Source organism: Pseudomonas sp. FeN3W (assembly GCA_030263805.2).
Lineage (GTDB): Bacteria > Pseudomonadota > Gammaproteobacteria > Pseudomonadales > Pseudomonadaceae > Stutzerimonas > Stutzerimonas stutzeri_G.
The window spans coordinates 4,072,415-4,187,757 of record CP136010.1 but is presented as its reverse complement, the minus strand read 5'-3'; the positions used below and the strand labels follow the sequence as shown (position 1 = coordinate 4,187,757).

The 115,343-nt window shown below is 63.0% G+C and carries 103 protein-coding genes, 2 tRNA genes and 2 pseudogenes (2 of these 107 running past the window's edge); 58 read left to right on the top strand and 49 right to left on the bottom strand.

Features of this window, described 5'->3' with window-relative positions; all coding sequences use genetic code 11:
- The 6 genes from P5704_019720 to P5704_019695 form a co-directional block, all read left to right on the top strand.
- A protein-coding gene (locus P5704_019720) for an ureidoglycolate lyase (GenBank protein ID WOF78225.1) crosses the window boundary here: on the top strand, window positions 1–382 show its 3' portion. The gene continues 131 nt to the left of window position 1, outside the view; only the last 382 of its 513 coding nucleotides appear in the window; its start codon lies beyond the left edge, outside the window; it ends in the stop codon at window positions 380–382.
- Window positions 383–465: 83 nt separating this feature from the next.
- Window positions 466–1,695 carry a urate hydroxylase PuuD gene (locus tag P5704_019715; GenBank protein ID WOF78224.1) on the top strand — a complete coding sequence of 410 codons (1,230 nt, stop codon included), beginning with the start codon at window positions 466–468 and terminating at the stop codon, window positions 1,693–1,695.
- A gap of 229 nt (window positions 1,696–1,924) precedes the next feature.
- On the top strand, window positions 1,925–3,178 hold the full coding sequence (locus tag P5704_019710) for a nucleobase:cation symporter-2 family protein (GenBank protein ID WOF81284.1): 1,254 nt from the start codon (window positions 1,925–1,927) through the stop codon (window positions 3,176–3,178).
- Between the two features lie 125 nt (window positions 3,179–3,303).
- Window positions 3,304–4,854, top strand: a complete 1,551-nt coding sequence (locus tag P5704_019705) for a cation:proton antiporter family protein (GenBank protein ID WOF78223.1) — start codon at window positions 3,304–3,306, stop codon at window positions 4,852–4,854.
- Window positions 4,855–5,032: 178 nt separating this feature from the next.
- Window positions 5,033–6,538 carry a nucleobase:cation symporter-2 family protein gene (locus P5704_019700; protein ID WOF78222.1) on the top strand — a complete coding sequence of 502 codons (1,506 nt, stop codon included), beginning with the start codon at window positions 5,033–5,035 and terminating at the stop codon, window positions 6,536–6,538.
- Window positions 6,539–6,639: 101 nt separating this feature from the next.
- A complete protein-coding gene (locus P5704_019695) occupies window positions 6,640–7,464 on the top strand; it encodes an outer membrane protein OmpK (GenBank protein WOF78221.1) in 825 nt (274 codons plus the stop codon).
- A 64-nt stretch (window positions 7,465–7,528) separates the two neighbouring features.
- On the opposite strand, the gene P5704_019690 is transcribed toward P5704_019695, so the two are convergent.
- The gene (locus tag P5704_019690) at window positions 7,529–9,460 is read right to left on the bottom strand and encodes a methyl-accepting chemotaxis protein (protein WOF78220.1); all 1,932 of its coding nucleotides are present in this window, start codon (window positions 9,458–9,460) and stop codon (window positions 7,529–7,531) included.
- 224 nt (window positions 9,461–9,684) lie between these two features.
- On the opposite strand from P5704_019690, the gene P5704_019685 reads away from it, so the two are divergent.
- Window positions 9,685–10,308 carry a TetR/AcrR family transcriptional regulator gene (locus P5704_019685; GenBank protein WOF78219.1) on the top strand — a complete coding sequence of 208 codons (624 nt, stop codon included), beginning with the start codon at window positions 9,685–9,687 and terminating at the stop codon, window positions 10,306–10,308.
- A gap of 65 nt (window positions 10,309–10,373) precedes the next feature.
- On the opposite strand, the gene P5704_019680 is transcribed toward P5704_019685, so the two are convergent.
- The 6 genes and pseudogenes from P5704_019680 to P5704_019655 form a co-directional block, all read right to left on the bottom strand.
- Complete coding sequence (locus P5704_019680; GenBank protein WOF78218.1) at window positions 10,374–10,826, bottom strand: PA2169 family four-helix-bundle protein; 453 nt, start codon at window positions 10,824–10,826, stop codon at window positions 10,374–10,376.
- A 140-nt stretch (window positions 10,827–10,966) separates the two neighbouring features.
- Complete coding sequence (locus P5704_019675) at window positions 10,967–12,235, bottom strand: EAL domain-containing protein (GenBank protein ID WOF78217.1); 1,269 nt, start codon at window positions 12,233–12,235, stop codon at window positions 10,967–10,969.
- Between the two features lie 219 nt (window positions 12,236–12,454).
- The gene (gene xth / locus P5704_019670; GenBank protein WOF78216.1) at window positions 12,455–13,300 is read right to left on the bottom strand and encodes an exodeoxyribonuclease III; all 846 of its coding nucleotides are present in this window, start codon (window positions 13,298–13,300) and stop codon (window positions 12,455–12,457) included.
- 258 nt (window positions 13,301–13,558) lie between these two features.
- Window positions 13,559–13,702, bottom strand: a pseudogene (locus P5704_019665) (LysR family transcriptional regulator).
- An 84-nt stretch (window positions 13,703–13,786) separates the two neighbouring features.
- A complete protein-coding gene (locus P5704_019660; GenBank protein ID WOF78215.1) occupies window positions 13,787–13,927 on the bottom strand; it encodes a hypothetical protein in 141 nt (46 codons plus the stop codon).
- 125 nt (window positions 13,928–14,052) lie between these two features.
- Complete coding sequence (locus tag P5704_019655) at window positions 14,053–14,961, bottom strand: LysR family transcriptional regulator (GenBank protein ID WOF78214.1); 909 nt, start codon at window positions 14,959–14,961, stop codon at window positions 14,053–14,055.
- Between the two features lie 198 nt (window positions 14,962–15,159).
- On the opposite strand from P5704_019655, the gene gcl reads away from it, so the two are divergent.
- The 6 genes from gcl (at window position 15,160) to P5704_019625 (ending at window position 22,850) form a co-directional block, all read left to right on the top strand.
- The gene (gcl, locus tag P5704_019650) at window positions 15,160–16,941 is read left to right on the top strand and encodes a glyoxylate carboligase (protein WOF78213.1); all 1,782 of its coding nucleotides are present in this window, start codon (window positions 15,160–15,162) and stop codon (window positions 16,939–16,941) included.
- 176 nt (window positions 16,942–17,117) lie between these two features.
- Window positions 17,118–17,900, top strand: coding sequence for a hydroxypyruvate isomerase (gene hyi, locus P5704_019645; protein WOF78212.1), 783 nt, complete (start codon window positions 17,118–17,120; stop codon window positions 17,898–17,900).
- 36 nt (window positions 17,901–17,936) lie between these two features.
- Window positions 17,937–18,827: a 2-hydroxy-3-oxopropionate reductase gene (locus P5704_019640; GenBank protein WOF78211.1), complete on the top strand. Its 891-nt coding sequence runs from the start codon at window positions 17,937–17,939 to the stop codon at window positions 18,825–18,827.
- Window positions 18,828–19,162: 335 nt separating this feature from the next.
- Complete coding sequence (locus tag P5704_019635) at window positions 19,163–20,434, top strand: glycerate kinase (GenBank protein WOF78210.1); 1,272 nt, start codon at window positions 19,163–19,165, stop codon at window positions 20,432–20,434.
- Between the two features lie 59 nt (window positions 20,435–20,493).
- Window positions 20,494–21,909 (top strand): pyruvate kinase, encoded by a 1,416-nt coding sequence (gene pyk / locus P5704_019630; GenBank protein ID WOF78209.1) that lies wholly within the window; start codon window positions 20,494–20,496, stop codon window positions 21,907–21,909.
- A 92-nt stretch (window positions 21,910–22,001) separates the two neighbouring features.
- Window positions 22,002–22,850 (top strand): urea transporter, encoded by an 849-nt coding sequence (locus P5704_019625; protein WOF78208.1) that lies wholly within the window; start codon window positions 22,002–22,004, stop codon window positions 22,848–22,850.
- Between the two features lie 11 nt (window positions 22,851–22,861).
- On the opposite strand, the gene P5704_019620 is transcribed toward P5704_019625, so the two are convergent.
- Window positions 22,862–23,086 carry a DUF2188 domain-containing protein gene (locus P5704_019620; GenBank protein WOF78207.1) on the bottom strand — a complete coding sequence of 75 codons (225 nt, stop codon included), beginning with the start codon at window positions 23,084–23,086 and terminating at the stop codon, window positions 22,862–22,864.
- Window positions 23,087–23,352: 266 nt separating this feature from the next.
- Here P5704_019620 and hmpA point away from each other — a divergent pair, with 266 nt between their 5' ends.
- The 4 genes and pseudogenes from hmpA (at window position 23,353) to pncB (ending at window position 26,711) form a co-directional block, all read left to right on the top strand.
- Complete coding sequence (hmpA, locus tag P5704_019615) at window positions 23,353–24,531, top strand: NO-inducible flavohemoprotein (GenBank protein ID WOF78206.1); 1,179 nt, start codon at window positions 23,353–23,355, stop codon at window positions 24,529–24,531.
- A gap of 51 nt (window positions 24,532–24,582) precedes the next feature.
- Complete coding sequence (locus tag P5704_019610; GenBank protein ID WOF78205.1) at window positions 24,583–24,816, top strand: hypothetical protein; 234 nt, start codon at window positions 24,583–24,585, stop codon at window positions 24,814–24,816.
- 250 nt (window positions 24,817–25,066) lie between these two features.
- A pseudogene (locus P5704_019605) lies at window positions 25,067–25,219 on the top strand (general stress protein).
- Window positions 25,220–25,508: 289 nt separating this feature from the next.
- On the top strand, window positions 25,509–26,711 hold the full coding sequence (gene pncB / locus P5704_019600; GenBank protein WOF78204.1) for a nicotinate phosphoribosyltransferase: 1,203 nt from the start codon (window positions 25,509–25,511) through the stop codon (window positions 26,709–26,711).
- 15 nt (window positions 26,712–26,726) lie between these two features.
- Here the strand turns inward: pncB and P5704_019595 are convergent, their stop codons facing one another.
- Window positions 26,727–27,923 (bottom strand): GGDEF domain-containing protein, encoded by a 1,197-nt coding sequence (locus tag P5704_019595; GenBank protein WOF78203.1) that lies wholly within the window; start codon window positions 27,921–27,923, stop codon window positions 26,727–26,729.
- A 340-nt stretch (window positions 27,924–28,263) separates the two neighbouring features.
- On the opposite strand from P5704_019595, the gene P5704_019590 reads away from it, so the two are divergent.
- Window positions 28,264–30,180 (top strand): autotransporter domain-containing esterase, encoded by a 1,917-nt coding sequence (locus tag P5704_019590; protein ID WOF78202.1) that lies wholly within the window; start codon window positions 28,264–28,266, stop codon window positions 30,178–30,180.
- Window positions 30,181–30,237: 57 nt separating this feature from the next.
- On the opposite strand, the gene P5704_019585 is transcribed toward P5704_019590, so the two are convergent.
- Window positions 30,238–31,143 (bottom strand): ATPase, encoded by a 906-nt coding sequence (locus tag P5704_019585; GenBank protein ID WOF78201.1) that lies wholly within the window; start codon window positions 31,141–31,143, stop codon window positions 30,238–30,240.
- 360 nt (window positions 31,144–31,503) lie between these two features.
- Between P5704_019585 and P5704_019580 the strand changes: the two genes are divergently transcribed.
- Window positions 31,504–31,773, top strand: coding sequence for a hypothetical protein (locus P5704_019580; GenBank protein WOF78200.1), 270 nt, complete (start codon window positions 31,504–31,506; stop codon window positions 31,771–31,773).
- A 4-nt stretch (window positions 31,774–31,777) separates the two neighbouring features.
- Here P5704_019580 and P5704_019575 read toward each other — a convergent pair whose 3' ends face one another.
- A complete protein-coding gene (locus tag P5704_019575) occupies window positions 31,778–32,674 on the bottom strand; it encodes a LysR family transcriptional regulator ArgP (protein ID WOF81283.1) in 897 nt (298 codons plus the stop codon).
- An 84-nt stretch (window positions 32,675–32,758) separates the two neighbouring features.
- Between P5704_019575 and P5704_019570 the strand changes: the two genes are divergently transcribed.
- The 4 genes from P5704_019570 to P5704_019555 all read left to right on the top strand — a co-directional run bounded on the left by P5704_019570 (window position 32,759) and on the right by P5704_019555 (window position 37,510).
- Window positions 32,759–33,367 carry a LysE/ArgO family amino acid transporter gene (locus tag P5704_019570; GenBank protein WOF78199.1) on the top strand — a complete coding sequence of 203 codons (609 nt, stop codon included), beginning with the start codon at window positions 32,759–32,761 and terminating at the stop codon, window positions 33,365–33,367.
- Between the two features lie 398 nt (window positions 33,368–33,765).
- A complete protein-coding gene (locus P5704_019565) occupies window positions 33,766–34,347 on the top strand; it encodes a Fe-Mn family superoxide dismutase (protein ID WOF78198.1) in 582 nt (193 codons plus the stop codon).
- 286 nt (window positions 34,348–34,633) lie between these two features.
- The gene (locus P5704_019560; protein ID WOF78197.1) at window positions 34,634–36,694 is read left to right on the top strand and encodes an EAL domain-containing protein; all 2,061 of its coding nucleotides are present in this window, start codon (window positions 34,634–34,636) and stop codon (window positions 36,692–36,694) included.
- A 132-nt stretch (window positions 36,695–36,826) separates the two neighbouring features.
- On the top strand, window positions 36,827–37,510 hold the full coding sequence (locus P5704_019555) for an MnmC family methyltransferase (protein ID WOF78196.1): 684 nt from the start codon (window positions 36,827–36,829) through the stop codon (window positions 37,508–37,510).
- Window positions 37,511–37,520: 10 nt separating this feature from the next.
- Here the strand turns inward: P5704_019555 and P5704_019550 are convergent, their stop codons facing one another.
- On the bottom strand, window positions 37,521–38,414 hold the full coding sequence (locus P5704_019550; protein WOF78195.1) for a GIDE domain-containing protein: 894 nt from the start codon (window positions 38,412–38,414) through the stop codon (window positions 37,521–37,523).
- A 1-nt stretch (window position 38,415) separates the two neighbouring features.
- Window positions 38,416–38,988 carry a LemA family protein gene (locus tag P5704_019545; GenBank protein WOF78194.1) on the bottom strand — a complete coding sequence of 191 codons (573 nt, stop codon included), beginning with the start codon at window positions 38,986–38,988 and terminating at the stop codon, window positions 38,416–38,418.
- Between the two features lie 171 nt (window positions 38,989–39,159).
- Between P5704_019545 and P5704_019540 the strand changes: the two genes are divergently transcribed.
- The 7 genes from P5704_019540 (at window position 39,160) to P5704_019510 (ending at window position 50,517) form a co-directional block, all read left to right on the top strand.
- On the top strand, window positions 39,160–40,494 hold the full coding sequence (locus P5704_019540) for an imelysin family protein (GenBank protein WOF78193.1): 1,335 nt from the start codon (window positions 39,160–39,162) through the stop codon (window positions 40,492–40,494).
- Between the two features lie 168 nt (window positions 40,495–40,662).
- A complete protein-coding gene (locus P5704_019535; protein WOF78192.1) occupies window positions 40,663–42,081 on the top strand; it encodes a di-heme oxidoredictase family protein in 1,419 nt (472 codons plus the stop codon).
- Window positions 42,082–42,152: 71 nt separating this feature from the next.
- Window positions 42,153–43,229, top strand: a complete 1,077-nt coding sequence (locus P5704_019530; protein WOF78191.1) for an imelysin family protein — start codon at window positions 42,153–42,155, stop codon at window positions 43,227–43,229.
- A gap of 2 nt (window positions 43,230–43,231) precedes the next feature.
- Window positions 43,232–44,326: a DUF1513 domain-containing protein gene (locus tag P5704_019525; protein WOF78190.1), complete on the top strand. Its 1,095-nt coding sequence runs from the start codon at window positions 43,232–43,234 to the stop codon at window positions 44,324–44,326.
- Window positions 44,327–44,410: 84 nt separating this feature from the next.
- Window positions 44,411–46,033 carry a methyl-accepting chemotaxis protein gene (locus P5704_019520; GenBank protein WOF78189.1) on the top strand — a complete coding sequence of 541 codons (1,623 nt, stop codon included), beginning with the start codon at window positions 44,411–44,413 and terminating at the stop codon, window positions 46,031–46,033.
- A gap of 222 nt (window positions 46,034–46,255) precedes the next feature.
- Window positions 46,256–47,392 carry an efflux RND transporter periplasmic adaptor subunit gene (locus P5704_019515; GenBank protein WOF78188.1) on the top strand — a complete coding sequence of 379 codons (1,137 nt, stop codon included), beginning with the start codon at window positions 46,256–46,258 and terminating at the stop codon, window positions 47,390–47,392.
- 68 nt (window positions 47,393–47,460) lie between these two features.
- Window positions 47,461–50,517: a multidrug efflux RND transporter permease subunit gene (locus P5704_019510; GenBank protein ID WOF78187.1), complete on the top strand. Its 3,057-nt coding sequence runs from the start codon at window positions 47,461–47,463 to the stop codon at window positions 50,515–50,517.
- A gap of 32 nt (window positions 50,518–50,549) precedes the next feature.
- Here the strand turns inward: P5704_019510 and P5704_019505 are convergent, their stop codons facing one another.
- From P5704_019505 to P5704_019480, 6 genes are all read right to left on the bottom strand, one after another.
- Window positions 50,550–50,771: a hypothetical protein gene (locus P5704_019505; protein ID WOF78186.1), complete on the bottom strand. Its 222-nt coding sequence runs from the start codon at window positions 50,769–50,771 to the stop codon at window positions 50,550–50,552.
- Between the two features lie 241 nt (window positions 50,772–51,012).
- Entirely contained in the window at window positions 51,013–52,704 is a 1,692-nt protein-coding gene (gene ltrA, locus P5704_019500; protein ID WOF78185.1) for a group II intron reverse transcriptase/maturase, read from the bottom strand.
- Window positions 52,705–53,738: 1,034 nt separating this feature from the next.
- A complete protein-coding gene (gene groL / locus P5704_019495) occupies window positions 53,739–55,388 on the bottom strand; it encodes a chaperonin GroEL (GenBank protein WOF78184.1) in 1,650 nt (549 codons plus the stop codon).
- Window positions 55,389–55,436: 48 nt separating this feature from the next.
- A complete protein-coding gene (locus tag P5704_019490; protein ID WOF78183.1) occupies window positions 55,437–55,730 on the bottom strand; it encodes a co-chaperone GroES in 294 nt (97 codons plus the stop codon).
- A 247-nt stretch (window positions 55,731–55,977) separates the two neighbouring features.
- The gene (locus P5704_019485) at window positions 55,978–56,436 is read right to left on the bottom strand and encodes an FxsA family protein (protein WOF78182.1); all 459 of its coding nucleotides are present in this window, start codon (window positions 56,434–56,436) and stop codon (window positions 55,978–55,980) included.
- Window positions 56,437–56,567: 131 nt separating this feature from the next.
- The gene (locus tag P5704_019480; protein ID WOF78181.1) at window positions 56,568–57,275 is read right to left on the bottom strand and encodes a DUF2470 domain-containing protein; all 708 of its coding nucleotides are present in this window, start codon (window positions 57,273–57,275) and stop codon (window positions 56,568–56,570) included.
- A gap of 100 nt (window positions 57,276–57,375) precedes the next feature.
- Here P5704_019480 and P5704_019475 point away from each other — a divergent pair, with 100 nt between their 5' ends.
- Window positions 57,376–58,134, top strand: coding sequence for an SDR family oxidoreductase (locus P5704_019475; protein ID WOF78180.1), 759 nt, complete (start codon window positions 57,376–57,378; stop codon window positions 58,132–58,134).
- Window positions 58,135–58,210: 76 nt separating this feature from the next.
- On the opposite strand, the gene P5704_019470 is transcribed toward P5704_019475, so the two are convergent.
- Window positions 58,211–59,215, bottom strand: coding sequence for a DUF481 domain-containing protein (locus P5704_019470; GenBank protein ID WOF78179.1), 1,005 nt, complete (start codon window positions 59,213–59,215; stop codon window positions 58,211–58,213).
- A gap of 136 nt (window positions 59,216–59,351) precedes the next feature.
- On the opposite strand from P5704_019470, the gene P5704_019465 reads away from it, so the two are divergent.
- Window positions 59,352–59,711 (top strand): MGMT family protein, encoded by a 360-nt coding sequence (locus P5704_019465; GenBank protein WOF78178.1) that lies wholly within the window; start codon window positions 59,352–59,354, stop codon window positions 59,709–59,711.
- Between the two features lie 39 nt (window positions 59,712–59,750).
- Window positions 59,751–61,451 (top strand): AmpG family muropeptide MFS transporter, encoded by a 1,701-nt coding sequence (locus P5704_019460; protein ID WOF78177.1) that lies wholly within the window; start codon window positions 59,751–59,753, stop codon window positions 61,449–61,451.
- Window positions 61,452–61,511: 60 nt separating this feature from the next.
- Here P5704_019460 and P5704_019455 read toward each other — a convergent pair whose 3' ends face one another.
- Together P5704_019455 and P5704_019450 are read right to left on the bottom strand one after the other, a co-directional pair.
- Window positions 61,512–62,336 carry a mechanosensitive ion channel gene (locus tag P5704_019455; GenBank protein WOF78176.1) on the bottom strand — a complete coding sequence of 275 codons (825 nt, stop codon included), beginning with the start codon at window positions 62,334–62,336 and terminating at the stop codon, window positions 61,512–61,514.
- An 89-nt stretch (window positions 62,337–62,425) separates the two neighbouring features.
- Window positions 62,426–62,905, bottom strand: a complete 480-nt coding sequence (locus P5704_019450; protein ID WOF78175.1) for a YajQ family cyclic di-GMP-binding protein — start codon at window positions 62,903–62,905, stop codon at window positions 62,426–62,428.
- Window positions 62,906–63,062: 157 nt separating this feature from the next.
- Between P5704_019450 and P5704_019445 the strand changes: the two genes are divergently transcribed.
- Genes P5704_019445 through P5704_019425 form a run of 5 tightly spaced genes read left to right on the top strand, consistent with a single transcriptional unit; the run spans window position 63,063 to window position 68,632 of the window.
- Window positions 63,063–64,028, top strand: coding sequence for a response regulator (locus tag P5704_019445; protein WOF78174.1), 966 nt, complete (start codon window positions 63,063–63,065; stop codon window positions 64,026–64,028).
- 2 nt (window positions 64,029–64,030) lie between these two features.
- A complete protein-coding gene (locus tag P5704_019440) occupies window positions 64,031–64,942 on the top strand; it encodes a putative 2-dehydropantoate 2-reductase (GenBank protein ID WOF78173.1) in 912 nt (303 codons plus the stop codon).
- Between the two features lie 46 nt (window positions 64,943–64,988).
- Window positions 64,989–67,004 carry an ATP-binding protein gene (locus P5704_019435; protein WOF78172.1) on the top strand — a complete coding sequence of 672 codons (2,016 nt, stop codon included), beginning with the start codon at window positions 64,989–64,991 and terminating at the stop codon, window positions 67,002–67,004.
- 16 nt (window positions 67,005–67,020) lie between these two features.
- Window positions 67,021–67,611 carry a cob(I)yrinic acid a,c-diamide adenosyltransferase gene (locus tag P5704_019430; protein WOF78171.1) on the top strand — a complete coding sequence of 197 codons (591 nt, stop codon included), beginning with the start codon at window positions 67,021–67,023 and terminating at the stop codon, window positions 67,609–67,611.
- A complete protein-coding gene (locus P5704_019425) occupies window positions 67,604–68,632 on the top strand; it encodes an ion transporter (protein ID WOF78170.1) in 1,029 nt (342 codons plus the stop codon). The genes P5704_019430 and P5704_019425 overlap by 8 nt, the downstream gene beginning before the upstream one ends.
- A 57-nt stretch (window positions 68,633–68,689) precedes the next feature.
- Here P5704_019425 and P5704_019420 read toward each other — a convergent pair whose 3' ends face one another.
- The 8 genes from P5704_019420 to secA all read right to left on the bottom strand — a co-directional run bounded on the left by P5704_019420 (window position 68,690) and on the right by secA (window position 78,914).
- Complete coding sequence (locus tag P5704_019420) at window positions 68,690–69,466, bottom strand: alpha/beta fold hydrolase (protein WOF78169.1); 777 nt, start codon at window positions 69,464–69,466, stop codon at window positions 68,690–68,692.
- Entirely contained in the window at window positions 69,453–70,580 is a 1,128-nt protein-coding gene (locus P5704_019415; GenBank protein ID WOF81282.1) for a DUF3182 family protein, read from the bottom strand. Before P5704_019415 ends, P5704_019420 begins: the two co-directional genes overlap by 14 nt.
- 152 nt (window positions 70,581–70,732) lie before the next feature.
- Complete coding sequence (gene ahpF / locus P5704_019410; GenBank protein WOF78168.1) at window positions 70,733–72,295, bottom strand: alkyl hydroperoxide reductase subunit F; 1,563 nt, start codon at window positions 72,293–72,295, stop codon at window positions 70,733–70,735.
- Window positions 72,296–72,415: 120 nt separating this feature from the next.
- The gene (ahpC, locus tag P5704_019405) at window positions 72,416–72,979 is read right to left on the bottom strand and encodes an alkyl hydroperoxide reductase subunit C (GenBank protein ID WOF78167.1); all 564 of its coding nucleotides are present in this window, start codon (window positions 72,977–72,979) and stop codon (window positions 72,416–72,418) included.
- Window positions 72,980–73,148: 169 nt separating this feature from the next.
- Entirely contained in the window at window positions 73,149–74,090 is a 942-nt protein-coding gene (locus P5704_019400; protein ID WOF78166.1) for a Nudix family hydrolase, read from the bottom strand.
- Window positions 74,087–74,719 (bottom strand): glutathione S-transferase family protein, encoded by a 633-nt coding sequence (locus tag P5704_019395; protein ID WOF78165.1) that lies wholly within the window; start codon window positions 74,717–74,719, stop codon window positions 74,087–74,089. The genes P5704_019400 and P5704_019395 overlap by 4 nt, the downstream gene beginning before the upstream one ends.
- Window positions 74,720–74,843: 124 nt before the next feature.
- Window positions 74,844–76,061 carry a bifunctional glutamate N-acetyltransferase/amino-acid acetyltransferase ArgJ gene (gene argJ, locus P5704_019390; GenBank protein ID WOF78164.1) on the bottom strand — a complete coding sequence of 406 codons (1,218 nt, stop codon included), beginning with the start codon at window positions 76,059–76,061 and terminating at the stop codon, window positions 74,844–74,846.
- Window positions 76,062–76,175: 114 nt separating this feature from the next.
- A complete protein-coding gene (secA, locus tag P5704_019385; GenBank protein ID WOF78163.1) occupies window positions 76,176–78,914 on the bottom strand; it encodes a preprotein translocase subunit SecA in 2,739 nt (912 codons plus the stop codon).
- 282 nt (window positions 78,915–79,196) lie between these two features.
- On the opposite strand from secA, the gene P5704_019380 reads away from it, so the two are divergent.
- The 4 genes from P5704_019380 (at window position 79,197) to P5704_019365 (ending at window position 80,976) form a co-directional block, all read left to right on the top strand.
- Entirely contained in the window at window positions 79,197–79,652 is a 456-nt protein-coding gene (locus P5704_019380; GenBank protein ID WOF78162.1) for a DciA family protein, read from the top strand.
- A 122-nt stretch (window positions 79,653–79,774) separates the two neighbouring features.
- A complete protein-coding gene (locus P5704_019375) occupies window positions 79,775–80,239 on the top strand; it encodes a multidrug transporter (protein WOF78161.1) in 465 nt (154 codons plus the stop codon).
- A gap of 96 nt (window positions 80,240–80,335) precedes the next feature.
- Entirely contained in the window at window positions 80,336–80,590 is a 255-nt protein-coding gene (locus P5704_019370) for a YebG family protein (GenBank protein WOF78160.1), read from the top strand.
- 116 nt (window positions 80,591–80,706) lie between these two features.
- Window positions 80,707–80,976 (top strand): DUF3509 domain-containing protein, encoded by a 270-nt coding sequence (locus P5704_019365; protein WOF78159.1) that lies wholly within the window; start codon window positions 80,707–80,709, stop codon window positions 80,974–80,976.
- Window positions 80,977–81,147: 171 nt separating this feature from the next.
- Here the strand turns inward: P5704_019365 and P5704_019360 are convergent, their stop codons facing one another.
- From P5704_019360 to P5704_019345, 4 genes are all read right to left on the bottom strand, one after another.
- Complete coding sequence (locus P5704_019360; protein WOF78158.1) at window positions 81,148–83,769, bottom strand: LuxR C-terminal-related transcriptional regulator; 2,622 nt, start codon at window positions 83,767–83,769, stop codon at window positions 81,148–81,150.
- Window positions 83,770–84,018: 249 nt separating this feature from the next.
- Entirely contained in the window at window positions 84,019–85,380 is a 1,362-nt protein-coding gene (locus P5704_019355) for a DUF1329 domain-containing protein (GenBank protein WOF78157.1), read from the bottom strand.
- 102 nt (window positions 85,381–85,482) lie between these two features.
- On the bottom strand, window positions 85,483–87,279 hold the full coding sequence (locus P5704_019350) for a DUF1302 domain-containing protein (GenBank protein ID WOF78156.1): 1,797 nt from the start codon (window positions 87,277–87,279) through the stop codon (window positions 85,483–85,485).
- 587 nt (window positions 87,280–87,866) lie between these two features.
- Window positions 87,867–88,424: a hypoxanthine-guanine phosphoribosyltransferase gene (locus P5704_019345; GenBank protein WOF78155.1), complete on the bottom strand. Its 558-nt coding sequence runs from the start codon at window positions 88,422–88,424 to the stop codon at window positions 87,867–87,869.
- Between the two features lie 250 nt (window positions 88,425–88,674).
- On the opposite strand from P5704_019345, the gene upp reads away from it, so the two are divergent.
- The 3 genes from upp to P5704_019330 all read left to right on the top strand — a co-directional run bounded on the left by upp (window position 88,675) and on the right by P5704_019330 (window position 90,969).
- A complete protein-coding gene (upp, locus tag P5704_019340) occupies window positions 88,675–89,313 on the top strand; it encodes a uracil phosphoribosyltransferase (GenBank protein ID WOF78154.1) in 639 nt (212 codons plus the stop codon).
- A gap of 2 nt (window positions 89,314–89,315) precedes the next feature.
- Entirely contained in the window at window positions 89,316–90,575 is a 1,260-nt protein-coding gene (locus P5704_019335) for a uracil-xanthine permease family protein (GenBank protein ID WOF78153.1), read from the top strand.
- A gap of 82 nt (window positions 90,576–90,657) precedes the next feature.
- Complete coding sequence (locus P5704_019330) at window positions 90,658–90,969, top strand: YkgJ family cysteine cluster protein (protein ID WOF78152.1); 312 nt, start codon at window positions 90,658–90,660, stop codon at window positions 90,967–90,969.
- Between the two features lie 57 nt (window positions 90,970–91,026).
- Here the strand turns inward: P5704_019330 and P5704_019325 are convergent, their stop codons facing one another.
- The 6 genes from P5704_019325 to hemA form a co-directional block, all read right to left on the bottom strand.
- Entirely contained in the window at window positions 91,027–91,545 is a 519-nt protein-coding gene (locus P5704_019325) for an acyloxyacyl hydrolase (protein WOF78151.1), read from the bottom strand.
- An 81-nt stretch (window positions 91,546–91,626) separates the two neighbouring features.
- The gene (murI, locus tag P5704_019320; GenBank protein ID WOF81281.1) at window positions 91,627–92,421 is read right to left on the bottom strand and encodes a glutamate racemase; all 795 of its coding nucleotides are present in this window, start codon (window positions 92,419–92,421) and stop codon (window positions 91,627–91,629) included.
- Complete coding sequence (locus tag P5704_019315; GenBank protein ID WOF78150.1) at window positions 92,414–93,169, bottom strand: molybdopterin-synthase adenylyltransferase MoeB; 756 nt, start codon at window positions 93,167–93,169, stop codon at window positions 92,414–92,416. Before P5704_019315 ends, murI begins: the two co-directional genes overlap by 8 nt.
- A 21-nt stretch (window positions 93,170–93,190) precedes the next feature.
- Window positions 93,191–94,018 (bottom strand): peptide chain release factor N(5)-glutamine methyltransferase, encoded by an 828-nt coding sequence (prmC, locus tag P5704_019310; GenBank protein ID WOF78149.1) that lies wholly within the window; start codon window positions 94,016–94,018, stop codon window positions 93,191–93,193.
- Window positions 94,019–94,052: 34 nt separating this feature from the next.
- Window positions 94,053–95,135, bottom strand: coding sequence for a peptide chain release factor 1 (gene prfA, locus P5704_019305; GenBank protein ID WOF78148.1), 1,083 nt, complete (start codon window positions 95,133–95,135; stop codon window positions 94,053–94,055).
- A complete protein-coding gene (gene hemA / locus P5704_019300) occupies window positions 95,132–96,400 on the bottom strand; it encodes a glutamyl-tRNA reductase (protein ID WOF78147.1) in 1,269 nt (422 codons plus the stop codon). Before hemA ends, prfA begins: the two co-directional genes overlap by 4 nt.
- Window positions 96,401–96,599: 199 nt before the next feature.
- Here hemA and P5704_019295 point away from each other — a divergent pair, with 199 nt between their 5' ends.
- The 9 genes from P5704_019295 to ychF all read left to right on the top strand — a co-directional run bounded on the left by P5704_019295 (window position 96,600) and on the right by ychF (window position 103,542).
- Window positions 96,600–98,327, top strand: a complete 1,728-nt coding sequence (locus P5704_019295) for a tetratricopeptide repeat protein (protein ID WOF78146.1) — start codon at window positions 96,600–96,602, stop codon at window positions 98,325–98,327.
- A 3-nt stretch (window positions 98,328–98,330) separates the two neighbouring features.
- Window positions 98,331–98,951: a lipoprotein insertase outer membrane protein LolB gene (gene lolB / locus P5704_019290; GenBank protein WOF78145.1), complete on the top strand. Its 621-nt coding sequence runs from the start codon at window positions 98,331–98,333 to the stop codon at window positions 98,949–98,951.
- 6 nt (window positions 98,952–98,957) lie between these two features.
- Complete coding sequence (gene ispE / locus P5704_019285; GenBank protein WOF81280.1) at window positions 98,958–99,812, top strand: 4-(cytidine 5'-diphospho)-2-C-methyl-D-erythritol kinase; 855 nt, start codon at window positions 98,958–98,960, stop codon at window positions 99,810–99,812.
- A 19-nt stretch (window positions 99,813–99,831) separates the two neighbouring features.
- A tRNA-Gln gene (locus tag P5704_019280) sits at window positions 99,832–99,906 on the top strand.
- Window positions 99,907–99,967: 61 nt separating this feature from the next.
- A tRNA-Gln gene (locus tag P5704_019275) sits at window positions 99,968–100,042 on the top strand.
- Window positions 100,043–100,120: 78 nt separating this feature from the next.
- Window positions 100,121–101,062, top strand: coding sequence for a ribose-phosphate pyrophosphokinase (locus tag P5704_019270; GenBank protein WOF78144.1), 942 nt, complete (start codon window positions 100,121–100,123; stop codon window positions 101,060–101,062).
- Window positions 101,063–101,181: 119 nt separating this feature from the next.
- Complete coding sequence (locus P5704_019265; GenBank protein ID WOF78143.1) at window positions 101,182–101,799, top strand: 50S ribosomal protein L25/general stress protein Ctc; 618 nt, start codon at window positions 101,182–101,184, stop codon at window positions 101,797–101,799.
- 33 nt (window positions 101,800–101,832) lie between these two features.
- On the top strand, window positions 101,833–102,417 hold the full coding sequence (gene pth, locus P5704_019260) for an aminoacyl-tRNA hydrolase (protein ID WOF78142.1): 585 nt from the start codon (window positions 101,833–101,835) through the stop codon (window positions 102,415–102,417).
- Between the two features lie 24 nt (window positions 102,418–102,441).
- Window positions 102,442–103,542, top strand: coding sequence for a redox-regulated ATPase YchF (gene ychF, locus P5704_019255; protein ID WOF78141.1), 1,101 nt, complete (start codon window positions 102,442–102,444; stop codon window positions 103,540–103,542).
- 479 nt (window positions 103,543–104,021) lie between these two features.
- Here the strand turns inward: ychF and P5704_019250 are convergent, their stop codons facing one another.
- The 9 genes from P5704_019250 to P5704_019210 all read right to left on the bottom strand — a co-directional run bounded on the left by P5704_019250 (window position 104,022) and on the right by P5704_019210 (window position 112,641).
- Window positions 104,022–105,287: an NADH:flavin oxidoreductase/NADH oxidase family protein gene (locus P5704_019250; GenBank protein WOF78140.1), complete on the bottom strand. Its 1,266-nt coding sequence runs from the start codon at window positions 105,285–105,287 to the stop codon at window positions 104,022–104,024.
- A 136-nt stretch (window positions 105,288–105,423) separates the two neighbouring features.
- Window positions 105,424–105,885, bottom strand: coding sequence for a pyridoxal-phosphate dependent enzyme (locus tag P5704_019245; protein WOF78139.1), 462 nt, complete (start codon window positions 105,883–105,885; stop codon window positions 105,424–105,426).
- A gap of 172 nt (window positions 105,886–106,057) precedes the next feature.
- Complete coding sequence (locus P5704_019240) at window positions 106,058–107,062, bottom strand: ABC transporter substrate-binding protein (GenBank protein ID WOF78138.1); 1,005 nt, start codon at window positions 107,060–107,062, stop codon at window positions 106,058–106,060.
- A gap of 108 nt (window positions 107,063–107,170) precedes the next feature.
- Window positions 107,171–108,037 (bottom strand): ABC transporter permease, encoded by an 867-nt coding sequence (locus P5704_019235; GenBank protein ID WOF78137.1) that lies wholly within the window; start codon window positions 108,035–108,037, stop codon window positions 107,171–107,173.
- Between the two features lie 12 nt (window positions 108,038–108,049).
- Window positions 108,050–108,925 (bottom strand): ABC transporter ATP-binding protein, encoded by an 876-nt coding sequence (locus P5704_019230; protein ID WOF78136.1) that lies wholly within the window; start codon window positions 108,923–108,925, stop codon window positions 108,050–108,052.
- Between the two features lie 3 nt (window positions 108,926–108,928).
- Window positions 108,929–109,972, bottom strand: a complete 1,044-nt coding sequence (locus tag P5704_019225) for an ABC transporter substrate-binding protein (GenBank protein WOF78135.1) — start codon at window positions 109,970–109,972, stop codon at window positions 108,929–108,931.
- A 55-nt stretch (window positions 109,973–110,027) separates the two neighbouring features.
- Window positions 110,028–110,915 carry a TauD/TfdA family dioxygenase gene (locus P5704_019220; GenBank protein WOF78134.1) on the bottom strand — a complete coding sequence of 296 codons (888 nt, stop codon included), beginning with the start codon at window positions 110,913–110,915 and terminating at the stop codon, window positions 110,028–110,030.
- Between the two features lie 154 nt (window positions 110,916–111,069).
- Complete coding sequence (locus P5704_019215) at window positions 111,070–112,011, bottom strand: sigma 54-interacting transcriptional regulator (protein WOF78133.1); 942 nt, start codon at window positions 112,009–112,011, stop codon at window positions 111,070–111,072.
- A 54-nt stretch (window positions 112,012–112,065) separates the two neighbouring features.
- Complete coding sequence (locus P5704_019210) at window positions 112,066–112,641, bottom strand: alpha/beta hydrolase (GenBank protein ID WOF78132.1); 576 nt, start codon at window positions 112,639–112,641, stop codon at window positions 112,066–112,068.
- A 257-nt stretch (window positions 112,642–112,898) separates the two neighbouring features.
- Between P5704_019210 and oscA the strand changes: the two genes are divergently transcribed.
- The 4 genes from oscA to cysW all read left to right on the top strand — a co-directional run.
- On the top strand, window positions 112,899–113,078 hold the full coding sequence (oscA, locus tag P5704_019205) for a sulfur starvation response protein OscA (protein ID WOF78131.1): 180 nt from the start codon (window positions 112,899–112,901) through the stop codon (window positions 113,076–113,078).
- A gap of 182 nt (window positions 113,079–113,260) precedes the next feature.
- Entirely contained in the window at window positions 113,261–114,259 is a 999-nt protein-coding gene (locus P5704_019200; protein ID WOF78130.1) for a sulfate ABC transporter substrate-binding protein, read from the top strand.
- A gap of 179 nt (window positions 114,260–114,438) precedes the next feature.
- Window positions 114,439–115,254, top strand: coding sequence for a sulfate ABC transporter permease subunit CysT (gene cysT, locus P5704_019195; GenBank protein ID WOF78129.1), 816 nt, complete (start codon window positions 114,439–114,441; stop codon window positions 115,252–115,254).
- Window positions 115,255–115,267: 13 nt separating this feature from the next.
- On the top strand, window positions 115,268–115,343 hold the start of the coding sequence (gene cysW, locus P5704_019190) for a sulfate ABC transporter permease subunit CysW (protein ID WOF78128.1). The gene runs 800 nt beyond the window's last position; 76 of the gene's 876 nt are visible here — the first part of the coding sequence; its start codon is at window positions 115,268–115,270; its stop codon lies off the right edge, out of view.

Sequence of the window (115,343 nt, the reverse complement as noted above, 5' to 3'; positions counted from 1 at the left end):
GGTCGAGACGGCCGAACCCGAGGACAGGGCGATCATCAGCATCTTCGCCGCCGAGGCGCTGGAGATGCCGCTGGCCATCCGCATGCTGGAGCGCCATCCGCTGGGCAGCCAGGCCTTCGTGCCGCTGCTCGGCCACCCCTTTCTGGTCGTGGTCGCGCCACTTGGCGATGCACCTGTACCGGGCCACGTCCGCGCCTTCCGCAGCAACGGCAGGCAGGGCGTCAATTACCACCGCGGCGTCTGGCACCACCCGGTGCTGACGATCGAAAAGCGGGATGAATTCCTGGTGGTCGATCGCAGCGGTTCTGGCAACAACTGCGACGAGTACTTCTTCACGGAGGATCAGCAACTCCTCCTCGACCCCCAACAGGTTTCGCGCTGAGCCCAACCGCGCGCGGTGACTCGGATCGATACCCATAAGAAGAAAGGACGGCAGCTGCAGCCGCCGTACAAGAGGTAATCAACGTGGACGCACATCTGACCGAATGGCTGAACCTGGGAATTCGCTGGATACACATGATCGTCGGCATCGCCTGGATCGGTGCCTCCTTCTATTTCGTCTGGCTGGAGAACAACCTCAACCGCAGCAACCCGCGCGAAGGGCTGTCGGGTGACCTCTGGGCCATCCACGGTGGCGGTATCTACCACCTGGAGAAATACAAGCTCGCCCCACCGCAGATGCCGGAGAACCTGCACTGGTTCAAGTGGGAGGCCTACACCACCTGGCTGTCGGGCGTGGCCCTGCTGCTGGTGGTCTACTACCTCAACCCCGGCCTGTACCTGATCGCACCGGGCAGCGACCTGGCGCCCGCCACCGCAGTGGCGATCGGCTTCGGCTCGCTGATCGTCGGCTGGTTCGTCTACGACCTGCTGTGCGATTCGCCACTGGGCAAGACCCCCGCGCTGCTCGGCCTGGTGCTGTTCGTGCTGGTGATCGCCGCCTGCTGGGGCTATTCGCAGGTCTTCAGCGGTCGCGCGGCCTACATCCACACCGGCGCGCTGATCGGCACCATCATGGTCGGCAACGTGTTCCGCATCATCATGCCGGCCCAGCGCGCACTGGTCACCGCCATCGAGCAGAACCGCACGCCCGATCCGGTACTGCCGGCCAAGGGCCTGCTGCGCTCGCGGCACAACAACTACTTCACCCTGCCGGTGCTGTTCATCATGATCAGCAACCACTTCCCGAGCACCTATGGCAGCCAGTACAACTGGCTGATCCTCGCCGCCCTCGGTGCGTTGTCGGTACTGGCCCGTCACTACTTCAACACCCGCCACGACAGTAACCGCTTCGCCTGGGCCCTGCCGGCCGCGGCGGTGGGCATGATCTGCCTGGCTTTCGTCACCTCGCCGAACCGCCCGAGCAGTGCACCGAACCTCGCCGCGACCACGCCCGAGCAGGCCAGCGCCGCTGCCCAGGCACATGCCGACGCGCCGCGCTTCAGCCAGATCAATGAAGTGATCGAGCAGCGCTGCACCGTCTGTCACTCGGCCAACCCGAGCAGCCCGATGTTCTCCAGCGCACCGGCAGGGGTGATGTTCGACACCCCCGAGCAGATCCGCCAGCAGGCCGCGAAGATCCATGCGCAGACCGTCGCCAGCCAGATCATGCCGCTGGGCAACATCACCCAGATGACCCAGGACGAGCGTGACCTGCTCGGCGACTGGATCGCCAAGGGCGCACCGACCAACTGAGCCCACCCCAGCCGCACGCTTGGCGTGCGGCTTTTTTGTGCAATGACGTTTCACGGCCGGGCGAGTCCCGGTGCAGGCCATACCGGCCCCCGTGCAGGGGCTGTCGCGACAATCAATAACAAACGCGCCCGAGGTATCTTGCATGAACGACCTGAACGCCCGCCCCGCCGGGGCGGATCGGCTGCCCTGGCTGCAGCAATTGCTGGTGAGCCTGCAGCACGTGCTGCTGATGTATGGCGGCGCCGTCGCCGTCCCGCTGATCGTCGGTCAGGCGGCCGGGCTGTCGCGCGATGAGATCGCCTTTCTGATCAATGCCGACCTGCTGGTCGCCGGCATCGCCACGCTGGTGCAGTCACTGGGCATCGGGCCGATGGGCATTCGCATGCCGGTGATGATGGGCGCCAGTTTCGCCGCGGTGAGCAGCATGGTGGTGATGGCCGGCATGCCGGGAGTCGGCATGACCGGCATCTTCGGCGCGACCATCGCCGCCGGTGCCTTCGGCCTGCTGATCGCGCCCTTCGTCTGCCGCATCGTGCGCTTCTTCCCGCCACTGGTGACCGGCACCGTGATCACCGCCATCGGCCTGTCGCTGTTTCCGGTGGCAGTGAACTGGGCCGGCGGCGGCAGCGCCACCAGTCAGTTCGGCTCGCTGCACTATCTCGGCATCGCCGCTGCGGTGCTGGCCACCATCCTGCTGGTCAACCGTTTCCTGCGCGGCTTCTGGGTCAACGTTTCGGTGCTGATCGGCATGGGCCTGGGCTACGCCCTGGCCGGCGCGCTGGGCATGGTCGATCTTTCCGGCATGGCGGCAGCACCCGCGGTGCAGGTGGTGACGCCCAACCACTTCGGCGCGCCGACCTTCTCGCTGGCGCCGATCCTCTCGATGTGCCTGGTGGTGGTGATCATCTTCGTCGAGTCGGCGGGCATGTTCCTCGCCCTCGGACGGATCACCGGCGAAACGGTGGACCCCAAGCGCCTGCGCCGCGGGCTGCTGTGCGATGCGGGTGCGACCTTCCTGGCCGGCTTCATGAACACCTTCACCCATTCCTCCTTCGCGCAGAACATCGGCCTGGTGCAGATGACCGGCGTGCGCAGCCGCCACGTCACAGCCATCGCCGGGCTGATCCTGATCGCCCTGAGCCTGCTGCCCAAGGCGGCCTTCCTGGTCGCCTCGATCCCGGCCGCGGTGCTCGGCGGCGCGGGCCTGGCGATGTTCGGCATGGTTGCGGCGACCGGCATCAAGATCCTGCAGGAGGCGGACATCGCCGATCGCCGCAACCAGCTCCTGGTGGCGGTGAGCATCGGCCTGGGCATGATTCCGGTGGTGCGTCCCGAATTCTTCGCCCAACTGCCGCACTGGCTGGAGCCGATCACCCACAGCGGCATCGCCCTGGCGACGCTGAGCGCAGTGACCTTGAACCTGCTGTTCAACGTGCTCGGCGGCCCCGAGCGCGAAGCACTGACCGGCGCCGCCCACGCCTGAGCCCATAGCTGGCGACCCGGCGCGGGTCGCCGCCTGCTATTCGCCATCCCGGTCAGCTGCCTGCCTCGACAAGCGTCTGCATCCCGTTACAATGCCGCGCCCCTCCCCCGCGCCGGATGCCGACCGTGATAGAAGCCAGCTGGATCGCCTTCGCCTTCGCCCTCGGGCTGCTTGCCCGCTTCATCGGCTTGCCGCCGTTGATCGGCTATCTGGGCGCCGGCTTCGCCCTCGCGGCCGCGGGCGATTACGTGGGTGTGAGCCACGACGACAGCATCATCCTCGACCACCTGGCGCATCTGGGCGTGCTGCTGTTGCTGTTCACCGTCGGGCTCAAGCTCAAGCTGGGCAACCTGGTGCGCCGCGAAGTGATTGGCGGCAGTCTGCTGCACTTCTTCATCTCCAGCGTGCTGGTGCTGCCGGCCATCATGCTGATCCTCGACAGCGACTGGCGCGAAGCGATGCTGCTGGCCATCGCCCTGTCGTTCTCCAGCACCGTGCTGGCCGCCAAGGTGCTGGAAAGCAAGCGCGAGCTGCGCGCCTTCCATGGTCGCGTTGCGATCGGCGTGCTGATCATCCAGGACCTCATCGCCCTGGTGGTGATGAGCCTCGCCGCCGGCAAGGTGCCATCCGCCTGGGCCCTGCTGGTGTTCCTGCTGCCGCTGCTACGACCGCTGCTGTTCCGCCTGCTCGATCACAGCGGCCACGAGGAGCTGATGGTGCTGCTCGGGCTGATGCTGGCATTGGTCGCCGGTGGTCTCGGCTTCGAATACGTGGGCCTGAGTTCCGAACTCGGCGCGCTGGCCTTCGGTGCCATGCTGGCCAAGCACAAGCGCGCCAGCGAACTGTCCAACTCGCTGTGGGCAATCAAGGAAGTGTTCCTCGTGGGTTTCTTCCTCAAGATCGGCATCGGCGGGCTGCCGGATGCCGACGCCCTCTGGTTCGCTTTCGCCATGGCCTTGCTGCTGCCGCTCAAGGCCGTGCTGTTCTTCGGTCTGTTCATCGCCTTTCGCCTGCGTGCGCGCAGCGCCTTCCTCAGCGCTGCCAGCCTGACCAACTACAGCGAGTTCGGGCTGATCGTGGCCAGCGTGGTCCTGCCGCAATGGCTGATGCCACTGGCGATCACCGTGGCGCTGTCGTTCATCATCTCGGCGCAGATCAACCGCGTTGCCCACCCACTGTACGAGCGCCTGGCACCGCGACTGATCCGCTGCGAGCGCAACATTCGCCACCCGGACGAGCAACCGGTGTCGTTGGGTGATGCGCAGATCCTGATCATGGGCATGGGCCGCACCGGCCGCGCCGCCTACGACCATCTGAACGCCAAGGGCTATCGGCTGGTCAGCCTCGACTCCGACCCGGTCATGGTGGAAAAGAACACCGCCGAGGGCCGGCACATCCTCTTCGCCGATGCCGAGGACCAGATGTTCTGGCAGAGCCTGGAGATGAACCAGGTCGAGGCCGTGGTCCTGGCGATGAACGACCCCGAGGCCAAGATCATCTCCACCCGCAAGCTGCGCGAAAGCGGCTTTGGCGGGCTGATCGTCTCCCATGCCATGTACGAAGACATCGCCCAGCGCATCCAGGATGCCGGTGCCGACCGCACCTACCTGACCATGAGCGAGGCCGGCGCCGGCCTCGCCGAAAACGTGGCGCGGGAGCTGCAACCAGGCCGATGAGACGGGTGCGACCATCCGTCATTTTGTACACAATGCATAAATTTATTGTTCCAACGCTTGTCCACAGATTGCTATAGTCAGGTCATCCCGACGCCGGCCCTACAGCCGTCGCCGCGGAGAGAGGTGCCGTGACCCTCGAAAGCCCATGACCGTACAACAACAAATGGCAGGCTTGACCATGACCGCAACCGATACGAGCAGCGGCAGCGCTGCACCCCAGCAGGATCTCATCTACGGGCTGGACGATCGCCCGGCTCCCCTCCCGGCACTCTTCGCGGCGCTGCAGCACGTTCTGGCGAGCTTCGTCGGCGTCATCACCCCCACCCTCATCGTCGGCAGTGCCCTGGGCCTGGGTGCCTACGTGCCCTATCTGGTCAGCATGGCGCTGTTCGTTTCCGGCCTCGGCACCTTCGTCCAGGCCAAACGCATCGGCCCGATCGGCTCCGGCCTGCTCTGCCTGCAGGGCACCAGCTTCGGTTTTCTCAGCGCGATTCTCAGCGCCGGCTTCATCGTCAAGGCGCGCGGCGGCTCGCCGGAGGAAATCCTCGCCACGCTGTTCGGCGTGAGCTTCTGCGCGGCCTTCGTCGAAATCGCCTTCAGCCAGTGCATCAACAAGCTGCGCCGGGTGATCACGCCGGTGGTGACGGGCACCATCATCTGTCTGATGGGCCTGTCGCTGATCAAGGTGGCGATGACCGACATCGCCGGCGGCTACGGCGCGCCCGACCTCGGCGCCCTGCCGAACCTGGCGCTGGCGGGTCTGGTGATCGGCATCATCGTGCTGCTCAACCGCTTCCCCTGGCCGGTGCTGCGGCTGTCCGCGGTGATCGTCGCGCTCTCCGTCGGTTACGCCGTGGCGCTGGCGATGGGCAAGGTCGATCTGTCGGGCCTCGCGGAGCTGCCGCTGGTCAGCGTGCCGCAGCCATTCCGCTTCGGCTTCGCCTTCGACTGGATGGCGTTCATCCCGATTGCCGTGATCTTTCTCATCACGCCGCTGGAGACCGCCGGCGATCTCACCGCCAACTCGATGATCTCGCGCCAGCCGGTGCGCGGCCCGCTATACATGCGCCGCATCAAGTCCGGCATTCTCGCCGACGGCTGCGCCTCGGCCACCGCCGCGGTGTTCAACAGCCTGCCGATGACCACCTTCAGCCAGAACAACGGCGTGATCCAGCTGACCGGCGTGGCCAGCCGTCACGTGGGCTTCTACATCGCCGGGCTGCTGATCCTGCTGGGCCTGTTCCCGGTGGTTGGCGGCGTGCTGCAGGCAATGCCCAAACCGGTGCTCGGCGGCGCCACGCTGATCATGTTCGGCACCGTGGCCATCGCCGGCATCAAGATCCTCGCCGAAGCCGGCCTGCACCGGCGCAACATGCTCATCGTGTCCATCTCCCTCGGCCTGGGCCTCGGCGTGGCCGGCGTGCCGGAAGTGCTGAGCGCGATGCCCGACGTGCTGAAGAACATCTTCGGCTCGCCGATCACCATCGGTGCCTTCAGCGCCATCCTGCTCAACCTGTTCCTGCCCCGCGAGCCAAGCGAGGAGGACGTCTTCGATCCCGAAGAGCTGATCGAGGATGCCGTGGGCACCAACACGCTGTCAGTGAACATTCCCGATTACCGGGAGCACGACGGCCACCGCCGCGACGCCATGCCGCAGGCAGTCAGGGCGGATTCCACTGGCTGAACGGCGCACACCTCGCTTCCCGCCGCCGCGACCTTCGCCCAGAATACGCGCCCGGTCGCGCTCGGCCTCGCCCCTATAAAAAACACACAGGAACCATCCGCATGCAACTGAAGACTGCCCCTCTCTGCCTCGCCCTCAGCGGCGCCCTGCTCGCGACCCCGGCGCTGGCCGGTGACCTGATGCACTGGCAAAACAACAGCCTGACCTACCTGTACGGCCAGGACTACAAGATCGACCCGGACACCCAGCAGACCGTCACCTTCGAACATGCCAGCGGCTGGGCCTGGGGCGACATGTTCTTCTTCGTCGACAACATCTGGTTCAACGGCGTGAGCGGCAGCGACGGCCACACTTACTACGGCGAGTTCAGCCCGCGCCTGTCGCTGGGCAAGATCAGCGGCCGTGACCTGTCGCTCGGCCCGGTCAAGGATGTCCTGATCGCCGCCACCTACGAGCGCGGCGAGAGTTCGGCCGAGGGCGTACCGAACCAGAACTACCTGCTTGGCCCGGCGGTGGACCTCGAGCTGCCCGGTTTCGACCGCTTCGCCCTGAACCTGTATTACCGCAAACCCGACGGCTCCAGCGGCCGCGCCTCCGGTCAGTGGCAGCTGACGCCGACCTGGGGCATGACCATTCCGGTAGGCAAATCGGACATCCTCTTCGACGGCTTTATCGACTGGGTCATCAACGACGCCGGCTCCGAGTCGCGTGGCGACTTCCTGAAGAAGAACCTGCACATCGTCCCGCAGATCAAGTACGACCTGGGCAAAGCCCTGGACCATGAACCAGGCCGTCTGTACGTCGGTATCGAGTACGACTACTGGTCCAACAAGTACGGCATCGAAGATGGCGGTTACGTCAGCGACAATTTCGTCGGCAAGACCGACCAAAGCACCTTCAGCGCCATCGTCAAGGCGCATTTCTAAAAGGTCGGGCAGCAAAAGAAGGGGCGCCGAGAGGCGCCCCTTTTCGTTTCCGCGACTCCGTCGTCTACAGGCGGAAACTGCCCATCTGCCGGCCGAGGTCCTCGGCCAGTTTCGACAGCGTCTGGCAGTCGGCCCGACAACCCTGCACGTCCTGCGCGGTGGCCTGGGCCAGATCGGCGATGCCCTGCACGTTGTGGGTGATCTCCTCGGTAACGCTGCTCTGTTCCTCGGTCGCGGCAGCCACCTGGGTGTTCATGTCGCTGATGGCTTCCACCTGGGCAGTGATCGCCTGCAGGGACTCGCCGGTGCGCTGGCTGGCCTGCACCCCCGTCCCGGTTGCAGCCTGCCCGGCGTGCATCGCGCTGACGGCGGTTTCGGCGCCATTCTTCAGCCGCCCGATCATCTGCTGGATCTCGTCCGTCGAGGCCTGAGTGCGGCTGGCCAGGGTGCGTACCTCGTCGGCGACCACGGCGAACCCACGGCCCATGTCGCCGGCACGGGCAGCCTCGATGGCAGCGTTTAGGGCCAGCAGATTGGTCTGCTCGGAGATGCTGCGGATCACCGCCAGTACCTGATCGATGGAAGCCACCTGCTGAGCCAGATCGGTCACCGAGCCGGCGGCCTGGCCGATCTCGCCGGACATCCGCTCGATATGCCCAATCGACTCGCCGACCACCTGACGCGCCTCGAGCGCCTCACTGCGTGCGCCCTGGGAAGCCTGCGCCGCATTGCTGGCGTTGCGCGCGATTTCCTGCACGGTGAGTCCCATTTCGTGCACGGCGGTCGCCACCATGTCGGTCATCTCATGCTGGCGCCCGGCACGCACCGCGGTGTCGTCCACCACCCGCGCCACCTGGCCGACCGCATTGCGCAACTGTTCGCTGGTCTTGAGCACATCGCCAATCAGGCTGCGCAGGCTGCCGATGAAGCGATTGAAGCCACGCGCCAGGTCACCGAGCTCGTCGGCGCGACTTTCGTCCAGACGACGGGTGAGATCGCCACCGCCACCACCGATTTCCACCAGCGCCGCCGTGACCTGGCGGATCGGACGTACCAGGCCGCGCGCCAGCAGCACGATGACACCAAGGAAGAACAGGCCGACAGCCAAACCGATCAGGCTGGTCATCCAGAGCGTGCGACGCGCCTCGGCGAAGATTTCCGCTTCGGGCACCTCGGCGATCAGCGTCCAGCCGAGCCCTGCCAGCGGCTGCGCCATGGCCAGAAACGTTTCGCCGTCACGCTCGAAACGCACCACCTGCCCAGCCTGGGTTTCCAGCTGCCGGGCGGCTTGTACGCCGGCCAACTCCGCCAGCGCGGCGCGCCCGTTGTGCTCGCTGCGCGGATGGATTTTCACCTGGCCATCGCTGCCGACCAGATAGACCTCGCCACGCTCACCGAAGCGGAAGTCGGCGATCAGTGCGGACATGGCGCTCAGGCTGTAACCCAGTCCGGCCACGCCGAGCACTCGCCCACCGGCGCTGATGCGCTGGTTGATGAACAAGGTCGGCTGGCCGGTGGCCTTGTCGACGTCCAGTTCGACCCGACGCTCGAGGCTGCCGTCCACCAGGCTGTAGAACCAGCTGTCGGCCGGTGTTGCACGCGACAGCGTCCTGCTCAGCCCGGCGTCGGAGTGATAGTGGCCGCTGCCGAGCACGGCGATCGAGGTGGTCAGCGCGTTCTGCTGGGTCTTCACCCCGTGCAGGTAGCGACCGATGGCTTCGGCCCGCTGCGGATCTTCGCCCTGGATCAGCCAGTCGTGCACCAGCGCGTTGCTGGCGATACCGGCGGTGGCGGTGATGGGCGCCGCCAGGGTGCGCTCGATATCGTTGCGGATGGCGTTGATGTTGGCCGGCAGTGCTTCACCGAGCAGATAGCGCTCGGCGAGGCGTTCGACTGCCGAGGCATACACCAGGATGACGATCAGCAGGCTCGCCAGCAGTGCCGCGCCCATGCTGAGGATCAGTTGCCACTGAATGCTGCGCTTGAAGAACTGCATGGAAAAAGCCTCGCATTATTATTGGACACATCAAAGTGCCATCACTGTACACAATTTATAACGCACGCAAGGTCTTTTAGCGGCATGGCCCTTGGGAACTTGATGGCCTTTGGCCTGGACGACAGGTGAACCGACGGACGGCGGCTCGGTTGAGGCCGCAAACAAGCGAGTGCTAGCATGCCGAACCGCCGCCAGGCCGGGCGGCGCCAGCCAAACAGGTCCGCATGTCCAGCATTCGAGAGCGCAACCGAGACGTGATCCTGCGAGCCGCCAGCGAGGAATTCGCGGAAAAGGGCTTCGCCGCCACCAAGACCAGCGACATCGCCGCCCGCGCCGGGTTGCCGAAGCCCAACGTCTATTACTACTTCAAATCCAAGGAAAACCTCTACCGCGAGGTGCTGGAGAGCATCGTCGAACCCTTGCTCGAAGCCTCGACGCCGTTCAACCAGCCAGGCCATCCCGCCGAGGTGCTGCGCGCTTATATCCGCACCAAGATCAGGATTTCACGCGACCACGCCTGCGCCTCGAAGGTGTTCGCCAACGAGATCATGCATGGCGCTCCGCACCTGTCCCCGGAACGTACCGCGCAGCTCAACGCCCAGGCCGCACACAATATCGCCTGCATCCAGCACTGGATCGACGATGGACTGATGGCGAAGGTCGATGCCAATCACCTGCTGTTCAGCATCTGGGCGGCCACCCAGACCTACGCCGATTTCGACTGGCAGATCAGCACTGTCACCGGCAAGAACCGCCTCGACGACGCCGACTACGATGCGGCAGCCGACACCATCATTCGCCTGGTACTCAAGGGTTGCGAAATCGCCGAGCCCGTTCAGGCCGACTGATCGGCGGAAACGAAAAACGCCAGCATGCGCTGGCGTTTTTCAAACCCTGACCGGCTAGCGAAACATCAGCTCCGGGCGCGGGCCGCGTCGCGTAAAGCCTTTACCTGATCATGGTTGCGTTGCACGCCCTGGTATTGGCGCTCGACCACGACCCGCACTTCGGCTGGCAGGTCTTTTTCCAGCGCCTTGCGGTAGCTCTTCACCGCGACATCCTCACCACGCTCACACTCGTTGAGGATGGCCTCGTCGTCCTTGCCGGTGATCATCGACTTGAGGTCGACCCAGCGGCGGTGCATGTCGGCCGCGACACTGGTGCTGGTTTCCGGATCGCCGCCCATGGAGCGGACCAATTGCTGCAGCTCGGCGGCAGCCGTGGCGCAGTCGCGAGAACGCTGATTCATGGTGCTCTTGAGCTGAGGATCGCGCAGGTCTTCAGCGCATTCGAGGAAGCCCTTTTCGCCATCCTTGCTGGTTTCAATCAGGTCGTTGAGCACTGAAATCGTGTCTTTCGTATCCATCTTGTACCTCCTGACGAGTCGACTCGAAAAGGGCCGCATCGCTGCAGCCCGCGTTATTTAAAGTCGACTGCCCACGCACCACAAAGGTTCAGCGAAACCGCCCGAAGGCACTCTCTTGGTTCATCGCTCGGCGGCGCCGGCTATGCCTGACGGCTCATGGCGAGCCGGGGATGCAACGGCAGCGGCCGTCCGAGCAGGTAACCCTGGGCCTTGCTCACTTCCAGCCGTCGCAGCATGGTCAGCTCCTCCTGAGTTTCCACCCCTTCGGCGACGACCTTGCAGCCGGTTTCCTCGGCGAAGCGGATCAAGGCGGCAGCCAGCGCGCGGCAACCGGTGTCGCTGTCGACATTGCGGATCAGGCTGCTGTCGAGCTTGATCACGTCCGGCTTGAGTTTGAGGATGTGGCGGAAACTCGCGTAGCCGGCGCCGGCATCGTCCACCGCCAACTGCAGCCCGTTACTGCGCAGCGGTTCGAGCGCATCGGCCAGCTGCGAGTAGTCCTGTACCGATGCATGTTCGGTCACCTCGAGCGTCAGCCGCGCCAACGGTTGATCGGCGAGCACCGTGTTCAGTGCGCCGGAGAGGATGGTCCCTGGCGAAACATTGAGCGACAGGTAGCTGTCTGCCGGCAACTGCTCGAAGTCGTGCAGGGCCGCCTCGATCAGGGCCACCTCCAGCTCCTGCTGCAAACCGACCAGCCCGGCCTCGGCGAACCACTTGTCCGGCGTTCGCTGTGGCTGCGCGCTGAATCGAGCCAGCGCCTCGTGGCCAACGATGCGGTTTTCCACCAGGTGCACGATGGGTTGATACACCACGGAATAGGCCTTTTGCTCGAGCACCGAGCGAATGCGCGTGAGCGTCTCGGCATAGCGCATCTCGTTGAGCGCATGACGTTCCAACAGTCTGCCGGCAAAGTCGGCAAACAGCCGCAGCGTCTTCAGATCTCGCTCGTCGAGGCTCTTGTCCGGCGTGGTGCTGAAGCAACAGAAGGTGCCGTAGAGCCGGCCATCGCTGAAGCGCAGCGGAACGCTGAGGTGCGCGCCGACCGGCCAGGCCTTGGTCGCCGGCATGGCCTGCGCCTCCGGCAAAGACGCCGCGTCCTGAATCAGCTCAGGCAGGCGCCCGTCGAGCACACGCTGACAGTAGCTTTCATCCAGAGGGTCACCGGCTCCGACTTCAAGCTGCAGGGGCACGAAGTTGCCGTCCAGGTAGCGAAATATCCGGCTTTCACCGCGAAACTCACTGATGAAGGCCACATCCATTCCCAAATGCGTGCGCACCGCATGCAGGGTTTCCACCAGCATCTCACTCAATGAAAGATTGGCGTTCTCCAGGCGACGCAGAATAGAGAGCGGATCATCAGCCACCCCGAATCGATCAATCTGATCCTGCTGTATGTCATCAGACATGGAGTCCCTCCCCGGTACTGGTTGCCATTGCCGCCGTATGAGTGCCGTCGACAGCGAGCCTCCGGAGCCCGCGATGTCGATTGCGGAGCAGTTGTCCGGATACTAGTCGTGCCCGTCGATCCGCCGATGTCTCAGCGACGATTGGCACAAGGCTTTGATAAAACCGGCCACGCCACCCACTGCTGCCTCGTTCGAACCCCGCCTGCGCAACGCCTGCATCTAGCGGCTCGCCTCGGTCTTGCCGTGCTTGCCCGACTTTGCCGGCTTGGCTGCCCCGCTCGCGTCACCTTTGAGGGTTATCCAGGTAGGCGCATGGTCACTGGCATGTTCCTGATCGCGCACCCAGCGGTCGACGCCGGCATCCTGCAGCCGTGGCGCGAGGTCCGGGCTGAGCAGCAGATGGTCGATGCGCAGGCCGGAGTTCTTCTGCCAGTGCTGTCGAAAGTAGTCCCAGAAGGTGTAGATGCGTTCGTCCGGGTACTTGGCGCGCAGTGCATCGGTCCAGCCCTGCGCCAGCAGACGCTCGAAGCATTCGCGGCTTTCCGGCTGCAGCAGCGCGTCCTTGCGCCAGGAGCGCGGGTTGTAGATGTCCTCATCGGTCGGTACCACGTTGTAATCACCAGCCAGCACCACCGGGTGGCCGCTGGCGAGCAGGCCGGCGGCATGCTCGATGAAGCGCTCGAACCAGCTCAGCTTGTAATCGAATTTCGGCCCAGGCTGCGGGTTACCGTTGGGCAGGTAGAGGCAGGCGACGATCACACCCTGCACGGCCGCTTCCAGATAGCGGCTGTGGCTGTCATCCGGATCGCCCGGCAGACCGCGGCGAACTTCCAGCGGCTCGCAATCGCGGGCCAGAATCGCCACCCCGTTCCAGGATTTCTGCCCATGCCAGATCGCGCCGTAGCCGGCCGCGCGGATGTCATCGATGGGAAAATCGGTGTCCTGCGCCTTGAGCTCCTGCAGGCAGGCCACATCGGGCTGCTCGCGCGCCAGCCATTCGAGCAGATTGGCCCGGCGTGCACGGATGCCATTGATGTTGAAGGTGGCGATTTTCAGCGTGTCCACAAGCGCGTCTCTCACAGGCGGTTATATCCACCTTAGCTGTGACAGCGCAGTGAGGCTTCCCGATCCGGAGCCAATGATCGGTATCAGGCCGGCGTCGCGATGCACAAGTACCTCGCGGCAACTACGTGGATCAGCGCGCCACCCAATAGTGATGTAGGTTGGGTTGAGCGCAGCGAAGCCCAACGGGCACAACATCAGGCAGCGCTTGCGTGCGATGTTGGACTTCGCCGCTACGCGGCTCAACCCAACCTACATATCTCAACGCGCCTCCCAGTACCCCGGCGCGTTGTAGATGGCCTTCAGGTAGTCGATGAAGAAGCGCACCTTCGCCGGCAGGTAGCGCTGCTGCGGGTAGACGGCCTGGATGTCGTAGGCCGGCAATGCGTACTCGTCGAGTGACGTAGGTTGGGTTGAGCGCAGCGAAGCCCAACGGGCACAACATCAGGCAGCGCTTGCGTGCGATGCTGGGCTTCGCCGCTACGCGGCTCAACCCAACCTACATATCTCAACGCGCCCCCAGTACCCCGGCGCGTTGTAGATGGCCTTCAGGTAGTCGATGAAGAACCGCACCTTGGCCGGCAGGTAGCGCTGCTGCGGGTAGACGGCCTGGATGTCGTAGGCCGGCAATGCGTACTCGTCGAGTGACGTAGGTTGGGTTGAGCGCAGCGAAGCCCAACGGGCACAACATCAGGCAGCGCTTGCCGTGCGATGTTGGGCTTCGCCGCTACGCGGCTCAACCCAACCTACATATCTCAACGCGCCTCCCAGTACCCCGGCGCGTTGTAGATGGCCTTCAGGTAGTCGATGAAGAAGCGCACCTTCGCCGGCAGGTAGCGCTGCTGCGGGTAGACCGCCTGGATGTCGTAGGCCGGCAGGGCGTACTCGTCGAGCACCGTCACCAGTTCGCCGCGCTTGAGTTCGGCCTGGATCTCCCAGGTCGAGCGCCAGCCGATGCCCAGGCCCTGTTTGACCCAGTCGAACAGCAGTTCGCCATCGTTGCAGTCGAGGTTGCCCGAGACCCGCACCGCCACCTGGCGGCCGTCACGCAGGAAGGTCCAGCCGCGCTGCTGGCCGCCCTGCAGGTTGAACGCCAGGCAGTTGTGCCGCGCCAGTTCCTCCAGCGTGACCGGCGTGCCGTGGCGGGCGAAGTATTCCGGCGCGCCGCAGACCACCCGGCGGTTGGGGAACAGCTTGAGCGCCACGTAGTTGGGGTCGGTCACCTCGCCGATGCGAATGCCCATGTCGTAACCGTGACGCACCAGGTCGACCACGCTGTCGGTGAAGTTGAACGACAGCTGCAGGTCCGGGTAGCGCGCCTGGAACGCCGGTGCGTGCGGGCCGATATGCCGCCGCCCGAATGCCGCCGGCGCCGACACCACCAGATGGCCGCGTACCGAGGTGCGGTCGTGGCTGATGCTGGCGTCCACCTCATCGAAGTCCTTGAGCAGCCCGCGGGCGCGCTCCAGATACTGCTCGCCCAGATCGGTCAGCGACAGACCGCGGGTGGAGCGGTGCATCAGCTTGACGCCCAGGTGGCGCTCCAGCGCATCCAGCCGCCGGCCCATCACCACCGGGGTGACGTTCTCCTTGTGCGCAGCCGCGGCGAAGCTGCCGCAGTCAGCCACCAGCACGAAGCTGCGCAGGGTCGTATAACGATCCATTCGATACTCCTGATATCGACAGAACTGAAGTCTCGACCAATTCCGCCATGGAATCCAGGCCGGCATGCTTGAGCCACGTAGAAAAACTATCGAATAAAAAGACAGCCACGATCCAGCGAGCTAGCGATCTGCTTCTAACTCAGCAGGACCGACGCGCAGCAGATCGTGAACAGATTCCAAGAGTCAGGAGGAACGACCATGGCCCGCATGAGAGCAATCGACGCCGCCGTCGCGGTAATGCGCAAGGAAGGCATCGACACCGCCTTCGGTATTCCCGGCGCGGCGATCAACCCGCTGTATTCAGCCTTGCGGGCCGATGGCGGCATCCGTCATATCCTCGCCCGCCATGTCGAGGGCGCCTCGCACATGGCCGAGGGCTATACCCGTGCCAAGCCGGGCAACATCGGCGTGTGCATCGGTACCTCGGGCCCGGCCGGCACCGACATGATCACCGGCCTGTACTCGGCTTCCGCCGATTCCATTCCGATCCTCTGCATCACCGGCCAGGCGCCGCGTGCCCGCCTGCACAAGGAAGACTTCCAGGCCGTGGACATCGAGTCCATCGCCAAGCCGGTCACCAAGTGGGCGGTCACCGTACTCGAGCCGGCGTTGGTGCCGCGCGTGTTCCAGCAGGCCTTCCACGTGATGCGCTCCGGCCGCCCCGGCCCGGTGCTGATCGACCTGCCGTTCGACGTGCAGATGGCCGAGATCGAGTTCGACGTCGAGACTTATGAGCCGCTGCCGGTGTACAAGCCGGCGGCCACCCGCGCCCAGGTCGAGAAGGCCATCGACATGCTCTGCGCCGCCGAGCGCCCGCTGATCGTCGCCGGTGGCGGCATCTACAACGCCGCGGCCGAGGCCTTGCTGGTGGAGTTCGCCGAGACCATCGGCGTGCCGGTGATCCCGACGCTGATGGGCTGGGGCTCGATCCCTGATGACCACCCGCTGATGGCCGGCATGTGCGGGCTGCAGACCAGCCACCGCTACGGCAACGCAACCATGCTGGAGTCCGACTTCGTGCTCGGCATCGGCAACCGCTGGGCCAACCGGCATACCGGCTCGCTGGAGACCTACACCAAGGGCCGCACCTTCGTTCACGTGGACATCGAGCCGACCCAGATCGGCCGGGTCTTCGCGCCGGACTACGGCATCGTCTCCGACGCCCGCGCCGCCCTCGAGCTGTTCGTCGACGTGGCCAAGGCACGCCAGGCCGAAGGTCGTCTGCCGGATCGCCGCGTCTGGGCCGCCGACTGCCTGGAGCGCAAGCGCACGATGCTGCGCAAGACCAACTTCGACAGCGTGCCGATGAAGCCGCAGCGCGTGTACCAATGCATGAACAACGCCTTCGGCAAGGACACCTGCTACGTCAGCACCATCGGCCTGTCGCAGATCGCCGCCGCGCAGTTCCTGCACGTCTACCAGGCGCGCCACTGGATCAACTGCGGCCAGGCCGGCCCGCTCGGCTGGACCATTCCGGCAGCGCTCGGTGTGGTCGCCGCCGATCCGCAGCGCAAGGTGGTGGCGCTGTCGGGCGACTACGATTTCCAGTTCATGATCGAGGAGCTGGCCGTCGGTGCGCAGTTCAAGCTGCCCTACCTGCACATCCTGGTGAACAACGCCTACCTCGGACTGATCCGCCAGGCACAGCGCGGCTTCGACATGGATTACTGCGTGCAGCTCGGCTTCGAGAACATCAATGCCGACCAGAGCGGCATGGAAGGCTACGGCGTCGATCACGTCGCGGTGGTCGAGGGCCTCGGCTGCAAGGCGCTGCGCGTGTTCAAGCAGGAAGACCTGCGCCCGGCAATCGAGCAGGCCCAGGCCTGGATGGCCGAGCACCAGGTGCCGGTGGTGATCGAGGTGATCCTCGAGCGGGTAACCAACATCGCCATGGGCACCGAGATCGACGCCATCAACGAGTTCGAGGCGCTGGCCACAGGCCGCGAGGACGCGCCGACCGCGGTCGGGTTGCTGGATTGATTGGCAACCGCGTGGAAGACGCTTCGCGGTCTTCCACGGGGCGGCCATCCGTCCTACGAACGGTTACGTAGGGTGGATATCGCGAAACATATCCACCGCAAACGCAACACCCAGGGTGGCCACCACACCACCGCAATGCGAAACCGAATGTGATCCCTACAGATCAGGAGAAAACCATGCCCCGCTTTGCCGCCAACCTGTCGATGCTGTTCACCGAGCAGGACTTCATGGACCGCTTCGCCGCTGCCGCCCAGGCCGGCTTTTCCGGTGTCGAGTACCTGTTCCCCTATGACTTTCCCGCCGAGCAGATCAAGGCTCAGCTGGACGCCAACAAGCTGACCCAGGTGCTGTTCAACCTGCCGGCGGGTGACTGGGCCGGTGGCGAGCGTGGCATCGCCATCCTGCCGGAACGGGTCGAGGAGTTCCGCGCCGGCGTGGACAAGGCCATCGCCTACGCCAAGGTGCTGGGCAACACCCAGGTCAACTGCCTGGCCGGCATCGCCCCGCGCGGCGCCGATCTCGGCCAGCTGGAAATCACCTTTATCGAAAACCTGCGCTACGCCGCGCAGAAGCTCGAGGAGGCCGGCATCCGCCTGGTGATGGAGATGATCAACACCCGCGACATCCCGCGCTTCTTCCTCAACAACACCTCCCAGGCGCAGGAGATCCGCGGCAAGGTCGGTCACCCCAACCTGTTCCTGCAGTACGACATCTACCACATGCAGATCATGGAGGGAGACCTGGCACGCACCATCGAGACCAACCTGGCGGCGATCAACCATATCCAGCTGGCGGACAATCCCGGACGCAACGAGCCAGGCACCGGCGAAATCAATTACCGCTTCCTGTTCGAGCACCTGGACCGCATCGGCTACCAGGGCTGGGTCGGCTGCGAATACAAGCCGGCCACCACCACCGAAGCGGGCCTTGGTTGGCTGAAGAGCCACAACGCCATCTGAACTGACGCGAACCAACCAGATTTGAGGAGAACACTCATGGCTAAGATCGGATTCATCGGCACCGGCATCATGGGCAAGCCCATGGCAATCAACCTGCAGAAAGCCGGTCACCAGATCTTTCTGTCCCAGCACCACGATCAGGCCCCGGCCGAACTGACCGAGGCCGGCGCCATCGGCCTGGCCAATCCGCAGGAAGTCGCCCAGGAAGCCGAGTTCATCATCGTCATGGTGCCGGACACCCCGCAGGTCGAGGACGTACTGTTCCGCGCCGACGGCGTTGCCGACGGCGTCGGTGCCGGCAAGGTGGTGATCGATATGAGTTCGATCTCGCCCACCGCCACCAAGCAGTTCGCCGAGAAAATCAAGGCCACCGGTGCTGAATACCTCGACGCCCCGGTATCCGGTGGCGAGGTGGGTGCCAAGGCCGCCACCTTGTCGATCATGGTCGGTGGTAGCGAAGCGGCCTTCGAACGCGCATTGCCGCTGTTCCAGGCGATGGGCAAGAACATCACCCGCGTCGGCGAGAGTGGCGACGGCCAGACGGCCAAGGTGGCCAACCAGATCATCGTCGCGTTGAACATCCAGGCGGTCGCCGAGGCGCTGCTGTTCGCCGCGAAGAACGGGGCCGATCCGGCCAAGGTGCGCGAGGCGCTGATGGGCGGTTTCGCCGGCTCGAAGATCCTCGAAGTGCACGGCGAGCGCATGATCAAGGGCACTTTCGACCCGGGCTTTCGCATCAGCCTGCACCAGAAGGATCTCAACCTCGCCCTGGCCGGTGCCCGCGAGTTGGGCCTGAACCTGCCCAACACCGCCAATGCCCAGCAGGTGTTCAGCACCTGCGCGGCGATCGGCGGCAGCGGCTGGGACCACTCGGCGCTGATCAAGGGCCTCGAGCACATGGCCAACTTCTCGATTCGCAAGGAGTAAAAGCTGCGAGCGCGTTGGGTCGAGCCAAGCGCCCCACCTTCAGGGACAGACAGACCGGGTGGTGGCCAGCGCGACGCAAGACCGCAACGCAGCTCAAAGGGTCGGATTGCGGCAAACGGGGGCGGAATCATCGCGTCTCCCCACGACCAGCATCCTTCGTTCGCCCCGATCCGATCGCCGCCTTCGGGTGGCAACCCTTTCGATTCGCCCGGCACAAGGAGTCACGGCCCGACTGCCGGGCGGGTCGATTCCAATCCTTAGAACTCGCCTTGGCGCTTGCAATACCGAGTTTTAAGGTCTGGAATCGGCTGCAGACCTCATACAAGGAGCTTCAGATGACCCTCGACCCACAAGCCCTGCTGCGCCAGCTGTTCGACAGCGCCATCGAGGCCGCCCATCCGCGCCATGTACTCGCCGACCATCTGCCGGAAGAGCGCAGCGGCCGCGCCATCGTCATTGGCGCCGGCAAGGCGGCCGCAGCCATGGCCGAAGCCATCGAGAAGGTCTGGGAAGGCGAACTGTCCGGGCTGGTGGTGACCCGCTACGAGCACAATGCCGACTGCCGGCGCATCGAGGTGGTGGAGGCCGCACACCCGGTGCCCGACGATGCCGGCGAACGCGTCGCCCGCCGCGTGCTGGAACTGGTCAGCAACCTCGAGGAAAGCGACCGGGTGATCTTCCTGCTCTCCGGCGGCGGCTCGTCGCTGCTGGCGTTGCCGGCCGAAGGCATTTCGCTGGCCGACAAGCAGGCGATCAACAAGGCGCTGCTGCGCTCCGGCGCGCACATCGGCGAGATGAACTGCGTGCGCAAGCATCTCTCGGCGATCAAGGGCGGCCGCCTGGCCAAGGCCTGCTGGCCGGCCAGCGTGTACACCTACGCGATTTCCGACGTGCCCGGCGACGAAGCGACGGTGATCGCCTCCGGCCCCACCGTGGCTGATCCGACCACCTCGGCCGAGGCCCTGGCGATTCTCGAGCGCTATCACATCGAGGTGCCGGCCAACGTGCGCGCCTGGCTCGAAGACCCGCGCTCGGAGACGCTCAAGCCGGGCGATCCGATGCTTTCGCGCAGCCATTTCCAGCTGATCGCCACGCCGCAGCAGTCGCTCGACGCCGCCGCCGAAATGGCCCGCGCCGCCGGTATCACCCCGCTGATCCTCGGCGATCTGGAAGGCGAAGCACGCGAGGTGGCCAAGGTGCATGGCGGCATCGCCCGCCAGGTGGTGCTGCACGGCCAGCCGATCGCCGCGCCCTGCGTGATCCTCTCCGGCGGCGAGACCACCGTCACCGTGCGCGGTAACGGCCGTGGCGGACGCAACGCCGAGTTCCTGCTTGCCCTCACCGAAAGCCTGCAAGGCCTGCCTGACGTCTACGCCCTGGCCGGCGATACCGACGGCATCGACGGTTCGGAGGACAACGCCGGCGCCCTGATGACACCGGACAGCTTCGCCCGCGCCGAGGCGCTGGGCCTGCGCGCCGCCGAGGCGCTGGCCAACAACGACGGCTATGGCTACTTCGCCGCGCTGGACAGCCTGATCGTCACCGGCCCGACGCGCACCAACGTCAACGACTTCCGCGCCATCCTGATCCTGCCGTCGTCGGATTGACGGCGGCCCCACTTCGTTCAGGCGCGCATCAGAACAACAACTGCCGATAGAGCTCCGCCATGACACATGACAAGAAGGTCAAGATCCTCGCCACCCTTGGCCCAGCCACCCGCAGCGTCGACGACGTGCGCGCACTGGTCGAGGCCGGCGTGAACCTGTTCCGCCTGAACTTCAGCCATGGCGAGCACGCCGATCACGCCGAGCGCTTCGCCTGGATCCGCCAGGTCGAGCAGGAGTTGAACCAGCCGATCGGCATCCTCATGGACCTGCAGGGGCCCAAGCTCAGGGTCGGCCGCTTCGCCGCGGGCAAGGTGCGGCTGGAGCGCGAGCAGGCCTTCCGGCTGGATCTGGACCCGACACCGGGCGACAGCCGCCGCGTGAACCTGCCACACCCGGAGATCATCGCCGCGCTGGAACCGGGCATGCAGCTGTTGATCGACGATGGCCGGCTGCGCCTGACGGTCACCGAGCGCCATGCCGACGCCATCGATACCCGCGTGGTGGCCGGCGGCGAGCTGTCCGACCGCAAGGGGGTCAACGTGCCGGAGGCGGTGCTGGAACTGTCGCCACTGACGGCGAAGGATCGGCAGGACCTGACCTTCGGCCTGCAGTTGGGCGTGGACTGGGTGGCACTGTCGTTCGTACAGCGCCCGCAGGACATTCAGGAGGCGCGCAAGCTGATCGGCGAGCGGGCCTTCCTCATGGCCAAGATTGAGAAGCCCTCGGCGGTACAGCACCTGCGCGAGATCGCCCGGCTGTCCGACGCCATCATGGTGGCGCGTGGCGACCTGGGCGTGGAGGTGCCGCCGGAGAACGTACCGCGCATCCAGAAGGACATCGTACGCATCTGCCGCCAGCTCGGCCGTCCGGTGGTGGTGGCGACGCAGATGCTCGAATCCATGCGCTTCGCGCCGGCACCGACCCGCGCCGAGGTCACCGACGTGGCCAACGCGGTGGCCGAAGGCGCCGATGCGGTGATGCTATCGGCGGAAACCGCGTCCGGTGATTACCCCCTGGAAGCGGTGAGCATGATGAGCAAGATCATCCGCCAGGTGGAAAGCGGCCCGGATTTCCAGGCGCAGCTCGACGTGCACCGGCCCAACGCCGAGGCGACGCTGCCGGATGCCATCAGCTGCGCGATCCGCCGGATCAGCGGCATCCTGCCGGTGGCGGTGTTGGTCAACTACACCGAGTCCGGCCGCTCCAGCCTGCGCGCCGCGCGCGAACGCCCGGCCACGCCGATCCTCAGCCTGACGCCCAGCACCGCCACCGCGCGCAAGCTGACGGTGGCCTGGGGCGTGTATTCGGTGGTGGATGCGCCGATGCGCGATATGGAGCAGGTCAGCAGCCACGCCGTCGAACTGGCGCAGGCGCAGGGCATGGCCGAAAGCGGCGACACGGTGCTGATCACCGCCGGCGTGCCGCTGGGCCAGCCGGGCACCACCAACTCGCTGCGCATCGAAGTCCTGCCCTGACAGGAGCCGGGCGCTGGCCCGGCCGATTCTCTTCGACTTCGCCGCCGGCTCCGTGCGAGCCGGTGCCTTCGCGCTCGCCTCGGATTTCGTCGATGCCCGCCCCTTTGCAGCTGCGCGCCGTGCTGCATGCCTTCGCCCAGATCTTTCTGCAGCGCCATGCCGGCTGCGGTGCACTGGTCATGCTGGCTCTCGCCGGCAGTGCGCCCATGTTGCTCGCCGGTGCGTTGTGCGGCGTGCTGGTCGCCCACCTCGCCGCCGCCTGGCTGGGCTATTCGACGGCGGACCGCGCTGACGGCCTCTACGGTTACAACGCCGCGCTGCTCGGCGCGCTGCTGGTTCATCTGCTGGGATTGACCGGCACCAGCCTGGCGCTGATCGGGGTGGCGGCGCTGGCCAGCTGTCCGCTGCAGGCCTGGCTACTCGCTCGGCTGCGCCGCGACGGCAGCTTGCCGGGCTTCACCCTGCCCTTCGTGCTTATCGGCCTGCTCGCCTTGCTGGTCATCGCGCCGGCGCCGGTCACGCCGTCCGGTATGCCATCGGCGGACGCAATGACACTGCTGGCCGCCTGGCTGCTGGGTATCGGTCAGGTGGTATTTCTCGACGCGCCGCTCGCTGCGGCCTGCCTGCTGACGGGCGTCGCCTTGGCATCGCTGCGCGAGGCGTTGTGGCTGCTGGCCGGCTCGGCGTTGGGGCTGCTGGTGGCGGGCCTGCTCGGTGCGCCCTGGTCCGATGGCCTGGCCGGTTTCAACCCGGCGCTCGCCGCACTGGCCCTGGCGCAATGGCGTGGTGGCTGGCGCCTTCCACTACTCGGGATGGTCGCCGCCGTGGCGATCTGGCTGGCGTGCAACGCGCTGGGCCTGCCGCCCCTGACCCTGCCGTTCCTGCTCGCGACCTGGCTGGGGCTGACGCTGCGCGCGCCCCGCACCAGCCGGGTCGATTAGCCAGCAAAGCACTACCCTCCGGTTGCCAGCGGGTCCTGCTCCTGAGGGTAGCGATGCTCTTCCGCGACCTCGCCATTTTCCGCATGCACTTTGACGAGCGAGGTACGCAGCTTCATGTAGTCCCGCGTCTCGTCGAGGATGTCTTCGCGCCTTGCGGCCTCGATCAACGCACGCTGATCGCCCTCTTCGCGCAGCACCCAACGCTCGTCTTCGTGAGTGATGTGGTAGATCTCCATGTGCCTGTCTCCCTGGTTATGACTGATGAGTTCTCCTATATGAAAGCGGGCGAGCCGCGAGGTTCGCCCCGCTAGCGCAAGGGTTCAAATAACCATTAACGGGTGATAAAAACCTTGCAAGTCGCTGGTTCAATTCACCATGACAGCCCTGAAAACCTTGATTCCAGTCAATTCCAACCTGGAACGATTGTTGAAATACCTCTGGCACAACGGCACGTGGCCGCTCCGGCGAACACCGTCCGGTTTTCCCACCAGAGGAGTATTCAATGCTTTGCGCTGAACAGATCGCCCTAATCAAAGCCACCGTGCCATTGCTGGAAAACGGCGGCGAAGCCCTGACCACCCACTTCTACAAGCTCCTGCTGAGCGAACACCCCGAGGTGAACCCGTTGTTCAACCAGGCGCACCAGGCCAGCGGTGAACAACCACGTGCACTGGCCAACGGTGTGCTGATGTACGCCCGGCATATCGACCGCCTCGAAGCCCTCGGCCCACTGGTGGCGCAGGTCATCAACAAGCACGTCGCCCTGCAGGTGCTGCCCGAGCACTACCCACTGGTCGGTAGCTGCCTGTTGCGGGCCATCCGCGAGGTCCTTGGTGAGACCATCGCCACCGATGCGGTGATCGACGCCTGGGCCGCGGCCTATCAGCAGCTGGCAGACCTGCTCATCGGGCAGGAGGAACGGCTCTACCAGGCCAAGGCCGAAGCCCCGGGTGGCTGGCGTGGTGCGCGCCCGTTCCGCATCGCGCGCAAGGTCAAGGAGAGCGAGGAGATCACCTCGTTCCACCTGGAGCCGGAGGATGGCGGGCCGCTAATGGATTTCCTGCCCGGCCAGTACATCGGCCTCAGGCTCCGGGTCGAGGGCAACGAGGTACGTCGCAACTACTCGCTGTCCGCCGCCGGCAATGGCAGCGAGTACCGCATCAGCGTCAAGCGCGAGCCCGGTGGGGTCGTCTCCAATGCGTTGCATGCCATGCCCGAAGGTGCCGTGCTGGAGCTGTTCGCGCCGGCTGGCGAGTTCATCCTCGAACCGAGCGAAAAGCCCCTGGTGCTGATCAGCGGTGGCGTCGGCATCACGCCAACCCTGGCGATGCTGGAACAGGCGCTGGCCAGCGCTCGGCCGGTGCACTTCATCCACTGCGCGCGCAATGCCGGCGTGCACGCGTTCCGCCGCAGCGTGGACGCGTTGGCCGAGCGTCATGTACAGCTCAAGCGTTTCTACTGCTATGAGCAGCACAACGGCGCCGATGCCGCGCCGGATGCCGTCGGCCGCCTGACCGAGCAACAGCTTGGCGAATGGCTACCGGAAGACCGCAACGTGGATGCCTATTTCCTTGGGCCCAAACCCTTCATGGCCGCAGTTCGCCGTCAGCTGAAATCGCTTGGCGTACCGGAGCAGCAAACCCGCTACGAGTTCTTCGGCCCCGCTTCAGCACTCGATTGATCCATCCGGAGGCTCGCCCGGCGCGAGCCTCTCCTTGAAGGAGATTCGGTCATGCTTTATCACCCCGCTTCCCCGCAACGTCTGATGAGCGCCGCTAATGCACTGATGGTCGCAGGCGTACTGCTTCTGCTGCTGGGCATCAGCGGCGCCTATCTGTTCGAACGACATCTGGCGATGGGCAGCATCATCGCTGCCCATGCGCTGGTCATCCTCGGCCCCACGGCGCTGAAGATCGGCTACGTGATGCGCCTTCTGGCCGAGCGCAAGACAAAACTCGCGGCTTGAAGCGCGGCTGGATAAGCCCGTTCTCGGATACTCGCATCATTTCTGCAGTTTTACCGCTTCGCCTGTAATTTCAGTCCGCCATAGTCATACGCAACATGGGGAAAACCATTCGTCTACACTTTCGAACTCACCGAAACTCTAGCCTTGTACTTCCCTCTGACACAGTGAGGCTGATTGATCTCTCTCTTTCAGCCGTTTGTGAAAGTGTCTATCCAATTGAGGAGAAAAACACATGGCAAATAGTAATCCTGGCAACTTCGCCAATGATCGAGAGAAAGCTTCCGAGGCCGGCCGCAAGGGTGGTCACAACAGCGGCGGAAACTTCGCCAACGACCGCGAGAAGGCTTCCGAGGCCGGCCGCAAGGGTGGCCAGAACAGCCACGGCGGTGGCCGCAGCAGCTAAAAGCTGACGAAATGAAGAAGGGCAGGCGCCATAACGGCCCTGCCCTTCTTCATTTATTTAATTCAATCATTTTAAGCGAATGCCCTAAAGAACAATCGCAAAAATAATGCTATATCGCTATCTGATCGATATATAACGGACAGCACCGTTTTTATAAGCGGTTTGCGCAAAGCGACAGCTGGCAGAAGCTGATATCTGTCGTTATTTGATTTCCCTCACTTATAACGATGACCAGCATCCCTCGCCGTTTGTCGATATCATCGACAGGCATTTCAAGCTGGAGCGGTCGATGAACAGCAGCGCCTTTTCCGAACGAATCGTCCAGAGCCTGCTGGATACCGATTTCTACAAGCTCACCATGATGCAGGCGGTGCTGCATCACTATCCGAATGCGGAGGTGGAGTGGGCATTCCGCAGCCGCTCCGGTGAAGACCTGACTCCCTACCTCGACGAGATCCGCCAGCAGATCGAGGCGCTTGCCGAGCTGCAAATGACGACCGAGGAGCTGGCCTACCTCGAGCGCATCCCCTACATGCAGCCCGACTTCATCCGTTTCCTCGGCTTGTTCCGTTTCGACCTGCGTTATCTGCAGGTGAACATCGAGGACGGCGAGCTGGTGATGCACCTGCGCGGCCCCTGGCTCCACGTGATCCTGTTCGAAGTGCCGCTGCTGGCCATCGTCAGCGAGGTGCGCAACCGCGCGCGCTATCCCGCGGTGACGCTGGCCCAGGCGCGCGACCGGCTGGATGAGAAGCTGAACTGGCTACGCAGCCAGGCCAGCCGTGACGAACTGGCCAGCTTTACCCTGGCTGATTTCGGCACACGCCGTCGCTTCTCCTTTGCCGTACAGGCGATGGTGGTGGACCGACTGCAATGCGATTTTCCCGGTTGTTTCGCCGGCACCAGCAACGTGCATCTGGCTCGCACACGGAATGTGAGGCCGATGGGCACCATGGCCCACGAGTGGATCATGGCGCACCAGCAGCTCGGCCCGCGACTCATCGACAGCCAGGTCGCGGCGCTGGACTGCTGGGTTCGCGAATATCGTGGGGCGCTGGGCATCGCGCTGACCGACTGCATCACCATGGATGCCTTCCTGCGCGACTTCGATCTCTACTTCGCCAAGCTGTTCGACGGCCTGCGCCATGACTCGGGCGACCCTCTACTGTGGGCGGAGAAGGCCATCGCGCATTACCAGCGCCTGGGTATCGATCCGAAAACCCGCCAGCTGATCTTTTCCGATGGCCTCGACCTGGCCAGAGCGCTGGAAATCCACCGCGCGCTCATCGGGCGCAGCAACCCCAGCTTTGGCATCGGCACCGGACTCACCTGCGACATTCCAGGCGTGGAGCCGACCAACATGGTCATCAAGATGACCGCCTGCAATGGTCAGCCGGTGGCGAAGATCTCCGACTCGCCGGGCAAGACCATGTGCCGCGACGAGGCGTTCGTCAGCTATATGCGGTACGTCTTCGGCCTGGACAATGGCTGACGGAGCGACGCGCGACTAGTCGCGCATGACGAATGCCTGCGGCGGTTGCACAGCCTCCGGATCCGTGGCGCAGAGGCGATTACGCCCGCGCATCTTGGCGTAATACATGCGCTTATCCGCCAGCTCCAGCAGGTCCCGACAGTCTGCGATCCGATCGCAACGGCGTTCGGCCAGCCCGATGCTCGCCGTCAGCGGTGCACCGTCCGGCCGCACGCCGAGACCCTGGCCAACGATGCGCTCAAGCGCCATGTGCGCCTGCTGCATGTCGGTCTCCGGCATGATCAGCAGGAACTCTTCGCCGCCCCAGCGCAACAGGCTGTCCGAGCCTCGCAGCGTCGCCACCAGACGCCTGGCCGCCTCGCGCAGGACCTGATCGCCGGACTCATGGCCATGGTTGTCGTTGATCGACTTGAAGTGGTCGAGGTCGATGAATGCCAGCGCCAGCGGACCATCCTTGCGCTGCGCGCTGTCCCACTGCAGCCGAAGAATCTCCTCGCCGCTGCCGCGGGAGAAAACCCCGGTGAGCGGGTCGCGGATGGCCTGGCGCACCAACGCGAACATGAACGCCAGCTGGCTCATGCTGGCCAGGCTGGCGACGCCGGCGATCAGGATCAACAGCCAGAAGGCACCGGCGAACGACGGCCAGTTCAGCGTCGCCCAGCTGAGATAGCCAGCCAGTGCCTGGGCCAGCAGCAGCAGGCTGGAGAGCACGAGATTCTCCACCAGGGTCAGCGGAAAAATGGTCAGCCCGGCCATCAGTACGAACGGCAGAAAGGCGTAGCCGGCGCCGACCACCGCGGAAAACTGCGCCAGCTGATAGCTGCCGAGCAAGGTATGCGAGGCGATGTAGAAGATGGTCGGGATGGCGAACAGGATCGCGATCGCTCGATAGGCGTCCAGCAGATTGCCGCTCGGACGGTAGAACAGCAGCAGGCAGGTGAACGCCAGGCACGCCATCATCCGAAAACCGGCCAGCGCCGCCCACAGCCTGGGCTCGAACACCATCAGATCGATCAGGCTCCACAGCGGGGTCAGCACTGCGAACAGAAAGGCGAACAGGCGAACGCGGTTGACGATCAGGGTCGCGCGGCGCTGGCAGAGCAGCAGCGGATGGCGTCGCGGGCTCAGCAGATGACGAAGCTCGTTGGGCTTGAGTTCGCTGGGTAGCAACGAGCTCAGGCGACTGCGCAGCAGGTCGAGAATCGATGGCATTTATTATTGTGCTCCCAGGCAGGGAAGGTTCTTTACAGCCGGCGGTTCCGGACGCCGTCGGCTGCTTTCATATCCGTCTCAAAGCACATTTCATCGTTCGGCGGTGCATCGGACGTCCACAGAAGCGCAAGCGCGGCGAATGGTATCAGTTAGCCATTAAAAACCCTTGAGCCAGGACAATGAATTCGCGGCTTTGAGTACCTCCTAAGAACGATCTGCCATTTGGAAAAATCGCCCTTTCGGGCGCTTATAGCCGCTGCCCACTCCCACTAGCGTGACCGGATCGCCCGCGTACACGCGGGCGATGCATCCAAACAAAAAGAACAATAAGGAGTTACCCGTGCAGAGCGCTCTCAAACCGCTTGCGGCAGCCATTCTACTCACCTGCGCGACAGGCGCGGCTATCGCCGATGACGGCCCGTTCAGTCAGTTAGTCGTGTTCGGCGACTCGCTGAGCGATGCCGGCAACTTTCCCGACCTGCAAAGCCCGACACTGGGCGGCAATCCTACTGGAGGTTTGCGCTTCACCAACCGCACCGGCCCCACCTACGGTGCCGGCGAATATATTGGCGAGGTCGGCACGCAGCGCCTGGCAAGCATGCTGGGCCTGCAATCGTTACCTTCCACACCGCTGTTACCGACAGTACTCACAGGCAATCCGGACGGTACCAACTATGCCGTCGGCGGTTACCGTACCGACCAGATTCTCGACTCGATCACCCTCGATTCGACCGTTTCCGCAGGCGGCTCTGCCCGGACCCGGCCTGGCTACCTGGTCGAGAACCCGCGCGTCGACAGCAATGCGCTCTACTACCTGAACGGCGGCGGTAACGACATTTTCCAGCTCGGCACCAACCCGGTCACGATGGCTGACGCTGCCGGTAATCTGGTGGCGGGTGTCGCTGCACTGCAGGCCGCGGGCGCGCGCTACATCATCGTCTCCGATCTGCCGGATGTCGGCACCACGCCGCTGGGCTTCATCACTGGCCAGGCCGCCACATTCAACTTCCTGAGCGACCAGTTCAACACCGAGTTGGCGAGCCAGCTGCAAGCCCGGGGTGGCAACTACGTGCTGGTGAACAATCGCCTGTTGCTGGCCGAGGTACGTGCTGACCTGGCCGCCTTTGGCTTCGACCCCAATGTGGCGCAGACTGCAGTGTGCTTCGACCCGTCATCCTCGACGTCGCCGTGCCTGCCGGACCCGACCTACAGCCTCGGCGGCACAGCGCCTGATCCTAGCCGCCTGCTGTTCAATGACGCCGTCCATCCAACCACCGCTGTTCATCAGATCAGCGCCGACTATCTGTACTCGATCATTTCCGCGCCTTGGGAAGTGTCCCTGCTGCCGGAGATGGGCCGCTCGGCCTTGCGCGCCCATCTGCAACAACTGGACAACGAACTGTCCGCCCGGCGCGGCGACTGGCAGGCGGTCGGCGCCTGGCGCACCTTCGTCCAGGGTGGTTACAACCGGCCTGAGTACGACGGTTACGGTGGCGGTGACGGTAGCGGCCTGAGCCTGTCGCTTGGCGTTACCCAGCGTCTGAGCGAGACATGGCTTGCCGGCGTCAGCCTGGGCCTGGCGGAAAACTCGCTGGAACTGGGCAGAAACGACTCCGAATACGACATGCGCAGCTACCTGGCAACGGCCTTCGCCCGTTACGAATACCAGCGCCTGTTCGCCGACTTCAGCCTCAGCGCCGGTTATCTGGATTACCACGACCTGAAGCGTACCTTCGCCCTCGGCATCAGCGAGCGAGCGGAAAAGGGTGACACCGAAGGCACGCTATGGGGCGCAGCGGCGAAGGTTGGCTTCAACCTGATGCAGCCAGGCGACCAGATGCAGTTCGGCCCATTCGTCGGCGCCAGCTATCAGAAGGTCGAAGTCGACGGTTACCGCGAACAGGGCGAACGCTCAACCGCGCTGAGCTATGAAGATCAGGAACTGGATTCACTGCGCCTGTCGCTCGGTCTGTTCGGTGACTATGCGCTGAGCGAACGCACGCGGCTGTTCGGCGAAGTGGCACGGGAGGTGGAGCGCGAGGACGAAGACCGGCGTGACTTGCGCATGTCGCTGAACAGCGTGTCGGGCAACAGCTTCGAGCTACCGGGCGCGGTACCGACCGGCGACCAGACGCGCTTCAGCGTGGGCCTGGCGCACCGTCTGACACCAGGTCTGGCATTGCGCGCCAACTACCATTACCGGGGCAACGATAACCGCGACCACGGAGTGGGGCTGTCGCTGGCCTGGGACCTGTAAGGCCTGAAGAGCGCGAAAGGCCGCCGTCGCGCAATACGCGCGGCGGCTGGCGCACGGTCAACGTCCGTCGAGCTGACCTTGCAGATTGGCGATCTGCCCCTGCATGGCATTGATGGTGCGGGTGACCTGAGCGCGGAAGGAGTCGAACTCGGCGGTATTGATCGCGTTCGGTGCAGGGGCCGGCCGATTGTCCAGCTCACTGCGCAGCACCAGGATGTCCTGCTCCAGCCTGCTGATCGCCTGACTCTGGTTACCGCTCTGCTTAAGCGCCGCGATGTCCTTGCTCAGGCTGTCGACCCGTCCGGCCAGCTTGGCCTGCTCGTCCAGGGTCGATTTGAGTGAAGCCTGCTCGCTGCCCAGCGTCTTGACGCTCTCTGCCAGCGTCGCAGTACTCCCCTGCTGAGCTTGCAGGTCGGCACCCAGCTGCTCGAGGCGCTTGCCCTGTTCGTCCATGCGCCGATCCTGATTGCCCTGCTTGCCAGCCAGACTCTGCTGTTCGGTCGCAAAGGCCTGCTGCTTGCGGTCAAGATCGATGGCCTGTTGCTCCAACTGCTTGATGCGCAGCTTCACCGCCTCGCTTTCCGTGGTCACATTGGACTCGGTCGCAACGACTTTGCCGGTGATGTCCTGCAGGCGTCCCGCGGCATCCTCGCTGATACGCGCGAAGCTTTCCTGGGTGGCGACCAGCTGCATTTCCAGCATGGCGATCTTCTGATAACTCCACCAGCCGAGCGCACCCAGGCTGAGGAGCAAGGCCAGCACCATGACCCATAGAGGCGCCGTGCTCACCTTGCCAGCGGGGCTTGCGGGGCGACGTTTCTGGCGGGAACGACCGTCATCCACGGGCTCGTCCGCGGTTCTGCGGATCGGCTCGAGATCCGGCGCCGGATAGGGCTCCACGCGATCACGGCCTGCGGTCAGGCTGGGAATGTTGTCCAGTTCGTCGTGAGCATCGTTGCGCATGGGGTACCTTCAATGGCGCGGTGCGAAATACAGCGCGCAGTATAACGATTCAGAGCGTGCCCATCAGTGACGGCGCGCCGGTGGAGCAGATGCACCGTGGTAGAGCAGTGCGCCGCGTGTGATACGCATCACGGTGCATCGAACGACGCACTCGGCAGACCCGTAAGCACCGCACCATAGCAATCACCATCGACTACGGGCAGTCTGCAGGCCTCGCCAGCCGGGCGCTTCGCCTGTCAGATGCAAGATCCGCGCAGCAACGCCGGAGATTGGTACGCCACTTGCTCTGTCTCTCTTGCCAGCGGATAGACACTTCCGACAGGGATGTTGGGCCTTAGGGCAATTCACGAGGAACACAGCATGGAGCTGAACAAGGCGGTTATCGACTGCATGCGCAGCCTGCGACGCAGACTTCGCGATGAGCAGCAACTCGACATCCATCTCGACCAACCGGATGCGGTTACGGCAATGCTTGCCGGGTGCATGAACTCCAACGACGAGTTGACCCGCGAACTCGGACGCCAGCTCGCCGCATTCAGTGACCGGTTGCCGGCACCACCACCTCCACCTCGCACGGCCAGTAGCGGCGCCACGGTACGCATTTACCGAGGCCAGCGCGTACTCGCCTGAGCACTCAATCGACGAGCAGCCAGTCGCTGGCGCAACGCACCAGATGCAGGGTCAACTCGTCGAGCAATTGCCCGCCATTACGCCAGTGATGCCAATACAAAGGCACGTCGATCGGCGGTCCGGACAGCACATCGACCAATTCCCCGCGCGCAAGTTCGCCGCGCACTTGCAACTCCGGCACCAATCCCCAGCCAAGCCCGCTCTGCAGTAGGCGCACGAAACCCTCGGACGATGGGCAGAGGTGATGGACGAACGCCTCTCCCCCGCCGACTGCCGCCATGTAGCGGTGTTGCAGCTGGTCATCCGGGCCGAAGACCACGGCAGGCACCCGAGCCAGATCCGCAGCGACCGCTGGTCGTTGGAAATGCCGGCGGACAAAGGCCGGACTGGCCAGTGCGCGATAGCGCATCGCCCCAAGAAACTGACTGCGTGCGCCTGCCAGCGGCCGTTCCGCCGCGCACACGCAAGCTGCGACCTCGCCAGCGCGCATGCGTTTGAGCCCGACCGCCTGGTCCTCCACCACATGATCGAGCAGCACCCGATGCTCGGCGCAGAAAGCCGCTACCGCGCCGGCCCACCAGGTCGCCAGGCTGTCGGCGTTCAGGGCAATTCGCAGCCGTTCGGGCAGACGATTCTCGTCCAGCGCCGGAACCTGTCCTTGCAGATCCCGCTCGAGCAACCGCACCTGCTGCACATGGTTGAGTAAGCGTTGACCGAGCTCGGTCGGCCGCGGCGGCGTATCGCGCAGCAGCACTGGCTGACCGACGCGCGCCTCGAGTAGTTTGATCCGCTGGGATATGGCCGATTGCGAAAGACCCAACGTCTGCGCGGCTCGCTCGAAACCCGCCTGCTCGACAACCGCCGCAAGCGCTGCAAGTAATTTGTAATCGAACATCAGTATTCCTAATGCACCCTGAGGAAAATTTGTTTTTCTTATAACGCTCAACTGTCCAGACTCGCCAGCAAATCGGACGAGGCGGGCGACATGAATGCAATCTGGCAAAGCTATATCAACGGCCTTCTGGTCGCGGCAGGACTGATCATGGCGATCGGTGCGCAGAATGCCTTCGTGCTCGCACAAAGCCTGCGTCGGGAGCACCATCTGCCAGTGGCGGCGCTGTGCATCCTCTGTGACGTACTGCTGGTCAGCGTCGGCGTGTTCGGGCTGGCAGCGGTGCTGGCGGACAACCCGCTACTGCTGGAGATCACCCGCTGGGGCGGCGTGGCCTTCCTGCTCTGGTATGGCGCGCTGGCGCTGCGCCGCGCAGTCAAGCCACAGAGCTTGCGCAGCGCTGATGCGCAGCCGCGCCCGCTGCGTGCGGTGCTACTGGCCGCGCTGGCGGTGACATTGCTCAATCCGCACGTCTATCTCGATACCGTGGTACTGATCGGCTCGCTCGGCGCCCAGCAGCCCGAGCCAGGCGCCTACACACTGGGCGCTGCCAGCGCATCGACCCTGTGGTTCATGACCCTGGCCCTCGGTGGCGCCTGGCTCGCGCCCTGGCTGGCCCGCCCGTTGACCTGGCGCCTGATCGACCTCGGCGTCGCCGCCATGATGTTCGCGATTGCCACACAGCTCGCATTCGCCGGCTGACACCCGCGCGCGACATCCAGCCGCGCGCCATTTTTGCAGGTTGCAAGGAACGTCCAGCCCGGCGGCGCGGTCCACGCAAGGCGCAGCCAGTTGTTTGCATCCGCTGCTTCACCTCGCCAACCCCTCTGGAACCTATATTCCATACAGTTGCCGCGTGGTTTTGCCGCAGGTCGGGTGCTATGATCGCTGGCTCGCAGACATGGAGCGGAAGGCTTCAGTCTGTCTGTTCGGCCGACCGTGAACGGCCAGAGATTGCGCAAGCATGTAGCGAGCGAAGGGAACGACAGAGGTCAGGGCGGGACGAACATTCGCTCCTGCTCACCGGCATCGCCGGCACGCCTCGCACGCTCCTTCCAGCTGGCCGCATCAATCCTCGACACCTGAGTAGGAGATACATCATGGCTTTCGAATTGCCGCCGCTGCCTTACGAAAAGAACGCTCTCGAACCGCACATGTCCGCCGAGACGCTGGACTACCACCACGACAAGCACCACGCTGCTTACGTGACCAACCTGAACAACCTGATCCCGGGCACCGAGTTCGAAGGCAAGGATCTGGAAAGCATCATCAAGACTTCTTCCGGTGGCATTTTCAACAACGCCGCCCAGGTCTGGAACCACACCTTCTTCTGGAACTGCCTGGCGCCGAACGCCGGTGGTCAGCCGACTGGCGCCCTGGCCGATGCCATCAACGCCTCCTTCGGCTCCTTCGACAAGTTCAAGGAAGAGTTCACCAAGACCGCCATCGGCACCTTCGGCTCCGGCTGGGCGTGGCTGGTGAAGAAGTCCGACGGCAGCCTCGGCCTGGCGAGCACCATCGGTGCCGGCAACCCGATGACTGCAGGCGACAAGCCGCTGCTGACCTGTGACGTCTGGGAACACGCCTACTACATCGACTACCGCAACGCTCGTCCGAAGTTCGTCGAAGCGTTCTGGAACCTGGTCAACTGGGACTTCGTCGCGAAGAACTTCGCGGGCTGAGTCACCCAGCGCTAACGAAAATGCCCGCACTTGATGCGGGCATTTTCATTTAAGGGTTCGGCGTCGCCTGCCGCTATACATTTGCAGTCCGAAAAAACCTTCGCCTTACGGAATCGGAAATCGACACGCAATGTTTCCTTAGGATTACGCCTTTGGGCTTGCATCCTAAGTCGTACTGCCGGCACAGTCGGCGCTTGCTGACTTATTGGTTTAATTGCCTTTGACGATTGCCGAATGACTAACAATACTTCCGCAACCGAGCGTCGGCACGGAAAAGGACCTTCATTTGAAGCTGGAAATGCGCAATAGCCTGTCGCGTAAGCTCCTGCGTGTAGTCCTGCTATCGGCGCTTGCGGTAGGACTGGTGCTCAGTTGCGCGCAGATCATTTTTGGCGCCTACAAGACACGCCAGCTGATCGAAGCCGATGCCCAGCGCATTCTGCGCATGACCCGTGACCCATCCACTCAGGCGATCTACAGCCTCGACCGCGAGATGGGCGCCCAGGTGATGGAAGGGCTGTTCCAGCACGAATCGATTCGCATGGCATCCATCGGCCATCCGGACGAAGGCATGCTGGCGCTGAAGATCAGACCACCTATCGACCTGACGACACGCTGGCTGACCGATCCGATTCTCCACCGCGACCGGCAGTTCTCGACTCCGCTGATCGGCAAACCGCCTTACAACGAGTATTACGGCGAGCTGCGCATCACTCTGGACACGGCCCGATATGGCCAGGAATTCGTCAACGACTCCATCGTCATCTTCATCGTCGGTATCCTGCGTGCGCTGACGCTGGGCTTCGTGCTTTTCCTGATCTACCAGTGGTTGCTGACCCGCCCGCTGACCAAGCTCATCGAGCATCTGGCGCGGATCAACCCCGACCGTCCCGGCGAGCACAAGCTGCCGATGATCCGAGGCCATGAGCGCAACGAGCTGGGTCTGTGGGTGGAAACGGCCAACGGTCTGCTCGCCTCCATCGAACACAACATGCACCTGCGTCAGGAGGCTGAAAGCAGCCTGCATCGCATGACGCAGTACGACTCCCTGACCGGCCTGCCGAATCGGCAGCAGCTGCAAAGCCAGCTCGACCACATTCTCGACGAGGCACGACGCATGCAGCGTCGCGTCGCCGTGCTCTGTCTGGGGCTCGACGACTTCAAGGGCGTGAACGAGCAGTACAGCTATCAGGCCGGCGATTGCCTGCTCAAGGCACTGGCCGACCGCCTGCGCGGCTCCGCAGGCCGTCTCGGCGCGCTGGCACGATTGGGCGGCGATCAGTTCGTCCTGGTGCTCAGCGGCATCGAACAGCCCTACGAGGCCGCAGAGCTGGCCCAGGCGCTGCTGGACGATCTGGAAAATCCCATCGACTTCGACGGCGACCCGATTCGGCTGCGCGCCACCATCGGCATCACCCTGTACCCGGAAGATGGCGACAACACCGAGAAGCTGCTGCAGAAGGCCGAGCAGACCATGACGCTGGCCAAGAGCCGCTCACGCAACCGCTACCAGTTCTATGTCGCCAGCATCGACAGCGAGATGCGCGCCCGTCGGGAGCTGGAAAAGGATCTCAGCGAAGCGCTCAAGCGCAACGAGTTCCATCTGGTCTACCAGCCCCAGGTCGACTACCGCCAGAACCGCATCACCGGTGTCGAAGCACTGATTCGCTGGAAACATCCTCAGGGCAAACTGGTGCCGCCGGATCTGTTCATCCCGCTGGCGGAGCAGAACGGCAGCATCATCGAGATCGGCCAATGGGTGCTCGATCAGGCCTGCAGCCAGCTGCGCCAGTGGCATGCCGAGGGCTACAGCGGTCTGCGCGTCGCGGTGAACCTCTCCACCGTACAACTGCGCCACCCGCAACTGCCGCAGATGATCGGCGAGCTGCTGCAGAAACACCAGTTGCCGGCCGAAACCCTCGAACTGGAGGTGACCGAGACGGGGCTGATGGAAGACATCGACGCGGCAGCGCACAACCTGCACAGTTTGCGGCGCTCCGGCGCACTGATCGCGATCGACGATTTCGGTACCGGTTACTCCTCGCTGAGTTATCTCAAGAGCTTGCCGCTGGACAAGATCAAGATCGACAAGAGCTTTGTCCAGGACATCGGCCAGGACGAGGGCGCGACCATCGTGCGCGCGGTTATCCAGCTGGGTAAGAGCCTCGGTATGACGGTGATCGCCGAGGGCGTCGAAACCCCGGAGCAGGAAGCCTATCTGATCGCCGAAGGCTGCCAGGAAGGCCAGGGCTACTACTACAGCAAGCCGCTGCCCGCCCGCGATCTCGATCTGCTGCTGCGCCAGTCGACGCCATTCGATCGGGCAGTCAATTCCGAGCTGCGTTAGCCCGACAGCGCGCAGCTGACGCACATCGCCGCCTCGATCCGCCACCCGCACTAACAACTCCTGACGCTGGCCAGTCATGGCCACATAGGCCACACTTTCCGCCTTTTCGGCCCCGGCCTACGACGAGCCCCAATGAAACGCTTCGTACTTCTGGATACCGCTGCCATTCCCACTGGCGGCGCCTTGTGCCTGTTCGAATATGGCGATGACTTCGTCATCAAGATCCAGGGCGGAAACGGCAATCAGCTGATGAACACGCGTACCCATGGCTCGGAAGATGCACTGGCGGAGATTCCCTGCAAACGGATCGCCGCTCGGGCGCAGGCACGTGTGCTGATTGGCGGCCTGGGAATGGGCTTTACCCTCGCTTCGGCGTTGCGCCATCTCGGGGCGGACGCCGAAGTGCTGGTCGCCGAACTGGTGCCCGGCGTGATCGAGTGGAACCGCGGCGCGCTCGGCGAGAAGAGCGGTCATCCGCTACGCGATGCCCGCGCTCAGGTACTGAACCAGGACGTCGCCGAGCTGCTGCGGGATCAAGCCCAGGGCTTCGATGCGATCATGCTGGACGTCGACAACGGTCCCGAGGGCCTGACGCAGAAGAGCAACAGTTGGCTCTACTCGGCTGACGGCCTCAACGCCTGCGCCCGCGCGTTGCGCCCGTCCGGCATCCTCGCGGTCTGGTCGGCCAGTGCCGACCGTGCCTTTTCCGACAAGCTCGTCAAGGCCGGCTTCAAGGCCGAAGAGGTGCAGGTCTTCGCCCACGGCAACCGCGGCACGCGGCATACCATCTGGATCGCCGAGAAACGCAAGCGCTGAGCCCCCGCCGTTACCAGGCCGTCACACCCAGCTGCAGCGCCAGCCAGACGGAGCCCGCCAGGCACATTAATGCACCACCGGCGGCCTGCCAGTAGAAGCGTCGGATAAGCACTTCCTCACCGTGGCTGGATAGCACGAAAGGCAGCGCTTCGCTCGGTTGGCCCAGCTGATGCAAAGCCGGCGCGGCGCTGCTCTCACGATGCCGATCTTCCGCTTCGAGGCGGGCCGCCAGACGTACGCGGTTCCACTCCTGCTCGTCGAGCTGACCGTCGGCGTTGCTGTCGAAGCGCTGCAGCAGGCCGGCGAAATCCCCCTTCCACTGCCGGATCACGTCGCGCTTGGCGGACTGCAGGTCAAGGCCCTGTCGCCCGCCGCCGCTGGTGCGGAAATCACCGAGCGCGTAAAGCGGCTCGCCCTCGTGCAGACGTTCCTCGGTGTAGCGATAGCGCTTGCCGCTGCTGAACAGGCCGAGCCAGCCACTCGGAGCGACACCGCGCGGGTGACGCAGATCGCCGGTCCAGACCTTGCGAAAGGCGGGATGTACCTCCGCGCCGCGCGGATCGACCAGGCATTCACCGGTGGCATCGGCCAGACGTAGCCAGGCCTCACTGACGCCTCGCTCGACCACGCTCCAGCTGCTGCGCTTGCCGTTGGAGCGGTATTCCTCGATACGGTAGCGCCACCACAGACAGTGCTCGCCGGTCAGCGGCGCCACCGGCTGCGGCACCATCAGCTCGCGTAGCACACCAACCAGCTCGACATAGCCCTGGGCTGCCGAGCGAATGCGGGAAGTCGGGGTATCGAGCACGTGACGGGCACGCGACCAGCGGCCGATGCAGATCCACGCCCCGCCGATGCAGAGCGCGGCGGCGAGAGCGAGGGTGAAAATCTGCCCCGGATGCATTTCAGCCGAACAGCGCCTTGAGATCGACGTCGACCTTCTCCGCCTCGCTGAACTGCAGCAGGGCGGCCTCCTTGAAGTCGAACGCCCGTGCCAGCAGTACATCGGGGAATTGCTCGATGCGCACGTTGTTCAGGTTGACCGCCTCGTTGTACAGCTCGCGACGATCGGCGATTCCGCTCTCCAGCCCGCTGATGCGTTGCTGCAAATGGCGGAAACTCTCGTTGGCCTTGAGCTCGGGGTAGTTTTCGGCCAGCGCGAACAACCGCCCGAGGCCGGCACGCAGACCCGTTTCGGCTTGCCCCAGCGCCCCCACATCACCTTGCTCCCGCGCGCTGGACACCGCATTGCGCGCGCTGATCACCTGTTCCAGCGTACTGCGTTCATGCTGCATGTACTGCCGGCAGGTCTCCACCAGCTTGGGCAACTCCTCATGGCGCTGGCGCAGTAGCACGTCGATATTGGCCCAGGCCTTGCTGACGCCATGCTTCAGACGCACCAGCCCGTTGTAGAGGATCACCGCGTAAGCAGCGACGAGAAACAGCACCACCAGCACAACCACCGCGCTCAGGCTCATAGCATCTCCAGGGACAAGGGCGTCAGAACGCCAGCATTCTACCGGCAGCATTGAAACGCAAGAGAGAGCCTGTGCACGCATTGGCTTTGCACAAAATGAAAATCTTTCGCATTATTGACCGCTTCCGAGCAGCCCTCGGCTTCGTTCACTCGCACGCAAAGGAACCCGCACATGCTACGCACCCCCATCTGGGCAACCGCCAGCCTCCTCGCTGTGGCCATCTCACTCGCCGGTTGCGGCGAGGACAAGACTCCCGCGAACCAGACTGCTGCCCCGCAGAGCACTACCGAAAGCGTGCCAGCCGAAAAGGCGCAGGCGCCCGATGATCAAGCGGCCAAGGCGGTCGTCAGCCACTACGCCGACCTGGCGCTGGCGGTATTCAGCGACGCCCACGCCACCGGCGTGAAACTGCAGGAGGCTGTAGACGCCCTCCTCGCCAACCCCAGCGAAGAAACGCTGCAGGCCGCACGCCAGGCGTGGCTGGCAGCCCGCGTCCCCTACATGCAGACCGAGGTGTTCCGCTTCGGCAACGCCGTGGTGGATGACTGGGAAGGTCAGCTCAATGCCTGGCCGCTGGATGAGGGCCTGATCGATTACATCGAGGGCGACTACCAGCACGCCCTCGGCAACCCGGGCGCCACGGCCAATATCATCGCCAACAGCGAACTGCAGATCGGCGAAGACAAGGTCGACACCAGCGAGATCACCGCCGAGCTGCTGGCCAGCCTCAACGAACTGGCCGGCTCCGAAGCCAACGTCGCGACCGGCTACCACGCGATCGAATTCCTGCTCTGGGGCCAGGACCTCAATGGCACAGGCCCGGGTGCCGGCGAACGGCCGTACACCGACTACGTCGAAGGCGAAGGCTGCACCGGCGACAACTGCGACCGCCGCCGTACCTACCTGAAAGTCGCGACCGAACTGCTGGTCAGCGACCTGCAGGAAATGGTCGAGCAATGGCAGCCGAATGCGGAGAACTACCGCGCCAGCCTCGAAGCCGATACCGCGGAAAACGGCCTGCGCAAGATGTTCTTCGGCATGGGCAGCCTGTCCCTCGGCGAACTGGCTGGCGAGCGCATGAAAGTCGCACTGGAGGCCAACTCCACCGAAGACGAGCACGACTGCTTCAGCGACAACACCCACAATTCGCACTTCTTCAATGCCCGCGGCATTCGCAACGTCTATCTGGGCGAGTACAAGCGCGTCGACGGCACCACGCTGACCGGTCCGAGCCTAGCCTCGCTGGTTCAGGGCGTCAGCCCGGAGGTGGACAGCACCTTGAAGACCGACCTGGAAACCACCGAAGCCAAGCTGCAGGTCCTGGTGGAAAGTGCTGAAAACGGCGAAGCGTTCGACCAACTGATCGCCTCGGACAACACCGAAGGCCAGCAGAAAGTGCGCGATGCCATCGCCGCACTGGTGAAGCAGACCGCCGCGATCGAGCAGGCCGCCGGCGCCCTCGGCATCAGCGACCTCAACCCCGACACCGCCGATCACGAGTTCTGATCGCACCGGCACGGGCGCAGCTGTTGCGCCCGTGCCGGACTTGTCGTTACGTCCGCTCCCTCTCGCAGCGCGCAATCCCCCTGCACGCAAATGCAAATCCCTCTTATTCCATTACGATTAGCCTGCTAAGATTGCGCGGCTTAATTCACCGTTCCGCAGGTACTCCCGATGCACCCGTTGTTTCGCCGCCTCCTCCCATTGCTGGCTCTGGCCCTGGTCGGCTGCGATAACGACGAAACACCGACGTTCTCCCAGCCCGAACCTGGTGAAGCGCTCTCCGGCGGCGGCAGCACGGTGATGAAGTTCGACCAGAACGCCTACTCCATGCCTTCGGCCAACCTGGCACCGATGCGCCGACTCGACTTCAGCGTCGGCAACAGCTTCTTCCGCAATCCCTGGGTCATCGCCCCGGCATCCACCACCGCTCGCGATGGCCTTGGCCCGCTGCTGAATACCAATGCCTGCCAGAACTGCCATATCAAGGACGGTCGCGGCCATCCGCCGGCACCCGATGCGGCCAGCGCCGTGTCGATGCTGGTCCGGCTGTCCATTCCGGCCGCTCCCGAGCACGCCGAAGTCGTCCGTGAACGTGGCATCGCACCGGAACCGAGCTACGGCGGCCAGCTGCAGGACATGGCGATCCCCGGCGTCGCCCCGGAAGGCAAGGTACGGCTGCGCTATTCGACCGAGCAGGTGCGCTTCGCCGATGGCACCGTAGTCGAGCTGCGCAGGCCGGAAATCGAGCTGAACGACCTGGCCTATGGCGACATGCATCCGGATACCCGGATGTCACTGCGCATCGCGCCACCGATGATCGGCCTGGGCCTGCTCGAAGCCATTCCCGAAGAAGCACTGCTGGCCAATGCCGATCCCGATGACCGCAACGGCGACGGCATCTCCGGCCGCCCGAACCGGGTCTTCGACCAGACCAGCCGACAGACGGTGATTGGCCGCTTCGGCTGGAAGGCCGGTCAGCCGAGCCTCAACCAGCAGAATGCCGACGCCTTCTTCAACGACATGGGTCTGTCCACCAGCCTGTTCAGCGGTAGCAGCTGCACCGACCGGCAGACCGAGTGCCGCGCGATGCCGAATGGTGGCGAGCCGGAAGTGAGCGACGACATCCTCGCCCAAGTGCTGTTCTACACCCGCAATCTTGGCGTACCTGCGCGCCGGAACGTCGACGACCCCCAGGTGCTCGCCGGCAAGACGCTGTTTCACCGCGCCGGCTGCCAGAGCTGCCACGTGCCAAAGTTCACCACCGCTGCCGACGCCGCGGAACCGGAGCAGGCCAATCAGGTCATTCGCCCGTACACCGACCTGCTGCTGCACGACATGGGCGAAGGCCTCGCGGATGACCGCCCGGAATTCGAGGCCAACGGCCGGGAGTGGCGCACGCCACCGCTGTGGGGCATTGGCCTGACCCAGGCAGTCAGCGGGCATACCCAGTTCCTGCACGACGGCCGCGCCCGCAACCTGCTCGAAGCCATACTCTGGCACGGCGGCGAAGCCGAAAAGGCGCGCCAGATCGTGCTTGGCTACGACCAGAACGAACGCACCGCACTGCTGAGCTTCCTCGAGTCGCTCTGAATGCCCATGCTATCCAACCATGCTTTCCCGGCGCGAAAGCGCTGCAAACCGGCCCTGCCGATGAGGACACCATGATCCGTTCGAACAACTTGCGCGTCGCCAGTGGCGCTCTGCTCACCGCCTTATTGCTGAGCGCCTGCACGCCAGCCGACCCGCAGGCCGAAACCAGCAAAGCCTTGGCCGATGGCGTGTTACTGCCGGCCTATACCCAGTGGTCGGAAGCCGACCGCCGCCTGGCGGCCAGCTCCATCGCCTTCTGTGCCGACAACCAGACCCTGGACGAGGCGCATGCAGCCTTCGTGCATGCGCAAACCGCATGGGCCGGTCTGCAGCCGCTGCTGATCGGTCCCATGGGCGAAGGCAATCTGGCCTGGCAAGTCCAGTTCTGGCCGGACAAGAAGAACCTCGTTGCGCGCCAGGTGACGGCACTGCTCAAGGCCAAACCCGAGCTGACCCAGGCCGACCTGGACGACGCCAGCGTCGTGGTGCAGGGGCTCAGCGCCTACGAGTACGTCCTTTTCGACAACAGCATCGACCTCGCCGACCCGGCCACCAAGGCGCGCTACTGCCCGTTGCTGAGCGCAATCGGCGAGCACCAGCAGCAGCTCGCGGCCAACGTCCTGCAGCAATGGCAGGACAAGGACGGCATGGCCGATCAGCTGCGCGGCTTTCCCAACGAGCGTTATGCCGAACCGAGCGAAGCCATCGCCGAATTACTGCGCGTCCAGGTCACGGCCCTCGACGGCCTGAAGAAGAAGCTCGGCGCGCCGCTCGGCCGCCAGACCAAGGGCCATCCGCAGCCGTATCAGGCCGAAGGCTGGCGCAGCGACACGACCCTGAGCAATATCGCCGCCGCCGTCAAAGGCGCCGAAAGCCTGTGGCTGGGTGCCGATCAGGACGGTCTGCGCGCGCTGCTCGGCGCAGAGCAGGCTGATCTGGCCAAGCGCATCGACGCCGGTTACGCCGATCTGCTGCAGCAACTGAAAGCCATGTCCGAGCCGTTCGGCGAAATGCTCGCCAACGAGGAGAGTCGTGCGCAGCTCGACGCGCTGTACCAGCGGATCGACCAACTGCATCGCCTGCACCAGCTCGAGCTGGCGCGCGCCCTCGGCGTACAGATCGGCTTCAACGCGCACGACGGAGACTGATCATGAAACGCCGCACCCTGCTTGGCCTGACCGGTGCCATGCTTGCCGCCAGCGGCATCGCTGGCTGGACACTGACGCGTCACGGCGGGCAGCAGGTGTTGCTCTCCGCGCGTGATGGCGCCGACGGGCAACACTACGCCGTCGGCTACCGCCTCGATGGCAGCCAGGTGTTCGCCACACCGGTCGCCGAACGCTGCCATGACGTCTACCCGCACCCGTACCTGCCCTTGGCGGTGTTCGTCGGCCGTCGCCCGAGCCGCGAGAGCTACCTGATCGACTCGCGTGACGGTCGTCTGCTGCAGGTCATGGCCTCGCCGGCCGAGCGTCACTTTTATGGGCACGGGGTGTTTCACAAGGACGGCGAGTGGTTCTACACCACCGAAAACGACACCGCCGATGCCGGCCGTGGCGTGCTTGGCGTCTATCGCCTGGAAGACCGCCAGCTGGTGCGCGTAGGCGAGCACGCCACCCATGGTATCGGCCCGCACCAGTTGCTGTGGATGCCGGACAACGAAACCCTGGTCATCGCCAATGGCGGTATCCGCACCGAGGCCGACAGCCGCGAGATGATGAATCTCGATGCAATGGAGCCGAGCCTGGTGCTGCTGCGCCGCGACGGTACGCTGGTCAGCAAGGAACAGCTGCCGGAGCAGATGAACAGCGTGCGTCACCTCGCCGTCGCCGCCGACGGTACCGTGGTCAGCGGCCAGCAGTACGAAGGCGACGCCATGGACCGCATCCCGCTGCTGGCGATCAAGCGGCCCGGGCAGCCCTTCCAGCACTTTCCGCTGGGCGAGGCACAGCGGCAGATCATGAACCAGTACACCGCCAGCCTCGCCATCCACGACGAGCTGCGCCTGCTGGCCGTCACCGCGCCGCGTGGCAACAAGCTGTTCATCTGGGACCTGGACAGCGCCGAGCTGCGCCAGGCGGCCCATGTGCCCGATTGTGCGGGCGTCGCGGCAGTCGCCGAGGGCTTCGTGGTCAGCTCCGGGCAAGGCCGCTGCCGCCTGTTCGACTGCCGTGGCGAACGCATCGCCAGCACGCCGCTGGACCTGCCGGCGGGGCTCTGGGACAACCATCTGCGCATTGTCTAGCTCAAGAAAAACATCACCCGGCCGATGATGCTGGGCAACGGCAGGGATGCTCATTGACGTTTCCCAAATGACGAGACCTTGCCCATGCTCCAGAAATCCCTGCGCGCGCAGATACTCGCGCTGATTGGTGGCAGCCTGCTGCTGACGCTGCTCATCGCCCTCGCCTGCATTCGCCTGCTCAGCAACAACATCGACCACTTCCAGACGCTGCTCGACGGCCCGCTGGCCGAAGTGCAACTGATCGACGAGGCCAACCTCGAGTTCAAGGTCCAGGTTCAGGAATGGAAGAACGTGCTGCTGCGCGGCAAACAGCCTGAGTCACGCAACCGCTACTGGAGCCAGTTCGAGGCCCAGGAAGCCAAGGTGCAGAAGATTCTCGGCGACCTGCTCGTATCGAGCGCCGACGAGCCGGAGCTGGCCAGGCAGATCGAGAGCCTGCGCAGCGAGCACCGCACGCTCGGCGTTGCCTATCGCAAGGGCCTGGATGCCTACATCGCCGCCGACAGCGACCCGCTCGCCGGCGATGCCGCAGTGGCCGGTATCGACCGGGCGACCAGCGCTCAGTTGAGCGAGCTGGTCAAACGGCTGGGCGATGCTGCCGCGCAGCGCTCGGAAACCATCCGTGCCGATGCACAGAGCACCGCATCCCTCGGCCCGATCATCATGATCCTCGCCAGCGTGGTGGTGGCGCTGTTCAGCCTGTGGCTGGTCAATCGCCGGATCATCGAACCGATTCGCAACCTGATCGAGCACATCGCACGCCTCAGCCAGGGCAAGTTCGCCGACCGCGTGGATGCCAGCCGCAGCGACGAACTGGGCCGCCTCGCCGCCGCCGCCAACGTGTTGCGCGATTTCCTCGCCGACACCTTCACCCGCCTGCAGCAGAGCACCTCGAATCTGGACAGTGCCAGCGGCGAGCTGAACGCCATCGCCAGGCTGATGGCCGACGGCGCCCGCGAGCAGTTCTCGCGTACCGACCAGGTCGCCACGGCGATGCACGAGATGTCCGCGACCGCCCAGGAAGTCTCGCGGCATGCCGCCGAAGCCGCGCAGGCCGCCGACGCCGCCGACCATTCCGCCCAGCTGGGCGAAGCGGTGATGCGCGGCACCATCGCCACCATCACCGACATGAGCAACGAGATCGCCAGCACGGCAGACGTCATCCGCCGCCTGGAGGGTGATAGCGGGCGCATCGGCAAGGTCTTGGAGGTGATCCGCGGGATCGCCGACCAGACCAACCTGCTCGCGCTCAATGCCGCCATCGAGGCGGCCCGAGCGGGTGACGCCGGCCGTGGCTTTGCCGTGGTCGCCGACGAGGTGCGCACCCTGGCCCAGCGCACCGCCGAATCCACCGCCGAGATTCACCAGATCATCGATACCGTGCAGACCGGCGCGAGCAATGCCGTACGCGCCATCGAGAGCGGTCAGGCGCGCAGCGAACAGGGCGTCGGCCAGGTGACCGAGGCCGGTCAGATGCTGCAGCGCATCACCGAAGCGGTCGAGGCGATCCGCGACATGAACCGCCAGATCGCCACGGCCGCCGAGGAGCAGACCGCGGTGGCCGAAGACATTTCGCGCAACATCACCGAGATCACCTCCATCGCCACCATCAACCAGCAGAACGTCGAGCGCACCGAAACCGCCAGCCAGAACCTGCACGGGCTGTCGGCGCAACTTACCGAAGTCACCCAACGCCTTGCCGGCTGATGATCTGCGGGCGGGCCGACAGTCTGTCGCCCGCCCCACACCTGCGCTGCTTTCCGCCCCGCTCCTCCTTTACTTGGCCTCGTTTCGGGGCTAAGTTCCTCGCTCTCCGGTCCTGCTGAGTCAGGTGCCAGCAGGTCGCCGAAGCTGGCGACCGGACCGTTCGAACGGCTGCCTCGATCACGGCAGTAGACAGCCGGCTCACATCTCCAAGGAAATCGGAAAATGTTGCGCCGCATGCTGTTCATGCTGGGCGCGGTTGTCGTCGTCGTTGCGATTCTTGCCGCGCTCAAATTCAACTCGATCTATCAGCAGATTCAACAGTTCCAGGCGCCCAAGCCTGCGATCGACGTCGAAACCGAGCTCGCCCGCCGCATGGACTGGCAAAGCCGCCTGCCAGCCATCGGCACGCTCAAGGCGTCGCAGGGCATCGACCTCAGCGTCGAGATCGCCGGAACGATTACCGACGTGCAGTTCCAGTCCGGCGAGAAGGTCAGCAAGGGCCAGGCCATCGTGCTGCTCGACAGCGAGATGGAGCAGGCCAGCCTGACCAGCGCCGAAGCCGACCTCAACCTGTCGCGCCTGGAATTCCAGCGCGCGCGTAGCCTGCTGGATCGCCAGGCCATTTCGCGCAGTGAGTACGACCGGCTCAATGCCGAATCGCAGAAGGCCGCGGCCAGCGTCGCGCAGCTGCGCGCCAGTCTGTCGAAGAAGCGCATCCTGGCGCCCTTCTCCGGCACCATCGGCATCCGTCAGGTGGATGTCGGCGACTATATTGCCGCCGGCACGCCAATCGCGACGCTTCAGGACCTGTCCACGCTGTATGTCGACTTCTTCCTCGCCGAACAGCATGTGCCGCTGCTGAAGCTCGGCCAGCGAGTGCAGCTGCAGGTCGCCGCCTATCCCGGCGAACGCTTCGAAGGCGTGATCAGCGCGCTGAACCCAAAGGTGGAGACCACCACCCGCAACGTCCAGGTGCGCGCCGAACTCGGCAATCCGGACGGGCGTCTGCTGCCCGGCATGTTCGCCGACCTGCAGGTGCTGCTGCCGACCGAGACAGCCCAGGTGGTGGTCCCGGAAACCGCCATCACCTACACCCTGTATGGCAACTCGGTGCTGCTGGTGACCGAGGGCACGCCGCCGGAAGGCGTCAGCAGCGACGAGCCCTACCTGGTGGTCGAGCGCCGCTTCGTCACCACCGGCGAGCGGCGCGACGGACTGACGGTCGTCCTCGACGGCCTGGAGGGCGGCGAACAGGTGATCACCGCCGGCCAGCTCAAGCTGGACAGCGGCACCCATGTCGCCATCGCCGAAAGCCGCACGCTCAAGCTGGAAGGCTCTCAGCAGCCGGCGACCGAATAGAAAAAGCCTGTTCCTCACGCGGCAGGCCCGACGCACAGCAGACTCAGACAAGGTTCCAGGGACTTCCCATGGCGTTCACCGACCCCTTCATCCGCCGCCCCGTGCTGGCGAGCGTCATCAGCCTGCTGATCGTGCTGCTCGGCATCCAGGCCTTCAACAGCCTGACCATCCGTCAGTACCCGCAGATGGAAAGTGCGCTGATCACGGTGACCACCGCCTACCCCGGCGCCAACGCCGAGACCATCCAGGGCTACATCACCCAGCCGTTGCAGCAGAGTCTGGCCAGCGCCGAAGGCGTCGACTACATGACCTCGGTCAGCCAGCAGAACGCCTCGGTGATCTCGGTCTATGCGCGCATCGGTGCCGACACCGATCGCCTCTACACCGAGCTGCTGAGCCAGGCCAACTCGGTGAAGAACCAGCTGCCGCAGGATGCCGAGGACCCGGTGCTGAACAAGCAGGCGGCCGACTCCACCGCGCTGATGTACATCAGCTTCTACAGCGACCAGCTGAGCAATCCGCAGATCACCGACTACTTGTCGCGGGTCATCCAGCCCAAGCTGGCAACGCTGCCGGGCATGGCCGAAGCGGAAATTCTCGGCAACCAGGTGTTCGCCATGCGCCTCTGGCTGGACCCGGTGAAGCTCGCGGCCTATGGGGTTTCCGCCAGCGACGTGAACGAGGCGGTGCGCAAGTACAACTTCCTCTCGGCGGCCGGCGAAGTGAAGGGCCAGTACGTGGTCACCAGCATCAACGCCGACACCGAGCTGAAGACGCCGGAAGCGTTCGCCGCCATCCCGCTGCGCACGCAGGGCGACAGTCGCGTGCTGCTGGGTGATGTGGCGCGGGTGGAGATGGGCGCCGAAAGCTACAACTCGATCAGCTCGTTCGACGGTATCCCCTCCGTCTATATCGGCATCAAGGGCACACCCAGCGCCAACCCGCTGGACGTGATCAAGGAAGTGCGCGCGATCATGCCGCAGATCGAGGCACAGTTGCCGCCGGGCCTGAAGGCGACCATCGCCTACGACGCCACCGAGTTCATCCAGGCCTCCATCGACGAGGTGGTGAAGACCCTGGCCGAAGCCGCAGTGATCGTCATCGTCGTGGTGTTCCTCTTCCTCGGCTCGTTGCGTACCGTGCTGATCCCGGTGGTGACCATTCCGCTGTCGATGATTGGCGTGCTGTTCTTCATGCAGGCGATGGGCTACTCGATCAATCTGCTGACGCTACTGGCCATGGTGCTGGCGATCGGCCTGGTGGTGGACGACGCCATCGTCGTGGTGGAGAACATCCACCGGCATATCGAGCAAGGCAAGTCACCGTTTCAGGCGGCCATCGACGGCGCACGGGAAATCGCCATGCCGGTGGTAACGATGACCATCACGCTCGCAGCTGTCTATGCGCCCATCGGATTCCTGCAAGGGCTGACCGGGGCACTGTTTCAGGAGTTCGCCCTGACCCTGGCCGGGGCGGTACTGATCTCAGGCGTGGTGGCGCTGACGCTATCGCCGATGATGTGTTCGAAACTCTTGCGTCACGAAGAAAATCCGAGTGGCTTCGCCCATCGCCTGGACGAGCTGTTCGAGCGGCTCAAGCAGCGCTATCAACGGTCATTGCACGGCACGCTGAATACCCGGCCGGTGGTGCTGGTGTTCGCCGTGCTCGTGCTGGCGCTGATTCCCGCCCTGCTGATGTTCACCGAGAGCGAGCTGGCACCGGAGGAGGACCAGGGCATCGTCTTCATGATGGCCAGCGCACCAAAAACCGCCAACCTGGACTACCTGAACGCCTACACCGATCAGTTTCTGGAAATCTTCCAGAGTTTCCCGGAGTACTACTCCTGGTTCCAGATCAACGGCTTCGATGGCGTACAGAGTGGCATCGGCGGCTTCCTGCTCAAACCCTGGGACGAACGCGACCGCTCGCAGATGGAGATCCTTCCGGAGGTCCAGGCCAAGCTCGATCGCCTGCCTGGCCTGCAGATCTTCGGCTTCAACCTGCCCTCCCTGCCGGGCACCGGTGAAGGTCTGCCGTTCCAGTTCGTCATCAACACCGCCAACGACTACGAGACGCTGCTGCAGGTGACCGAGCGCATCCGCAAGCGCGCCGAGGAATCAGGCAAGTTCGCCTTCCTCGACGTGGACCTGGCCTTCGACAAGCCGGAAATCGTGGTCGAGATCGACCGCGAAAAGGCCGCGCAGATGGGTGTGTCCATGGAAGATCTCGGCCTTACCCTGAGCACCCTGCTCGGCGAAGGCGAGATCAACCGCTTCACCATCGAAGGCCGCAGCTACAAGGTCATCGCCCAGGTCGAGCGCGCCTACCGCGACAACCCTGACTGGCTGAGCAACTATTACGTACGCAACGGACAAGGCGAGATGCTGCCGCTGTCGACACTGATCAAGGTACGCGACCGCGCGCGCCCCACCCAGCTCAAACAGTTTCAGCAGCTCAACGCCGCGACGATTCAGGGCTTCCCGATCGTCAGCATGGGCGAAGCCATCGAGACCATGCAGACCATAGCCCGCGAAGAGGCACCCGACGGTTTCAGCTTCGACTACGCCGGCGCTTCGCGGCAGTTCATCCAGGAAGGTAACGCGCTGTATCTGACCTTCGCCTTGGCACTGGCGGTGATCTTCCTGGTCCTGGCGGCGCAGTTCGAGAGCTTCCGCGATCCGCTGGTGATCCTGGTCACTGTGCCTCTTTCGGTGTGCGGTGCACTGGTGCCGCTATTCCTCGGCCTGTCGAGCATGAACATCTATACGCAGGTGGGATTGGTGACACTGATCGGGTTGATCAGCAAGCACGGCATCATGATCGTCGAGTTCGCCAATCAGCTGCGCCGCGAACAGGGCCTGAGTCGACGCGAAGCGGTGGAAGAAGCGGCGGCGATTCGCCTGCGGCCGGTGCTGATGACCACAGCGGCGACGGTGTTCGGCATGGTGCCGCTGATCATCGCCAGTGGGGCCGGCGCGGTCAGCCGGTTCGACATTGGCCTGGTGATTGCCACCGGCATGTCGGTGGGCACGCTGTTCACCCTGTTCGTGCTACCGGCGGTCTATGACCTGCTGGCCAAGCCCGACCAAAGCCCGTCCGCGGCGGCCGTACCGAGCGCCGGCTGAGTGCGGTGTGGCCTGCGAGGATAGCCTCCAGCTCACCGCATGCCCTGGGACAGGCCATACAGCAACAACAGCAAATCCTGATCAGGCCGCATCGCCTCGAACTGCGGGCGCCCACCAGGCGGCACCGGGCAATAGCTGCGGCTTTCGCTGCTCTGCACCAGCGTCGCTCCGGGCTCATTCCAGGCCGCCACGCACAGCGTGGTCACTCCCAGAGCGCCAACCAGGAACAATCCTCGAGCTATTTCCAGCTTCATGGCGTAAGCCCTTGATTAAGCGAGTAGTTAACTGACCGTAGTTCAGTTGTTTAATTCCTGTGCAATTTTGGACGAACGGTATGTACGGCCTGTGACGTCACTGTTCAGCAGGCATAAAAAAACCCCGCACGAGGCGGGGTTCTTTTTGTAGCTAAGGGCCGGTCGGCTGTCGGGTAAGAAACGGCCATTACTGACCGTCCCTCCCCTAAGAACTGTACGTGCGAGTTTCCCCGCATACAGCTCAAGCCTTTGTAAGCCCTTTCTCAGTTGAAAGAGCCGGTGCCGCACTGTGTAACTGTCGATGACAGTTGGGATGCAACAACACCAGATTGCCCAGCTCGTCGCATCCGCCCTTGTGCCGCTCGATAACATGGTGAATGTTCCACCCGCTTTCGAACGTAATCAACTGCTTGCACATCGGGCAGCGCTTGCTCTGGCCAAGCCACAGCGTCAGCGTCTTCCGCTTCCCCTCGTCCGAGCTTCGCCACGCATATTCCAGCCGTTGCTCGAAGTACATCTCGTCCTCTGGGGCGTATGGGTTAGCCTCCGCCTTGATCTTGGTGTGCCGCTTGATCGGCGTATCGCTGGCGTACAACAAGTGGAGCAGTTTGCCGCTGGGGTGTAGCCCGGAGAATACCCAACTACGTGTTCCCACGCGCTTGAAGTATTTTTCCTTGATCCAACGTTTGCAGCGATTCAGATGTCGCCGCCTGCACCATCGCCATAGCAATTTCCAGATCCTGTAATCCACGTAGTTGAAGGTCTGCTTGGCGACAATCGGCCGATGATAATTGGCCCAACCCCGAATAACTGGATTGAGCTGCTTGATCAACAGGCTGGCCGGTGCCGCTTTGTTCGCTTCAACCAACGCCTTAACCTTGGCCAGAAATGCTTTCACGTTCTTGTGGGCTGGCTTTATCAGCAGCTTGTCACCGTACTTGCGAATATTCTGACCGAGGAAATCGAACCCATCCGATACATGCGTGAACAACGTTTTCTCCACCGCAAGGCTCAACCCCCGCTCGGCCATGAAGGCTTCGACGAGTGGCTTCACCTCGTTTTCCAGCAGCTCTTTCGAGATGCCGGTGATGACGAAATCATCTGCGTATCGCACATAGTTGACCTTGGTCTTGTAGCTGGCTTTGGTATTACGCTGCCCGAACCGAGATTCGAGCTCCTTTTCCAGTCCATCAAGGGCCAGGTTGGCCAATACGGGCGAGATGATCCCTCCTTGCGGAGTTCCCGCCCCTGTCGGATTCAATCGACCGGATTCCAAATATCCCGCTTTCAGCCATTTCCTTAGAACCACTTTGTCCATCGGGACGTTAGTGATCAGCCAGTCGTGACTGATGTTGTCGAAACATCCCTTTATATCGCCCTCCATGACCCACTGCGCAGAATGCTTGCGACCGAGATTGACGAACAATTGCTCGATTGCATCTGCCGTGGAACGGTGAGGGCGAAAGCCATAGGAATTTCGGTCGGCTGTGGTCTCAGACACCGGTTCAAGTGCCAGCAGGTATAACGCCTGCATCGCTCGATCCAGCATCGTCGGAATCCCCAGCGGTCTACGCTGGCCATTTGCTTTGGGAATGTAAATCCGCCGCAGTGGCCGGGGCTTGTAGCCCCTGCGCTCTAACCGAAAAACTGCCTTCCATTTGCTTTCAGGCGTGCTCCAGGTTTCCCCATCGACGCCGGGAGTCCTGCGACCCCGGTTTTCAGTGACCCGTTTAACCGCCAATACCTTGGCGGCAAACGAGCGAACCAGCATACGCTGCAAGGTTTTCACCTGCCGCCATTGCTGATTCTTGGCTGCCTTCGCGATCCGTACCTGTAGCCCTCGCACCTGTCGATGACCTGTTTCCCAGTCTATCGAATGCCAACTGATGGCCAGATGGGAGGACGCAGGTACTTCTATTTCAGACGCACTCATCTTGCTTTTCCTCCAGAGAAGATTTCCCCAGAGGGCAGTAGACGCACGTCGCCCTTGTGGGGGAGTGAGTACACTGCCCCGCAAGGGATTTCTATGAGTTAGACGCAGCCGGTCAAACCGACAAACGTCTGTTCTTGATGGCTTTACAGGCCTTCTCGCGATCAAAGACCAGTCGGAAGTCAGCACCGTTTCCAGTCAGGGCAGAGCCCTTATCCAACCCCATTACAGGGAGGCATTCGCTTTATCCGACATCCTCTACCCGCATTTTCAACAGTCTTCCTCACGGTCGACCTGCCTTGCCATACAGGCCAATGGCGAAAATACGGGCTTACCGAGTTCCATAACCGTCACAAGGATGGGTTAGGCCCTGCCTATTCACCGATGACTCAATGTCAGCGTGCCCCCAGATGTAAAAGGGACAACCAGTCATGCACCATTTTGGTCAAAGCCTATCAGCAACTTTGGCTCCATGCGGTTGACGGTGTTTATCAGCAGTTCACTTACGTTGGCCATACCAACCAGCCTAGCGTCTCACCCGCGTGTTGCTCGCAGGGTCTGCATGGTGCCTCGCGGCGACCACACACCACAGAATCATGGGACTACATTGTCAGGAAGCTTCGCACCCCGCCGTTACCAGCGACGCACTATCCCTAGGCTACTTTTGGCTGAACAAAAGGTCTCGCGCCCCTCTACCTTGCGGTTTCCGGGTGAGACAATGACAGCTATGGCTTGCGCCCTATAGATAGGAGCAGGCCAGCTCTTTGGACACGATTTCCCATACCTCCCTCGCAGTGATTCAAAATCTGCAAGCTCAGTACGCATATCGTTCTGATGATTTCCAGAGAGAAAATCACGATATATAGGCGACATTACGCCGAATTCTAAGCACCTTGTGAGTGCCGGAAATCCGGGTTTTGACGCCCGGACTTCGGGTTTTTTAAGCTGTTTCTGCGGGAAAGTGATCACCGGTTCAACCGGTGATCACCTAAGATGTAGCCCGCTAGGTGCTTCTACCTATAGCGACTCTCGTCGCACTACATCATGCCGCCCATGCCGCCCATACCGCCCATGCCACCCATGTCCGGCATGCCGCCGGCGGCCTTGTCTTCAGCCACTTCAGCGATCATCGCTTCGGTGGTGATCATCAGGCTGCCGATGGACGCTGCAGCTTGCAGAGCCGAACGGGTCACCTTGGCCGGGTCGAGAATACCCATCTCGATCATGTCGCCGTAGGTGTCGGAAGCGGCGTTGAAGCCGTAGTTGCCTTCGCCCTGCTTGACCTTGTCGACCACTACGCTTGGCTCGCCGCCGGCGTTGGAGACGATCTGGCGCAGCGGCGCTTCGACAGCGCGACGCAGCAGTGCGATACCAACGTTCTGGTCTTCGTTCTCGCCCTTCAGCTCGGAGATGGCCTGCAGAGCGCGCACCAGGGCAACGCCACCGCCAGGAACCACGCCTTCTTCGACGGCAGCACGGGTCGCGTGCAGGGCGTCTTCAACGCGGGCCTTCTTCTCTTTCATCTCGACTTCGGTACCGGCACCGACCTTGATCACGGCAACACCGCCGGCCAGCTTGGCCAGACGCTCTTGCAGCTTCTCTTTGTCGTAGTCGGAGGTGGTGTCTTCGACCTGCTTGCGGATCTGCGCAACGCGGGCTTCGATATCGGCCTGCTGACCAGCACCGTCGATGATGGTGGTGTTTTCCTTGTTCAGCACGACGCGCTTGGCGTTACCCAGGTGCTCCAGGGTAGCGGTTTCCAGGCTCAGGCCGACTTCTTCGGAAATCACGGTACCGCCAGTCAGGATGGCGATGTCCTGCAGCATGGCCTTGCGGCGATCGCCAAAGCCCGGGGCCTTGACTGCAGCAACCTTGACGATGCCGCGCATGTTGTTGACCACCAGAGTCGCCAGGGCTTCGCCTTCGACGTCTTCGGCAACGATCAGCAGCGGACGACCGGCCTTGGCAACGGCTTCCAGCACCGGAAGCAGTTCGCGGATGTTGGAAATCTTCTTGTCGACCAGCAGCAGCAGCGGGCTGTCCAGCTCGGCGACCATGGTGTCCGGCTTGTTGATGAAGTACGGCGACAGGTAGCCGCGATCGAACTGCATGCCTTCTACGACGGACAGCTCGTTCTCCAGACCCGAACCTTCCTCGACGGTGATGACGCCTTCCTTGCCTACACGCTCCATGGCTTCGGCGATGATGTCACCGATGGAGGAGTCGGAGTTGGCGGAGATGGTGCCAACCTGAGCGATGGCCTTGGAGTCGGTGCACGGCTTGGCCAGGTTCTTCAGCTCGGCGACGATGGCGATGGTGGCCTTGTCGATGCCGCGCTTCAGGTCCATCGGGTTCATGCCGGCAGCGACAGCCTTCAGGCCTTCGTTGACGATAGCCTGGGCCAGAACGGTAGCGGTGGTGGTGCCGTCACCGGCCTCGTCGTTGGCCTTGGACGCAACGTCCTTGACCAGCTGGGCGCCCATGTTCTCGAAGCGGTCCTTCAGCTCGATTTCCTTGGCGACGGAAACGCCGTCCTTGGTGATGGTCGGAGCACCGAAGCTCTTCTCCAGCACGACGTTGCGGCCTTTCGGGCCGAGGGTCGCCTTAACGGCATCAGCCAGGACGTTTACACCGACCAGCATCTTCTTGCGTGCGGAGTCGCCGAATTTGACTTCTTTAGCAGCCATGTTGATTGATCCTCAATTCGTGAATTATTTACGGAGATTCGCGGGTGATCAGGCTTCGACGACGGCGAGAATTTCGTTCTCGCTCATCACCAGCAGATCTTCGCCGTCGACCTTGACGGTGTTGCTGCCCGAGTAAGGGCCGAACACCACCTTGTCACCGACCTTCACGGCCAGGGCGCGTACTTCGCCGTTGTCCAGCACGCGGCCGGTACCCACAGCAACGACTTCGCCACGGTTCGGCTTCTCGGCAGCGGAGCCCGGCAGGACGATGCCGCCTGCGGTCTTGGTTTCTTCTTCGCTGCGACGAATCACGACGCGGTCATGCAGAGGACGAAGCTTCATTGTCGATCTCTCCTAGTAGAGTTGTTCCATGCCGATGACCTTCATCGGCGGGTTGGGCAAATCCGGCGGTGCCGGTTGCGGCCCGCAATGCGAGCCGCAGAAGACGGACTGTCGAACACGACAGCGACCTTGCGGTGTCCGCTACATGCGGGCGTTCAAGTGCATTTCAAGGGGCGCAGATGAAATTTTCATGGCCACAAACGAAACCGGCATGCCTGATGGCATGCCGGATTGTCGGCTGAGCAGCTTAGCGGTCGCGGTCATTGCGCTCCCACTCGCCTTCGATCACGTTCGGCCGTTGCGGGTTGGAGCGTGCCTGCAGATCGTCGGCAAAGGCGCGCTGGCGGCGCACCTGCGCTTCGATCCGCCGGTTGATCTGACGGAACAGGAAGTTGCGAGTCGGCGGGAAAAGCACGATCAACGCCAGCACGTCGCTGATGAAGCCGGGCAGAAACAGCAAGCCGCCGCCGATCGCCATCATCAGCCCCTGCAGCATCTCGCGCTCAGGCAGTTCACCGCGTGCCAGACGCTCACGCGCGCGCCAGGCGGTGGCGAAACCCGCCAGGCGCAGCAGCAGAATGCCGGCGATGCCACTGAGCACCAGCAGCAGGATGGTCGCCAGCGCGCCAATGGAGCCGCCGACCTTGATCAGCACATACAGCTCGGCCAGCGGAAACAACAGAAACAGTACAAAGAAGATTCGCATCGATGGTCCTTGACGGAAGATCAGCTTCCAGTCCTCTGTAGATGGCGGCAGAAGGGGTCTAATTCAACCCGGGTGACAATCGGCCTGTAACCGGATTATGCGCGACACGGCTGAAGCGAAACTGAATCCCCTCAACCTCGCGCCATGGCAACCAGCGCCTGGCGCACCGCCATTGGCGTTTCGCATGGCTCCGGAAGCGCCAGCCAATGCAGTGCCTGGCCGATACGCAGATGGAAGCCCTCGCTATCGATCCCAACCATTTGCGCTGGCGCGCTCTGCGGCAGCCCGGCCTGTTCGACATAGCGGGCGATGGCAGCGGCGTGGTCATCATTCATGTGCTCGACCATGCTCTGCTCCACCTCGCCGCTCTCGACCGCGAAGGGATTGGCCAGCGCCACGCGGTCCAGCCAGTGGATCGCGCCAAAGCCGCCGATGTAGCGCCAGCGCACCGGCTCCAGCACCCAGAAATCGAAGTCATGCACACGATGGTAGTCGCGCGACTCGGGAAAGTAGCGGTAGTAGCGCTGTGCCGCCGACTCGATTGCAGCGGGCTCGGCGAGCTGACGGGCTTCGGCAAGCAGCGTGAGTCGGCCGGCCGCCTGCACATCCTCGGCGGCGCGTTCGCCGACCAGCAGCGAGCACCGCCCATCGGCCTTCAGATTGCGCGTGTGCTGGGCGATGCGGCTGATCAGGATCAACGGCCAGCCATTGGCGTCCAGGCAGTAAGGCACTACCGAGCCGAACGGAAAGCCGGGCATGGCCTGGGAATGGGTGGCGAGCACGCCGCGGTATTCCTTGAGCAGGAGTTGTCGGGCATGCTTGCTGGCTTCGGCGCTCACCTGAGGCTCCTCGAGACGGGTCCGGATCGATGGGCGCTCAGCATAACGGTTTCCCCGGCGGGCGTCGTTCCCGCAGCAGAACGACCACATGGAGTTAGGCATGCAGCTTCAAGACAAAGTCATCATCGTCACTGGCGGCGGCCAGGGCCTCGGCCGGGCCATGGCCGAGTACCTGGCGAGCAAGGGCGCGCGACTGGCGCTGGTGGACCTCAACCAGGAGCGTCTGGACGAGGCCGTCGCCGCCTGCAAGGCCGGCGGCGGCGAGGCACGCGCCTACTTGTGCAATGTCGCCAACGAAGAGCAGGTCAGCGACATGGTCACGCGCGTGGCCGAAGACTTTGGCGGCCTGCATGGCCTGGTGAACAATGCCGGCATCCTGCGCGACGGCCTGCTGCTCAAGGTCAAGGACGGCGAGATCAGCAAGATGAGTCTCGCGCAGTGGCAGGCCGTGATCGACGTCAACCTGACCGGCGTATTCCTCTGCACTCGCGAAGTCGCCGCAAAGATGGTCGAGCTGAAGAGCGAAGGCGCGATCATCAACATCTCGTCCATCTCCCGCGCTGGCAACATGGGCCAGACCAACTACTCCGCGGCCAAGGCCGGCGTGGCCTCGGCCACCGTGGTCTGGGCCAAGGAGCTGGCGCGCTACGGCATTCGCGTGGCAGGCGTGGCGCCCGGCTTCATCGAGACCGAGATGGTCGCCAGCATGAAGCCCGAAGCCCTGGAGAAAATGACGTCCGGCATTCCGCTCAAGCGCATGGGCAAGCCGGCGGAGATCGCCCACTCGGTGGCGTACATCTTCGAGAACGACTATTACACCGGCCGCATCCTCGAACTGGACGGCGGGCTGCGTCTCTGATCGGGGCGTCAGGGCCAAAGAAGAAAGGCAGCCAGATGGCTGCCTTTCTTATATATGCACACCGGATCGATAAGGCTTACCAGCCCACGCCGAAACCGATGCTGTAGCGGGTCAAGTCGAGATCGTTGTCGGCACCGCTGATGATGTCCTTCTCTGCCTTCATGTTCAGCGAAGCCCAGTCGGTCACCTTGTAACGCAGGCCGACCTCGGCATCGAGCGCGTAATCGGCCACGTTCTCCAGCGGCTTGCCGAGTTCGCCGGTACTGAACAGCTCGAAGGTCTTGCCCACCAGGTAGCGGTTGTAGTCCCACTTCATCACCGCCAGGTAGAAGTTCTCCTTTTCGCCGTCGGCAAACTCGTAGTCGCTACGGTTGATCAGCCCTGCCAGGGAGAAGGCGCCCAGCTCGTTGTCCCAGAACTGGTAACCGGGACCGGTACCGATGGTGCGCTGACGGCGCACGTCCTCGATCTGGTCGCGCTTGTAGCTCAACCGCCCCTGCCAGAACCAGTGCTGATCGAGGAAGCGGTCCAGCGCGTACTCGGCATCCCAGTTGTCGGTGACCGTCACACCGTCACGATACTCACGGTTGTAGTTACCGGTGCCGTTGTGGCGCCAGAGCCCGTGCCGCGCCTTGGTATCGAACGAGACGTCATAGTCATCGGTATCGTTCTCGGCGCGCTTGTAATCCATCGCAACATCGACGTTGCCGCTCCAAGTGAAATCCTGGATCAACGGTTTGGGATGGATGATCTGCGTGATACTCGCCAACTCCACCGTGCGTGGCGCGGCACCATTTGTGATGACGACCTTGCCCTCGTCGGCTGCCTGCAGCGACTGGGCGACCTCGCCGGTCACGTCGTTCTGCTTGATCAGCAGCTTCTGGTCGCTTTCCAGCGTGGCGATCTTGCTCCACTTCAGCGGAATCGAGCCGCCGTATTCGGTTTCGATGAGCAGCTTGCCGCCGTCGAGCACACTGATCTTGCCGGTCAGACGATCACCATTCTTCAACCACACGGTGTCGGCGAACGAAGGCAGGGCAATGGCGGAAAGGGTCACGCAAAGCAGGGTTCTGGAGAACATATATGTGCTGAAAATCTGGTCGAAGGCGGTTGAAAGGCTGGCATTATCCCTATGCGTTTAACTACAGCAAGCAAAGACCGCCGAATGGAGCGCTAGTTCGGCGCGCAGTACGCCTGCCTGCACCGGAGCACCTGTCATGGCCGACCTTCCACCACTGCTGCCACCCGCTGCCGACGCCGATGCACGGCGTGCCGCTGTTTATCTGGTGATGTCGCAGATACCGCCTTGTAAGGTGGTGAGCTACGGCGAACTGGCCGCCATGGCCGGACTCGGTCGCGCGGCCCGCTGGGTTGGCCGGTTGATGTCTCAGCTGCCCGACGGCACCAGCCTGCCCTGGCACCGGGTGATCGCCGCCGGCGGACGGCTCAGCCTGCCGGCCGGTACCCCTGCCGGGCACGAGCAGCGCATGCGCCTGCGGGCCGAAGGGCTGACCATCATCAACGACCGGGTGGACATGCGTCGGCACGGCTGGCATTCGACGGAGCACAGCGGTTAGAGTGCGCGCTTCGTCCAAAACTGCACAGATCCTCGATGTATGTCCCGTGAAACCTGGCGCGATGCGCTAGCCGCCTACGCCAGCCCCGCTACGCTGGCCCTGCTGTTGCTGGGTTTCGCTGCGGGTCTTCCCGCCGTTCTGGTGTTCTCCACGCTGTCGGTCTGGCTGCGCGAAGCGGGCGTCTCGCGGGAAACCATCGGCTTTGCCAGCTGGATCAGCCTGGCGTATGCATTCAAATGGGTCTGGTCGCCGATGCTCGACCAGTGGCGACTGCCCTGGATCGGCGCGCTCGGGCGCAGACGCTCCTGGCTGGTGCTGTCGCAGGCGCTGATCGCCATCGGCCTGGTTGGCATGGCCCTGTGCAACCCGCAATACAACCTCACGATGCTCATCGCGCTGGCGGTGGTCGTGGCGTTTTCGTCGGCCACCCAGGACATCGCCATCGATGCCTATCGCCTGGAGATTGCCGAGGACAAGCTGCAGGCGACCCTTGCAGCCAGCTACATGACCGGCTATCGCATCGCCATGCTGCTCGCCAGCGCCGGCGCGCTCTTTCTCGCCGAGTGGCTGGGCTCGAGCAGCCTCGACTACAACCAGGCAGCCTGGACCACGACCTATCTGGCCTTCGCCCTGTTGATCCTTCCGGGGTTGATCACCAGCCTGGTGATCCGCGAGCCGGACGCCGCCCCGCCGCTGCCCAACGAGCCCTCGCGCTACAGCTTCAATCACCAGCTCGCTGCAGTCGGTCTGCTGCTGGTGCTGCTGATCTCGATACCGGCGATGATCAACGCACTGATCGCCCAGGCCTGGCCGCGAGCGACGCTGTATGCACTATTCATCCTCGGCAGCATTTCGCCGATGGGCCGGGCGCTGTTCGTGCCGGTGCGCCATATCTTCAGCCAAGCCAAGCAACGCCAGCGACCGGCGCGCTTCGACTTCGCCCACCAGGCGGTATCGGTGATCGTGCTGATCATCCTCATGGTGTCGACCACCGGCATGTTCCAGTCCTACTGGGGCGGTTACTGGCCGCGCGGCACCATGTACCTGCTGATCTGCTGGGGCTGCCTGTCGGCACCTGGGCGCATCCTGATGGGGCCGGTGCTGACGCCGATCACCGACTTCATCCTGCGCTACCGCTGGCAGGCGCTGCTGCTGTTGGGGCTGATCGCCACCTACCGAATGTCGGATACGGTGATGGGCGTGATGGCCAACGTGTTCTACATCGATCAGGGTTTTTCCAAGGACGAGATCGCCAGCGTCAGCAAGCTGTTCGGTCTGGTGATGACGCTGCTCGGCGCGGCCTTCGGCGGCTTGCTTATCGTGCGTTTCAGCATCCTGCCGATCCTGTTCATCGGCGGAGTCGCCTCGGCAGCGACCAACCTGATGTTCATGCTGCTGGTCGAGATGGGCGCGAATCTGAACATGTTGATCGTCACCATCTCCTGCGACAACTTCAGCGGCGGCCTCGCCTCCACCGCCTTCGTCGCCTACCTGTCCAGCCTGACCAACCTGAAGTTCTCGGCCACCCAATACGCCCTGCTGAGTTCGCTCATGCTGTTACTGCCCCGTCTGCTGGGTGGCTACTCCGGGGTCATGGTGGAACACCTCGGCTACAGCGACTTCTTCCTGGTCACCGCGTTGCTCGGCGTGCCGACGCTGATTCTGATCGTCTGGCAGTGGCGCAGAACCCGCCAGCAGCCGGACGACACGCCGCACGAAACAGCCTCCGAACATTCCTGAGGCGAAAAACAGAAACGACGAAGCCGGCAAATGCCGGCTTCGCTTCGTTCAGGCAAGACCTCAGCTCTGAACCAGGTGCACCACGCGCTGCGGAAACGGAATGCCGATCCCCGCCTCGTCGAAACGCTCCTTCACCAGTTCGGTGAAACCGAAGGTCACCGGCCAGAAATCACCGGTCGCGACCCAGACTCGCAACGACAGATTGACCGAGCTGTCCCCCAGTCCAGTGACGAATACCACCGGCTCGGGATCGCGCAACACGCGCTCGTCCTGCGCGATTTCCAGCAGTATCTGCCGCGCCAGCTTGACGTCCGCGCCGTAATCGATGCCGACGTTGATATCGGCACGACGCCGCGGTTCGCGGGAGTAGTTGGTGATATGACCGTTGGACAAACTGCCGTTGGGCACCACGATGGTCTTGTTGTCGGCAGACTTGAGCACCGTATGGAATATCTGGATGGAATGCACTGTGCCCGCTACGCCCTGGGCTTCGATCCACTCGCCGACCCGAATCGGACGGAACAGCAGAATCAGCACGCCGCCAGCGAAGTTCGCCAGGCTGCCCTGCAACGCCAGACCGATGGCCAGGCCGGCGGCACCGATCACGGCGATGAACGAGGTGGTCTCCACGCCGATCATCGAGGCCACGCTGACCAGCAGCAGCACCTTGAGCACGATGCTGGCGAGGCTGCCGATGAAACCATGCAGAGTCGGATCCACATGACGACGCTGCAGCAGGCTGGCGACCTTGCCGGTCAGGGTGTTGATCAACCACCAGCCGAACAGCAGGGTCAATATCGCCAGGGTCACCTGGGCACCGTATTGCAGCACCACAGGCAGCCAGGATTCGGAAAGATCGACCAGGTAGTCGACGCTCAGGTCCATGGATTACTCCTTGTGAGGATCGGTGCCCGCAGCGCGAGCACCGATGGAAAGCAGGGGATGAATGCACGCGCCGAGGCGCGGAGGGAGGATCAGTCGCGGAAGTTGTTGAACTGCAGCGGCATGCCGAATTCGTGGCCACGCAGCAGGGCGATGGCTTCCTGCAAGTCGTCGCGCTTCTTGCCGGTGACGCGTACCTGCTCACCCTGGATGGCGGCCTGCACCTTGAGCTTGGCATCCTTGATGTAGGCGACGATCTTCTTCGCCAGCTCCTTGTCGATGCCCTCGCGCAGCACCACTTCCTGCTTGGTGCTCTTGCCGGAAGCGTAGGCGTCCTTGATCTCCAGGCACTGGATATCGATCTTGCGTTTGACCAGGCTCAACTTGAGGATCTCGAGCATCTGCTCCAATTGGAACTCGGCGTCCGCCGTCAGCTGCACGGTCAGATCCTTATGCTCGAAGCTGCCTTTGCCGCGCAGATCATAACGACGATCCAGTTCCTTGATCGCGTTATCGACCGCGTTGGTGACTTCGTGCTTGTCCAGTTCGGACACCACGTCGAACGAGGGCATGGGGATTCCTCCACTGTATAGCGCGACCGGCCGCATGAGCCGAGCGCGTATGTCTTGACGGTTAAGAAAGCGCGGTCATTATAACGATTCGACGTGTCAGCGCCCGCCCTACGGCAAGGAGTGACAGGACGTCCCCCTTCAATTGATTGAGCTTGCCATGCCCAACCCTCTCCTGAGCATTCTCGTCGTCGATGACGCCAAATTCTCCAGCGTCATGATCGGTCGCGCGCTGAGCAAGGCCGGCTACCAGGATATCCGCTTCGCCAGCAGCGCCGCCGACGCACTGGTGCAGCATTCGCAACGCCCCGCGCATGTCCTGCTGGCGGACTGGCTGATGCCGGAAATGGACGGCCTCGAGCTGACCGGCCAGATTCGCCAGCGCGACGCCCAGAGCGGGCACTACAGCTACATCATCCTGCTTACCGGCCGTGACAGCGAGAACGCCCTGGGGCAGGCGTTCGACCACGGCGTTGACGATTTCATCAGCAAGTCGGCGATGAACGAGCAGCTGTTGCCGCGCATCTTCGCCGCCGACCGTCTATGCGGCTCGCTGCAACGGCTCAAGCAGGAGAATCACCAACTCGCAGAGAATGTCGCGAGCCTCGAAGGGCAGAGCCTGCAGGACCCGCAGACCCATCTCGGCAACGCCCGCTACATGCACCAGCGCCTGGCGGCCAGCCTGCGCCAGATGGAGAACCGCGGCACGGCGCTGTACTACCTGCAGATCGGCCTGCCCGACGCCGATGCGCTGCGCGAGCGCTATGGCGATGCGGTCTACGCGGAAATCCTCAGCGCCATCGGCGCGCGTCTGCAGCAGCTCGTCCGCCCTCTGGATGTGGTTTGCCGAATCAATGAAAGCCAGTTCGGCCTGCTGGCCCTGGTCAACGATCTCAAGGGGTGCTCGCCAAGCAGCTTCAAGCGCCTGCATGAAGGCCTGAACCTCAGGGCGCTGAAGACCAGCGAGGGTTTCGTATCCATCAAGGCGGGCATCAGTCTGATCAGCCTCGACACCGATGCGCTGCCCATCGCGCCTGAAACCATCATCGAGCGCGCGGCCGCCCTGCTGCCGAGCGCCTACAGCACCGGCCGCATCGTGCCGTTGCGCCTGAAGCAGTCGGCCTGAGGGTGAGCTGGCACGTCCTCGGCGCAGGCGCACTCGGCAGCCTCTGGGCGGCCCGCCTGGCTGGAGCGGGCGCAACAGTACGGATAATCCTGCGCTCTGCCCAGCGCCTTGCCGATTACCAGCGCGCCGGAGGACTCACGCTGACTGCCGAAGATCTATCTCGGCTCTACGCCATCCCGGCAGAACTGCCTGATGCGAGCGAACCAATCCAGCGCCTGCTGGTTGCATGCAAGGCCTACGACGCCGAAGCCGCGGTCGCTCAGGTGGCGTCCCGCCTCTCCTCTGGCTGCGAAATACTCCTGTTGCAGAACGGCCTCGGCAGCCAGCAGGCGATCGCCGAACGCTGGCCGCAGGCGCGTTGCATCTTCGTGTCGAGTACCGAAGGAGCCTATCGACAAGACGATTTCCATGTCGTGTTCGCCGGCCATGGGCAGAACTGGCTGGGCGATTCGAACGGCGGCAGTGCACCGGCCTGGCTGGACGAACTGAACCGAGCGGGCATCCCGCAAACCTGGTCCTGCGACATCCTGGCGCGGCTCTGGCGCAAGCTGGCACTGAACTGCGCGATCAATCCGCTGACGGTGCTCCACGATTGCCGTAATGGCGAGCTGCTGCAGCATCGCGAGCAGCTCTCCGGGCTTTGCCAAGAACTCGTCGAACTGCTCGAAGCCAGCAGCCAGCCAGTCGCGGCCAGCGATCTGCAAGACGAGGTACTGCGGGTGATCGACGCCACCGCGGCCAACTATTCATCGATGTATCAGGACGTTCGACTCGGCCGGCGCACCGAGATCGCCTACCTGCTCGGCCATGCCTGCCGCAGCGCCGACTCGCTGGGGCTCGCGCTACCCCGGCTGCACGAGCTGCACCGCCACCTGCGTGAACACCTGAGCCAGCGCGGATTGCCCACGGACTGAGCCGCGGCTACCCTGCAGAAACTCTCTGCTATGCCGTGTCCCGCCAATGATCCTGCGTCAGCGCCTCGAAAACCTTCCGGTCGGCCGCAAACTGCTGCTGGCCCTGCTCGTCCTGCTTGCCGCCGTTCTGCTGGTTTCCAACCTGACGTTCATCAGCGCGGCCTACTGGATTTCACGGCAGAGCGTTGCGCCGCAGGCCATGCACACCCTCGGCGAGCTGTTCGCTACCGAAGAACTGAGCGCGCGGGCGCTGTCTTCGCCGGAAGCCGCCGGCAAACTGCTCAAACGCCTGGACGGCTATGCGCCGCTGCGAGCCGCGATGATCTACGACCGCGACGGCAACAGCCTCGCGCAACTCCAGCAAGGCGACCGATTGCGTCTGCCCGAACAGCTCAGCGATGTCGAGCATTGGCGTGCCAGCGAGATTCGCGCCAACCTGCTGGTCAGGCTGCCGCAAGCCGATGGCAGTGCCGGGCATCTGCTGATGGTCGCCAGCAGCGAGCTGCCCGGCGCCTTCTACACCGGTACGCTGACCGCCAGCCTGGCCATTCTCGTCGCCAGCCTGCTGCTCTGGGTGCTGGTCGCCCGGCAGATCCGTCAACTCATCACCCGCCCGATTCGCGAGCTCGAAGCATTGTCACGCCAGGTCACCCGCGAGGAGGACTATTCCCTGCGCGCCAAGCCCGGCAACCAGGACGAGATCGGCCGGTTGGCCGATGCCTTCAACACCATGCTGTCGCGCATGGAGGCCCGCGAGCAGCAGCTCAAGCGCGCCCGTGACGATGCCCAGGAGGCATTCGATCATGCCCAGGGTCTGGCCGAGGAAACCCGCCACTCCAACCGCAAGCTGGAGCTGGAAGTGCAGGTGCGCAGCAAGATCGAGCAGAAGCTGACCGGCTTTCAGAAGTACCTCAACAGCATCATCGATTCGATGCCCTCGGCGCTAATCGCACTCGACGAACAGCTCTACGTCACCCAATGGAACCAGGAAGCCAGCGCCCTCTCCGGAACGCCGCTGGATGACGCCCTCAACCAGCCGGTGTTCGTCGCCTTCGAGCCGCTCAAGTCGTTTCTCGCGCAGATCCGCCGTACTTCGGAACAGCACGTGGTGGCGAAAATCGAGCGGGTGACCTGGATGCGCAACGACGAGCCGCACCACTATGCGCTGACCTGCTACCCGCTGACCGGCGCAGGTGGCCGCGGTGTGGTGATCCGCATCGACGACATCACCCAGCGCATCAACATGGAAGAAATGATGGTGCAGTCGGAGAAAATGCTCTCGGTGGGGAGCCTCGCGGCCGGCATGGCCCACGAGATCAACAATCCTCTCGGCGCCATCCTGCACAACGCGCAGAACATCCGCCGCCGGCTCTCGCCCGAGCTCGAGCGCAATCGCGAGGCCGCAGAGGAAACCGGCGTGCGCCTGGAAGCGGTCAACCAGTACCTACAGCGCCGCGAAGTGCCGCAGCTGCTCGATGGTATCCAGCAGGCCGGCTCGCGAGCGGCGAAGATCGTCAGCCACATGCTCAGCTTCAGCCGCATGAGCAACCGTCAGCTGGCGGACTGCCAGTTGCCCGTTCTGATCGATCAGGCACTGGAGATCGCCGGCAACGACTTCGCACTGATCGACGGTTTCGATTTCAAGGCCATCGATATTGTCCGTGACTTCGATCCGCGGATAGACCGCGTACCGTGCATCGGCAACGAGCTGGAGCAGGTCTTACTCAACCTGCTGAAGAACGCCGCTCAGGCCATTCATACCCATCAGAGCGACGAGCCGGGACAGATCATCCTGCGCACGCGCCTGAATCCGCCGTGGGCTGAAATCCACGTCGAGGACAACGGTGGTGGCATCCCGGAGAATGTGCGCAAGCGCATCTTCGAGCCATTCTTCACCACCAAGGAAGTCGGCCAGGGAACCGGGCTGGGTCTTTCCGTCTCGTATTTCATCATCACCAACAACCATCAAGGGCAGATGGAGGTGCAGTGCCACACAGGCCACGGCACCACATTCACCCTGCGGTTGCCACTGAACTCGCCCGGCGAGCAGATGGCGACCTGAACCAAGGAACCGATACATGGGCAATCGACTGTCGAAAATCTACACCCGCACCGGCGATAGCGGCGAAACCGGCCTCGGCGACGGCCGTCGGGTTGCCAAGGACCATCCTCGCGTGGAGGCCATGGGCGAGGTCGACACCCTCAACAGTCAGCTCGGCCTGCTGCTGGCCGAACTGGCCGATGCGCAGGTGCAATGGCCAGCGCTCGACGAGCTGATCAGCGTTTTCGCGCCTTGCCAGCACCGCTTGTTCGACCTCGGCGGCGAGCTGGCGATGCCCGACTACCAGGCGCTGCAGGACAACGAAATCGAGCGACTGGAACAGGCCATCGATCGCTGGAACCAGGAGCTCGGGCCGCTGAAGGAATTCATCCTGCCAGGCGGTTCCCGGCTGATCGCCCTCGCCCACCTGTGCCGCAGCATGACGCGCACTGCCGAGCGTCGTTGTCAACAGCTCAATGCCAGCGAAACGGTACGCCCGGTGCTGCTGGCCTATCTGAACCGGCTCTCCGATGCGCTGTTCGTCGCCGCCCGCTTGATCGCTCGGCGCCAGGGTTGCGGTGAAATACTCTGGCAGCCAGCCGCTGCTTCACCTGCCGCGGATGACTGAGCCGGTCGTGGCGCGACAGGCCCGCCGTCGCGACCAGCTGCACGCCGCCTGGGAAGCCTTCATCGTCCTGTTGGTGTGCATCAACCTGTCGCTGATTCTGTTCGACAGCCTGTTCGCCCTGCAGCCTGTCAGCGCAGTGCTGGCGGACCTCGCGCCAGAGCTGCATGCGCGTTACCAGCAGAGTATTCACGCCAACTTCCAGTACATCGACCTGGGCTTCGTCGCGATCTTCGTCTTCGACGTGCTGCTCGGCTGGACCGTGGCGCTGTTCGAGCGCCGCTACGCACGTTGGTACTACTACCCGTTCGCGCACTGGTATGACGTGCTCGGCTGCATTCCGCTGGCCGGGCTGCGCTGGTTGCGCGTACTGCGTGTCGGCGCGCTGCTGATCCGCCTGCAGCGCCTGGGGCTGATCGACATGCGCGACTGGGCCATTTACGGCCTGTTCAGCCGTTATTACTACCTGCTGATCGAGGAGCTTTCCGACCGGGTGATGGTGCGCCTGTTCGGCCGCCTGCAGCAGGAAATCGGCGCCAGCGACGACCTTTCGCGCCGCCTCCTGCAGGAAGTGGTGCGGCCGCGCAAACAGCGCTTGCTCAACGACATCTCGCGGCGCCTGCAGGACATGCTGGAAACCGGCTACCGCGACAACCGCGGCGCCATCGAAGGCTATGTCAGCCAGTTGATTCACCAGGCGCTGCAGAACAATCCCGAAATGCACAATCTGCGGCGCCTGCCACTGGGCAACCGCTTGGCCAGCACGCTCGACGATGCGCTGAGCGACATCGCCGCGCGGCTGCTGCAGGGCGCCGTGGAAGGCATGCGTGGCCCGCAGTTCCAGGCACTGGCCGGCACTCTCGCCGACGAGTTCTTCGATGCCTGGGTCTACCAGGACGAAAATACCGACCTGGCGCTGGAAGAACTGCTGGTCGACGTCATCGAAGTGCTCAAGCAGCAGGTGCTCGACCGCCGCTGGAGCCGTTTCGTCGGCCCCACGCCACCACCGACACATCCCGAGTGAGCCCCGCGATGTTCTCCATGGCAAGCCGTAGGGCTCTGAAAGGTGGGTGTTGATCTGCTATTCGTCGACCGCCTTGAAACCCTCAGGGGATTTTTCGTCGAGACGCGCCCCGATGATCATCTCGGTCGCCCAGTTCACCAGAATCGAGGTGTAGCCCTCCTGACAGCGCTCGTTGCTCAGCGCATGGTCGGCACCGTCGATGATGCGATGAGTGAGGGAATGGGTGCTATGGAAGGCGGCACGATAGCTCATGATGGTTTCGTGCGGGACGAAGGTGTCGTGCTCGGATTCGACGATCAGCACGTCGCCGCGAAACGCCGCGCAGGCGGCCAACGCGCGGTTCTCGTCCGGTAGTACGCGCCGGCTGCGCAGCTGGTTGAGTACATCGCGATCGAGCTGGCGCTTGGGCACCTGCCACTCCTCGTCGCGGTACAGCGCCGGCACGCGCAGGGCCAGCCACTTCACCGGACGCAGCGCGGTGAGAATCGCCGCCAGGTAACCGCCATAGCTGGTGCCGACCACAGCGATCGCCGAGGGGTCGATATGCGGGTGCTGGGCCAGCAGATCGTAAGCGGCGAGCAGATCATCGAGGTTCTGCTCCCGCGTCACGGTTTCCTGCTGCGCACGGGTCTGCGCATGGCCGCGCAGATCGAACGACAGACAGACGCAACCAAGCCCGGCGATACCACGCGCGCGGTTCAGGTCACGCTGCTGGCTGCCACCCCAGCCGTGCACGAACAGCACGCCCGGCATCTTCTCCGGCGGTGACAGGAAGGTCCCGGCGATATGCTCATCATCTACCAGGATGTTCACCATTTCGCTATGCGTCGCCATAGTCCTCCACCGTTACACACTTGGTGATGAAACCCACATCGGCGTCCTCGTCCCGGTACAGAACTTGCGCACCAGCCGGCACGCTTCGCTCGCGCCCATAGAACTCCAGCGAAGACGCCTTCACCGCGCGCGCCGAGGTGCCTTGCCTGAAGACTTCCAGGGCAGCCACTTCGGCACTGCTGGCACCGCCGATACGCCAGGACTGCTCGAGCACGCCGGAACGTGGCTGGCCGCGGCCATCGACGCCCTGGGCGATGTCGTAGTTACGCCGCGAGGCGAAGAAATGCCGATAACAGGCCGAGGCTGCCTCGTCATAGACCTGCGCCTGGCGCACGGCCAGTCGTATCGCCTCCGGCAGATCAAGGGCCATCAGCACCTCGAAGTCGCCATCGACGACCACCAGATCCGAGCCGCCATACACCTCGTTATCCGCATTGTCCTGAGTCAGGCGCTGCGTGCCGTAGTAACTGGCCAGACGGCCTCCAACCCGCACCTGACCGACACTGAAGGTGGTGACGCGATCCAGATGCGCCTCCAGAACCAGACCGTACTGGGCCAGCTCCTTTTCATCGAGCGCAAACAAGGCCTCATCGAGGGTATCGGCATCATCGACGCGCTGCTGCCCGCGGCCACCAGTGGCGCGTACTGGCTTGATCCGCACCGGCCCCTCGTGCAAAAGGCGCCGCCCGGCGTCACGCGCATCGTCAATGCTGAAGGCGCTGTAACCGGCCAGCACGCTGCCCTTGACCTGGGTACTGAAGTCCCGTGACCAGCCGACCGGCGCCACGGCGTCCGGACGCACCAGCGGATGGGTGATCGCCTTGGTTTCGACAAAGGCCTGCGGCACGACACCACCGAACAGGTCACCCTCTTCGTTCAGCCCGAGTTCCTGGGCTTCGCGGAGGCCGACGACGGTACCCGACGGTACCAGGTAGGGATGGGCGTCATAACGACGCGCTGGATCGTACTCACCGCCGTAACTCATCCCCAGCAAGTTCGCCAGGCGTTCGGCCAAGGCCGCGTGGACGACCTTCTCATGCTGCGGCTCGCGTGGTCGGTTGGCATAGGTCAGCACGACCCTGCGTGAGCTCTGCAGCGTTTGCGCATTCATCATCGTCGTGGACAGCTCCATGGACTGCTCGGCATGTACGTCCTGAGACCCGGCGCGACGGCAGGCGTTCGCTTCTGCCTGAGGGGCCCGCCGAGCGCCGGAAACGAAAAAAGGGGAGCACCGCGAGGTTGCTCCCCTTCTTTCTGCGCCTCGATTCAGGCCGGCGCGGAAGACCGGATCAGGTGATCGAAGGCACTCAGCGAGGCCTTGGCGCCTTCACCCACGGCGATCACGATCTGCTTGTACGGCACCGTGGTCACGTCGCCCGCGGCGAACACCCCGGGGATGTTGGTCTGGCCCTTGGCGTCGACGATGATTTCGCCGAACCGGCTCAGCTCCACGCTGCCCTTGAGCCAGTCGCTGTTGGGCAGCAGGCCGATCTGCACGAAGATGCCTTCCAGTTCCACTTCATGCATTTCGTCCGTGGCGCGGTCCTTGTAGACCAGCCCGGTGACTTTCTGCCCGTCGCCCTTAACCTCGGTGGTCTGCGCCATTTTCAGCACGCGGACGTTGGGCAGGCTGTTGAGCTTGCGCTGCAGCACCGCGTCGGCCCGCAGTTCCTCGCCGAATTCCAGCAGGGTGACGTGGGCGACGATGCCGGCCAAGTCGATCGCCGCTTCCACCCCGGAGTTGCCGCCACCGATCACCGCCACACGCTTGCCCTTGAACAGCGGGCCATCGCAGTGCGGGCAGTAGGCCACGCCACGGCCACGGTACTCCTGCTCGCCGGGCACGTTCATCTCGCGCCAGCGCGCGCCGGTGGCAAGGATCAGGGTCTTGGCCTTGAGTTCGCCGCCGTTCTCGAACTGCACGCGGTGCAGGCCGTCGTCGCCCGCCGGGATCAGCTGGCTGGCGCGCTGCAGGTTCATGATGTCGACGTCGTATTCGCGCACGTGTTCTTCCAGCGCGCGGGCCAGTTTCGGCCCTTCGGTTTCCTTCACCGAGATGAAGTTCTCGATGGCCATGGTGTCGAGCACCTGGCCGCCGAAGCGCTCGGCCGCCACGCCGGTGCGGATGCCCTTGCGCGCCGCATAGATCGCCGCGGCGGCGCCGGCCGGGCCGCCGCCGACCACCAGCACGTCGAAGGCGTCCTTGGCCTTGAGCTTCTCGGCATCACGGGCGCTGGAGCCGGTGTCGAGCTTGGCGAGGATTTCCTCCTCGCTCATGCGGCCCTGGGTGAACAGCTCGCCGTTGAGGTAGATGCTCGGCACCGACATGATCTGGCGGGCTTCGACTTCGTCCTGGAACAGCGCGCCGTCGATGGCCACGTGCTTGATGTTCGGGTTGAGCACGGCCATCAGGTTCAGCGCCTGGACCACGTCCGGGCAGTTCTGGCAGGACAGCGAGAAGTAGGTTTCGAAGCGGTAGTCGCCCTCCAGCGCCTTGATCTGCTCGATCACTTCCGGTGCGGTCTTCGACGGATGGCCACCGACCTGCAGCAGGGCCAGCACCAGCGAGGTGAATTCGTGGCCCATGGGGATGCCGGCGAAGCGCAGGCTGATGTCGCCGCCGATGCGGTTGAGGGCGAACGAGGGTTTGCGCGCATCGTCGCCGTCGGTCTTGAGGATGATCTTGTCGCTGAGGCTGGCGATGTCCTGCAGCAGGCTCAGCAGCTCCCGGGATTTCTCGCCGTCATCGAGGGACGCGACGATCTCGAAGGGCTGGGTGACCTTCTCCAGGTAGGCTTTCAACTGGGTCTTGAGATTGGTGTCCAACATGAGCAGCGGTACCCCATACGGAATTCAGGAAATAAAACGCCCGGACGGTTCGCGTCCAGGCGTTGGGTTGCCAGAGGGCGGTGAACAGCCCTCCAGCACGCAGGGCAGATAGGCGAAGCCTTAGATCTTGCCGACCAGGTCCAGCGACGGAGCCAGGGTCTTCTCGCCTTCTTTCCACTTGGCCGGGCAGACTTCACCCGGGTGAGCGGCGGTGTACTGAGCGGCCTTCAGCTTGCGCAGGGTTTCCGACACGTCACGAGCGATCTCGTTGGAGTGGATCTCGACGGTCTTGATCACGCCTTCCGGGTTGATCAGGAAGGTGCCACGCAGGGCCAGACCTTCTTCTTCGATGTGCACACCGAAAGCGCGGGTCAGCTGGTGAGTCGGGTCGCCGATCAGCGGAAACTGAGCCTTGCCAACGGCAGGGGAAGTTTCATGCCAGACCTTGTGCGAGAAGTGGGTATCGGTGGTGACGATGTACACCTCGGTACCGGCCTTCTGGAACTCGGCGTAGCTGTTGGCAGCGTCTTCGATCTCGGTCGGGCAGTTGAAGGTGAAGGCAGCCGGCATGAAGATCAGCACGGACCACTTGCCCTTCAGGGATTCTTCGGTGACTTCGATGAACTTGCCATTGTGGAAGGCATTGACTTTGAAGGGTTGAACTTGAGTGTTGATCAGCGACATCTGCTAACTCCTTTAGGGGGTTCAGAAACTTTGACGGGGCCTACGATAACGCAGCCAGCAGCATACCGTTAATTGATTAAGGGAATGACAGCGATTGCTTTCATCTATCGAAGACACATTTATCGGGTTTAGCGCAGCATCGCCAGTGACCTGTAAGAGCGGCAGCGGTTCAATCCGGCCAGAATGCTCGAATCGCAGCGACGCCCTGCGCACCTGCCTGGCGTGCCAAGGACAGGTCGGATGCCTGAAGACCGCCCAGCAGGTAGACCGGCCGGTCGAAGCCTAGCAGTAAATCCGCGACCTGCGGCCAACCCAAAGGTGAGGCATCCGGATGGCTGGCGGTCGCCAGCACCGGCGACAACGTGACGAAATCTACCCCCAATGCGGCTGCCAGCGCCAGCTCCTTGGCATCGTGGCAGGAAGCAGCCAACCAGCGATTCGTCGTGATCGGTCGTTCCTGTCCCGCATGCTCTCGCAGCTGCTCGGCAGTCAGATGCCAGCCTGCCTCGGGGTAATCGCACACCCACTGTAGCGAGCCCTTGAGCATCAACTGAGCACGCTCCCCGCACAATGCCAGCGCCCGCTCCGCCAACGCAAGATAGTCGGCGGGCGGTAGCGATGGCACACGCAGCTGGATCAGCCGTACGCCGTCATCCAGCGCTCGCGCGAGCCCATCGAGCAACCGTTGCGGGGCAATGCCATCCGGCGTTATCAGATAGCGATTAGGCAAACGCGCAGCCGCGATGATCGGCTGGTTGGCGGCAGGGAAGCTGTAATGCGTCAGCTGATCCGCCGTCACCCACATCAGCGGCTGGCCCTCCGCACCGTGGGGTTCACCGGTAAACGCCTGCACCTCCCAGACATCGAGCAGCACCTGCTTGTCCGGATAATCGTGGCGCACCTGGATCAATGGCTGCGCCGCGGTAACGACGATTCCCAGCTCCTCCAGCAGCTCACGTGCCAGCGCCGCCTCGACGCGCTCGTCTGCCTCGACCTTGCCACCGGGAAACTCCCACAGTCCACCCTGATGCTTGTCGAGCGGTCGCTTGGCGATCAGCACGCGCTCATCAACGCCACGAATGACGGCTGCAGCGACATGGATTCGTTTCACTTCCGCACTTCCTGCAGGGCGCTCTTATGCCAGCGCTGAAAAGCCGGCCACTGATGGATCGTCTCGACGTAGCTCGCCGCGGCAGCAGGCAAGGCCACCTGATAACTGCGCAGGCGCGAAGCCACCGGCGCATAGAAGGCGTCGGCAATGCTCGGCTGGCCAAACAGATAATCACCGCCCCTGCCAAAGCGCTCGCAGCAATCGCTCCAGATGGCGCAGATTCGCTCGACATCTGCCCGCACTTCATCGGGAAGCTCGGGCAAGGCCTGGTCGCGCGCCATATCCATCGGCAGATGGCTGCGCAGCGCCTGAAAGCCGCTGTGCATTTCCGCGCAGATACTCCGCGCCAATGCGCGCGCATAGCGCTCGCGCGGCCACAGATGTGCATCAGGGAAACGCTCGGCCAGGTATTCGGCGATTGCCAACGAATCCCACACTGGGCCGTCCTCGGTCAGCAGCACCGGCACCTTGCCGGTCGGCGAATAAGCGAGCAGCCGGGCTCGGCTGTCCGGCCGATAGAGGGACACCGGAACCTGTTCGCACGCAGCGCCGGACAGTTCCACTGCCAGGGCGGTGCGCAGCGACCAGGATGAGTAGTTCTTGTCGCCGACTACCAGTTGCAGAGCCATGACCTATGCACCTCGAGTTGCCTTCGGAAGAGTCAGCGGACGTTAAGGCGCGGCAAGCGCCAATGGCAAATTCCCGTTGCACATGGGGCCATGCACAACGGGAATAGCTAAGGGCAGGATTCGATCAGGTCCGGTATTCGGCGTTGATCTTCACGTACTCGTGGGACAGGTCGGTGGTCCAGATGGTCTCGCTGCAACTGCCACGACCGAGCTCGATACGGATGGTAATTTCCTCCTGGGCCATTACCGCTGCGCCCTGCTCTTCCGTGTAGCTGGGCGAGCGCCCGCCCTGGCTGGCGATGCAGACCTCGCCGAGGAACACGTCGATCTTGCTGACATCCAGGTCTGGCACGCCGGCGTAGCCGACAGCAGCCAGAATGCGGCCCCAGTTCGGATCGGAGGCGAACAGCGCGGTCTTGATCAGCGGCGAATGCGCAACGGCGTAGGCGACGTCCAGGCACTCCTGATGATTGCCGCCGCCGTTGACCTGCACGGTGACGAACTTGGTCGCACCTTCACCGTCGCGAACGATGGCCTGGGCCACTTCCATGAACACTTCCAGCACCGCCTGCCTGAGCTTGCCAAACAGTTCGCCGGCCGCTTCGGTGATCTCCGGCAACGCCGCCTGACCGGTGGCGATCAGCATGCAGCAATCGTTGGTGGAGGTGTCACCATCGATGGTGATGCGATTGAAGGACTTGTTCGCCGCATCGCGCACCAGATCCTGCAACACGCTGCCGGCGACCTTGGCATCGGTGGCGATATAGCCAAGCATGGTCGCCATGTTCGGCCGGATCATGCCGGCGCCCTTGCTGATACCGGTGACGGTTACCGTCACGCCATCGTGCTGGAACTGACGGCTGGCGCCCTTGGGCAGCGTATCGGTGGTCATGATGCCGGTAGCGGCCTCGGCCCAATGATCAGGCGACAGATCATTGAGCGCAGCCTGCAGCGCCGACTCGATCTTCTGTACCGGCAGCGGCTCGCCGATCACGCCAGTCGAGAACGGCAGCACGGCCGTCTCGTCGACTCCGGTGATGGCAGCGAGGGCCGTGCAGGTGTGGCGGGCGTCGGCCAGACCTTGCGGCCCGGTACCGGCATTGGCGTTACCGGTGTTGGTCAGCAGGTAACGCACCGGCCCGTGCATGCGTTCGCGGGTGACGAGCACGGGGGCAGCGCAGAAAGCGTTGGTGGTGGTCACGCCGGCGACACGCGAGCCCTCCGCGCAGCGCATGATCACCACATCCTTGCGGCCCGGTCGCTTGATGCCGGCGGAGGTGATGCCGAGTTCGAAACCGGGTACCGGGTGCAGGGTAGGTAAAGGACCAAGACCGACAGCCATGGATGCGCTCCTTCAGAACAATGGATGGCCAACAGGCCGAGAAAGGGATTGCGACAAAAACGCCGCGAGCGGCAGAAGCCGGTCGCGGCGCGGAATCATCAGGCGAGGTCGGACTTACTGAACCTGCCCATGACAATGTTTGTACTTCTTGCCCGATCCGCACGGGCACGGCTCGTTGCGACCGATCTTCGGTTCGGTACGCACCGGCGCCGCGGCAACGTCAGCCTGGCCTTCGACCTCGGGCTCCTCCTCCGGCTGATCCAGCGCGGACACCTCGGCGTGCTGGAACTGCATGCGCTTGGCCAGCTCTTCGGCCTCGCGACGCAGACGGGCTTCTTCTTCGGCCGGGTCTTCGCGACGAACCTGCACATGGGACAGCACGCGGATGCTGTCGCGCTTGATCGATTCGAGCAGGTCCTGGAACAGCGTGAAGGACTCGCGCTTGTATTCCTGCTTCGGGTTCTTCTGCGCATAGCCGCGCAGGTGGATGCCGTGACGCAGGTGATCCATGGTCGACAGGTGGTCTTTCCACAGGTCATCCAGCACACGCAGCACGATCTGCTTCTCGAAGGAACGCAGCGCCTCGGCGCCAGCCAGCTCTTCCTTCTCGTTGTAAGCGGCCACTAGCGCTTCGAGAATGCGCTCGCGCAGCGTTTCCTCGTAGAGTTTCTCGTCCTCGTCGAGCCACTGCTGGACCGGCAGACGCGTACCGAAATCGCTGTAGAGCACCGCCTCCAGCCCCGGGATATCCCACTGTTCCGGCAGCGACTGCGGCGGAATGTGCGCGCTGATCGCGGCGTCCAGCGTTTCCTGGCGGAATTCGGCGATGGTCTGGCCGATTTCATCGGCGGCCAGCAGGCTGTTGCGCATGTGGTAGATCACCTTGCGCTGCTCATTGGCCACGTCGTCGTACTCGAGCAGCTGCTTGCGCATGTCGAAGTTGCGGCCCTCGACCTTGCGCTGCGCCTTCTCGATGGCATTGGTGACCATGCGGTGTTCGATGGCCTCGCCGGACTCCATGCCCAGTGCCTTCATGAAGTTCTTCACCCGGTCGGAGGCGAAGATACGCATCAGGCTGTCTTCCAGCGACAGATAGAAACGACTCGAACCCGGGTCGCCCTGACGACCGGCACGCCCGCGCAACTGGTTGTCGATACGACGGGACTCATGGCGCTCGGATGCGATTACGTGCAGGCCGCCCGCTTCGAGGACCTGCTGGTGACGCTTCTGCCAATCCGCCTTGATCTGCGCGACCTGTTCTTCGCTCGGGCTCTCCAGGGCCGCGACTTCCACTTCCCAGTTGCCGCCGAGCAGGATGTCGGTACCACGGCCGGCCATGTTGGTGGCAATGGTCACGGCGCCGGGGCGACCGGCCTGGGCGATGATCTCGGCTTCCTTGTCGTGGTGCTTGGCGTTGAGCACCTTGTGTTCGAAACCTTCGGCCTCCAGCAAGCGCGACACATATTCGGATGATTCGATGGTGGCCGTACCGACCAGCACCGGACGACCCTGTTCCCGGCATTCCTTGATGTCGGCGATGATCGCGGCGAACTTCTCTTCCTGGGTCAGATAGACCAGGTCGTTGAAGTCCTTGCGCGCCAGCGGCTTGTTGGTCGGGATGACCACGACCGGCAGGTTGTAGATCTGCTGGAATTCGAACGCTTCGGTGTCAGCGGTACCGGTCATGCCGGCCAACTTCTTGTACAGGCGGAAGTAATTCTGGAAGGTGGTCGAAGCCAGGGTTTGGCTCTCGGGCTGGATCTGCAGCCCTTCCTTCGCTTCGATGGCCTGGTGCAGGCCTTCGGAAAGACGGCGCCCGGGCATGGTACGACCGGTGTGTTCGTCGATCAGCAACACCTGATTGTTCTGCACGATGTATTCGACGTTGCGGTGGAACAGCTTGTGGGCGCGCAGACCGGCGTACACGTGGGTCAGCAGACCGAGGTTGTGCGCCGAATAGAGACTCTCACCCGCGGCCAGCAAACCGGCTTGGGTCAGCAACTCCTCGATGTACTGGTGCCCTGCCTCGTTCAGCTCGACCTGGCGGGTTTTCTCATCGATAGAGAAATGCCCCTCCTGGGTAACGACGCCCTCCTCTTCCTCGATGTGCTGGGTAAGGCGAGGAATGAGCAGATTGATCTGCTGGTAGAGCTTGGAGCTGTCTTCGGCCTGGCCGGAAATGATCAGCGGCGTGCGTGCTTCGTCGATCAGGATGGAGTCGACTTCGTCGATCACGGCGAAGTTGAGTTCACGCTGGTTCTTTTCCTGCAGGCTGAACGCCATGTTGTCACGCAGGTAGTCGAAGCCGAACTCGTTGTTGGTGCCATAGGTAATGTCGGCTGCGTAGGCAGCGCGCTTTTCTTCCGGCGGCTGGAACGGGGTGACGATGCCGACCGAGAGGCCGAGGAATTCGTACAGCGGGCGCATCCAGTTGGCATCGCGTCGCGCCAGGTAGTCGTTGACCGTGACTACGTGCACACCTTTGCCGGCCAGCGCATTGAGGTAAACGGCCAGGGTAGCCACCAGGGTCTTGCCTTCACCGGTACGCATCTCGGCGATGCGCCCTTCGTGCAGGGTCATGCCACCGATCAACTGCACATCGAAGTGGCGCATGCCCATGACTCGCTTGCCCGCTTCGCGGCAGACGGCGAATGCTTCCGGGAGGATCTGATCGAGGGTTTCGCCTTTCTCGAGACGGGCCTTGAACTCTTCGGTCTTGCTGCGCAGTTGCTCGTCGGAGAGCGACAGCATCTGCTCTTCGAGGGCATTGACGGACTGCACCGCCTTGAGCATGCGTTTGACCTCACGCTCATTCTTGCTTCCAAAGAGTTTCTTCAATAAAGGCGCAAACATATCGACAAAGACTTCCATGCTGGGGATGGAGGCACGTCCGCGAGGTCACGGCTGCGTGCAAAGGGGCCATTCTACTCGGAAACGGCAGTGAGGAAAGGTGCCTGACTGCGCAGCACCATGACGCAACGGACGCGCTACCGGGTACCTGTATATTCGCAGCTGGCAGGCGATAAACCCTCTAGGCTGGGCATTTGCGCAGCACGCCAAAGCCGGAGGCGGCAGGATATTCCCCGAACCAGCTTCTGCTACCATTCACGCTTCTACCAAGCATCTCGGACCATCATGGCCTTTCGCCCGTCGCCGGCTCGTGCTCCTGCCTCATTGTTGCGCGAAGCGAAGCCGCTCAGAGCTTTGTTCGGCGAAGCCCTTCGGCTCGATCGTCTGCAACAGCTGCTGGAGAGCCAGTTGCAGCCCGCAGCACGCGAACACTGCCGCGTGGCATCCTGGCGCGAAGGTTGTCTGCTGCTTATCGTCACTGACGGCCACTGGGCGACACGGATGCGCTACCAGCAGCGGCGTCTGCAACGTCAACTGGAAGTGCTCGAAGAGTTCGCCGGCCTGACGCGTATCCAGTTCAAGGTACAGCCACCGCCCCCGCCCAGGCACACGCCGGCGCGTACGCAACCGCTTTCGAGCAACGCCGCCGACAGCATTCAGGCGGCAGCTGATGGCATCCGCGACCCCAAGCTTCGCGCTGCACTGGAACGTCTGGCCAGCCGCAGCAAACTGGACGACTGACATCCTGCGACAAATGCTTGCCACTTCGTTGTTGCCCGGAGTCCGCCGCCACGGGTTAGCATGCCCCCATCGCAACGGAGAACGTTCATGCTGCCCAACCACCTGATCGTCGGTACTCGACCATGCTGATTGGCGCTCTGCTCATCCTGACCTGGCTGGTGCTGCTGATCCGCTATCCATTCAGGGCCGTACCCATTTCACTGGGTGCCGTGCTCGGCCTTGCCTTGGTCGCTGGCTGGGTACTCTGGCAGGAGCATCGCGAAGAGCAGTTGCTCGCTCGTATCGAAATTCAGCTGACTCACGACCCTCGTCGCTGCGCCGGCGGGCAGCCGCTGCATGTGCGCCTGCACAATCACACCGACAAGAAGTTGCAGAGCCTGCAGTGGGAAGTCGCCGCCTATGCGCCGGGCTCGCGCACCAACCTGGCGCGACGCGCCTACGATGCACCGGACTACCAGGGGGCAGGTGGTCTGCAGCCCGGCGCAAGCTGGGAATCCTGCCTGCCGCTACCGCTGCTGCGCGCCGGTTACCGCGCCGCCACGCTGGAGTTTCGGGCCGAACGCGTGCAAGGCCGATTCGAGAACTGACGAAACTCCGCTTCCTGCGCAGACTTTCAATCTTCGCCGCAGCCGCTTATGCTGTACAAATAAACAGTATCAATCTGCCAATGACCGAGGTGGTAAATGGCCGTCGAAGTGGTGTACCGCAGCAGTCGGGACCTGGAGCGCTTGTTCATGGATAAAGCCGAAGCCGATCGTCACGACAAGATGCTTGAGCTGGCAGAGGCGCTAGCTGCGGTGTTGCAGCAAGCTTCGCCGTCGCTGAGCGAACAGCAAGCCGAAGATATCGGCATCTACATGGCCAGGCACCGCGAGTTGTTTGCCAAGGCATTCAAGAGCAGCCCCGATGTTCTGACGGAGCTGACTGCGCAGGCATGAAATGAGATGGCAGGTATGCCCGCGACATTTTTGCGCGGTCAAGCCGTTGCGCCCGGGAAACTTGTCATCGCCTTGCCTGGTCCATTGCTGGCAACCCCTCACACAGGTATCCAGGCATGACGAGTCCATTTCAGAAGATCAGTGATGTGTTTCGTCCGCGCTACAACGTCAACTTCAGCATCGAGAAGCCCGATGGCAGCATTCTGCTGACATTGACGGGCTCGGAAGGCGTTGCAGTGAAGCGCTACATCAGTGCCGACCAATGGCGCGATCAACAGCAATTGCAGCGACTCATCACCAGCCTGCAAGTCAGCCTGGCCATCGAGCGCGGCGAGCAGTTGCCACAACGGATGACCCACGGAGGCTTCCAACCCGCACCCGTGTAATGTCATCAACCTGACTGCCTGCAGGTTGCGCCGCTCCGCCCCCGAAACTTACCCAACAAAAACAAGAATCCATCTTCGCCTGCCAGCCTCGAGGCTTGCAGCGAATCGCTGTGCCTGAACTGTTCTGTTTCAGACGCAACGGCGAATGATCGCTTAGACGACTCCTGGCTCTCAGAGCCAAGCCAGCGCTTTGGCCTTCGCCACGGCCTGAGTACGGCGCGCGACACCCAGCTTCGTGTTGATCCTGCGCGCATGGGTTTTCACGGTATGCAGAGATATGAACAGCTGCTCGGCAATCTCCTGGTTCGAACACCCCTGGGCGATCAGCCGCAACACCGTCAGCTCGCGATTGCTCAGCACCGTCTCATCGGCTGCCGGGAGCGTCACTTCCGGCTCACGCTCGTAGCTCAGCAACCGCTGCCGGAGCGATTCACCCTTTGCCGCGGGCAGCACCCGTGCCAGCCACTGCGGTTGTCGATGCTGCAGTTCGTACAAGGGTTTGACCAGATGCTGACGCGCGGCCTCACCGAGCGCCAGACGCAGCTCCAGCTCTGCCGCAGCGACCTGACCATCGACCTGTAACGCTTCTGCCAGACTGAAGCGACATTCGCATGCCAGCCCCAGCCGCTGAGCAAGCAGATTCTGCTCGATCTGCTCACGCAGAGCTTCGATTGCGCGTACCGGCTGCCCTTCGAGCACATCGATGACCGCCAGATAGCGCCGCACCCGAGGCAACAGTTCGTAGAACCCGGACGGCGACAGGAAACCGCGCCCTTCATACAGTTCCAGTACCTGGTACAGGGCACCACGCGCCTTGCGCAGTTCGCCCTGATGCAGCCAGGCCACACCATTTATCAGCGGCAAGATGCCGCGGAACCTCGCCTCCGGCACATGTCGCCACTGAGCCAAGCGCTCGGCGTCACGCAGCCAATGATAGGCGCTGGCAAACTCGTGGCTGCGCGCCGCAAGCTCGGCAAGACCGACATAGCCGAAGAAACAGTAGGAATCGCCGCAGGTTTCGGTTTCCGTCTTACCGAGCTGATACGCCTCCTGTGCCGGCTCATCGAGCCCCTGGTAAGCCAGCAGGTGTCCCTGCAGCAGTTGCAACCTCCCGATGAGGGGGCTGCGCCGAACGGTGTCACGCAACGCTTGGAGCGTCTCGTGCAACACGCCAACCGCACGCTCGAATTCACCGGTGAGTTCAAGCAACTGAATGCGGTCGACGCTGAGCATCACTTCGTAGAGCACGCTGCCTTTCAGCCGTGCGAGCTTCATACCTTCGCTGTTGTATTGTTGAGCAAGCTCAAGCTCACCTTCGGCCATCGCCTGCTGCGTAAGCACCTGATAACAGAGCACGCGTTGCGCCCAGGCATGATCAGACAGCACCTCGAGCGCCTGCAGGCAGTTCTGGCGTGCCTCGGGCTCACCGCGCAGACGGGCCAGAAACCCCCGCAGGGCCTGCCACTGGGCCAACAATTGAGCTTGCCGGCGCGCATCAGGCTGGGGGAAGAACTTGGCCAACTCCGCCAGACAGTCGTCCACTTCATCAAGCCGCGCCGAAATGATCAGCGCCCAGCCCTGCAAGACGATCAGGCGCGTGGTGCTGGCGAACAGGTCCTGTGGCAGTTCGCTTCGCCATTTCAGAAAGCGCGATACGTTATCGCCGATCAGCAGCTGTTCCTGTCCGTAACGCTGCAGGTAGTTGGCCGCAACTTCAGGCTGACCGGCCCATAGGGCATGCTCTACCGCCTCGCGCATCTCGCCGCGACTGGCAAACCACTGACAGGCACGCAGATGAGCCTGAGTCGGCGCGGCCGTTTCTGCGGAGCGCTGCAGCATCAGCGCCAGCGGCTTCCACAGGCGAAACCACTCACCGCAGTTATCGATCTGTCGAATGAAGAGCTGGAGCGTCTTGAGGATATCGAGAATTTCGCGACCAACACCGTCGAGCACATGGTCGCAAAGCTCTGCCGAGAAACGCGGCATACGCGCCAGCGCCAGCATGGCCCGCCGCACTTCATCGCTCAGTCCGGCCATGACCTCACGCTGGACGTAATCACGCAGCAATGGCGTCCCGGCAACCAGACGCTCTCGCAGGGCCTGCTCATCGGCGTGGAGCAACATCAGGCAGACGCCAGCCGGCCACCCCTCCATCACACGATGCAATTGCTGAAAAGTCTCGGGCGAGAGCGCCAGACGATGGACATTCAGGAGTTGCTCGAGCTCTTCGGCCGTGAACGCCAACGCTTCCGCCTCCAACTCCAGAAGGTGCCCTTGCAGCAGGAGCCGTGGAAGCTTCCATGCCGGCTGGCGGCGGCTGGATACCCACCAACTGACCTGTGCCGGCCCCATGTCCAGCAACATATCCATGCAAGCGTCGAGTTCCGGGCTGTAATCACGCGGATAATCGTCGAGCATGATCCACAGCGGCTGCCGGACCTGTCGCAGCAAAGCCAGCATGTCGCTCTCGGAACGATCATCCTTGTCCGCCCGCTCCCCCAGTGCATCGCTCAATTGGCCGTACAGCGCCTGAACCGTACATGTCCGTCCACCCAGATCCAGCCACACCAGGCGTGTGCCCGCAGGCACCAACCGCGCGCACTCGCTCATCAGCACGGTCTTGCCAAACCCGGCTGGGGCGCAGATCAGGCGCAGGCGGCAATCGGTGTCGAGCAGCGCACGAGCCAACCTGGGCCGGTCGATGTGCAGCGGCGGCAGCCGAGGAATGGATGCGAGTTGCTCTACGGCACCTGCCTCTGCACTGAGCGCATCTGGAATGAAGCGTACGGACATGGCAAAGGTTCTCTTGTTCGAGTCAGTCCATTGAAACACAGCGCGGTCTGTGCCAGGCATCGCGCTCGGTCGTCACCGTGGGCAACCGAAATGCCAGCCTTGTCATTGCACACGTCGCATAGGCTCGATGTTCCAGCAATGCGATCGCCCTGACCGCAGGCACCGAATGGAAATTATCATCCACTGGTTCGCAGCAAAAAAAAAAGGCGGCCACCTGGCCGCCTTATTCACAGGTTAAATGTCAGTCGATCAGCGCACCCCCGCATTACGCAGGGCAGCCGGCGTGAAGTCGCGAGCGGAGGCACGATAGCCATATTCGTGAGGCTTCTCCTCGTTGCTCATGCCGATCGCGATATAGCGACCGGAGATGATGTCGTAGAGCGCTTCGAACGCGTAAGCCGGCACTTTGTGCTGGTAATACTGCAGCGAGTGGGCCTCACCTACACGCCAAAGCTGACCACGACCGTCATACAGCTCCGATTGAACGATGGTCCAGCTATCCTCGTCGATGAAGAAACGGCGCTTGGCGTAGATGTTGCGCTCGCCGCTCTTGAGCGTGGCTTCAATCTCCCAGACGCGGTGTAGCTCGTAACGCGCCAGATCCTGATTGACGTGGCCAGCCTTGATGACGTCGTCGTACTTCAGATCGCTGGAGGCGATTTCATAGCTGTTGTACGGGATGTACAGCTCTTTCTTGCCAATCAACTTCCAGTCGTAGCGATCAGGCGCGCCACTGAACATATCGAAGTTATCGGTGGTGCGCATACCGTCCGAAGCGGTGCCCGGCCCGTCGTAGGCAACCTGCGGCGCGCGGCGCACCCGACGCTGGCCAGCGTTATAGATCCAAGCCTGACGGGGCTCCTTGACCTGATCCAGCGAGTCGTGCACCAGCAGTACGTTACCTGCCAGACGAGATGGAGCTGTTACCCGCTGCTTGAAGAACAGCAGTGCGTTCTTGGCACGCTCGGGATCCAGATCAGTCATACCCAGCGGGAACGCCACTTCGTCCTCGAAGTGGACCATGGTGTAGCTGCCGTTGGTTTGCGGGGTAGCCTGGACGATATTGCGACGGACGTTGCCACCGCGATAGCGGGTGATGTGGTTCCACACCACTTCCAGGCCATTCTGCGGAATCGGGAACGCGTAATAACGGCTGTCGGTGAAGTTGGCGATACCGTTGCCGCCCTCGACGAGTTCGGTATTCACGGCGCTCTTTTTCGCAGCCTCATAGATCTCATCCGGTACGGCGACCGAACGATGTGTCGGGAATACACGAATCTTGTAGGTTTCCGGATAGCGCTTGAACATGGCCATCTGACCTGCGGTCAGCTTGTCCTTGTACTGCTCGGCGTTCTGCGCGGTGATGACGAACTTAGGCTGCTCGTCCTTGAACGGATTGGTCAGATGTCCATTCTTGAGGGGGGCTGCGTCGGTCTTCAGACCACCGGTCCACTCAGGGATACTGCCGTCGGCATTCCCGGCTTTTTCTGCGCCCAGCGGCGTCAGCGATGTACCGAGCTTGGCGGCTTCTTCTGGGGAAACGGCAGCCATCACACTGCTCGCGAGCAGAGAGAAGGCCAAGACACTGAATAGCTTTCTTGTTTTTTTCATACGATTCCAGTTCCTCTTGATCTTGTTATACGGCCGGAGGCCATGCCTACCGCTATCGCCCGACCGGTGCTTCCTCGCCGGTCGGGCGTCAGGCTGATCTCCTTAGAAGTTCACGCCCACGCTGAACGCGAGGAAGTCGCGATCAACCAAGGTGTTGTAATCGCCGCCGAAGAAGTCGGTGTAGGACAGGCTGGCGGTGTAGGTGTTCTGGTATTCGGCATCCAGGCCGATGCTGACGGCTTTGGAGCCTTCAACAAACAAATTATTTGGCCCGTATCCGTTAACATCATGGGAAAAGGACAAGTTAGGCTTGAGGTTGATACCTGCGAATACGTTGTTGTAGTCCGCGATAGCACGCAGGCGATACCCCCAAGAGTCGGCCGTTACGAAGCCATCCCAGCCGTAACGGGCTTCAGCATCAGCGTTTGTCGCAGGAGATCCAAAGATGGCGTCCCGTCCATAACGCACATCTCGCTTACTTTCCAAACCACCAACGTGGGTGTAACCGATCTCACCGATGACCGTAACCCGACCCGCACCAAGAACCTGATCAAAGAAATGTGTGAAGGTTGTTTGCAGCTGTGTCACTTCTTTACGGTTGTATCCATGATAATCCACACCAGCGACCGAGAACGGGTCGCCCCCGCCTTGGAAGATCTGCCCCGCACTTGCTAGCAAGGATGTTACATCGGTTGTATTTATTTGCACTGGCAAATTCGGGCGATAACTGATCTCTCCTGACCAAGCCGTGCCACTTGGCAGCGTAGTAGAGAAGCTAAATCCGTACAGCCGGACATCTTCTGGGTACTCCAAGAAATACTGCCCCCGCCCTAATAGCGCTGCAGGAGCCACAGATAATGGAAGATTGCCTAACTGAACCGCCCCCAATACTTCTGTAAGCCCCGCAGTATCAGCATTAGTCATACCGAGATTAGGAGTCCGGCTATGGTAGTTCATGAAATAGGCGCCATATTCCGTTGAGTCGCCCAACCAGCGCAGCGCTAGACCAAACTGGCCAGAATCTCTGGCGTCACGATCTCCGCCACGGGGAATCATGACTCCCTCGTCAGTAACTGTCACACCCACACTACCTAAAAGGCCAGGCACTCCCGCCGGGAACGGGCCTAAAACGTTGTAGTTGGTATCGCAACCGTCCTGCAGCGGGTCGGAACCGGAAAAGAACGTTCCGCAGTTATCAGCAATAGTCTGATCCCATTCCAGCTGATAGAACGCTTCCATACTCAGACGATCGCTCAGACTCTGCGAAATGTAGAACATGTTGACCGGAATCAAGCCTTCCTTAATCTCAGCACCCGGCCGACGGAACGCAGCAGCATCTAAAGGGTTAATCGAGTTGATACTGTTGCCGATAAAAGTACTTTCACCCCAACTCACCACTTGCTTGCCAAGACGAACGGTACCTGGCAAATCGCCAACGGCATAGTTGTGATAAACGAAAGCATCCAGAATCTGGGCCCCGGAAGATTGAGCAGCCTCTTTCCGGTTACTGTCGCTGATATCCTTGAACAGCCGGCTCTCATCCTTCAGTTCGAAGTCGTACCAGTACTTGCCACGAACAAAGGCACCGCTATCGCGATAACGAAGTTCGAGATCATGCACACCCTTGAAAATCTTGGAGAACGTTTCACCCTTCTTGAAGTTCAGACGACCATCGTCACCCGTCTGGGTAAATCCAGTACCGCCATTAGCCGCACCCACAAGATCCATATCCCTGTCCGCCATGGACCAGCTGGCGCCGATCGACATCGCCGAGTCGAACTGCCCTTCGATTTCTCCGATATTGAAATTGACAGCGTAAGCCGGTGCGGCAGTGCCCAGCGCGACGGCGAGAGCTAGAGACTTCGGCTGGAAGATTCCTTGCCTTGTTGTTTTTGTCATGAGGCGCTCCTGGTTGGTTCGAAGTGCGTCAACCCTACCCAGACACCGGGGTAGGGTTAAGCGCACTAAGGTTTGATTTAGCTTGTAATCCTTTAGTGTTAATAGCCTTTCCAGCAGTGGCTTTCAGCGTGATTGCGTCGAGCCATGCCCTATAAGGTCCAAATGAGCTTAGCCGTGAATGCCAGGGCCGCAAAGCCCGACCCAGAGCCTTTCCCCTTGCAAGATGGGAGAATTGTCGGTCAGTTATCCTAAAGTTCAATTCATGAACGCGATAACGTGCTCGAAACCCGCCGAATGAACCGGCCGACAAAGACATAGGTCATCACTCATCCAGCCGGCGGCAATGGGCAATACACGCAAGAAATCGAAACGAAGCGTTACCGCAACGCAGAGGTGGGACGAAAGGAAACAGGCGGACCGGCTTATACGCCTTGGGTCGAAGGGATTGCTGCATCGGTCAGAGACAAAGAGCCGCCCGGAAAGGGCCCGCCCCCTTGTGCGACGCAGCGTCACGGCAGCGAAGCGCCCCCCCCCACTGGTGCGCGCACATATTTTTATGCGGCAGGCGCTCGCCCCGAAATGGCTATTTACATGCCTTTTACGGCATAGATCCCCGGTGCGTTGCGCCAGTAACCCTTGTAGTCCATGCCGTAACCGAAAATGTAGCGATCAATACAGCTGAGACCAACGTAATCGGCCTTGAGATCCGGACGAGCCTTGCGTTGATGATCCTTGTCGATCAGCACCGCGGTATGCACCGCGGCGGCACCCGCGTGGCGACAAAAATCGATGATCGCACCCAGGGTGTGCCCCTCATCCAGGATGTCATCGATGATCAGCACGTCGCGATCGATGAAGGAGATTTCCGGCTTGGCCTTCCAGAACAGTTCGCCACCGCTGGTTTCATTGCGATAACGGGTGGCATGCAGGTAGGACAACTCGAGCGGGAAGTTCAGCTTAGGTACGAGCTTGCCGGAAAAGATCAGGCCGCCATTCATGACGCAGAAGACCACCGGATTGCGGTCGGCCAACTCTCCGTTGATCGTTTCGGCGACCTGACTGATCGCTGCTTCTACCTGTTCTTCGGTGTACAGGCAGTCAGCCTCGGCCATGACTTGGCGGATATGTGCGAGATCGACGGACATGATGCGATTCCCCTCAGAAAGATGAGTGTTAGAGCGCCAATTGAGCCTGGCAACTCACGCGGTTGAATCGCCGTATCCTGAACAGCGAAAAACCTGACCGAACAGCCCACTTTCAGCCGTCCGCGAAAGGGCGTGGAAGATACCCACCCCCGCGGGCTGCAGCAAGTCTGCCGGCCGAATGACGCGCGAATAGCCGCTGACTCGACGATGCTTTAATCTAAGCCGGTTTATTTGCCCGCCGGAGCCCACAATGCCCATTCGAGAGATCCGCCATCCGCTGATCCGCCACAAGCTCGGCCTGATGCGCCGCGCCGATATCAGCACCAAGAACTTCCGTGAACTGGCTCAGGAAGTGGGCTCGATCCTCACTTATGAAGCAACCTCTGATCTGCCGTTGGAACACTACAGCATCGACGGCTGGTGCGGCCCTGTGCAGGTCGAGAAAATCTCCGGCAAGAAGATCACCGTTGTGCCCATCCTGCGTGCGGGCATCGGCATGCTCGACGGCGTGCTCAGCCTGATTCCCGGCGCCAAGGTCAGTGCAGTCGGCATCGCCCGTAACGAAGAAACCCTGCAAGCGCAGACCTATCTGGAAAAACTGGTTCCGGAAATCGAACAACGCCTGGCCATCATCATTGACCCCATGCTCGCCACCGGCGGCTCGATGGTCGCCACCATCGACATGCTGAAGAAGGCCGGTTGCAAGGAAATCCGCGCATTGGTGCTGGTTGCCGCCCCGGAAGGCATCGCCGCCGTGGAAAAAGCACATCCCGATGTGCTGATTTTCACGGCATCCATCGATGAGCGTCTCGACGAACACGGCTACATCGTTCCGGGCCTGGGTGACGCTGGCGACAAGATCTTCGGCACCAAGCAGAAGGACATCTAAGCATGTCGCATACCGACGAGCCGCTTGGCCGGCAGGTACTGGCCGGCGCACAGATGCTGTTCGTGGCCTTCGGCGCCCTGGTGCTGATGCCACTGATTACAGGCATGGATCCCAACGTGGCACTATTCACCGCCGGCCTTGGTACCCTGCTATTCCAGCTGGTCACGCGCCGTCAGGTGCCGGTTTTCCTGGCCTCCAGCTTCGCCTTCATCGCACCGATCATCGCTGCCAAAGGCGAATTCGGCCTACCCGCGGTCATGGGCGGCGTGGTCGCTGCCGGTCTGGTCTACATCCTGCTGGGCTTCGCCGTGCGCCTGAAGGGCCCTGGCTTCATCGATCGCCTGCTGCCGCCGGTGGTCATCGCCCCGGTGATCATTTCGATCGGTCTGGCGCTCTCCCCGGTGGCGGTGAACATGGCCATGGGCAAGGCTGGCGACGGCAGTGCTCAGCTGATCCCCTATCAGACGGCGATGCTCATCTCGATGCCGGCGCTGGTCACGACCCTGCTCGTGGCAGTGCTGGGCAAGGGCTTGTTTCGTCTGGTACCGATTCTCGCCGGCGTCGCGGTCGGCTATGGGCTGTCATTCGCTTTCGGCGTGGTGGACACCAGCGGCATCGCGGCCGCGCCCTGGCTGGCGATGCCGAACTTCATCGCACCCGAGTTCAATATCGGCGCCATCCTGTTCATGGTGCCAGTCGCCCTGGCACCGGCCATCGAGCACATCGGCGGCGTGGTGGCCATCGGCAGCGTGACAGGCAACAACTACGTCAAGAAGCCAGGCTTGCACCGCACGCTACTGGGCGATGGCGTGGCCACCTCGGCAGCCGGCCTTTTCGGCGGCCCACCGAATACCACCTATGCCGAAGTGACCGGCGCAGTGATGCTGACCAAGAACTACAACCCGAAGATCATGACCTGGGCGGCGATATTCGCCATCGCCTTGGCCTTCATCGGCAAGTTCGGCGCCGGCCTGCTGAGCATTCCGGTTCCGGTGATGGGCGGCATTCTCTGTCTGCTGTTCGGCTCGATTGCCGTGGTGGGTCTGAGCACCTTGATTCGCCATCAGGTCGACCTGTCCGAGGCACGTAACCTGATCATCGTCTCGGTGACGCTGGTGTTCGGCATCGGCGGCATGGCGTTCGGCTACGGTGAATTCACTCTGTCCGGCATCTCGCTGTGCGCGATCATCGCCCTGCTGCTCAACCTCCTGCTTCCCGGCGGGGACGGTTGGCGCAACAAGCAGCTGAACGAAGAGCTGTAAAAGCGTGGCACCAGCTTTGCTGGTGCCACCACTCGGCGCTCCGAGTGGACGCCCGGTCGGGCGCATCGACTAGACTGGCGCGATGAACGATTCGACCATTCCCCACCAACAACTCGAAGACACCAGCGTGAGCTGCGCCACCTGCGCGGCCTGCTGCTGTCGACTCGAAGTGTTGCTGTTCAGCGATACCGGCGTTCCGCGGCGCTATATCGACACCGATAGCTGGGGCGGCGAAGTCATGCTGCGCCTGGAGGACGGCTGGTGCGCGGCGCTTGACCGGGACAGCATGCGCTGCACGATCTACGAAAACCGGCCATTGATCTGCAGGGAGTTCGAACTGGGTTCGGAAGATTGCCACGAAGAGCGCAAGGGCAGCGCCACGGCATATGGCTGAACGCTATCGGCAGTGCAGGGCTGGCGAAACGCCCTGCAGCACCTCGGGAAAGCTCGCTTAGAAAGCCATCCGGTAATGCAAGGCGTAGCTTTCGATACCATCGTTCGGCTTCTTGATGCCGGCGTTGGAGTAGTGGATTGCGCGCACACCTACCTCGTGGCCACCGGCGAAGCGCAGGCCCGCACCAATCCGATCCTCGAACTGGAAAGACGAACCCAGACCGTTGCCCTCGACCTCGGTGTTCTCGAACGCCGCAACGCCGATGCCTGCCTCGACATAGGGTTTGACCGATTCACCAGCGAACTCGTAGACGAAGACCGGGGCCAGCGAAATGCTGTGATTGCTCGACGACTCATCGCCTTCCCAGTAGGTGTAACCGGCGTCCCAGTAGCCAGTCAGTCGGCCCACGCTGGTCTGGAACCAGCTGGTGCCGAAATCGAATTGCGCACCCAGGCGATAGGTCATGGTCGACTCGTCCGTCTGGCCGACCGCAACGGTAAAGTCTACGGCGTGGGCAGCCGCCATCGAACCTACGGAGAGTGCCGCCACTGCAGCCAGGGAGAACAGTTTTTTCATGAGAACTTCCTTATCAAACACTGCATTTGTTTGGTTTCTTGGTGCCAGCATATTTGAGAAACCCCGCTGCGCTTGGAGTTCCTAGCGGGGGAAAAACTCGACTTCCGCGTTTTCGCCCCAAAGTATAGGCAACACACTGGCCATTCGCCGCGGATCGCCGCTGCAATAGAAACGCTCGAAGGCCACCTCGCTGGCGAGCATATGGCGTTCAGCCAGCAGATCGCGCAAGTGTCGCGCGACGGCTGCTCCGGTATCAATCAGGCGGACGCTTTCGGGCAGTAGCTCGCTGAGCAACGGCCGTATAAAGGGGTAATGCGTGCAACCCAGAATCAGCGTGTCGCAGCCTTGTGCCAGCAGCGGCTCGATCCACCCCATCAGCATGGCGCGCGTTTCGGCACTGCTCAGATCGCCTGCCTCGATGCGCTCGACCAGGCCGGGACACGGCTGAGTGATGACCCGCACATCTGCGGCAAAGCGATCGAGCAACGCGGCGAAGCGGGCGCTCTTCAGCGTTCCGGTGGTCGCCAGCACGCCGACGACGCCACTCCGCGTGGCCTGGGCGGCGGGCTTGACGGCCGGTTCCATGGCGATGATCGGCAATTGTGGATACAGCTCGCGCAATTCGGTGACACCCGCGGCGGTCGCGGTATTGCAGGCCACCACCAGCGCTTTCGCGCCTTGCTCGACAAAAAAGGCCGCAATGATACGGCAGCGCTCACGGATGTATTCCGGGCTCTTTTCGCCATAGGGGACATGGGCGCTGTCGGCAAGATAGAGCAACGACTCATGCGGCAGGCGCTGGCGGATCTCGCGCAGCACCGAGAGCCCGCCCACTCCGGAGTCGAAGACGCCGACCGGTGCAGCGCAGTCAGCCATGGCTTGCGCCACACACCGCACAATGTGGATCGCGCTTGACCCGCAACTCACGGAAACGACTGGACAGCGCATCGATCAATAGCAGCCGCCCAATCAGCGGCTCGCCGAAACCAACCAGCAGCTTGAGCGCTTCCAGCGCCTGCAGGCTGCCTATCATGCCCACCAACGGCCCCACCACACCGGCTTCGCTGCAGGTCAGCTCGGCTTCGCTACCGTGTCCATAGAGGCAGTGATAACAGGGGCTCGTTTCGATACGCGGATCGAACACCGACAGCTGCCCCTCGAGACGGATCGCCGCGCCGCTGACCAGCGGCTTCTTCGCCTTCACGCAGGCAGTGTTCACCGCTTCGCGAATGCCGAAGTTATCCGTGCAATCGAGTACCAGATCGACCCGCTCCACCGCCGCATCCAGGGAGTCGGCATCCAACCCACTGCGATACGGCACCAGCTGCACATGGGGGTTCAGCGCCTCCAGCCGGGCCATGGCCGAGTCGACCTTGTGCAGGCCAAGCGAAGGTGTGTCGTGAGCGATCTGCCGCTGCAGATTGGTCAGATCCAACGTATCGAAGTCGGCCAGATGCAGCTCGCCGACACCGGCAGCCGCCAGATAGAGCGCCACCGGCGAGCCCAACCCACCAAGACCGACGATCAGCACGCGACTCTGCTTGAGGCGCAACTGGCCGTCGATATCGACCTGCTTGAGCAGGATCTGCCGGCTGTAGCGCAGCAGCTCTTCGTCACTCAGCATCCAAAACCTCACAAAACGCAATCATGGCAGGCGGCCAAGGCTGATGCGCTCATGCCCACCCAGATCGAACCGGCTTTGCACATCCTCGAAACCGCGGGAAAGCAACAGCCTGCGCACCGCTTCAGCCTGATCGTAACCGTGCTCCAGCAGCAACCAGCCACCCGGCTGCAGATGCGCCGGCGCCTGGGCGATGATCGCGCGAATGTCGCCCAGGCCGTCCGCACCCGCGATCAGGGCGCTCTGCGGCTCGAAGCGGACATCGCCCTGCAGCAGGTGTGGGTCGCTGGCTGGAATATAGGGCGGATTGCTGACGATCATCTGGAACCGCTCGCCGTTCAGCCCGGCAAACCAGTCGCTCAGGGTGAATGCCGCGTTGCGCAGTCCGAGCCGCAGCCGATTGCGCTCAGCCAGGCTCACAGCTGCCTCGATGCGGTCCACCCCACAGACCTGCCACGCCGGCCGCTCGGTTGCCAGGGCCAGCGCAATCGCGCCGGTGCCAGTGCCCAGATCGAGCACCCGGGCCGGTACAGCGGGAAGCAGTTGCAGCGCGGTCTCCACCAGCAGTTCGGTGTCAGGCCGGGGGATCAGCGTATCCGCTGCCACCTCCAGCTCCAGACTCCAGAAACCCTGACGCCCGAGAATGTAGGCGACCGGTTCACCCTGCCGCCGCCGTGCGAGATCAGCGGCAAAACGTTCGGCACACTCTGCCGGCACCTCGCGCTCCGGCCAGGTACGCAGATAGCTGGTCGACTTGCCCAGAGCGGCAGCGAGCAACCATTCGGCATCCAGCCTGGCGCTCGGCGAGTCCGGCAGATCGGCACTGTGCAACAGGGACTCGATGGTTGGCATGAGGTGCTCTTGGCGTGGTGCGCAGCGGAAAGGATCAGTCGCCCAGCGCGGCCAGCTGGTCGGCCTGGTATTCCTGCAACAGCGGCTCGATGACCTGTTCCACAGCGCCGCCGATCACTTCGTTGAGCGAATACAGCGTCAGGTTGACGCGATGGTCGGTGACCCGGCCCTGGGGAAAATTGTAGGTACGGATACGTTCGGAGCGATCCCCGGAGCCAACCAGCAACTTGCGCGTCTCGGAGATTTCCTTGTGCGCCGCGGCGTCCTGGCGATCCTGCAGCTTGGCTGCGAGCCAGGCCATGGCCTTGGCGCGGTTCTTGTGCTGAGAACGCTCCTCCTGACACTCGACCACCATGCCAGTGGGCAGGTGCGTGATACGAATCGCCGAGTCGGTCTTGTTGACGTGCTGGCCGCCGGCGCCGGAGGAGCGGTAGGTGTCCACCCGCAGCTCGGCCGGGTTGATCTCCACCGCGGCCTGCTCGTCCGGCTCAGGCAGCACCGCAACGGTGCAGGCCGAGGTGTGAATACGCCCCTGGGACTCGGTCTCCGGCACGCGCTGCACGCGGTGTGCGCCGGACTCGAACTTGAGCTTGGCGTAGACGTTGTCGCCCTCGACGCGGGAAATCACTTCCTTGTAGCCGCCGTGCTCGCCTTCGCTCTCGGACAGAATCTCCACGCGCCAGCCCTGCTTCTCGGCATAGCGCGAATACATGCGGAACAGATCGCCGGCGAAGATCGCCGCCTCGTCGCCGCCGGTGCCGGCGCGGATCTCGAGGAACACGTTGCGCCCGTCGTTGGGGTCCTTGGGCAGCAGCATGCGCTGCAGGTTGGCTTCCAGCGTCTCGAGCTGGGTCTTGGCTTCGGTAACCTCCTCCTCGGCCATCTCGCGCATGTCGGGGTCGCTGTCCTTGAGCAGCGCCTGGGCACCCTCGAGATCCTGCTGAACCTTGCACAGCTGCCGATAGGCGACGATCACCGGCTCGACCTCGGCGTACTCGCGGGAATAGGCACGAAAACGGCTCTGGTCGCTGATGACTTCAGCGTCGCCGAGCAGTGCGGTGAGCTCTTCGAAACGGTCCTGCAGGATGTCCAGCTTGTTCAGCAGCGAAGCTTTCATGTTTTTTCCGTGCCCTCGTGCAGGGCGAAGAGTTCCTGGGCCATGCTCAGCGCCTCGACGCGGCCCTCGGCGGAGAGTTTCTTCAGTTGCACGCTGGGTGCATGCAGCAATTTGTTGGTCAGGCCACGGGCGAGCTGGACGAGAGCCTCCTCTGCACTGCCCCCATTGTCCAGCAGACGCTGGGCCTTGCTCAGCTCATCGTCGCGGATGCGCTCTGCGTGCTGCCGGTAGGCCTTGAGCACATCAACTGCGGCCAGCTCGCGCAGGCGCTGCATGAAGTCCTCGGTGCCGGCCGCAACCAGTTCCTCGGCGGCCTGGGCCGCGCCCTGGCGACTCTTGAGGTTCTCCGCAACCACCTCATGCAGATCGTCGACCGTGTACAGATAGACGTCGTCCAGCTCGCCGACCTGCGACTCGATGTCCCGCGGCACGGCGATATCGACCATGAACATCGGCTTGTGTTTGCGCCGCTTCAGTGCCTGCTCGACCGCACCCTTGCCGAGAATCGGCAGCTGGCTGGCGGTGGAGCTGATGACGATGTCGCTGTTGTGCAGTTCGTCCGGGATATCGGCGAGCAGGATCGCCTGCGCACCCAGTTCGGCAGCTAGCGCGCTGGCCCGCTCGAGGGTGCGGTTGGCGACCACGATTCTCTTCACGCCCTGCTCGTGCAGATGGCGCGCGACCAGGGTGATGGTCTCACCGGCGCCGATCAGCAGGGCCTGGCTGCGTTGCAGATTGCTGAAGATCTGCCGCGCCAGACTGACCGCGGCAAACGCCACCGAAACCGGATTCTCACCGATGGCTGTGTCGGTGCGCACGGTCTTCGCCGTGCTGAAGGTAGCCTGAAACAGCCGGCCAAGCAGAGGGCCGACGCTGCCGGCCTCTCGGGCGACCGCATAGGCCGACTTCATCTGCCCGAGAATCTGCGGTTCGCCCAGCACCAGCGAGTCGAGCCCGGAGGCGACGCGCATCATGTGGCGCACGGCCTGATCGTCGACATGCACATAGGCGCAAGCCTTGAGCTCGTCGAGGCTGAGACGGTGATAATTGGCCAGCCAGGCGAGCACGGCATCGGCCTCGACCTGATCCTGCTGCAGATACAGCTCGCTGCGATTGCAGGTCGAGAGGATCGCCGCTTCGCGGGTCGGAGTGACGCGGCACAGTTGCCGCAAGGCCTCGACCATCTGGTCGGGCGTGAAGGCTACGCGCTCGCGGACGTCCACCGAAGCGGTCTTGTGATTAATGCCAAGCGCGAGGAAAGCCATGCAGAATCGCTGATTCGATAACAGAGCGCGCAATTCTCCTACTTCGTCAGATGGAGAACAACCATTGCCCTCGATTGTCGGATTCGATTGGTACTGCAATCAGCTACCGAACCGGCCTGTGCGCCTCCCGGGGCCCATGGGCTTGACCTGCGGCTTGTGTCATCATGCCGCGACCGCACACCAGCCGTACATTTCCCCTATGAAAAGACTCGCCGCACTTGCCGCCCTGCTGTTCATCGGCGGCTGCCAGACCTTCACGCAGCAAGCCCCCGAAAGCAGCCCGCCGGTCGAGGACGCTGCCCAGGAGAGCTCCGCCAGCGACGCGGCAGAGTACGGCTCGTTCAGTCGCCAGTCCCTCTATGCGCTGCTGGTCGCAGAGCTTGCCGGGCAGCGCAACCGCTTCGACATCGCCCTGGGCAATTACGTACAGCAGGCGCATGCGACGCAGGACGCCGGCGTCGCCGAACGCGGATTCCGCATCGCCGAATACCTCGGCGCAGACCAGGCGGCGCTGGATACCGCGATGATCTGGGCGCGCAACGCCCCCGACAGTCTCGACGCCCAGCGCGCCGCTGCCGTGCAGCTGGCCCGAGCGGGGCGTTACGAAGAATCGCTCGAGTTCATGGAGAAGGTTCTGCAGGGCCAGGGCGACACGCACTTCGACTTCCTCGCACTGTCGGCCTCGGAAACCGACCCGGACACCCGCGCCGGCCTGCTGCAAAGCTTCGACAAGCTGCTGGTCAAGCACCCGGACAACCCACAGCTTTCCTTCGGCAAGGCCGTGCTGCTGCAGCAGGATGATCGCAGCGAGGAAGCGCTGGCGCTGCTGCAGAAGCAGCCGGACAAGGAGCGGCAGATCCCGTCCATCCTGCTCGAAGCACGCCTGCTGCACAGCTTGCAGCGCGGCGACGAGGCGATCCCGCTGCTCGAGCGGAGCCTGCGCCAGCACCCCGAAGACAAGCGTTTGCGCCTGACCTATGCACGCCTGCTGGTGGAGCAGGAGCGTCTGGAAGACGCCATGGGCGAGTTCGCCACCCTGGTCCAGCAACACCCCACCGACGACGACCTGCGCTTCTCCATGGCGCTGGTCTGCATGGAGGCCGAGGCCTGGCGCGAAGCTACCGTCTACCTGGAAGAGCTGATCGAACGCGGCAGTCACGTTGACGCGGCTTACTTCAACCTTGGCCGCGCCTATCAGGCGATGGACAAGAACGCCAAGGCACTCGACGCGCTGGCCCAGGTCGGCCCCGGCAACGAATACCTGCCAGCGAAACTGCTGCAGAGCCAACTGCTCTACTCCAGCAATCGCGGCCAGGAAGCGTCCGCGGTTCTAACTGAGGCCCGCCAGCAGCAGCCTGACTACGCCATCCAGCTGTACCTGATCGAGATCGAAGCGCTCTCCGAGCAGGATCGCACCGAACAGGCCTGGCAACTGGTGGAGCAGGCGCTTGCCGATTTCCCCGAAGACCTCAACCTGCTGTACACCCGCGCCATGCTCGCGGAAAAGCGCGGCGATCTGACGCAGCTGGAACGCGATCTGCGCTTCATCATCGAGCGTGAGCCGGACAACGCCATGGCGCTCAACGCGCTCGGTTACACCCTGGCAGACCGTACCGATCGCCACGAGGAAGCGCTCCAGCTGATCGAGCAGGCCTACCAGCTGAACCCCGACGACCCGGCGATCCTCGACAGCCTCGGCTGGGTCAACTTCCGCCTGGGCAATCTGACCGAGGCCGAAGCGCTGCTGCGCAAGGCGCTGCAACGCTTTGCCGACCACGAAGTCGCAGCGCATCTGGGCGAAGTGCTTTGGGCCCAGGGTGAACGCAGCGAGGCCCGCGCGGTCTGGTCGAAGGCATTCAAACTACAACCGGACAGCCAGATCCTGCGCGAAACGCTGAAACGGCTGACCGGCTCGGAGAAGCCCTGACCCATGTCCCTGTTGAAAAACCTTCTTGCTCCCTGCCTGGCCCTCCTGCTTGCTGGCTGTGCCGGACTTGGCCCACGCGAATCGGTTGAAGGTCCCGGCAATGCCGCCGCCTGGAAAGAGCACCGCAGCCAGGTCGAGACCCTCGACGGCTGGCAGATCAGCGGCAAGATCGGCATTCGCGCGCCGCAGGAATCCGGTAGCGGCACGCTGTTCTGGCTGCAGCGCCAGGATTATTTCGACATTCGCCTGTCCGGCCCGCTGGGCCGCGGCGCCACTCGCCTGACCGGCCGCCCGGACGCCGTATCGCTGGAAGTCGCCGGCCAGGGCCGCTTCGAAGCCGAATCCCCGGAGGCACTGGTCGAAGCGCAGCTCGGCTGGCAGCTGCCGGTATCGCACCTGCTCTGGTGGGTGCGCGGCCTACCCGCGCCGGACAGCCGCAGCCGCCTGAGCCTGGACAGCGAGAGCCGCCTGGCTCGTCTGGAGCAGGACGGCTGGCAGGTGAACTACCTGACCTACGCCGAGCACAACGGCTTCACCCTGCCCGAGCGCATCCGCCTGCAAGGTCACGACCTGCAGATCACCCTGGTGGTCAAGGACTGGCAACCGCGCCAGCTGGGCCGCTGAATGCACATGCTGACCCTGCCGGCACCGGCCAAACTCAACCTGATGCTGCATATCACCGGGCGTCGAGCCGATGGCTATCACGAGCTGCAGACCCTGTTCCAGTTCCTCGACTACGGCGACGAGCTCGGCTTCCGCCTGCGTGAGGACGGGCAGATCCGCCTGCTGACCGAACTGCCGGGCGTCGACCACGAGAGCAACCTGATCGTTCGCGCGGCACGCCTGCTGCAGCGCGAAAGCGGCTGCACGCTGGGTGCCGACATCCAGCTGACCAAGCGTCTACCCATGGGCGGTGGGATCGGTGGCGGCAGCTCCGATGCCGCCACCACCCTGCTCGGCCTGGATCACCTGTGGCAACTGCAGTTGGGCGAGGATCGCCTGGCCGAACTGGGCCTGAGCCTCGGGGCCGATGTACCAGTGTTCGTTCGCGGTCGCGCGGCCTTCGCAGAGGGGGTCGGCGAGCGCCTGCAACCGGTCGATCTACCCGAGCCCTGGTTCCTCGTCATAGCGCCGCAAGTCTCTGTTAGTACAGCGGAAATATTTGCCGACCCAGAGTTGACACGTAATACCCCGGCCATTACAGTTCGCAGCCTTCTTGCTGGGGGCGGTCATAACGACTGTCAGCCGGTGGTCGAGAAGCGTTATCCAGAAGTTCGTAACGCTTTGAGCTTGTTGAACAAATTCGTTCCGGCAAGCATGACCGGCACTGGAGCTTGTGTGTTTGGGAGCTTCCCAAACGAAGGCGAGGCTGATAAAGTCCGCCGCCAACTTCCAGACTCTTTGCCAAGTTTCGTGGCCCGCGGTCGTAACGTTTCGATGTTGCACCGATGCCTTGAACGACTGGCGCAGGAAGCGAGTGCGTAGCACAGGGGTTGTACGTTACAGGGGCGTCGCCAAGCGGTAAGGCACCAGGTTTTGATCCTGGCATGCGTTGGTTCGAATCCAGCCGCCCCTGCCATAACCTCCCGAAGGTTCGTATAACCGGACACGCACTGCAAAAGCTTAGAAGTTGACCCTACAGGGGCGTCGCCAAGCGGTAAGGCACCAGGTTTTGATCCTGGCATGCGTTGGTTCGAATCCAGCCGCCCCTGCCATACACTTGAAGCTGTTCAAGAGCTTGCCTTTTGAACAGCTTTTTATTCATCGGACCCACCCTCAGGCAGGTACTGCGCGTGTCCAAGATGATGGTCTTCACGGGGAACGCCAACCCCGATCTGGCCCGGCGTGTCGTACGTCAGCTGCATATTCCCCTCGGTGATGCCTATGTCGGAAAGTTCTCCGACGGCGAGATCAGTGTCGAGATCAACGAGAACGTTCGCGGCAAGGACGTCTTCCTGATCCAGCCGACCTGCGCACCGACCAACGACAACCTGATGGAGCTGGTGGTGCTGGCCGACGCCTTCCGCCGCTCCTCGGCTTCGCGCATCACCGCCGTGATCCCCTACTTCGGCTATGCCCGCCAGGACCGCCGTCCGCGTTCGGCTCGCGTACCGATCAGCGCCAAGGTCGTGGCCGACATGCTCGACGTCGTCGGCGTCAACCGCGTCCTCACGGTCGACCTGCACGCCGATCAGATCCAGGGCTTCTTCGACATGCCGGTAGATAACATCTACGGCTCGCCGGTCCTGGTCGACGACATTCAGGCCCAGCGCTTCGAGAACCTGATGATCGTCTCCCCGGACATCGGTGGCGTGGTTCGCGCCCGTGCCGTGGCCAAGTCCCTCGGCGTCGACCTGGCGATCATCGACAAGCGTCGGCCGAAGGCCAACCAGTCCGAAGTGATGCACATCATTGGTGACATCGAAGGCCGTACCTGCATCCTCGTCGACGACATGGTCGACACCGCCGGTACCCTCTGCCATGCCGCCAAGGCGCTGAAGGACCACGGCGCTGCCAAGGTCTACGCCTACTGCACGCACCCGATCCTGTCCGGCCGCGCCATCGAGAACATCGAAGGCTCCGTGCTCGACGAGCTGGTGGTGACCAACACCATCCCGCTGTCGGCCGCTGCGCAGTCTTGCACCCGAATTCGCCAACTGGACATCGCGCCAGTGGTGGCTGAAGCGGTACGCCGCATCAGCAATGCCGAATCGATCAGCGCGATGTTCCGCTAAGCGCAAGCTTCGCAAACCGCACTGAACGTAATGTGCCCCGCCTCGCGCGGGGCTTTTTGCCCAACAGCCCGAGCGCTGGTCGCAAGCGCGACGGGTAATGTTGTTACTGGAGAAACGAAATGACCGATTTCACCCTGAATGCCCAAGTGCGTTCCGACCTGGGGAAAGGTGCGAGCCGCCGCCTGCGTCGTAACGCTGCCCTGGTTCCGGCCGTCATCTATGGTGGCGACAAGGCCCCGCAGTCCATCAGCATCCTGGCCAAAGATCTGGCCAAGCTGCTGGAAAACGAAGCCTCTTTCAGCCACGTGCTGAGCATGAACGTTGACGGCCAGACCGAATCCGTTCTGATCAAGGCCCTGCAGCGCCATCCGGCCAAGAGCTTCGTCCTGCATGCCGACTTCGTGCGCGTCGTTGCCGGCCACAAGCTGACCGCTACCGTACCCCTGCACTTCATCAACCAGGAAACCTCGGTTGGCGTGAAGCAGCAAGGCGGCGAGATCCTGCACAACCTCAACGAAGTCGAAGTGTCCTGCCTGCCGCAAGACCTGCCGGAATTCATCGAAGTCGACATGGCCAAGGTCGAAGTCGGCCAGGTCCTGCACATGACCGACCTCAAGCTGCCGAAAGGCGTTGAGCTGGTCGCCCTGGCCCACGGCAGCGACCTGCCGGTTGCCAACGTTCACGCACCGCGCGTGAGCAAGGAAGACGCTCCGAAAGAAGAAGACGCTGCCGAGTAATCCACTCGCATAGTCGAAGAAGAGGCCCCCGTCGTGACTGCCGTAAAACTGATCGTCGGCCTGGGAAATCCAGGCCCTGAATACGACCAGACCCGGCACAACGCGGGGGCCCTTTTCGTTGAGCGCCTGGCTGCCCGCGAGGGCGTCTCGCTCAGCAATGATCGAAAGTACTTCGGCCTAGTCGGCAAGTTCAGCCATCAGGGCGAAGACATCCGCCTGCTCATCCCCACTACCTACATGAACCGCAGCGGTCAGGCGGTGGCGGCACTGGCCGGTTTTTTCCGAATTCCCCCCGAGTCCATCCTGGTCGCCCATGATGAACTCGACATGCCGCCCGGCGTCGCCAAGCTCAAGCAGGGCGGCGGTCATGGCGGACACAACGGGCTGCGCGACATCATCGCCAAGCTCGGCAATCAGAACGGCTTTCATCGCCTGCGCCTGGGTATCGGCCATCCTGGCCACGCCAGCCTGGTCAGCGGCTATGTCCTGGGTCGTGCACCGCAGGCCGAGCGCGAAAAGCTCGACGCCAGCATCGACTTCGCGCTCGACGTCGTGCCGGAAATCCTGGCCGGCGACTGGACCCGTGCGATGCAGCGCCTGCACAGCCAGAAGGCCTGAACCTAACTCCGAGGCAAGATCACCATGGGATTCAACTGCGGCATCGTCGGTCTGCCCAACGTCGGCAAGTCCACCCTGTTCAACGCCCTGACCAAATCCGGCATCGCGGCGGAGAACTTCCCGTTCTGCACCATCGAGCCGAACAGCGGCATCGTACCGATGCCCGATCCGCGTCTCGACGCGCTGGCGACGATCGTCAAGCCGGAGCGGGTGATTCCGACCACCATGGAGTTCGTCGATATCGCCGGCCTGGTCGCCGGCGCCTCGAAGGGTGAAGGCCTGGGCAACAAGTTTCTCGCCAACATTCGCGAAACCGACGCCATCGCCCACGTGGTGCGCTGCTTCGAAGACGAGAACGTCATTCACGTCGCCAACAGCGTCGATCCCAAGCGCGACATCGAGATCATCGACCTCGAGCTGATCATGGCCGACCTCGACAGCTGCGAGAAGCAGCTGCAGCGTGTCGCCCGTACCGCCAAGGGCGGCGACAAGGAAGCGGTGGCGCAGAAGGCGCTGCTGGAGAAGCTGATCCCGCATCTCACCGAAGGCAAGCCGGCGCGCAGCCTGCTGAAGAACTTCAGCGACGAGGAAAAGCGCCTGGCCAAGACCTTCCACCTGCTGACCACCAAGCCGGTGATGTACATCGCCAACGTCGCCGAGGATGGCTTCGAGAACAACCCGCACCTGGACGTGGTCAACGCCATCGCCGAGGAAGAAGGCGCCATCGTCGTGCCGGTGTGCAACAAGATCGAGGCCGAGATCGCCGAACTGGACGATCTGGAAGAGATGCAGATGTTCCTCGAGACCATGGGCATGGACGAGCCTGGCCTGAACCGCGTGATCCGCGCCGGCTACCAGCTGCTCAACCTGCAGACCTACTTCACCGCCGGGGTCAAGGAAGTTCGCGCCTGGACCGTCAAGATCGGCGCTACGGCTCCGCAGGCCGCCGCCGTGATCCACACCGACTTCGAGAAAGGCTTCATCCGCGCCGAAGTCATCGCCTATGACGACTTCATCCAGTACAAGGGCGAAGCTGGCGCCAAGGAAGCCGGCAAGTGGCGCCTGGAAGGCAAGGAATACATCGTCAAGGACGGCGACGTGATGCACTTCCGCTTCAACGTATAGGGCACATGCATTGGCCTTCACCCTTTGTCTGCCAGCCTATGGACATCAAGCAGTGAGGGCCTCGGGACTACAAGTCTCTGGGCCTTGGACAAAGTCACCAATCCAAGATGTGACATTGAGACCGCAAAGGTTTGATGAAGCATCTTGATGCCTACGCGTGCTTCCTAGCGGAGCACGCGTGCGACTGGCAGCGATTCCGCGGCGATCTGATCCCAATGCGATCGGACAGCTCTATCGCTACGCCGCAACCCAATACCTTATAAGCACTCCCCTCCCCCATGTGGCGAAAGCGGCAGGTTGCCGCTGTCGCTCGACCTGGGCGGCGACATCATCATGGGCATCGACGACGTCGATCGAGTTTGCCCGCTGAGCGGTGCGGCGGTCGTGGCCAATCAGCTGGAGGCCATCAGCCACAGCCCGGGCAGCCGCGTGGCACTGGCTGCGGCTACTGCCAGCGCCAAGGTCGATCTCTTGATGCCTCAGGATGGCGAGGTGCTGACGCTCTGCCCCCGGCTTACCGTGCGCTGCGCCATCCAACGCCGATATTGCCGGGTGCGGAATATATCGGCCACTTGCTGTACCAGCAGTGCCCACAGCGGTGAAACGCCGGGTTGGCTGTCTCGTCCCCGGCTGAGTTTGCGCAGCTGATACTTGACCACGGCCATATTGGCGAGCGACGCCAGCATCTTGTTCTTCCAGGTGATCGGCGGCAGTTGTGGTGCGCTGCCGAGACCGAGCTGCCAGTCGCGTGGCAGGTTCGGGTCGATGGCCAAGGCGGTACCGATGCCGACCATCTCGATGCCGCTGGCCAGGACGTCCTGCGCCACCGGTGCGCGGCGGATACCGCCGGTGACCATGATCGGCATGCTCGCCACCGCGCGGATCTCGCGGGCGAATTCCAGGAAGTAGGCCTCACGTGCCAGGGTGCGGCCGTCGCGTGCCTGGCCCTGCATGGCCGGCGCCTCGTAGCTGCCGCCGGACAGTTCGACGAGGTCCACATCCTGCTCATTGAGCAGGCACACCACCTGCTGTGCATCGTCCGCGCTGAAGCCGCCGCGCTGGAAGTCCGCCGAGTTGAGCTTGACCGCTACGGCGAAGCGCGGTGAGACCACGGCGCGTACCGCCTTGACGATCTCCAGCAGCAGACGCGCGCGGTTGTCCAGCGAGCCGCCCCATCGGTCGTTGCGCTGGTTGGTCAGCGGGGAGAGGAACTGGCTGAGCAGATAGCCATGGGCGGCATGAATTTCCACCCCGGTAAAACCGGCCCGTTCACCCAGGCGAGCGCTACGGGCGAAGCGTTCGATCACGTCCTCGATCACGGCCTCGGTCATCGCCTGCGGCGTGGCGAAGCGCTTGGACAGGTTGCCCAGTTCCAGCTCAACGGCCGAGGGCGCCCAAGTCGGCTGGCCCAGGTTGGCTTGCATCTGCCGTCCGGGATGGTTGATCTGCAGCCAGAACTGCGCCCCCTTGGCCCGGCCGATGCGTGCCCAACGCTCGAACCTTGCCAGTTGTGCCTCATCTTCCAGCACCACGCCACCCGGCCCGGTCATGGCGCGGCTGTCGACCATCACGTTGCCGCTGATCAGCAGGCCGCTGCCACCCTCGGCCCAGGCCTGATAGAGGCGCAGCAGATGCTCTGACGGGGCGTGGTCGGCGTCCGCCATGTTCTCTTCCATCGCCGCCTTGGCGATGCGGTTGGGCAGAGTCGAACCATTGGGCAGGACAAGGGGATCGAACAGGGTCATGGACGCTTCCTCGGTTGAGCCAGCGGCGACCTTAATCTTAAAGTTCACTTTAATGTCAATGGCGTTTGTACTTGCTTCGACGCGTTATCGCTTTGAAACAATCTCATCGATCTAGCTGCTTGACCTTAAAGTTCTGTTAAATCTTAGGGTTGCCGCATCTGTCCCTCGAAGAACGCTCTGATGGGCAGAGGACCTTCAACTCCTCAATGCGGATAACAACGATGAAGCAGCTTGCCGAGCTTACAACGGCGGCGCCACGGGCCTTGAACGAGCCGGTGGGGATGATGCCCTCGTCCTTCAGCCAGAGATCGTCGATACCCAGGTCGCGGCCGATGCGCGGCGTGGCGAACAATGGCGTGAAGCCCTCGCCGAGGCTGACCACGTTGCTCGCATCCCGCACCGGCAGCAGTTCATGGTAGCGCCACAGGTTGGCCTCGCGGCCGATGAGGTCGCGGGGTCTCCAGCTTCGTTTCAGACCGTCCAGGTCATAGGCGACCAGCAGCGGCGCGCCGACCGCGCTGAGCTGCTGGATGCGCTCGGCATCATGGCGCTCGTCGGTCTTGGGGCAGTAGAGGTGGGACAGATAGCTGTAGGGCATGAAATGGGTCACCAATCAGTACGTAGGATGGATCACGCTTCATCGATCCACCGTTATGGCGGGCCAGATCGTAGGGTGGATGGCGCTTTTTCCATCCACCGAGGCGCCGAGTCAGCCAGTGGCGGATGAAAAGAGCGTCATCCGCCCTACGGAGAACGCGCATGGCGGGCGATCAACTGCCCGGGTTGGCGTAGGCTTCCTCGAAGAAGTAGTCCTTCCAGGAGTCGGCCTTGTTCTTCAGCACACCCAGCTCATGCAGTTTCTCGGCGTAGATGAAGGTGCGCTGCGGTGACACGGTGAAGTCGTTCTCCGGGTCGTCGATGATCTTCTTCACGAAGTCCAGCGGCAGCTTGGAGTTCTCCACGCGGATGTAGGTCTCGGCCGCTGCGGCCTTGTCCGCCTTGATGATCTGCTCGGCTTCCACCAGCGCGTCGTAGAAGGCCTTGTAGGTCTTCGGGTTCTGGTCGTGGAATTTCTCGGTGGCGTAGAGCACGTTGAACGTGGCCTGGCCACCGAGGATGTCGTAGCTGCTGATCAGCTTGTGCACCTTGGGGTTCTCCAGCGCCTGGTACTGGAACGGCGGGCTGGAGAAGTGCGCGGTGATTTCCGAGCCACCTTTGGTCAGCGCGGCGGTGGCGTCCGGGTGCGGCAGGCTGACGGAAATCTTGTCGAAGCGCTGGAAATCGTCATTGCCGTAGCGTTTGGCCGTCTCGATCTGCAGGGTGCGCGATTGGAAGCCGACACCGGCGGCAGGCACGGCGATGCGGTCCTTCTCGGACAGGTCATCCAGCGTCTTCACCTCTTCGCGATTGCTCAGCAGGTAGCCGGGCAGCGAGCCGAGCGCCGCCACTGCCTTGACGTTCTGCCGACCATGGGTGCGATCCCAGACGGTCAGCATCGGCGGCACACCGGCAGAAACCACGTCGATGGCGCCGGCCAGCAGCGCTTCGTTCATCGCGGTGGCGCCGGAGATGGTGCGCCATTCGACCTCGATCTCGTCCAGGCCCTGGGCCTTGGCGTGCTTCTCGATCAGTTGCTGGTCCTTGACCACGTGCAGCACCAGGTAACCGATGCCGAACTGCTGGGCGATGCTGATCTGCCCTTCGGCCTGGGCCACCAGCGGCAGCGCGAGGGTGCCGAGCAGCGCAACGGCTGCGGCGAGAGGGGATTTTTTCATGGGACGCTCCTGTGTACCTGACCTTGGCCGGCCAGGCGGTTAAGTGTGTGGTTGTGGTTCGAATCGAATAGGCGGATCGCGCTCACCCGGCGCGGCGAATGCAGCGTCTTATCGCTGCATCCCCCAGCGCTTGACGGTCAGCCGCTCGACCGTGGCGAACACCAGGTTCTCCACCAGCAGGCCGATGAGGATCACCGCGGCAAGACCGGCGAAGACCTTGTCGGTGTACAGCTCGTTGCGGTTCTGGAAGATGTACCAGCCAAGGCCGCCCTTGCCGCTGGAGGCGCCGAACACCAGCTCGGCGGCGATCAGGGTGCGCCAGGCGAAGGCCCAGCCGATCTTCAGCCCGGCGAGGATCGACGGCAGCGCCGCGGGAATCAGGATGAACAGCACGAAGCGCAAGCCCTTGAGGCCATAGTTGCGCCCAGCCATGCGCTGGGTTTCCGAGACGCCGAGAAAGCCGGCATAGGTGTTCAGCGCCAGCGCCCAGAGCACCGAGTGCACCAGCACGAAGATCAGGCTGTTTTCGCCCAGGCCGAACCACAGCAGCGACAGCGGCAACAGCGCGATGGCCGGCAATGGGTTGAACATCGAGGTCAGGGTGGACAGCAGATCGCGCCCCAGCTGGGTCGACACCGCCAGGGTGGTCAGCGCAAAGGCCAGGGCGATACCGACCAGATAACCCTTGACCAGCACCGACAGGGAAATCGCCACCTTCTCCAGCAGCTCGCCGCTGCCGATGCCCTCGAAGAAGGCCCTGGCCGTCTGCAGGAAACTGGGCAGCAGCAGGTCATTGCCCTGGTAACGCGCCGCTAGTTCCCAGATCAGCGCCAGGGCGATCAGGATCAGGGCCTTGCGCAGCCAGCCCTGTTGCCACAGCCGCTGCACCAGCGGCAGCTCGCGCTCCAGCTTGAGATCGGGCAGAGGCTGCAGGGGAATCTCGTAATCCTCACGCCGTGCGGGGGAAAGGCTCATGGTGCACGCTCCTCAGTAGGCGATGCGGATGTCATGGAAACCCAGCTCGGCAGCGGCGCGGGCGCCCTCCTCGCTGTCTTCGTCGAACAACAGGCGATGAATGCGTTGAGCGGTTTGCTGGAACGCCGCGCCGCCCAGGCTGTGCAGATCGAACTGGTGACTGCCCACCTCCGCCCGAACCCGCCCCGGATGCGGCGACAGCAGCAGAATGCGGTTGCCGACGATCAGCGCCTCCTCGATGGAGTGGGTGACGAACAGCAGGGTGAAGCGCACCTCCTCCCACAACTGCAGCAACTCCTCCTGCATCTTGCGGCGGGTCAGTGCATCGAGCGCGGCGAAGGGCTCGTCCATCAACAGGATCTTCGGTTGCATGGCCAGCGCACGGGCAATCGCCACGCGTGCCTTCATGCCGCCGGACAGGGTGTGTGGATAGGCATCGGCGAAGGCGGCCAGGCCGACCTTCTCCAGGTAGTGCAGCGCCCGCTCTTCGGCATCGCGGCGGCCCAGGGTGCGTGAGGCCAGCAGCGGGAACATGACGTTCTGCTTGACCGTCTTCCATGGCGGCAACTGGTCGAACTCCTGAAACACCACGATGCGATCCGGGCCCGGCTCGCGCACCTCGGCGCCATCCAGGCGGATGCTGCCGCCGACCGGCTCGATGAAGCCGGCCACCGCCTTGAGCAGCGTGGACTTGCCGCACCCCGAAGGGCCAAGCAGCACGAAGCGATCGGCACGATCCACCTCGAAGCTGACTTCGTGGGTGGCGCGCACCACGCGCTGCGGGGTGCGGTATTCGAGGCTGACCTGCTCCACCTGCAGCAGGGTGTCGAAGGCATTGGTGTGCTGTTGCGCGATGCTGGCCGTGTGGCCTTGCAGTAAGGCATTCATGGTTCAGCTTCCCTGGCCGATGGCGGCATCTTCGAAGAAATAGTCCTGCCAGGAAGCCGGCTTGTGCTTGATCGCCCCCACGCGCTGGAGGAACTCGGCCAAGGGGTAGGTGTTGGTCGGCGTCACGCTGAACTGGAACTGCTCGTTGTCGATGATCTTCAGCAGGTCCTCACGGCTGATCTTCGCCCCGGTCACGCGGATGTAGGTGTCGGCTGCCGCGGCCTTGTCGTGCTGGGCGAACTCGGCTGCCTCGGCCAGCGCGGCGACGAAGGCCTTGTAAGTCTTGGGGTTGTCCTTGCGGAATTTCTCGGTGGCATAGAGCACGGTCGGCGAGTTAGGGCCGAGCAGCTCGTAGGTGTCGAGCACCACATGCACGTTCGGATTTTTCAGCGCCTGGTTCTGGAACGGCGGATTGGCGAAATGCCCGGTCAGCTCGGTACCGCCGGACAGCAGCGAGGCGGTGGCATCCGGATGCGGCAGGGCCACGGTGTACTTGTCCAGGCGGTCGTACTGGTCGTCGCCCCACTGCTTGGCCGCGGCGTACTGGAGGAAGCGCGACTGCACCGACACGCCCACCGCCGGCACGGCGATGCGGTCCTTTTCGGTGAAGTCGGCGATGGTCTTGACGTTGGGGTTGTTGCTCACCAGGTAGTAGGGGAAGTTGCCCAGCGAGGCCACACCCTTGACGTTCTGCCGGCCCTGAGTGCGGTCCCACACGGTCAGCAGCGGGCCGATGCCGGCACCGGCGATGTCGATGGCGCCGGACAGCAGCGCATCGTTGATCGCCGCGCCGCCGGACAGCTGTTGCCACTCCACCTTGATCTCCAGGCCGTCGGCCTTGCCGTGCTTCTCGATCAGTTGCTGGTCACGCACCACGTTGAGCAGCAGATAGACGATGCCGAACTGCTCGGCGATGCGGATCTGCCCCTCGGCATGAGCCGCCTGCGGCGCGGCCAGGGTACCGGCCAGCAGGCTGAGGGAAAGGCCGATGCCGCTGGCCAGTCGGCCAAAACGCGGAATGAAGGAAAAGCGTTTGCCTAGAGACATGGTGTGACTCCATTCGGGATGCAAGCGAAAAGGGAAATGACGGTGTTGCGGTCAATCAGAACGGCACATCGCCCTGGATGGTCGTGCGGTGCATGCGCCGGCGCAGGTGGCTCGGGCAACCGGTAGCCAGGTGGATCAGCGCGCGGTTGTCCCAGAACACCATGTCGTGCGGCTGCCACTGGTGGCGGTAGATGAACTCGGGCCTGGCGCTATGGGCATACAGCTCGGCGAGGATCTGCCGGCTCTCGTCTTCAGGAATGTCGAGGATATGCGTGGTGAAGTTCTCGTTGACGAACAGGCCCTTGCGCCCGGTTTCCGGGTGGGTGCGCACCAGCGGATGCACCACTGCCTTGACCTCGGCCAATTGCGCCTCGGTCAGGGTCGGGCGGCGAATGCCGGCGAACACTTCATCGGCGTAACGCGCGGTGTAGGAATGTGCAGCGCGTTTGCCCTCGATGGCCTGGCGCAGCTCGGCGGGCAGGGTTTCATAGGCCAGTTGCTGGCTGGCGAACAGGGTGTCGCCACCCTCCTCCGGTAGTTCCTGGGCCAGCAGCATGGAACCCAGGCTGGGGAATTCCTTGTAGGAAAGATCCGAATGCCAGAACTTTCCGGCATCGCCCAGCCCAATGGGCTGACCGTTCTCGATGATGTTGGAGATGATGAAGATCTCCGGATGATCGGCCAGCAGAAACTGCTTGAGCACGTGAATCTGCAGCGGGCCGAAACGGCGGCTGAAGGCGATCTGCTGCTCGGGCGTGATGCGCTGGTCACGGAACACCAGCAGAGCGTGATCGAGATGGGCACGATGGACACGAGCGAAATCGATGTCGTGCAACGGTTGGGTCAGGTCCAAACCGATGATTTCCGCCCCCAGCGGGGCATCGAAAGGGCGAATCTCGAAGGCCTGCACCGAGGCGATGGGAAACGGGGCAACTGCCGACATAGAACAAACTCCATGCAAAGGCGCCAGTCGGCGCATCACTTAGGGAGGCTGCGAAAGCAGCCAACGATCAAGTGCGGCGCGCCGATTGGTCGGCAGGTACGCAATGAAACTAATGATTCAACGATGTAACGCTAGCGGCCCCGTTCCCGTGGCTTTACGCGGGCGACACCTCTTCAAGCTGCCTGGCAGCCTGCTGCAGCAATCGACTCAGCGCAGATCGCTGCTGCGCATCGGCATTGCCGACCAGGCGTAACAGGTCCGCCTCAAGCTGCGCGAACGGATCACGAAAGTTGAAATGTACGGGCAGCAACTCTTCGCCCTGGCTGACCAGTAGCGCAAAGTGAATGACGTTCTCCAGTTCACGTGTGTTGCCGGGCCAGGCATGCGTCTCGAGCAAACGCTGCGCGGCAAGGCCGACCTGCGGCAAGGGCAGACTTAAACGCTGCGCATAGACGCCTAGAAAATACTCGGCCAACGGCAGGATGTCCCCAATACGCTCACGCAGCGGCAATAGGTCTACTCGGCCATCGCTCAGGTAGTGGTAGAGCCGTTCGTTGAACTTGCCCGCAGCGACGGCCTGGCTCAGGTCGATGCTAGTGGCCGCAACTAGCCGAACATCGACGGGCGTCGCCCTGGTCGCACCGACACGCCAGGCTTCTCCGGTTTCCAGCGCCGTCAACAACTTGCTCTGCAGGCTCAGCGGTAGATCGCCGATCTCGTCCAGATACAGCGTGCCGCCATTGGCCGAACCAAACCAGCCAGCCCGACTGCTCAGCGCTGCGGCATGAGCCCCGGCGGCGTAACCGAACAGTTCCGCATCGGCGGCCGTAGTGCTTATCGCGCTGCAACTGACCGCCACGAACAACCCGCCCCGCTCGCTTTCGCGATGAACATAGCGAGCCAGCAACTCCTTGCCGGTACCCGATTCGCCACGGATCAGCAGCGCAATCGGTAGCCTTGCCAGACGATCGACATCATCACGAAGCTGCCGCGATCTGGGATCGATGAATACCAGCGCTTTGGCTCGAATGCTCAGCGGGCTGCGCTCTTCGTCAGCAAAGGTCAGCAGCGAGGGCGTTAGGTGTTGGTCGTTCATGACAGTGCTCGCAGAAAGGGCGTATGCCTATCCTGATGTAAAGGTTGTCCTGGTTCAGGCACGCTGGCGCGCCTGTCGCTCGATCCGGCTCTGCAGGCGGTACAGGCTGGCGAAGCCCTGTTCCCAGCGCCGATGCCCGGAGGCCACGTTGATATGCCCGGCACCAGGCAGGATCGCGGTCTCGCTGCCCCAGTCGCGGCCCATCTCGACGGCACGCGCGGCACTCGCCGCAGTGTCGCTGTCCGAACCGATCAGCAGGCTGGCAAATGGCAGGGGCTGGCGAGGAATTGGCGCGAAGTTGCGCAAGGGTTCCGGGCAACCGCTACGTTCGACATCCGCGGGTGCCACCAGCAGGGCACCGCGCAACCGTTGCAGCAGCTCCGCAGGCGCCTGCGCTGCCCAGTGCGCAACCGTGATGCAGCCCAGGCTGTGCGCCACCAGGATGACCGGCTCGACACTGGCGGCAATGCTGCGCTGCAGCTCGGCGACCCAGTCTTCGCGCCGCGGTGCAAGCCAGTCTTGCTGCTCCACCCGAGCGCTGCCCGGCAGGGTGCGATGCCAATGGCTCTGCCAGTGCTCATCGGACGAGCCGTGCCAACCCGGCACGATCAGATAACGGATGCTGCGCATATCGGCGCCTCCTGTGATTCATGGCAGCCAGTCTAGACAGACACAGAATCCAATTAAAAAGAATAAAGAATTCTTTGTTTATTCTTTTTATGACTATCAAAACACAAACCAACGAATCGCCTGCTTATTCCATATAAATCTATAAATGTTCTTAAACAATATTTTTAAGAATATTTCGTCTATCCCTATTATCCGCTCCACGCCTTGCTGGCTACGGCCGTTCCGGTCGTCACAAAAGGTTTTAACGGAGAACAGTAATGACCGCGACCATTCGCAACCTTGAGGGGCAGGACGAAGCCAGCATCCTGCGCGAAATTCACAGTGCCTTGAACGGCCTGAAGTTCGGCTCGGTGGAAATCACCGTGCACAACGGCCAGGTCGTGCAGATCGAGCGCAAGGAGAAGTTTCGCCTGCAGCCGACCGGCAAGAACGCCTGACTCCCAACTACCCCATCCATCAGCCCGACTGGACCACCGGAGGGCGTGACCATGAAACGAGCCAAGACCATGAACACGCACCGGTACTGCAGCTGTCGTCCGCGAATGCGGAGCTGAAAGCCCCGACACCGAATTCAGTAACAGCCAACACCAAAAAACGATCTGTTTTCAGGAGCTGCACCATGTCCATTCGCCGTTTTGCTCTCGCCGCCCTGGCGAGCGCACTGATTGGAGGCCAAGCGCTGGCCGCCGACACCCTGCTCAACGTGTCCTACGACCCGACACGCGAGCTCTATGTGGAATTCAACGAAGCCTTCAACAAGCACTGGCAGGCCGAGGGCCATGAGCCGATCAAGATCCAGCAGTCCCATGGCGGCTCGGGCAAGCAGGCCCGCGCGGTGATCGACGGCCTGCGTGCCGACGCGGTGACCCTGGCGCTGGCCGGTGACATCGACGAGCTGCACCGCCTCGGCAAGCTGATCCCCGAGGACTGGCAGACCCGTCTGCCGCAAGCCAGTACGCCCTATACCTCGACCATCGTGTTCCTGGTGCGCAAGGGCAACCCGAAGGGCATCAAGGACTGGGATGACCTGGTCAAGCCGGGCGTCGAGGTGATCACGCCGAACCCGAAGACCTCCGGCGGCGCACGCTGGAACTTCCTTGCCGCCTGGGCCTATGCCCAGCAGAAGTACGGCACCGAAGAGCAAGCCCAGGAATTCGTCGGGTCCCTCTATAAGAACGTGCCGGTGCTGGATACCGGCGCCCGCGGCTCGACCGTCACCTTCGTCAACAACGGCATCGGCGACGTGTTGCTGGCCTGGGAGAACGAAGCCTTCCTGGCACTGAAGGAACAGGGCGGCGAAGACTTCGAGATCATCGCGCCTTCGCTGTCCATCCTTGCCGAGCCACCGGTGGCGGTGGTGGACAAGAACGTCGAGCGCAAGGGCACGCGTGATGTTGCCGAGGCCTACCTGAACTACCTGTACAGCGAGGACGGCCAGCGTATCGCGGCGAAGCACTTCTATCGACCGCGCAACGAGGCCGTGGCCGCCGAGTTCAAGGATCAGTTCCCAGCGCTGAAGCTGGTCACCATCGACGGGGACTTTGGCGGCTGGAAGGCCGCGCAACCGAAGTACTTCAACGATGGCGGGGTGTTCGACCAGATCTATCAGGCGCACTGAAGCGGCTGCACTCGCGACGCTTCAGCCCTGAGATTACTCGACAGTTCGTAGGGTGGATCACGCTTTACCGATCCAGCATCGCCCCCCGCACGGAGGGCGATGCCGGACATGAAAGGCGACGTCCACCCTGCACGCCCTCGTGACGCTTGCGCCAGTCGCTCGAATAAAAGGCAACTTCCATGTCCCGATCTACCTCCGTCATACCCGGCTTCGGGCTGACGCTGGGCTACACCCTGGTGTACCTCAGCCTGTTGGTGCTGATTCCCCTGGGTGCACTGTTTCTCAAGACCACCGAACTCAGCTGGGCGCAGTTCATCGCCATCGTCAGTGCGCCACGCGTGCTGGCGGCACTCAAGCTGAGCTTCGGCACCGCCTTCGCCGCCGCCGTGCTCAACGGCATCATCGGCACGCTGCTGGCCTGGGTGCTGGTGCGTTATCGCTTTCCCGGCCGCAAGATCATCGAGGCGATGATCGACCTGCCCTTCGCCCTGCCCACCGCCGTGGCCGGTATCGCGCTGACCGCGCTGTATGCGCCGAACGGGCTGATCGGCCAGTTCGCCACAGCGCTGGGTTTCAAGATCGCCTACAGCCCGCTGGGCATCACCCTGGCGCTGACCTTCGTCACGCTGCCGTTCGTGGTGCGCACAATCCAGCCAGTGCTGGCCGATATCCCGCGTGAAGTGGAAGAAGCCGCGGCCTGCCTCGGCGCGCGTCCGCTGCAGGTGGTTCGCCATGTGCTGCTGCCGGCGTTGCTGCCCGCCTGGCTGACCGGCTTCGCCCTGGCCTTTGCCCGCGGCGTTGGCGAGTACGGTTCGGTGATCTTCATCGCCGGCAACATGCCGATGAAGACCGAGATCCTGCCGCTGCTGATCATGGTCAAGCTGGACCAGTACGACTATGCCGGCGCCACGGCCATCGGCGTACTGATGCTGGTGGTGTCGTTCATCCTGCTGCTGCTCATCAACCTGCTGCAGCGCCGCATCGCGCGTTCTTGAAGAGGCCATCGAAATGACTTCCGCTTCCCTATCGGTGACCGCCAATACCAGCGCCAATGCCACGCGCCGCGGCAACGCCCTCGGCCGTC

What these genes read in the sequence shown, in the direction of transcription:
- pyk (WOF78209.1), top strand. Translation starts at nt 20,494, where the DNA reads ATGACACATGACAAGAAGGTCAAGATCCTCGCCACCCTTGGCCCAGCC.
- P5704_019510 (WOF78187.1), top strand. Translation starts at nt 47,461, where the DNA reads ATGGCGTTCACCGACCCCTTCATCCGCCGCCCCGTGCTGGCGAGCGTC.
- P5704_019580 (WOF78200.1), top strand. Translation starts at nt 31,504, where the DNA reads ATGGAGCTGAACAAGGCGGTTATCGACTGCATGCGCAGCCTGCGACGC.
- P5704_019375 (WOF78161.1), top strand. Translation starts at nt 79,775, where the DNA reads ATGCTGATTGGCGCTCTGCTCATCCTGACCTGGCTGGTGCTGCTGATC.
- P5704_019550 (WOF78195.1), bottom strand. Translation starts at nt 38,414, where the DNA reads ATGCATCCGGGGCAGATTTTCACCCTCGCTCTCGCCGCCGCGCTCTGC.
- P5704_019215 (WOF78133.1), bottom strand. Translation starts at nt 112,011, where the DNA reads ATGAACGACCAACACCTAACGCCCTCGCTGCTGACCTTTGCTGACGAA.
- prmC (WOF78149.1), bottom strand. Translation starts at nt 94,018, where the DNA reads ATGCCAACCATCGAGTCCCTGTTGCACAGTGCCGATCTGCCGGACTCG.
- P5704_019380 (WOF78162.1), top strand. Translation starts at nt 79,197, where the DNA reads ATGGCCTTTCGCCCGTCGCCGGCTCGTGCTCCTGCCTCATTGTTGCGC.
- P5704_019585 (WOF78201.1), bottom strand. Translation starts at nt 31,143, where the DNA reads ATGCGCAACGATGCTCACGACGAACTGGACAACATTCCCAGCCTGACC.
- P5704_019295 (WOF78146.1), top strand. Translation starts at nt 96,600, where the DNA reads ATGAAAAGACTCGCCGCACTTGCCGCCCTGCTGTTCATCGGCGGCTGC.
- P5704_019475 (WOF78180.1), top strand. Translation starts at nt 57,376, where the DNA reads ATGCAGCTTCAAGACAAAGTCATCATCGTCACTGGCGGCGGCCAGGGC.
- P5704_019490 (WOF78183.1), bottom strand. Translation starts at nt 55,730, where the DNA reads ATGAAGCTTCGTCCTCTGCATGACCGCGTCGTGATTCGTCGCAGCGAA.
- groL (WOF78184.1), bottom strand. Translation starts at nt 55,388, where the DNA reads ATGGCTGCTAAAGAAGTCAAATTCGGCGACTCCGCACGCAAGAAGATG.
- P5704_019595 (WOF78203.1), bottom strand. Translation starts at nt 27,923, where the DNA reads ATGCCATCGATTCTCGACCTGCTGCGCAGTCGCCTGAGCTCGTTGCTA.
- upp (WOF78154.1), top strand. Translation starts at nt 88,675, where the DNA reads ATGCCCATTCGAGAGATCCGCCATCCGCTGATCCGCCACAAGCTCGGC.
- P5704_019245 (WOF78139.1), bottom strand. Translation starts at nt 105,885, where the DNA reads ATGCCCTACAGCTATCTGTCCCACCTCTACTGCCCCAAGACCGACGAG.
- argJ (WOF78164.1), bottom strand. Translation starts at nt 76,061, where the DNA reads ATGGCTGTCGGTCTTGGTCCTTTACCTACCCTGCACCCGGTACCCGGT.
- P5704_019235 (WOF78137.1), bottom strand. Translation starts at nt 108,037, where the DNA reads ATGAGCCTTTCCCCCGCACGGCGTGAGGATTACGAGATTCCCCTGCAG.
- P5704_019250 (WOF78140.1), bottom strand. Translation starts at nt 105,287, where the DNA reads ATGACCCTGTTCGATCCCCTTGTCCTGCCCAATGGTTCGACTCTGCCC.
- murI (WOF81281.1), bottom strand. Translation starts at nt 92,421, where the DNA reads ATGGCTGACTGCGCTGCACCGGTCGGCGTCTTCGACTCCGGAGTGGGC.
- P5704_019555 (WOF78196.1), top strand. Translation starts at nt 36,827, where the DNA reads ATGAAACGCTTCGTACTTCTGGATACCGCTGCCATTCCCACTGGCGGC.
- P5704_019470 (WOF78179.1), bottom strand. Translation starts at nt 59,215, where the DNA reads ATGTTCTCCAGAACCCTGCTTTGCGTGACCCTTTCCGCCATTGCCCTG.
- P5704_019345 (WOF78155.1), bottom strand. Translation starts at nt 88,424, where the DNA reads ATGTCCGTCGATCTCGCACATATCCGCCAAGTCATGGCCGAGGCTGAC.
- P5704_019545 (WOF78194.1), bottom strand. Translation starts at nt 38,988, where the DNA reads ATGAGCCTGAGCGCGGTGGTTGTGCTGGTGGTGCTGTTTCTCGTCGCT.
- P5704_019710 (WOF81284.1), top strand. Translation starts at nt 1,925, where the DNA reads ATGTATGGCGGCGCCGTCGCCGTCCCGCTGATCGTCGGTCAGGCGGCC.
- P5704_019625 (WOF78208.1), top strand. Translation starts at nt 22,002, where the DNA reads ATGCCCGCCCCTTTGCAGCTGCGCGCCGTGCTGCATGCCTTCGCCCAG.
- P5704_019450 (WOF78175.1), bottom strand. Translation starts at nt 62,905, where the DNA reads ATGCCCTCGTTCGACGTGGTGTCCGAACTGGACAAGCACGAAGTCACC.
- P5704_019635 (WOF78210.1), top strand. Translation starts at nt 19,163, where the DNA reads ATGACCCTCGACCCACAAGCCCTGCTGCGCCAGCTGTTCGACAGCGCC.
- P5704_019695 (WOF78221.1), top strand. Translation starts at nt 6,640, where the DNA reads ATGCAACTGAAGACTGCCCCTCTCTGCCTCGCCCTCAGCGGCGCCCTG.
- P5704_019485 (WOF78182.1), bottom strand. Translation starts at nt 56,436, where the DNA reads ATGCGAATCTTCTTTGTACTGTTTCTGTTGTTTCCGCTGGCCGAGCTG.
- cysT (WOF78129.1), top strand. Translation starts at nt 114,439, where the DNA reads ATGTCCCGATCTACCTCCGTCATACCCGGCTTCGGGCTGACGCTGGGC.
- lolB (WOF78145.1), top strand. Translation starts at nt 98,331, where the DNA reads ATGTCCCTGTTGAAAAACCTTCTTGCTCCCTGCCTGGCCCTCCTGCTT.
- P5704_019530 (WOF78191.1), top strand. Translation starts at nt 42,153, where the DNA reads ATGATCCGTTCGAACAACTTGCGCGTCGCCAGTGGCGCTCTGCTCACC.
- ychF (WOF78141.1), top strand. Translation starts at nt 102,442, where the DNA reads ATGGGATTCAACTGCGGCATCGTCGGTCTGCCCAACGTCGGCAAGTCC.
- P5704_019230 (WOF78136.1), bottom strand. Translation starts at nt 108,925, where the DNA reads ATGAATGCCTTACTGCAAGGCCACACGGCCAGCATCGCGCAACAGCAC.
- P5704_019535 (WOF78192.1), top strand. Translation starts at nt 40,663, where the DNA reads ATGCACCCGTTGTTTCGCCGCCTCCTCCCATTGCTGGCTCTGGCCCTG.
- P5704_019420 (WOF78169.1), bottom strand. Translation starts at nt 69,466, where the DNA reads ATGGCGACGCATAGCGAAATGGTGAACATCCTGGTAGATGATGAGCAT.
- P5704_019435 (WOF78172.1), top strand. Translation starts at nt 64,989, where the DNA reads ATGATCCTGCGTCAGCGCCTCGAAAACCTTCCGGTCGGCCGCAAACTG.
- ltrA (WOF78185.1), bottom strand. Translation starts at nt 52,704, where the DNA reads ATGAGTGCGTCTGAAATAGAAGTACCTGCGTCCTCCCATCTGGCCATC.
- P5704_019515 (WOF78188.1), top strand. Translation starts at nt 46,256, where the DNA reads ATGTTGCGCCGCATGCTGTTCATGCTGGGCGCGGTTGTCGTCGTCGTT.
- hyi (WOF78212.1), top strand. Translation starts at nt 17,118, where the DNA reads ATGCCCCGCTTTGCCGCCAACCTGTCGATGCTGTTCACCGAGCAGGAC.
- P5704_019565 (WOF78198.1), top strand. Translation starts at nt 33,766, where the DNA reads ATGGCTTTCGAATTGCCGCCGCTGCCTTACGAAAAGAACGCTCTCGAA.
- prfA (WOF78148.1), bottom strand. Translation starts at nt 95,135, where the DNA reads ATGAAAGCTTCGCTGCTGAACAAGCTGGACATCCTGCAGGACCGTTTC.
- P5704_019325 (WOF78151.1), bottom strand. Translation starts at nt 91,545, where the DNA reads ATGAAAAAACTGTTCTCCCTGGCTGCAGTGGCGGCACTCTCCGTAGGT.
- P5704_019445 (WOF78174.1), top strand. Translation starts at nt 63,063, where the DNA reads ATGCCCAACCCTCTCCTGAGCATTCTCGTCGTCGATGACGCCAAATTC.
- P5704_019640 (WOF78211.1), top strand. Translation starts at nt 17,937, where the DNA reads ATGGCTAAGATCGGATTCATCGGCACCGGCATCATGGGCAAGCCCATG.
- P5704_019240 (WOF78138.1), bottom strand. Translation starts at nt 107,062, where the DNA reads ATGAAAAAATCCCCTCTCGCCGCAGCCGTTGCGCTGCTCGGCACCCTC.
- P5704_019460 (WOF78177.1), top strand. Translation starts at nt 59,751, where the DNA reads ATGTCCCGTGAAACCTGGCGCGATGCGCTAGCCGCCTACGCCAGCCCC.
- P5704_019700 (WOF78222.1), top strand. Translation starts at nt 5,033, where the DNA reads ATGACCGCAACCGATACGAGCAGCGGCAGCGCTGCACCCCAGCAGGAT.
- P5704_019335 (WOF78153.1), top strand. Translation starts at nt 89,316, where the DNA reads ATGTCGCATACCGACGAGCCGCTTGGCCGGCAGGTACTGGCCGGCGCA.
- P5704_019620 (WOF78207.1), bottom strand. Translation starts at nt 23,086, where the DNA reads ATGGAGATCTACCACATCACTCACGAAGACGAGCGTTGGGTGCTGCGC.
- P5704_019220 (WOF78134.1), bottom strand. Translation starts at nt 110,915, where the DNA reads ATGTCGGCAGTTGCCCCGTTTCCCATCGCCTCGGTGCAGGCCTTCGAG.
- P5704_019315 (WOF78150.1), bottom strand. Translation starts at nt 93,169, where the DNA reads ATGCTGAGTGACGAAGAGCTGCTGCGCTACAGCCGGCAGATCCTGCTC.
- P5704_019360 (WOF78158.1), bottom strand. Translation starts at nt 83,769, where the DNA reads ATGTCCGTACGCTTCATTCCAGATGCGCTCAGTGCAGAGGCAGGTGCC.
- P5704_019225 (WOF78135.1), bottom strand. Translation starts at nt 109,972, where the DNA reads ATGTCTCTAGGCAAACGCTTTTCCTTCATTCCGCGTTTTGGCCGACTG.
- P5704_019210 (WOF78132.1), bottom strand. Translation starts at nt 112,641, where the DNA reads ATGCGCAGCATCCGTTATCTGATCGTGCCGGGTTGGCACGGCTCGTCC.
- P5704_019465 (WOF78178.1), top strand. Translation starts at nt 59,352, where the DNA reads ATGGCCGACCTTCCACCACTGCTGCCACCCGCTGCCGACGCCGATGCA.
- hmpA (WOF78206.1), top strand. Translation starts at nt 23,353, where the DNA reads ATGCTTTGCGCTGAACAGATCGCCCTAATCAAAGCCACCGTGCCATTG.
- hemA (WOF78147.1), bottom strand. Translation starts at nt 96,400, where the DNA reads ATGGCTTTCCTCGCGCTTGGCATTAATCACAAGACCGCTTCGGTGGAC.
- P5704_019680 (WOF78218.1), bottom strand. Translation starts at nt 10,826, where the DNA reads ATGGATACGAAAGACACGATTTCAGTGCTCAACGACCTGATTGAAACC.
- P5704_019540 (WOF78193.1), top strand. Translation starts at nt 39,160, where the DNA reads ATGCTACGCACCCCCATCTGGGCAACCGCCAGCCTCCTCGCTGTGGCC.
- P5704_019200 (WOF78130.1), top strand. Translation starts at nt 113,261, where the DNA reads ATGTCCATTCGCCGTTTTGCTCTCGCCGCCCTGGCGAGCGCACTGATT.
- oscA (WOF78131.1), top strand. Translation starts at nt 112,899, where the DNA reads ATGACCGCGACCATTCGCAACCTTGAGGGGCAGGACGAAGCCAGCATC.
- P5704_019685 (WOF78219.1), top strand. Translation starts at nt 9,685, where the DNA reads ATGTCCAGCATTCGAGAGCGCAACCGAGACGTGATCCTGCGAGCCGCC.
- P5704_019455 (WOF78176.1), bottom strand. Translation starts at nt 62,336, where the DNA reads ATGGACCTGAGCGTCGACTACCTGGTCGATCTTTCCGAATCCTGGCTG.
- P5704_019395 (WOF78165.1), bottom strand. Translation starts at nt 74,719, where the DNA reads ATGGCTCTGCAACTGGTAGTCGGCGACAAGAACTACTCATCCTGGTCG.
- P5704_019425 (WOF78170.1), top strand. Translation starts at nt 67,604, where the DNA reads ATGACTGAGCCGGTCGTGGCGCGACAGGCCCGCCGTCGCGACCAGCTG.
- P5704_019365 (WOF78159.1), top strand. Translation starts at nt 80,707, where the DNA reads ATGACGAGTCCATTTCAGAAGATCAGTGATGTGTTTCGTCCGCGCTAC.
- P5704_019355 (WOF78157.1), bottom strand. Translation starts at nt 85,380, where the DNA reads ATGAAAAAAACAAGAAAGCTATTCAGTGTCTTGGCCTTCTCTCTGCTC.
- secA (WOF78163.1), bottom strand. Translation starts at nt 78,914, where the DNA reads ATGTTTGCGCCTTTATTGAAGAAACTCTTTGGAAGCAAGAATGAGCGT.
- P5704_019330 (WOF78152.1), top strand. Translation starts at nt 90,658, where the DNA reads ATGAACGATTCGACCATTCCCCACCAACAACTCGAAGACACCAGCGTG.
- ahpC (WOF78167.1), bottom strand. Translation starts at nt 72,979, where the DNA reads ATGTCGCTGATCAACACTCAAGTTCAACCCTTCAAAGTCAATGCCTTC.
- P5704_019690 (WOF78220.1), bottom strand. Translation starts at nt 9,460, where the DNA reads ATGCAGTTCTTCAAGCGCAGCATTCAGTGGCAACTGATCCTCAGCATG.
- P5704_019350 (WOF78156.1), bottom strand. Translation starts at nt 87,279, where the DNA reads ATGACAAAAACAACAAGGCAAGGAATCTTCCAGCCGAAGTCTCTAGCT.
- P5704_019415 (WOF81282.1), bottom strand. Translation starts at nt 70,580, where the DNA reads ATGATGAATGCGCAAACGCTGCAGAGCTCACGCAGGGTCGTGCTGACC.
- gcl (WOF78213.1), top strand. Translation starts at nt 15,160, where the DNA reads ATGGCCCGCATGAGAGCAATCGACGCCGCCGTCGCGGTAATGCGCAAG.
- P5704_019430 (WOF78171.1), top strand. Translation starts at nt 67,021, where the DNA reads ATGGGCAATCGACTGTCGAAAATCTACACCCGCACCGGCGATAGCGGC.
- pncB (WOF78204.1), top strand. Translation starts at nt 25,509, where the DNA reads ATGAACAGCAGCGCCTTTTCCGAACGAATCGTCCAGAGCCTGCTGGAT.
- P5704_019520 (WOF78189.1), top strand. Translation starts at nt 44,411, where the DNA reads ATGCTCCAGAAATCCCTGCGCGCGCAGATACTCGCGCTGATTGGTGGC.
- P5704_019370 (WOF78160.1), top strand. Translation starts at nt 80,336, where the DNA reads ATGGCCGTCGAAGTGGTGTACCGCAGCAGTCGGGACCTGGAGCGCTTG.
- P5704_019655 (WOF78214.1), bottom strand. Translation starts at nt 14,961, where the DNA reads ATGGATCGTTATACGACCCTGCGCAGCTTCGTGCTGGTGGCTGACTGC.
- ahpF (WOF78168.1), bottom strand. Translation starts at nt 72,295, where the DNA reads ATGTTGGACACCAATCTCAAGACCCAGTTGAAAGCCTACCTGGAGAAG.
- P5704_019675 (WOF78217.1), bottom strand. Translation starts at nt 12,235, where the DNA reads ATGTCTGATGACATACAGCAGGATCAGATTGATCGATTCGGGGTGGCT.
- P5704_019525 (WOF78190.1), top strand. Translation starts at nt 43,232, where the DNA reads ATGAAACGCCGCACCCTGCTTGGCCTGACCGGTGCCATGCTTGCCGCC.
- P5704_019505 (WOF78186.1), bottom strand. Translation starts at nt 50,771, where the DNA reads ATGAAGCTGGAAATAGCTCGAGGATTGTTCCTGGTTGGCGCTCTGGGA.
- P5704_019265 (WOF78143.1), top strand. Translation starts at nt 101,182, where the DNA reads ATGACCGATTTCACCCTGAATGCCCAAGTGCGTTCCGACCTGGGGAAA.
- P5704_019610 (WOF78205.1), top strand. Translation starts at nt 24,583, where the DNA reads ATGCTTTATCACCCCGCTTCCCCGCAACGTCTGATGAGCGCCGCTAAT.
- ispE (WOF81280.1), top strand. Translation starts at nt 98,958, where the DNA reads ATGCTGACCCTGCCGGCACCGGCCAAACTCAACCTGATGCTGCATATC.
- P5704_019570 (WOF78199.1), top strand. Translation starts at nt 32,759, where the DNA reads ATGAATGCAATCTGGCAAAGCTATATCAACGGCCTTCTGGTCGCGGCA.